The sequence below is a fragment of the Streptomyces sp. NBC_00273 genome, assembly GCF_036178145.1.
Classification (GTDB): Bacteria; Actinomycetota; Actinomycetes; order Streptomycetales; family Streptomycetaceae; genus Streptomyces.
On the sequence record NZ_CP108067.1, the window covers coordinates 4,910,821 to 5,020,423 of the forward strand.

Sequence of the window (109,603 nt, forward strand, 5' to 3'; positions counted from 1 at the left end):
CGACGAGGAGGATCCGCAGCCGCCCCCCGAAGAGCCGCCGTCCCCCGTCCACCAGCTGCTGTGGCCGTGCCCGCCACGGCGGCGCCGGGACGAGCCCCGCCCCGTGGACGAGCGGACCATCTTGGTCAGGAAGTACGCCGCGACGAAGAGCACGATCACAACGAAGACGAACCCCATGTCCGCCACCTCTCTCACACCCCGGTCGTCCCGGGGGAGCGGGATCCCCGCGTCCCGCGTGAAGGGGGAATGCCCCCGGGCCGCGCGACCCAAAGCACACTTGAGGAAGTCCAGAGGTTGCCCCCAGGATGACGACCATGAGCACACCCGTGAGCAGCGACCGCCCCTTCCTGAACCGCCGCCTGGCGGCCTTCGGCACGACGATCTTCGCGGAGATGTCGGCGCTGGCCACGCGCACCGGTTCGATCAACCTCGGCCAGGGCTTCCCCGACACCGACGGCCCGGCGCAGATCGCCGAGGCGGCCTCCCGCGCGGTCCTCACGGGACTCGGCAACCAGTACCCGCCGGGCCCGGGCGTCCCGGAGCTGCGCACCGCGATCGCCGCGCACCAGCAGCGCTTCTACGGGCTCGACCACGACCCCGACACCGAGGTCCTCGTCACGGCGGGCGCCACGGAAGCCATCGCCGCCTCCCTCCTCGCCCTCCTGGAGCCGGGCGACGAGGTCATCGCCCTGGAGCCGTACTACGACTCGTACGCGGCCTGCATCGCCATGGCCGGTGCGGTGCGCGTCCCCGTCACCCTGCGCCCGCACGCCGGAGCCTTCGCCCTCGACCTGGACGAACTGCGCGCCGCCGTCACCCCGCGCACCCGCCTGCTGCTCCTGAACACCCCGCACAACCCGACGGGCACCGTCCTGACGCCGGCCGAGCTCACGGCGATCGCCGAGCTGGCGGTCGAGCGCGACCTGCTGGTCGTCACGGACGAGGTGTACGAGCACCTGGTCTTCGAGGGCGCCCACACCCCCCTGGCGAGCTTCCCGGGCATGCGCGAGCGCACGGTCACCATCTCCTCGGCCGGGAAGACCTTCTCGTTCACGGGCTGGAAGGTCGGCTGGGTGACCGCGCCCGCCGAGCTGATCACGGCGGTGCGTTCGGCGAAGCAGTTCCTGACGTACGTCTCCTCGGGCCCCTTCCAGTACGCGATCGCCGAGGCCCTCGCCCTGCCCGACAGCTACTACGACGCCTTCCGCGCCGACCTGGCCGCCAAGCGCGACGTCCTCGCCGACGGCCTCGCGGCGGCCGGCTTCGAGGTCTTCCGCCCGCAGGGCACGTACTTCATCACCACCGACATCACCCCGCTCGGCGAGAAGGACGGCCTCGCCTTCTGCCGCGCCCTCCCGGAACGCTGCGGCGTGGTCGCCATCCCGAACCAGGTCTTCTACGACGACAAGGACGCGGGCAGGACCCAGGTCCGCTGGGCCTTCTGCAAGCGGACGGCGGTTCTGCAGGAGGCGGTGGACCGCCTCGGTCGGCTGGCTCGCTGAGCGCGAGCCGGATGGATGTGCGGGCATGGGCCCGGTCTTCCAGCCGAGCCTGTGCCGCACGGGAGCTACGAGCTACTCGGTGTCCTTGGGATGCCGAGTGGACGCGTAGACCAGAACGACGGTCGCCGTTTCCGGGCTGACCGAATAGCGCACGCGGCCGCCACTCGTGACTTCGAACTCCCACTGCTCCAGCGCGGATCCCTTCCACTCCTTGGTGGCGAGCCTCCCGCACAGCTGGTGCTGACGGTTCCAGCTGCCACGCGACAGGAGGGGCCTGTCGGTGGGGCCGGATCGGGGGGCCGCGAGGGCGTCCGGATCGGCACGAAGCCCCGGGCTCCCGCCCCGGCGATCCCTTTCGGACGGGCCGTTCCGACTCCGGTCACCCCGCGTCCTTGCGGGGTTGTAGGGCCGGTGTGAAGCTGTGCGTCGTGCAAGTGCCCGAAGCCCTCACCGCCGGGTGAGCGGAACCACCGCGAGCTGGAAAGTCGGGATTCATGGCAACGGGCAGAGCGGCCGTGTCCGCGTCGCCGCTGGAGATGCGCGCGGTCCGGGCCGTGCGGTCGGCCGCGCCGACCACCGTGATCGCGCTCGGGGTGTTCGCCGCCGTGCGCGGGGCCGGGGTGCTGGTGCTCGGCCTCGGCGCCTGGTGGGCCGGGCGGGACCCGCTGAAGGTGCTCGGCAGGTCCTGGGACTCGGACTGGTACCTCCGGATCGCCGCCCACGGCTACGGGCGGACCCTGATGTGGCCCGAGGCCACCACCGGGACCGGGCCCGTCCAGAGCGACTACGCCTTCTTCCCGCTCTACCCCACCCTGATACGGCTGGTCTCCGAGATACTGCCCGGCGGCATGGTCCCCGCCGCCCTCCTCGTCGCGTGGGTCTCCGCCGCCGTGGCCGCCCTCGGGATCTACCGGGTCGGTGAGCAGGTGATCGGCCCGCGCGCCGGGCTGCTGCTCGTGGGGTTGTGGGCGGCGCTCCCGCACGCCGTGGTGCTCACCCTCGCCTACACCGAGGCCCTGCTGGCCGCCTTCGCCGCCTGGGCGCTGTACGCCCTGCTGCGCGACCGCTGGCTGTGGGCCGCCGGCCTCGCCGTACTGGCCGGACTGACCCGGCCCACCGGGCTGGCCGTCGCGGCCGCCGTCTCGGCCACGGCCCTGTACGCGATCGTCGTACGAAGATCCCGGGCACCCGAGGTGTGGCTGGCCGGGCTGGTGGCGCCGGCGGGCTGGGCGGCGTACGTCCTGGCCGTCGGGGTGAAGGTGAGCAACCCCTTCGGCGGCTACTTCGCCGTGCAGCGGGGCTGGGGCTCCCGCTTCGACTTCGGCGTCGGGGCGCTGCGCTCCGCCGAGCGGGTGCTGACCGGCGCATCCGTGCCGCTCGCCACCACCGTGACGGTGGTCCTGCTGGCCGTGGCCGGGCTGCTGGCAGTCCTGCTGGTCCTGGACCGCACCCCGCTGGCGCTGCTCGCCTACACCGCGATCCTGCTGGTCATCGGCTTCGGCGGGGCCGGTTTCTTCGAGTCCAAGCCGCGCTTCCTGCTGCCGGCCTTCCCGCTGCTCCTGCCGTTGGCCGCCGTCATGGCGAAAGCCCGGCCGCGCACCGCGGTCATGGTGACCTCGGTGGTGGCCGGGCTCGGTTACGGCTACGGGCTGTACCTGCTGCTGATCGCCCGCGTACCGCTGTAACGGCTAGCTGTCGGCGTCGCCGTTGCTGTCGTCGTCGCCGTCGGTGGAGTCGATTTCCTGCTCCAGGCCGAGCTGCTCGACGAGCCACTTGTCGAACTCGATGGACGCGCGGACCCAGCTGACCGTGGAGGACACGAAGTGCTCCAGGTTGACGCCGGTGCCGATCAGCATCTGCGCCTCACCGATCAGGCGGACCGAGCCGTCGTCGTGGGTGTGGCTGTAGACCTTCGGCCACAGGGTGCGGCGGTTCCAGTCGTCGATCGACTCGAGAAGCTGCGGCTTCTCGTCGATCTTGTGCGGACGGTCGTAGAAGGTCCGCACCGAGAAGACCTGCTGCTCGTCCTCGCCGCGGAACATGAAGTACGTGCGGAACTCCTCCCACGGCGCCGCGAGGTCACCCTCGTCGTCGACGACGTACTTGAGCTCCATCTGCTCCAGCAGCTGCTTGACCAGATCCTGGTCGGGGACGACGGGGCCCGCCGGTCCTGTGGCCTGCGGATCGGGCTGCTGCCCTCCGAAGTTCGGAATCGAGGCCGGGTCGATGCTCACCGTGTTTTCCCTTCGTGCGGATACCTGCATCCTCCCCCATCGCGCCCACCTTGTGTCCAGCCCCGCACGTACGATCCGCTCCGGGCGGAACGAGTAAGAACCAAGTAAGAACCAGGTAAGGGGGCACATGGCCCTGCGCAGTACGTTCAAGCTGGTCCTGGGACTGTCGCTGGCCGTCGGCGTCGCCGTGTGCGCCGGGGTCCTGTGGCAGGCCGGGGGTGATCCGGGCGACGAGGGCGGCCCCCGGGGGACGGCCGACTGCGCGGAGGTCATGGCGTTCGCCCGGATGGCCCCGCCGGCCGGCTGGCGGGACGGGAGGTGCGACCGGACCGAGGCGGCGGACGGCCGCACGACGGTCCTGGGCACCTTCCGCATGGAGCACGCCGACGTCGAGGCGTGGGTCGCGTCCTTCCCGAAGGCACCGGAGCAGGTCGGCTGCCCCGGTCCGCGGCCGGACAACTACGACCCGGAGAGCGAGGGGTGCTTCGCCCTCGCCCACGACGGGCCGCAGCCCGGCCGGGCGGCCGGGCTGCGACTGCGGATCACCCCGGAGGTCGGGACGACCGCGAAGGTCCGCTTCGACGCGTCCTGAGGCGGTCCGGAGGCGACACCGGGCGGCCGGCCCGCTCAGAGGGCCTTGCCGACCAGCAGGTCCTCGCCCGCAACGTCGACCCGTACGGTGTCGCCGTCCCGGACCTCGCCGGAGAGGATCTCCTTGGCCAGGCGGTCGCCGATCGCCGTCTGGATCAGGCGGCGCAGCGGCCGGGCGCCGTACGCCGGGTCGTTGCCCTTCTCGGCCAGCCAGGCCAGCGCCTCGGGCGTGACGTCCAGGGTGAGGCGGCGGTCGGCCAGGCGCCGGGCCAGGCGGCCGATCTGGAGCTGCGCGATGTGCGCGAGCTCGTCCTGGGTCAGTGCGGAGAAGACCACCAGGTCGTCCAGGCGGTTGAGGAACTCCGGCTTGAAGGAGGCCCGCACCACGTCCAGGACCTGCTGCTTCTTCTGCTCCGGCGGGGTCAGCGGATCCACCAGGAACTGGCTGCCCAGGTTCGAGGTCAGGATCAGGATGGCGTTGCGGAAGTCCACGGTCCGGCCCTGGCCGTCCGTGAGCCGGCCGTCGTCCAGGACCTGGAGCAGGACGTCGAAGACCTCGGGGTGGGCCTTCTCCACCTCGTCCAGGAGCACCACGCTGTACGGGCGGCGGCGCACGGCCTCGGTGAGCTGGCCGCCCTCCTCGTAGCCGACGTAGCCGGGCGGGGCACCGACGAGACGGGCCACGCTGTGCTTCTCGCCGTACTCCGACATGTCGATGCGGACCATGGCCCGCTCGTCGTCGAAGAGGAAGTCCGCGAGCGCCTTGGCCAGCTCCGTCTTGCCCACGCCCGTCGGGCCGAGGAAGAGGAAGGAGCCGGTCGGGCGGTCCGGGTCGGCGATGCCGGCCCGGGTGCGGCGCACGGCGTCGGAGACGGCCCGTACGGCCTCGCCCTGGCCGATCAGCCGGCGGCCCAGCTCGTCCTCCATGCGCAGCAGCTTCTGGGTCTCGCCCTCCAGCAGGCGGCCGGCCGGGATGCCTGTCCAGGCGCCCACCACGTCGGCGATGTCGTCGGGGCCGACCTCGTCCTTGACCATCGAGTCCTTGGAGTGTCCGGTCTTGGAGGCCTCCGCCTCCTCCTCGGTGGCCTCCGCCAGCTCGCGCTCCAGGGTCGGGATCTCCCCGTAGAGCAGCTTGGAGGCGGTGTCGAAGTCGCCGTCGCGCTGGGCGCGCTCGGCCTGCCCGCGCAGGTCGTCCAGGCGCTCCTTGAGCTCACCGACCCGGTTGAGGGACTGCTTCTCCTTCTCCCAGCGGGCGGTCAGCCCGCGCAGCTCCTCCTCCCGGTCCGCGAGGTCCTTGCGGATCTTCTCCAGGCGCTCGATCGAGGCCGGGTCGGACTCGTTCTTCAGGGCCAGCTCCTCCATCCGCAGGCGGTCCACGGAGCGCTGGAGCTCGTCGATCTCCAGCGGGGAGGAGTCGATCTCCATGCGCAGCCGGGACGCAGCCTCGTCGACGAGGTCGATGGCCTTGTCGGGGAGGAACCGGGAGGTGATGTACCGGTCGGAGAGGGTCGCGGCGGCCACCAGCGCGCTGTCGTTGATGACGACCTTGTGGTGGGCCTCGTAGCGGCCCTTGAGCCCGCGCAGGATCGCGATCGTGTCCTCGACGGACGGCTCGGCGACCAGCACCTGCTGGAAGCGCCGCTCCAGCGCCGGGTCCTTCTCGATGCGCTCGCGGTACTCGTCGAGCGTGGTCGCGCCGACCATCCGCAGCTCGCCGCGGGCCAGCATGGGCTTGAGCATGTTGCCCGCGTCCATGGCGGAGTCGCCGCCGGCGCCCGCGCCGACGACCGTGTGCAGCTCGTCGATGAAGGTGATGATCTGGCCGTCGCTCGACTTGATCTCGGCCAGTACGGTCTTCAGCCGCTCCTCGAACTCGCCGCGGTACTTGGCGCCGGCGACCATCGCGCCGAGGTCCAGGGAGACGAGGCGCTTGTTCTTCAGGGACTCGGGGACGTCGCCCTTGACGATGCGCTGGGCCAGGCCCTCGACGACGGCGGTCTTGCCGACGCCGGGCTCGCCGATGAGCACCGGGTTGTTCTTCGTCCGGCGCGAGAGCACCTGGACGACGCGCCGGATCTCCTGGTCACGGCCGATGACCGGGTCGAGCTTGCCCTCACGCGCGGCTGCCGTGAAGTCGGTGCCGAACTTCTCCAGGGCCTTGTACTGGCCCTCGGGATCGGGGGTGGTCACCCGCCGTCCTCCTCGTGCGTTCTCGAAGGCGTCGAGCAGCTTCTTGGCCGTCGCGCCCTGGGTGGAAAGGACCTCGCCGGCCGCGCCGCCCTTGGCGGCGACGGCGATGAGGAGGTGTTCGGTGGAGAGGTAGTCGTCGCCGAGCTTGCCGGCCTCCGCGTCCGCCTCGGCGAGTACGGCGAGCAGGTCGCGGGTGGGCTGCGGGGGCGCGACGGTGGAGCCGGTGACGCTGGGCAGGGCGGCGAGCAGCCGCTCGGCCCCGGCCCGGACGGCGGCCTGGTCGGCGTCGGTGGCGACCAGCAGGTCGATGACGTTCTCGTTGTCCTCGCCCGCGAGCAGGGCCAGCAGCAGGTGCGCGGGGGTCAGATCCGCATGACCGTCCTTGACGGCCCTGCTGGTGGCCGCGTTCAGCGCATCCCGGCTCTTGTTGGTCAGTTCGGCGTCCACTGCGTCTTCTCCTCTCCCCGAGGGGTAGCTCCCACAACAACACTGACAGGGTCAGCGTACGCAAAGTTGAGTCTATTCCACTCAAGGCAGGTGGGGACAGCGTTCCCCCGTACCCTTCGGGCCATGTCCCATGACGTACTCAACCCGACGCCCGAGTACCTCGCCTTCTGGCGGGAGCGGCACGTCTGCACCCTGACCACCCCGCGCCCCGACGGCACGCCCCACGTGGTGCCGGTGGGGGTGACATACGACCCGGAGGCCGGCCTGGCCCGGGTGATCAGCAACCGGCACAGCAAGAAGGTGCGCAACGTCCTGGCGGCGCAGGAGGCGCAGCCGCAGGGCGCGCGGGTCGCGGTCTGCCAGATGGAGGGGCGCCGCTGGGCCACGCTGGAGGGCCGCGCGGTGATCCGCACGGACGAGGCGTCGGTCGCCGACGCGGTGGCGCGCTACGCGGAGCGCTACGGGCGCACGCCGTCGCCCAATCCCGACCGGGTCGTCATGGAGATCACCCTGGACCGGGCCATGGGGCGCGCGTAAGCCGTTGATTCTTCATCTTGTCCGGTTCAGGCACTGGACGCGGACATCACAACGGCGCCATCGTGGTCAGGTCCACGATGGCGCCGTTGTGTGGGGGTAGCGCCTGAGCGATCTGGAACGGCGGGGGAATCGCTTCAGGCACTGCGGGGGGTGGCGGTGGTGATATCGGGTTCGAAGAGCTGGTGGTCGCGCTGATCGAGATTGACGAAGACCATTCCGTAGCGCACCTCGCAGCGGACGGGCTGCGGCGCGCCCCGCGGGCGACGCAGGCACCGGTAGGCACGTACGTCCTCGTCCTCCTCGCGCACGACGACGATCGGTTGGCCGAACAGGGTGACCATCACCGAGTCGCCAGGGCGGGGGATGGCCGTGGCGAGATCGATGAACTGCCAACCCGAACGGTAGGCGGAGGCCATTTCGCGGCGGAAGCCGCGATCGTCGGGGGTCACGCGGACACCGTCACAGGCGCATCGGTCCAACCCGTATCGCCGTTTCCGCCCAGCTGGCCACTGGTCCAGCCGGTGTCCGCGTACTTACCCGCGGGCGCCGTGGTCCAGCCGGTGTCGTCGGTGCTCGTCAGGCTCGTGCCCTGACCGTCCCTAGCGCTCCCCGCGTCACTTTCGACGGCGCTGACTGCCCCAAATACCGCAACGGCGGAGAAAACTATGGCAAGCACCGAGCGAAGCATTCTCTTGTACATGGTCGGCTTCGTCCTCACTTGATGGAATCCTCTCCCCCGCGTGACAGACGATGGCTCATTCAGGCACGTCAATGCCACAGGGACGATGCATCATGTTCTTGCATGTTCAGGACCCTGGGGGGTGGAGATTTGACGCGAAACGAGACAAAAGCGACACATCCCCACCCTGTGACGTCCATGTGCACCGAGGGGACACGGCTCTACGCGACCGCACTGAGCACCGGCCGGATCGCCCGGGGCGAGATCCAGAACGCCCCCTGCCTGCTTGAATTCGCTCTTCTACAGCCCGACCCGGATGACGCGAACCAGCTCCGCCCGGTTCCGCCGTCCGTAGCTCTGGCTCAACGGCTCCATCCGATTGAACGCGAGATCCAGGACCGCCGGCGCAGCGCTGTAGATCTCACCGACACTTTCGAGCCTTTCCTGGCCATCAGCGCACAGAGCCCGGCCAACACCCACGCCATCACGGTGCTGGAGGGTTTCGAACAGATCAACGCCGCGCTGAACCTCGCGACGGCCGAATGTCACACCGAGGTGTTGACGGTCCAGCCCGGCGGCGCACGGCCTTCCCTGGCCCTCACCCAAGCCCTGGAACGCGACCAGCCGTTGATCGACCGCGGGGTCAGCATACGGACCCTGTACCAACACACCGCACGGCACAGCCAGGGCACGCTCGCCTATGTGGAGCGGATCTCGACGGGCAAGGTGGAGATCCGCACGCTGGAGGAGCTGATCGAACGCCTGATCATCTTCGACCGCACGGTGGCCTTCATCCCGGTGAGCGACGACCGCCGGGTCGCCCTGGAACTGCGCCACCCGGGCCTGGTCGACTACCTCATCAAGGTCTTCGAGCAGCTGTGGCACCGCGCCGTGCCCCTCCAGGAGGAGGTGACGTACCGCAGCACCCCCGGCGGGATAACGGGCGTGCAGCGGACCATCGCCCAGCTCCTGATCGAGGGCCACGTCGACGAGGCCATCGCGCGCCGCCTCGGCATGAACGTCCGCACCTGCCGGGCGCACATCGCCAAGCTCGCCACCACCCTCGGCAGCGGCAGCCGCGCGCAGCTCGGCTACCTCATCGCCCGGTCCGGCATCCTGGGCCGCCCCTCGGACCCCGAACAGGACTGCGAGGGCCACCCGGACCACGAGGACCTCGACCCGGACCGGGAAGGGCTCTGAGCCGTCCGGTGGCGTTGCCGTAGCCGGTGGTGCCGCCCTGGAACGAGAAGGCCCCGCCGAATGATTCCGGGCGGGGCCTTCTCGTGTCCGTGTGCGCGGACCGCCGTCAGTCCATCGGGCGCTTCGGCGTCGGGCGCCAGACGACCAGGGCGCTGCCCGGCTGCGGGGGGCTGTACGGGACCAGGTCGCGCCGGTACGAGGCGTGGACCTGGGCCTCGCGCTGCTGGAGGACCGCCGCGGCACCGTCCACCGCGGCCGAGAGCTCGGCCACGCGCTGCTGGAGCGCGGCGACCTGGTTCTCCAGTTCGATGATGCGCTTGATGCCCGCCAGGTTGATGCCCTCGTCCTGCGACAGCGCCTGCACCGTACGGAGCAGTTCGATGTCACGGGCCGAGTAGCGCCGGCCGCGGCCGGCCGTACGGTCCGGGGAGACCAGGCCGAGACGGTCGTACTGGCGGAGGGTCTGCGGATGCAGACCGGAGAGCTGGGCGGCAACCGAGATCACGTAGACCGGGGTCTCGTCGGTGAGTTGGTAAGCACCGCTTCCCAGACGGGAAGACTGTCGTCGGCGGCCGTCCATGTCATGCTCCCTTCGCGGACTCGAACAGCGCGGAGCGCGGGTCCTGCGACTCCGTCGCCTCGCGGTACATCTCCAGGGCCTCGCGGGCCTTGTCGGACAGCTCGGTCGGGACCGCGACCTCCACCGTGACCAGCAGGTCGCCGCGGGTGCCGTCCTTGCGGACCGCGCCCTTGCCGCGGGCCCGCATGGTGCGACCGCCCGGGGTGCCCGGCGGCAGCTTCAGCGTCACCGAGGGGCCGTTCAGGGTCGGGACCTTGATCTCGGCCCCCAGCGCCGCCTCCGCGAACGTCACGGGCACGGTCACGGTCAGGTTGTCGTCCTTGCGGCCGAACACCGGGTGGGAACCGACGTGCACGACCACGTAGAGGTCACCGCCGGGACCGCCGCGCTCGCCCGGCGCACCCTTGCCGCGCAGCCGGATCCGCTGGCCGTCGGAGACGCCCGCCGGGATCCGGACCTGCATGGTGCGGGAGCTGCGGGCGCGCCCGCTGCCCTTGCAGACGTCGCAGGGGGTCTCCGCGATCAGGCCGCGGCCCTTGCAGTCCGCACAGGGGTCGGTCAGCGAGAAGCCACCGCCGCTGCCCCGCGAGACCTGGCCGGTGCCGACACAGGTCGGGCACACCCTGGGGGTGCCGTTCTTGTCGCCGGTGCCCGAACACGCCTTGCAGGGCGCCTGGGAGGACATCCGGAGCGGGACCGTGGCCCCGTCCACCGCCTCCGTGAAGGAGAGGGTGACCTCCGACTCGATGTCCTGGCCGCGGCGCGGCTGGGTGCGGGTGCCCGCCCCGGGGCCGGCGCCGCGGTTGAAGAGGCCGCCGAAGACGTCGCCCAGGCCGCCGCCGAAGCCGCCGGCCTGGCCGGCGCCCTGCTGCTGCCCCCCGAAGAGGTCGCCGAGGTCGAAGTTGAACGAGCCGCCGCCGCCCGGCCCGGGGCGGAAGCCACCGTTGCCGAACAGGGCGCGCGCCTCGTCGTACTCCTTGCGCTTCTTGGCGTCGCCGAGGATGTCGTTCGCCTCGGAGATCTCCTTGAAGCGCTCCTCGGCGGAGGCGTCGCCCTTGTTGGCGTCCGGGTGGTACTCGCGTGCGAGCTTCCGGTACGCCTTCTTGATCTCGGCCTCGGTGGCGTCCTTCGGGACACCGAGGACCTTGTAGTAGTCCTTCTCGACGAAGTCCTTCGTGCTCATCCCCGGTGTCCCTCCTCCCGTGCTCCTACGTGTGGTGCATCAGCCCTTGTCGGGGGCATCCGCGTCCAAGCCGTCCGGCGCTTCGCCCTCCGTGGACTCGGACTTCGGGGCCGCGCCCGGCTGGGGCTCGGCCACCGCGACCCGTGCGGGACGGATCGTACGCTCGCCGATCCGGTACCCCGGCTGCAGGATCGCCACGCAGGTGTCCTCGGTGATGTCCGGCGCGTACGAGTGCATCAGGGCCTCGTGGATCGTCGGGTCGAAGGGCTCGCCCTCCTTGCCGAACTGCTGCAGGCCCATCTTGGCGGCGACGGTCTCCAGCGATTCGGCCACCGACTTGAAGCCGCCGACCAGCTCGCCATGCTCCCGCGCCCGGCCGATGTCGTCCAGGGTCGGGAGCAGCTCCGTCAGGAGGGACGCGACCGCGATCTCCTTGACGGTGATCCGGTCCCGCTCCACCCGGCGGCGGTAGTTCTGGTACTCGGCCTGGAGCCGCTGGAGGTCCGTGGTGCGCTCGGAGAGCGCGGTACGGGCCTGGTCCAGCTGCGCCAGCAGCGCCACGTCCTGGCTTGCGTCCCCGGCCGGGGCCGCCTCGTCCTTGGCGGAGTCGGCGGCCTTCGGCTCAGCGTCGTTCTGACCGGCGTCGGGGACTTCGGGCTTCTCGTCGAAGCCCGGGGTCTCCTCCGACATCAGGCAGCGCCGCCCTTCGGCTTCTCGTCGTCGACGATCTCGGCGTCGACGACGTCGTCGTCGGCCTTGGCCTGGCCCGCGTCACCGGCACCGCCGGCGGCCTGGGCGGCCTGCGCGTCGGCGTAGATGGCCTGACCGAGCTTCTGGCTGACCGCGGCGAGCTTCTCCGTCGCGGTGCGGATCTCGGCCGTGTCCTCGCCCTTGAGCGACTCCTTCAGCTCGGCGACGGCGGACTCGACCTCGGTCTTGACGTCGGCCGGGACCTTGTCCTCGTTGTCCTTGACGAACTTCTCCGTCTGGTAGACGAGCTGCTCGCCCTGGTTGCGGGACTCGGCCGCCTCCTTGCGGCGCAGGTCCTCGTCCGCGTACTGCTCCGCCTCCTGGCGCATGCGGTCGACCTCGTCCTTGCCGAGCGAGGAGCCGCCGGTGACGGTCATCTTCTGCTCCTTGCCCGTGCCAAGGTCCTTGGCCGTGACGTGCATGATGCCGTTCGCGTCGATGTCGAAGGAGACCTCGATCTGCGGGACGCCGCGCGGGGCCGGGGGCAGGCCCGTCAGCTCGAACATGCCGAGCTTCTTGTTGTACGCCGCGATCTCGCGCTCGCCCTGGTAGACCTGGATCTGGACGGACGGCTGGTTGTCCTCGGCCGTCGTGAAGATCTCGGAGCGCTTCGTCGGGATCGTGGTGTTGCGCTCGATCAGCTTGGTCATGATGCCGCCCTTGGTTTCGATACCGAGGGACAGCGGGGTCACGTCGAGGAGCAGGACGTCCTTGACCTCACCCTTGAGCACACCGGCCTGGAGGGTGGCGCCGATGGCGACGACCTCGTCCGGGTTGACGCCCTTGTTGGCGTCCTGACCGCCAGTGAGCTCCTTGACGAGCTCGGCGACGGCCGGCATACGGGTGGAGCCGCCTACCAGGACCACGTGGTCGATCTCGGACAGCTGGATGCCGGCGTCCTTGATGACGTTGTGGAACGGGGTCTTGCAGCGGTCGAGCAGGTCCGCGGTCAGCTGCTGGAACTGGGCGCGCGTGAGCTTCTCGTCCAGGTGCAGCGGGCCCTCGGCGGAAGCCGTGATGTAGGGCAGGTTGATCGTGGTCTCCGTGGAGGAGGACAGCTCGATCTTCGCCTTCTCGGCGGCCTCGCGCAGACGCTGGAGCGCCATCTTGTCCTTGGAGAGGTCCACGCCGTGACCGTTGGCGAACTGCTTCACCAGGTAGTCGACGACGCGCTGGTCCCAGTCGTCGCCACCGAGGTGGTTGTCACCGTTGGTGGCCTTGACCTCGACGACGCCGTCGCCGATCTCCAGGAGCGACACGTCGAAGGTGCCGCCACCGAGGTCGAAGACGAGAATGGTCTGGTCGTCCTTGTCGAGGCCGTAGGCCAGGGCGGCGGCCGTCGGCTCGTTGACGATGCGCAGGACGTTCAGGCCCGCGATCTCGCCGGCCTCCTTCGTCGCCTGACGCTCGGAGTCGTTGAAGTAGGCCGGGACGGTGATGACCGCGTCCGTGACCTTCTCGCCCAGGTACGCCTCGGCGTCGCGCTTCAGCTTCTGCAGGATGAAGGCGCTCATCTGCTGCGGGTTGAAGTCCTTGCCATCCAGGTTGATCTTCCAGTCAGTGCCCATGTGGCGCTTGACGGAGCGGATGGTCCGGTCCACGTTCGTGACCGCCTGGCGCTTGGCCACCTCGCCGACGAGGACCTCGCCGTTCTTGGCGAAGGCGACGACGGACGGCGTGGTCCTGGCGCCCTCGGCGTTGGTGATGACGGTGGGCTCGCCGCCTTCCAGAACGCTGACGACGGAGTTAGTGGTGCCCAGGTCGATGCCGACCGCACGTGCCATTTCAATTCCTCCAGCTGACTTGAGTGGAACAGACTCAACCATGCCGCATCGTCGCGCCGCCGTCAACAGAGCTGAGCCGAGTCGACTCAACCTTTAACCCCTACTTACGCGCAACCCTGGGAGCTCCGACCCGGCCCGCCAGGGCTCCGGGGCCGGCCCCCGGCAGCGGCGTGACCGCCGAACGGGTCACCGCAGCCGCGCGCCACCACAAGACCGCCGGAGGCATGCGGCAGCGTGCTGGCATGCCCCTCACACTCACCGCCCCGCGGGTACGGACCCCCGCCGCCCCACCGGCGAAGCGGGTGTTCGACCTCGTCGGGGCAGTGGCGCTGCTCGCAGCGCTCGGCCTGCCGCTCGCGGCCGTCACCGCCCTGCTGTGCGCGACCCTGGGCGGCCGCCCGTTCGCACGGGAGGCCGCGGTGGGGCTGGGCGGCAGACCGTTCCGCACGTGGCGCCTGCGCACCGACGACGGCGCCGGCCGGATCGGTGCGGCCCTGGACCGCTGTGCCCTCGACGGCCTCCCGCAACTGCTGAACGTGATCCGCGGCGAGATGTCGCTCGTCGGGCCGCGCCCGGAAGCCCGTACGGACCGCCCCGAGCGGCTCCTCGTACGCCCCGGAATGACCGGATTGTGGCAGGTCAGCGCGCGTTCGGACCTCCCCTGGGAGGAGATGGCCCTGCTCGACCGGCATTATGTGGAGAACCACTGGCTCGGGATGGACCTCGCGATCCTGGCGCAGACCCCGCGCGCGGCGTACCGGCAAAGGGTCGCCTGAGCGACACAGATCACCGCACGCTCAGCTACATTGCGGCGTCGGGAATGGGTAACCTCAAGCCTTGACTTCATAAGTTACCGCTTAGTAAGTGCCGCCCGAGGAGCCCTTCCATGCAACTCGCCGCGATCATCGTGTCGCTGGTCCTGACCGTGGTCGGCGTCGCGCTGCTCGCACGAGCCGTGGCGCAGATCTACCGCTTCGTGAAGCTCGGCCAACCCGTGCCGGCAGGCAGCCGCACGGACGACCCGAAGGCCCGAACGCTCACCCTCGTCCGCGAGTTCCTCGGCCACAGCCGCATGAACCGCTGGGGCATCGTCGGCTTCGCGCACTGGTTCGTCGCGATCGGCTTCCTGACGCTGCCGCCGACCCTGGCGCAGGCCTACGGCCAGCTCTTCCAGGCCGACTGGGTACTGCCGATCGTCGGCGGCTTCCTGCCGTTCGAGCTCTACATCGAGTTCATCGGCCTGATGACGGTCCTCGGCATCGTCGTCCTGATGGCGATCCGACTGCTCAGCCTGCCCTCCCGGGCCGGCCGCAAGTCGCGCTTCACCGGCTCGAAGGCCTGGCAGGCGTACTTCGTCGAGTACATCATCCTGACCATCGGCCTCGCGATCCTGTGCCTGCGCGGCCTCGAGGGCGCGATCCACCACGTGGACAGCTACGAGCCGGCGTACTTCGTCTCGTACCCGCTGGTCCTGGCCTTCGACGGGCTCTCGACGAGCGCGCTGCAGAACGCCATCTACTTCACCGCGATGATCAAGATCGGCACCTCGCTGATCTGGATGATCGTGGTCTCGCTCAACACCAACATGGGTGTCGCCTGGCACCGCTTCCTCGGCTTCCCGAACATCTGGTTCAAGCGGAACGCGGACGGCGCCACGGCGCTCGGCGCCCTGCAGCCGATGACCTCGGGCGGCAAGGAGATCGACTTCGAGGACCCGGGCGAGGACGACAACTTCGGCGTCTCCCAGGTCGAGCAGTTCTCCTGGAAGGGCATCCTCGACTTCTCCACGTGTACGGAGTGCGGTCGCTGCCAGTCGCAGTGCCCTGCCTGGAACACGGGCAAGCCGCTGTCCCCCAAGCTGCTCATCATGTCGCTGCGCGACCACGCGCACGCCAAGGCCCCGTACCTGCTGGCCGGTGGCGGCAAGGACATGGAGGGCAACGAGAAGGCCACTGCGGAGCAGCTCGCCGGCGTGCCGGCCGCCGCCCTCGCGGAGGCCGAGCGCCCGCTGATCGGCACCGCCGAGGAGAACGGCGTCATCGACCCGGACGTGCTGTGGTCCTGCACCACCTGCGGTGCGTGCGTGGAGCAGTGCCCGGTCGACATCGAGCACATCGACCACATCGTCGACATGCGCCGCTACCAGGTGATGATCGAGAGCGCGTTCCCGTCGGAGGCGGGCACGATGCTCAAGAACCTGGAGAAGAAGGGCAACCCCTGGGGCCTGGCGAAGAAGCAGCGCGTCGAGTGGACCAAGGAGGTGGACTTCGAGGTCCCGATCATCGGGAAGGACGCGGAGGACCTCTCCGAGTTCGACTACCTCTACTGGGTCGGCTGCGCCGGCGCCCTGGAGGACCGGGCCAAGAAGACCACGAAGGCCTTCGCGGAGCTGCTGAACATCGCGGGCGTCAAGTTCGCGATCATGGGCGGCGACGAGAAGTGCACGGGTGACTCGCCGCGCCGCCTGGGCAACGAGCCGCTGTTCCAGCAGCTGGGCCAGGAGAACGTGGCCATGCTGAACATGGCCTTCGGCGAGGACGACGAGGACCCGTCGACGAAGAAGCCGAAGTCGGCGAAGCGGATCGTCTCGACCTGCCCGCACTGCTTCAACACCATCGCGAACGAGTACCCGCAGCTGGGCGGCGAGTACGAGGTCATCCACCACACGCAGCTGCTCCAGCACCTGATCGACGAGGGCCGCCTCACGCCGGTCACGCCGGTCGACGGCCTGATCACGTACCACGACCCGTGCTACCTGGGCCGGCACAACAAGGTCTACACGCCGCCGCGCGAGATCATGTCGGCCGTGCCGGGGCTGCGTCAGCAGGAGATGCACCGCCACAAGGAGCGGGGCTTCTGCTGTGGCGCCGGTGGCGCGCGGATGTGGATGGAGGAGCGGATCGGCAAGCGCATCAACAACGAGCGCGTCGACGAGGCCCTGTCCCTGAACCCGGACATCGTCTCCACCGCCTGCCCCTTCTGCCTCGTGATGCTCACCGACTCGGTGAACGGCAAGAAGAACGACGGCCAGGCGAAGGAACACGTCCAGGTGGTCGACGTGGCGCAGCTGCTGCTCGACTCGGTGAAGACCCCGGGCCCGACGGAGGAGGAGCTGGCGGCGCTCGCGGCCGAGGCCGAGGCGGAAGCCAAGGCCGAGGCCGAGGCGGAGGCCGCTGCCGCGAAGGCTGCGGCGGAGGCGGAAGCCAATGCGAAGGCTGCGGCCGAGGCGGAAGCCAAGGCGGCGGAGGAGGCCAAGGCGAAGGCGGAAGCGGAGGCGGCGGCCGAGGCGAAGGCCGAGGCCGATGCTGAGGCGGAAGCCGAGGCAGAGCCGGTGGCCGAGGCGGAGGCCGAGGCCGGGGGGAAGCCCGACGCAGAGCCGGAGGCCGGGGCGAAGCCGGACGCCGAGCCCGAGGCCCAGGCGAAGCCCGACGCCGAGCCCGAGGCCCAGGCGAAGCCCGACGCCGAGGCCAAGTAGGGCCCTGTAGGACCCTTGCAGGACGCCCGTAGGGCATCCGCAGCACCGGAACGGCCGGTCCCCCACCCGGGGGACCGGCCGTTCCGTCGTACGGGGAGGGAGCGACTCAGCCCTGGCCCCGCAGCACGGCGCCGCCCGGGGCGACCGCCTTCACGTCCTTCCCGGCGCCCCGCCCCGCCGGGTCGACCGTGTACTTCGCGATCAGCCTGCCGTTGAAGTCGTACACCCAGCCGTTCCCGCCGCCCTTGCCGTCGATGACGACGAACTTCACGCGCTCGGCGTCCTGGACGACCCGGTACGTCCAGCCGTCGTGGTGGACGCTCGGGCGGCGCAGGTCGATCGTCGCGAGGGCGCGTCCCTTCGGCGTGGAGATCTCGACGCGCTTGCCGTGCGGGCCGTCCACCAGCTCGGCGATCCGCCCGTCGGGCACGGTGATCCGCACCGAGCTCTCCTTCCTGATCTGCGGCTCCGGCGCGCCCGCCATCCAGGAGGTGACGGTGCCGTTCGGCCGGAGCACGACGTGCAGGCCGTTGTTCTGCCCGTACGACGCCGCTCCGGCCTTGCTGACCAGCGTGTCCAGCTTCGTGGCGCCGGCGAAGACGTCCGCCTCGTAGTGGCTGTCGCCGATCTTGTAGACCTTGGCGACGGACCCGTCCGCCAGCTTCACGGTGGTGACGTACGCGCGGACGCTCGCGGCGGGTTCGACGGACGGCGCCACCTCCGGCCTCGGTGCGGCCGGCGAGTCCGCGAAGGCGGACCCGACCGGGAGGGCCAGGAGGGTGGCCGCGCCGACGACGACGGCGGCGCTGCGGAGGCTGGTTCGGCGGGTGTTGCGCATGTGCGGGCTCTTCTCGTGTCTCGTGTACTCGTGCTCGTTCGTGTTCGTTCGTGGTCGTTCGCGCTGCGTGGCGGCGACGCGTACGAAACTACGGACCCGATGTGTGCGTATTCCATCGAGAACGTAACGGAAGGCCGCAGAGCACAACACAGCCCCGTAAATCGGACACGCAACAAGATCGGACACGGGGTGGGGCCAGCACCTCCGGGAACCCCTAAGGGATGTCACAGGTCAGCCGCAAAGGGTGGCTGTTCCGGCTGCCCGTCCACCGATGCTCGCCGGACCAGGTACGTTCGATCACGTGGCTGGATTCAGGATCGGACGCGGCCGGGACAACAACCGCTCTCCGCAACAACCCCCGCAGCAGCAGCAGCAGTCGTACGGTCAGCAGCAACCGCCGCCGTACGGCCAGCCGCCCTACCCTCCCGTCGGCGGCCCGCCACCGCAGCAGCAGTGGCCGCAGCCGGGCGCGGGAGGTCACGGCGAGCCGGAGTACTTCGACCCGTACGGGCAGCAGCAGCCGCACGCGCAGCAGCCCCCGTACGGCCACGGAGGCGGGGGCCACGGCGGCGGCGGGGGCTACAACGACAACCCGGGGCACACCCAGGTCTTCGCCGTCGGCGAGGACCCGTACGGCCAGGGCGCGACGTACCAGGCGGGTGCGGCCTCGGCGGTGCCGTCCGGCCCGCGGCTGCCGTGGAAGGAACTGCTCCGCGGCATCGTGACGCGACCCGGGCAGACCTTCCTCCAGATGCGCGACTACGCCGTCTGGGGACCCGCGCTGATCGTGACCTTCCTCTACGGGCTGCTCGCGGTCTTCGGCCTCGACGACGCCCGCGAGGACGTCATCAAGGCGACCGTGCCGAAGGCCATCCCGATCGTCCTGTCCGCCGGCGTGGCCTTCGTCATCTGCGGCCTGATCCTGGGCGCGGTCACGCACACCCTGGCCCGCCAGCTGGGCGGCGACGGCGCGTGGCAGCCGACGGTGGGTCTGTCGATGCTGGTCATGTCCATCACGGACGCGCCGCGCCTGCTGTTCGCCGTGTTCCTCGGCGGCGACAACATGGTCGTACAGGTGCTGGGCTGGGCCACGTGGGTGGCGGCCGGAGCCCTGTTCACCTCACTGATCAGCAAGTCGCACGACCTGCCGTGGCCGAAGGCCCTGGGCGCGTCCGCGATCCAACTGGTCGCCCTGCTGTCGATCATCAAGCTGGGCACGATCTAACCGCGACCTCGCCTCACCCCGCCCCGCCCCGCACACGAAAGGGCCCGCCGCGCACTGTCCGCGCGGCGGGCCCTCTGCATGATGTCCGTCGGCTAGGCGTCGAGGACCTGGCCCTCGCGCTTGACGACGGGCGGCTCGACCGACCAGGGGAAGTTGATCCACTCGTCGGTCTTCTTCCACACGTACTCGCACTTCACGAGGGAGTGGGACTTCTCGTAGACGACGGCGGAGCGCACCTCGGCGACGTGGCCCAGGCAGAAGTCATGGACGAGCTTCAGCGTCTTGCCGGTGTCGGCCACGTCATCGGCGATGAGGACCTTCTTGTCGGTGAAGTCGATCGCCTCGGGCACGGGGGCCAGCATGACCGGCATCTCCAGCGTGGTGCCGACGCCGGTGTAGAACTCGACGTTCACCAGGTGGATGTTCTTGCAGTCCAGCGCGTACGCCAGGCCGCCGGCGACGAACACCCCGCCGCGGGCGATGCTCAGGATGATGTCGGGCTCGTAGCCGTCGTCGGCGATCGTCTGCGCCAGCTCGCGCACGGCGCGCCCGAAACCGTCGTAGGTCAGGTTCTCGCGTACGTCGCTCATGCCTCGTGCCTCACCTGGGTGCGGTGGAAGTTCTGGAAGGAGCGCGAGGCGGTCGGCCCGCGCTGCCCCTGGTACCTGGATCCGTAGCGCTCGCTGCCGTACGGGAACTCGGCGGGCGAGCTGAGCCGGAACATGCACAGCTGCCCGATCTTCATGCCCGGCCAGAGCTTGATCGGCAGGGTGGCGAGGTTCGACAGCTCCAGGGTCACGTGACCCGAGAACCCGGGGTCGATGAACCCGGCGGTCGAATGCGTCACCAGGCCGAGGCGGCCCAGGCTGGACTTCCCCTCCAGTCTGGAGGCGATGTCGTCGGGCAGCGAAATGACCTCGTACGTCGAGGCGAGGACGAACTCACCGGGGTGGAGGATGAACGCCTCGTCGCCCTCCGGCTCGACCATGCGGGTCAGGTCCGGCTGCTCGATCGCCGGATCGATGTGGGCGTAACGGTGGTTCTCGAACACCCGGAAGTACCGGTCGAGACGTACATCGATGCTGGAGGGCTGCACCATCGATTCCTCGAACGGGTCGATGCGAACCCGTCCGCTGTCGATCTCGGCCCGGATGTCTTTGTCAGAGAGAAGCACGTCCCGAGGATACGCAGAGCGCGCGGGCCACCCCCAATCGAGAGCGACACCCGCGCGCCCGCCCCGGCCACTACCGCTTCGCGCCACCCACGGGCACGGCGTGCCGCAGCCGCGCGCACCGTGGGCACCTCAGCAGCCGCCCGGGCCCGATCCGGCCGGCACCGAGGTGCTGCAGCGGGAAGGAGGCGGTACTGAAAACGTGCCCTTCGGCACAACGGACGACGGTGTGCTCCATCGAGTCCCTTTCCCCAACGAGCCGTACTGCGACGAATCGCCACATTAGGGGATGATCGGCACCCACTCCAGCCGCCGCTCCGCACCCACACGGTACGCCCCAACTCCCGCACGCACACGCCCCGGTGTACGCCACACACGACAACGACCCCGCGGCAAATTCACCGGGGGTCGATCATGAGGTAGAGTGAGCAACGCTAGGGATCCAGGCAACTGGCCCACCGTGCGGATGTAGTTTAATGGTAGAACATGAGCTTCCCAAGCTTATAGCGCGGGTTCGATTCCCGTCATCCGCTCTTTAACGAAGGCCCAGGTCACAGACCTGGGCCTTCGTCATTGTCTAGACCTCTCACCCCTCGCCGTGCCCTCCGCGTGCCCCAACTCGCAGGAACTCCCTGGCCGGAGGGCCCTTCGCGCACCACTTGCACCACACGAGCCCCCGCCGATCTCGCGTCGCGAGACACGTCCTCGATGACCTGCGTCACACCGCTGTCTCCGTCGCGTGAATTCGCTTTCCAAAAGGGGCGGTTGGTCGGAGGGGTTGACTCAGACCGTCGACGGGTCTGCCTAGTCCCCTCTCCCCGCCAGCACGCGATCTGCGGGCAGGAAGGAATGCGCCACCTCACCATCCCCCGATGCCGGTCGGCGGGATGGTACGGGCCTACCCATGGAGCACCTGCGAGCTGCCGATCCTTAGGGAGGGCTCTGCGGACCCACCCCGCAGGCTCACGTCCCCTGGACTGCACGTCGCAGCTGGCGGACGCCCTTGCTCGCGAAACGCTGCACTCGGGGGGAATCAATATCTATCCCCGCGGTCAGAGAGTTTAATGGACCCCGCAGGGAGAGTTTTTCCGCACCGCACACGATGGAGATATTTAACGCACACGAACCGCTGCAGCGTGCTACTGTCGGTCTCGGTTGCAGTTTTGGTACCCAAAAACTTCAAGTGCTCCAGTCGCCTCCGCGCCACATTCGAGTGCTTCATATTTCCGGTCATTTTCCGGCGGGGCATCATCGCGGCGACACGGTGTCCGTATGGTGCGGATGCTGGTGTACTGCCCCAAAGGAGATATGACATGGCATCTGGCACCGTGAAGTGGTTCAACGCGGCCAAGGGTTTCGGCTTCATCGAGCAGGACGGTGGCGGCGACGACGTCTTCGCCCACTTCTCGAACATCGCCGCCCAGGGCTTCCGCGAGCTGCTGGAAGGCCAGAAGGTCACCTTCGACATCGCGCAGGGCCAGAAGGGCCCGACGGCCGAGAACATCGTTCCCGCCTGACGCTGACGCGCATTTCGTAGCTGGGGCCCGCATCCCTCGGGGTGCGGGCCCCAGCTGCACGCATTTCCCGCAGTGGTGTCACCTGCGGGATGAAGTATTTCAGGGTTACAGCCTGCTCGGCGCTTCACCCCACTCGATTTCTTGATTTCGCGTCCCCGTGACGCCACCTCATCTCAGCGCATGCGCCCGTACAGAATCTCTGTTGGCCAGAGTCGCTTTCGCATTCCATTCGGCCCGTTCTTGTGATTCCCTGCGCTGAGTTTCGCTGCGGGAATTCCTTGATACGCGCCGCATCAAGGAAAGGGTTCTGAATGAACCGCACACGTACGAACGACCGTTCCTCTCGCACCCGCAGCCGCACCGGCGGCCCCGCTTTCGGCGCTGCCGCCGGTTCGGAGCGGGGCAGCCGCTTCAGCTCGTCGGCCCCGAGCCGTTCCGGAGGTCCGCGCCGCTCGGGCGGCTACGGCCGCCGACCCGCAGCGGTACAGGGCGAGTTCGCTCCGCCGAAGACCATCACTCCCGCGCTGCCCGCCGTCGAGGCCTTCGCCGACCTCGACATGCCGGCGGAGCTGCTTGCTGCCCTAGGCGCGCAGGGCCTGAGCGTGCCGTTCCCGATCCAGGGAGCCACCCTGCCCAACACCCTCGCAGGCCGCGACGTCCTCGGCCGCGGACGGACCGGCTCCGGTAAGACCCTCGCCTTCGGCCTCGCTCTGCTGGCCCGCACCGCCGGGCAGCGCGCCGAGCCCCGCCAGCCCCTCGCCCTGATCCTCGTCCCCACCCGCGAGCTGGCCCAGCAGGTGACCGACGCCCTCACCCCGTACGCCCGCGCCGTGAAGCTGCGCCTGACCACGGTCGTCGGCGGCATGTCGATCGGCAAGCAGGCCGGAGCGCTGCGCGGAGGCGCAGAGGTCGTCGTGGCTACGCCCGGCCGGTTGAAGGACCTCATCGACCGTGGCGAATGCCGGCTTAACCAGGTCGCGATCACCGTCCTGGACGAGGCCGACCAGATGGCCGACATGGGCTTCATGCCGCAGGTCACCGCCCTCCTGGACCAGGTGCGTCCTGAGGGGCAGCGGATGCTTTTCTCCGCCACCCTCGACCGCAACGTCGACCTGCTGGTGCGCCGCTACCTGACCGACCCCGTCGTGCACTCGGTGGACCCGTCCGCGGGCGCCGTCACGACGATGGAGCACCACGTGCTGCACGTCCACGGCGCCGACAAGCACCGCACGACGACGGAGATCGCGGCCCGGGAGGGCCGGGTGATCATGTTCCTGGACACCAAGCACGCCGTCGACCGGCTGACCCAGGACCTGCTGAACAGCGGAGTGCGGGCCGCCGCCCTGCACGGTGGGAAGTCGCAGCCCCAGCGCACGCGCACCCTCGCCCAGTTCAAGACCGGACACGTGACCGTACTGGTCGCGACGAACGTGGCGGCGCGCGGCATCCACGTCGACAACCTCGACCTCGTCGTCAACGTCGACCCGCCCACCGACCACAAGGACTACCTCCACCGCGGCGGCCGCACCGCCCGCGCCGGCGAGTCCGGCAGCGTCGTCACCCTCGTCACTCCCAACCAGCGCCGCGACATGACCCGCCTCATGCAGGCCGCCGGCATCACACCGCAGACCACCCAGGTCCGCTCCGGCGAAGAGGCACTGAACCGGATCACCGGCGCCCAAGCCCCCTCCGGCATCCCCGTCGTCATCACCGCACCCGTCGTCGAACGCGCCAAGCGCAGCGCGGCCTCCCGCGGCAGGCGACGGCCCGCCTCGACGGTCCGGCGCGTGAGCGTGCGGCAGTCCGCCTTCGATGCGGCGGCCTGAGAAGCACGTGATCAGGAAACTGACCCATCTCTGCAGGAGGTACGTTTTGACGCTGGTCCAGATGCAGCCCCGCTCGGCGAACGCCAACCCTGTGCACCGGACGGTGGACGACGCGATGGAGGCGGCCGGTCCACAGGTATGTGACGACATGACGGTCGAGGTGGCCCTGGCCGTCATGGCCGGCGCCCGCGCGGGTCATCTGCTCGTCTGCGACGAGGACGGCCTGTGCACTGGGCTGGTCACGCAGGCCCAGCTCACCGCCATCCGCGACAGCGCGGCGTACACCGACCGGGTCCGTCTCCGCGACCTGCTGGGGGACCGCGGGCCGGTCGCCTCACCCGCAACCACGATGGCCGAAGCCGAACACGCGATGCGCTACCGCCGGCTCGATGCCCTGCCGGTCGTCGATGAGCAGGGCAGTGCTCTGGGCGTCCTCGCCCTTGCCCGCTGAACCGCCTCACCGCGGCACGGCCGTCCCCGACTTCTTCTTCCTGTGAGGCAACATGCGCTGTGTCATCGCCCGTTTCCCGTTCGACCTGACCAAGAGCGGTGTCCTGGAGTCGATGAAGGGCATCAAGCCCGAGCAGGTCGTCGGCGAGTCCGTAATCGTCGGGCGCCGTACCTACCCCGTCAAGCAGGTCGGTCAGGTCATCACGCGCCAGGACCGCCGCGACTTCAGCGCCGGTGAAGTCCTCCGGGCCATGACCCAGCTCGGGTTCACCTGCCGCGGCCTCCCCCGGGCCGCCGCGCCCAGGCGCGTCCTCAGCCCGCTCCAGCAGGCTTCCGCGATGCTCGGCATCCCGGTGACCGTCTGACGGACAGGACCGGCGCGAGCCGACACCCGAACAGCGAGGAGGGCCCGACCGGCACACGCCGGTCGGGCCCTCCCGCGTACCCAGGGGTTCTTACGCGATGTCGGTCAGTGGTCGGAGTAGCTGAAGTCGCCCATGGTCCAGGCGCTGACATCCGCGATCGAGACGCGGTACATCCCACCCGTCTCCGGGATCCCCACCGTGCCCTGAAGGATGCGGGCCACATGGAAGTGCAGATGAGTGGGCGGCCCCTCGTGGGGTGTCGTGGCGGTGAAGATGGCGGCGAACTCGCCCAGGCGGGCGGAATCCGTCAGGACCTCCGACACCCGCTGCCTCCACACGGCTTCGGGTGCCAGCCGACCGGTGATGACAGCGCCACCGGTGACAACGGTCAGGGACATCTGATTGCTCTGCCCGGACTCCACCAGGGTGGCAACGTCAACGAGCAGCTCGTCAGGCTTCGACATGGGAGCCGAGTTTATGCACCGGTCGTCCCGTTCTCTCGACGGGGAGGACTACCGGTCGAGAAGAGCACTCACCGTCTTCCCGCCGGAGGGCCGACGGGTGACACCGGTTGCTCGGGCGCTGCGGTGACCATGGGCCAGCCGAATCCACCGGTACGGCGGCCGTACAGGACAGGGCGTCCGAGCCCCTGACCTGCTGTGCAGGATGCTCTGCACATCTGGTCCCACCGCAGAGGTCTAGCTCTCCTCGACGGGCGCGAAAATCTATGACGGCCGGAGTAGACATTGGGCTGTGACGTGGTTATGGTTTCTCTCGTAGCCCAGAGAGACAGCAGGGCCTGGCAGAGACGAACTGCCGGGCAGCAGTACCCGCAGTTGCAGTGCGCAGGACGGTGCGGTGGTGGAGTTCCGAAGCCAGGGTTGTCGCAGGACGGCGACGGGACTGACGACCGGACCGGGTGGCCCGCAGTCATCAGGGGCCGCCGTGAGCAGTACCAGCAGATAACGCAGTGGCAGTACCCGTAAGTGCAGTTCGCAGTACCCAGCAGTGAAGTAAGTGAGTAGCACCTCGGTGAAGGCGTCGGCTGCGGACGCGCGCACCGGGAAGTTCGGCAGTGGGGTTCTAAGCCAGAGCAGACGCAAGATGGGCAACGGGGCTGGCTGCCGAAGAGTGGCGCTGACACAGGCCACCAGCAGTACGCAGTAGAGCAGTACCGCAGTGAGTGCAGTAACCCGCAGTTCGCAGTCTCTCCCGTTTGGTAAGCAGTTGATCACCGAGGGAAGAACGGAGGAGTTGAGGCGCCATCAGGATCGCCCGGGCGGAAGTCGTGAGTCCGGGTACCGCAGGACATCGATAGTGAGGTGGTCTCCGGTCGAGCAACCGCGATCCCCGCACAGCCTGTCCCCGTTCGGACGGGTCGGCGGAAACAGTAGGCCGGCGCAGGACTAGGGCCGGCAGATGGTGTAGCAGTTCCTTCGGGGCCCCGGTGCTGAACGCAACGGGGCCCCTCCTTTCGTTCCGCCCCCTCTTCCTCTCCAGGCCTGTCTGATCACCCGCTCCGCTCGCCGGCGTCCTCCGCCACTGCTCCCGCTACCCAGCTGCGCACCGCCGCCCGCGTCCGGGAGCTCGTCGACCACGGCACTCTCGTGGAGGCGGCCCGGCTAGTCACGAACCAGGGCGATTACCCTCCGCGTTCCGCATGGAGTGGGAGGCCTCGTCGTGAAGGTTAAACGCGGAGAAGAGCTCGGTTTCATCGCCCAGGACGGCGGCTGCCCGGACTTATTCGCCCACTACTCGCGGCAGCGTGTCCCGCCGGAAGCCAACCGACCATGACGCCGCAGCTATGCCGGATCAGGTGCGCACCTTCGCCGGCGGTAGCGATCTTCTGGAAGCCGGCATCGGAGAGCACTTGCCAGACGCGATCAGGTGCGGAGACGGCTGTTGGGGCCGTCTTGCTCGTCGGCGGTGTCGTCGTTGAACCAGTAGTCACCGGCGGCCAGGTAGCGGAAGGAATGGTTGCTGCCGGTGGGCAGCTCAACGGTGACCGCGCGGTTGCCGTCCTTGCGGAGGGTAAGAGGGTGCACGCCGGGACACCAGTCGTTGAAGTCGCCGACCACGCTCACCTCGGCCGCAGGCGTGTCGGCGGGCAGAACGAAAGTGACCTTGGCGCGGTTCTTGCGCGCGCACGGCGCGTTCCAGCACGAGAGACTCCTGACGGACAGGGGGAGGGACAGTACGGGCCTATGGTCAGGGCAGAGCAGGAGCCGCGCACGCCGACGCCGCCGTACTGCCCACCGGGTCACCCACCCGCTGCACCCAGCAGGACGCGCACCCGGGCACATGTGACAGTGCACGTGGGGTACGACGACGGTTGCCCCACGCAAGCAGGACCCGGCCGGGGCCCCGTAGCCACACCGGCCGGGTCCTGCGCCATGCGAAGCAGACGTTCGGCGAGCACGCCAAACTTCGGACCGGCTGGCGCCGAAGCAGTGTCACCCCCACTCCAGCCCACCTCAGCGAGGGTGGCCCGAGGGTTCGGTCCTGGTCGGCGCCAGGGGGTTGGCCCCGGAAGGCGACCGTCCCCGCCGGTGACCCGGGCGGCGCCCGTACGCGACCGGTGTGCCTATTGAGGCAGGCCGTCCGGCCATCCCTCCGGAGAGCGGTCGCCGGGCGGCGGGTCGTGGTCCGCGGGGAAGAGGGGCAGGGTGCCGGTCATCTCCAGGAGGCGCAGGAGCTGGTGGTTGGGGGCTGCCAGGCGAACGACGGTTCCGGTCTCCTGTGCTGCGCGCCGGGCGGCGAGGAGTGCGTTGAGCGCGGAGGAGTCGCAGAAGGAGACGCGGCTGCAGTCGACCGTCACGGGCTTGGCCGGCGAGGCGTGGGTGAGGGCTTCGGCGAGGGCGAACCGCAGGGCGGGGGCCGTCTCGATGTCTATCTCGCCCGAGGGCCTGATGGCAACGGCGTGCTCCAAGACTTCCACGGCGATGGCGTTGCCGCCGGCCTCCGGGGAAGGGCGTTCGGCCATGGTGGGTCACTCCCAGGTTCGTGGCGTGGCCCCCGAAGCCCGTGGTCCGGTCGGCGGTTCGGGGGAGGGGCGGGTCAGGTGCTGCGTTGGTCGTGGGTTTCCTGGCGGAGCCGGTCGGTGTGCCGGGTCAGGGCGTCGATGCGTTCGGCGAGCTCGGTGTCCTCGGGTCGCAGGTGGGCACGGGTGTCGATCAGAGGGCGGACGAGGCGGGCGGCGTCGTCGTCGGCGAGGGCCAGGTTCAGGTCGCCGACGGCGCCCTCGGCACCCTCGGGGAGACCGGTCAGAGCGGTGACCTGGCCGGCGAGACGGCGCAGGTCGGCCGCGTGGTCGCGGGCCCAGGCGGTCACCGTGCGGTCGGCGGCGCGTGTGTCGCGCATGGCCTGGACGCGCTGCTCGCCGGTACTCCCGACCGCTCCCGGGCGCAGCCGCAGGTAGCGCCGTTCTGCGGCCTGGCGGCTGGCGACCCCGAGCGGGCCCGCGAGGTCGGCCCAGCTCGCGCCTCGCCCGCGGGCGGTCTCGATCAGCCCGCTCTCCCAGTCGGCGAGCTGCTCGCGGACTTCGCGCAGCAGCAACAGCGCGGCCAGGGCCGGGTGTGGACCCGGGTCCGGCGCGCGCCCCGTCGGGGCCGTCGTTGGTGCTGCGGAGGGTCGCTGCGCGTCCCGCAGGGCCTGGTCGATGGTCTCCAGTGCCGCCGCGGCGGCGAGGAAGGGGACCTGGGTGGGCGGTGGGGTGGCCTCGCGTTCGGCCTCGTTCATGGGACTCTCCGTTGGCTTGTCATCCTCCAGATGACTACTTACTTGTCATCGTTTCGATGACATGTTACAACGGAGGCACGTTGAAGCGCATTGGCAGTTTCTGCCTGAACCAACTGGAGGTGTTTCGCGATGTTGATGCGCACCGACCCGTTCCGCGAGATGGACCGGATCGTCCAGCAGCTGTCGGGTACGTCTGGCACGTGGTCGAAGCCGTCGGTGATGCCGATGGACGCCTACCGTCAGGGCGACGTGTACGTGATCGCCTTCGACCTCCCCGGCGTGAGCACCGAGGCGATCGACATCGACGTCGAGCGGAACATGCTGACGGTGAAGGGCGAGCGTCGGCCCACGGGGAAGTCCGACGGAGTGCAGATGGAGCTCTCCGAGCGGCCCCTGGGCGTCTTCTCCCGCCAGATCATGCTGGCCGACACCCTCGACACCGAGCACATCGAAGCCGACTACGACGCGGGCGTCCTGACCCTGCGGATCCCGATCGCCGAGCGCGCCAAGCCGCGGAAGATCAGCATCGGCGGCGAATCCGGCCGCAAGCAGATCTCCGGCTGATCGGCCCCAAAGCGGCGGAGGACGGGGAACCGATCCCCCTCCGGCACCCCGTCCTCCGCGCCCCTCGCCCCTTCACCCCTCCCCGGAGGTGACGTGATGTCGATACGCAGGGAGGCGTTCCTGGCCCACGTCCAGGAACGCGGCGAGTACACGACCCTGCCGGAAGCCGAACGGGCGGCGCGCGTCGTCCTGGCCCTACTGGGCGCGCACCTGGTCGGCACCGTGCGGGCCGAGCTCGCCGCCCGGCTCCCCGAGACGTACGCCCTGATCCTTCTGAATCCCCTGCAGGCCGCCGAACCGCTCTCACCCGAACGCTTCGTCCGCGCGACCGCGGCCTGGATCGAGGGCGCCACCGAGAAGACGGCCCTGTGGGACATCGGCGCGGTCCTCTCCACCGTGGCCGCAGCGGCGGGTGACGTCCTCATGCGCGAGGTCCTGATCCAGCTCCCGCCCGGCTACGACCTCCTCTTCGGCCACCCCCAGCCCATCTGACCGGCGCCGACGGCCGGAACTCGAACCTTCGAAGAGAAAGGCAACCGCAGCACCATGTACGACCAGCCTCGACCGGACCGGCCCACCCCCGCCATGACGTTCGACCAGATGCTGGAACGCGTCCGCTACGAGGGCGCCTACCCCACCCGCGAACGCGCGGAAGAAGCCGTCCGCACCGTGCTTGCCGCGCTCGGCCGGCAGGTCACCGGTGACGAGCGCGTCGACCTCGCCCAGTGCCTGCCCGTCGAAGCCGCCCTCACCCTGACCGCCCAGATCCCCGATACCGAGCAGCTCACCGGCTGGGGCTTCGTCAAGGACCTGGCCGCACGAACCGGCGTGAGCCCGGCCATCGCCCGCTGGGACACCGGCGCCGTACTCGCCACCGTCACCGCGCTCGCCGGACCCGACCTCCTTGCCCGCGTCCTCCAGCGACTCCCCGACGACTACGCACTCCTCTTCGGACAGGCGCAACTGCGCCAGCCTCAGCGCGCCGCCGCCTGACCGGAGCCGGCTGCGCGCGGACATGCAACGGGGCCGGGACCGCTCCTGCGGTCCCGGCCCCGTGCACACGAGGGGTCAGTGCTTGAAGGTGTCCTTGATCTTTTCCTTGGCCTCGCGGGCATCGCCCTTGGCCTGCTCCGCGCGGCCCTCGGCGGTCATCCGCTCATTGCCCGTCAGACGGCCAGCGGTCTCCTTGAGCTTGCCCTTGGCCTGCTCGCCCTTCGCCTCGGCCTTCTGCTCACCAGACACAGCTGATCACTCCCTGTTCGATGGAAAGGTCTTACAGAACCCCGTATGACCGGTGGGATCCCTCCCAAACAGACAGGCCGGCAATGGGGTGACGCTCGGGGCGAAACGTTCGGCCATGGGCCAGCCGGCCTCGATGCCGCAGCGGTCCGCGCGGCGCCTCATGGAAGGGACCGTGCCAGCGAGCCGGAGCGAGGTGGTGACGAGCCGGGATCGTGTCAGGCCGGCTCGGTCAGGACGTGGCCTGCGTCGGGGAGCTCGTGGACGTGAGCGGCCGCACCTTCCAGCGGCAGGAGAGGGCGCAGGGGACAGTTGGCCGGGGTGTGGTCGTGGTCGACTTCCCAGGTAGGCAAGGGTGCGGCGGGGGCGCAGTCGGTGGAGACGGCGTAGAGGTTGCCGAAGCAGCCCCGGCACACCAGTGCAGCGTGGTTCACGGGAGTGCCTCCGGTTGAACCGACTCGGCTGAGCCATCCACGGGGCGGGCCTCCCCCGCCAGGTGGAGCTGGCGCAAGGTGCTTTCCGTCTCGCGCCTGAGGTGTTCGGAAGAGGCCAGACGCTGCCACAGCGGGTCGGGGAGGCCGGGGACGGCGGCGCCGCGGGCCGCCCATCCCTCGGCAAGCTGCGTGTACAGGGGTGTGCCCTGGTCCGTCGCTTCTCCGGGAATCCGGTCACGGGCGTGTGCCGGGCTACGGGAAGGCCTTCGGCGCGCTTGTTCCGGAAGACGGCCAACCGCTCTGCGCTTGCCGCTGCCGGCCTGTGCGCCGCAGCTGGAGTCCGTCCAATGATCGTCCGTCACGTTCGTCAAAACGATTCTTCCATCCTCCAGTACACCGTTTCCGGTGTGCCGCGACGCTCTCGACCGTTGCTCTGGCCCTCGATGAGGCACACACCGTTGACCGCCCCTAGCTGCTCCTTGTGCTGCGCATCGACAGGAGCGACCGTGCGTTCGAGGTCGATTACCTCCTCACCCGCCACACGAAAATCTATGACGGCCGGAGTAGACATTGGGCTGTGGCGTGGTTATGGTTTCTCTCGTAGCCCAGAGAGACAGCAGGGCCTGGCAGAGACGAACTGCCGGGCAGCAGTACCCGCAGTTGCAGTGCGCAGGACGGTGCGGTGGTGGAGTTCCGAAGCCAGGGTTGTTGCAGGACGGCGACGGGACTGACGACCGGACCGGGTGGCCCGCAGTCATCAGGGGCCGCCGTGAGCAGTGCCAGCAGTTAACGCAGTGGCAGTACCTGTAAGTGCAGTTCGCAGTACCCAGCAGTGAAGTAAGTGAGTAGCACCTCGGTGAAGGCGTCGGCTGCGGACGCGCGCACCGGGAAGTTCGGCAGTGGGGTTCTAAGCCAGAGCAGACGCAAGATGGGCAACGGGGCTGGCTGCCGAAGAGTGGCGCTGACACAGGCCACCAGCAGTACGCAGTAGAGCAGTACCAGCAGTACCAGCAGTAAGCAGTTGCTCACCGAGGGAAGAACGGAGGAGCCGAGCACCATCAGGATCGCCCGGGCGGAAGCCTTGAGCCCGGGTACCGCAGGACATCGATAGTGAGGTGGTCTCCGGTCAAGCAACCGCGATCCCCGCACTCCCGGCAGCATCTCGGTCGGGTCGGCGGAAACACAGGGTCGGCGCAGTATCAGGGCCGACAGATGGTGTAGTAGTTCCTTCGGGGCCCTGGTGCCGTACGGCACCAGGGCCCCTCCACGCGTTCCACGAGAGAGGTTCAATGACAGCAGACGACTCGTTCGGCCGTCTCGACAATGACGACTACCCCGCCTACACGATGGGCCGGGCCGCCGAGATGCTCGGCACCACCCAGGGCTTCCTCCGCGCCATCGGCGAAGCCCGCCTGATCACCCCGCTCCGCTCCGAGGGCGGCCACCGCCGCTACTCCCGCTACCAGCTGCGCATTGCCGCCCGCGCCCGGGAACTCGTCGACCAGGGCACCCCCATCGAGGCCGCCTGCCGCATCATCATCCTCGAAGACCAGCTCGAGGAAGCCCAGCGCATCAACGCCGAGTACCGCCGCGCCGCCGAATCATCCGCGCCGCCGTCCTCGGCCTGACCCGAGTGTGCCCGTCGGGATCGGCGGGCCTCGGTCGTCGAAGGAGTGCTATTCGGGTGCGGATGCCTCCGCCAGGTCCGCCCCGGCGTCAGCGCTGCGTGTGACCTGGTGGGTACCGTGCCAGTCCAGGCACATGACCGTCGCGTCGTCCTCGAGACGGCCGCCATGCGCGCGCAGAATCTCGGCGACCAGAGCTCGGGAGGCCTCGCGGGGGTGGAGATCGCCCGTGCGCACAACCAGGGAGGGCAGATCGACCTCCACAGCGCGGCGCTCGAGCATGCCGTCGGTGAGCATCACAAGGCGGTCACCCGGCTGCAGGTCCAGCCGCTGCACCCGATAGTCGGTACGCGGCTGGATACCGAAGGGGAGATCGACCTCGGGAACCATCTGCTCGACCCTTTCCCGCCTGAGGCGCAGGGGCCAGGGATGCCCGGCGTTGACGAACTGAGTGGTCCCGTCGAGCAGGCTGATGCGCAGCAGCTGCCCAGTGACGAAGCCCCGCCTGCCGTTGTCGATGACGGCCCGGTTGGCCTCCAAGGCCTGTACTTCGAGCTCGGCGCCGGCACGCCTGGCCCTGCGAAGGGCGCCCACTGCGAGGGTGGCGAGTAGCGCGGCTTCCACGTCGTGGCCCATGGCATCGGTGACGGAGAGTTGCATGGTGTCGCGGTCGACGACGTAGTCGAAGGTGTCACCGCCGACGTGCGTGGCCGGTTCCAGCGCTCCGGCGACCGTGAACTGGGCTGCCTCACACGCCAGTGAGGTGGGCAGGAGTCGGTGCTGGATCTCGGCGGCCAGGTTCAGGGGCCGTGTACGGCGACCCCATTGGTAGACGTCGGTGAAGGACCGATTGGCGATCACGATGTAGGCCAGGGCGTGAGCGGTCGCGCCGATCTGCCTCATCGCGAAGTCGTCGGGGTGATCCGGCAGGAAGAGTTCGAGCAGGCCGATGGCGTCGCCGCGGTTGGTGACGGGCGCCACGACCCTGACCCGGCTGTTGCCCTCTCGCTGGAGGGCCGGCCGCTGTGTGCGCAACGCGTCCGCGTAGAGGGTGCCGGGCAGAGCGACGCGCTCAGGGGGCTCGTCGGACTCGACGCTGTCGGCTGCCCCGAGCCGCACCACTGACGAACCGGTGAAGTCGACGATCAGGAACGAGACCGAGGCAGCCTGCAGGCGGTCCCGGAGCAGCCGCGCGACAACGTCCAGGGACTCCACAGGGGAGGCGGATTCCGCTGCCGCGAGCACGCCCGCAAGGTCCACCTCCACCAGCTGCTCTCCGCCGGCGCGTCCCTGATGGGCGCCTGGATCTCGCTCCTCGGTTGGGGGCATGACCGCTCCTCTCCTCCTCCGACACCGTGGGACCGGCCCCTCCACGAGAACTTCTCCTGACGCTCTTTCCGAGCGCCCGAGGCCTTACGGTCGGCCCCCACTGCCTCGTCGCGAAGCCATCCATCTGGGGTCGCAGCCTGTGACCACGGCCGGCACAGATCCGGGAAACCCGCGGGGCCGACCGTGCTCAACCCTGCCCGAGGACCCGCACGCCAGGTGGCTGCTGCTGCCCGCGCAGGCCGCGCTGCCTGACTGGTTCACCCGAACAGCAGGCATCGGCCCTACTCGGGGACGCTGCCCGGTCACCGGCATAGCACGCGCGCCCGGAATCCTCTGAGGACCCGGTTACGAGGCAAGCACCGGGGCATGGGGATGGACGATTCAAGCCGGCGGTGTGGCTGTGGCCGCCGCCTTCGAGCCGAGAGTGAGGAGACGGGGTTGTGAGCGGTGTGTGGATGTACGCGCAGGACAGCGGCTACACGTCCCGGCAGTCACTGGTGGGGTTCACGGTTGAGGCGGCTGACGGAACCATCGGGCACGTGGACCGCCAGCAGGACCAGCCCGGCATGCAACACCTGGTCGTCGACACCGGCGTGTGGGTGTTCGGCAAGAGCATTCTGATCCCGGCCGGCGCCGTCGCCGGCATCGACACCGAAACACGGACGGTAAGGGTGACAGGGACCCGGGAAGAGATCAAAGCCGCTCCCCAGTTCACCACCGACAGCGAAACGGCTGACCACCGCTACCTGTCCGCCGTCGGCAACTACTACCTCTCCCTCCGCCGCCCCCTCGCACCCTGACCCGAAGCCAGCCGGCAACTCGCCCGCCCCAGGGCGACAGCAGCCCCGGGCAGAACATTGCCGTGCTCAGTAGACGGTGAAGGAGATGGCGATGTAGTGCGCGGTGAAGGCTGCCACGGTCAGGGCGTGGAAGACCTCGTGGAAGCCGAACCAGCGGGGCGAGGGGTCGGGGCGCTGAAGGGCGTAGACAACCGCGCCCGCACTGTAGAGAAGCCCGCCGGTCACGATCAAGGCGAGTACGGGCGTCCCACCACTGTCCAGGAAGTCGGGCAGGTAACGCACCGGTGCCCAGCCCAGGGCCAGGTAGCAGGGGGTGTACAGCCAGCGGGGAGCTCCGACCCACAGGACACGGAAGGCGATGCCGGCCAGAGCGCCCGTCCACACGATCCACAGCAGGACGGACCGCTGGTCAGGGGCGAGAAGGAGCACGGCAAGCGGGGTACAGGTGCCGGCGATGATCAGGAAGATGTTGGCGTGGTCGAGGCGACGCAGAACGGCCTCACCGAGTGGTCCCCACGTCCCCAGGTGGTAGACGGCGCTCGTCCCGAACAGCATCCAGGCGGTGACGGAGTACACGGTGCAGGCCAGGGTGGCGTGCGGCGTCCCAGCCAGGCAGATGAGGACGATGCCCGCGGCCAGCGATGCGGGGACCATTCCGGCGTGAAGCCAGCCTCGTAGCTTCGGCTTGATCGGCTCCACCAGATCGGCCGCTCGCTCGACCAGGTCGGCAACCGGGTGGGAGTCCTCGGCGGCCTTGTCACGGTGCGATCCGGAGGGAGGACCACTTGCCTCGCAGCCTCCGACCGTCGGTGCGGAAGACACACCGCCGGTTTCGACGTCGTCGCGGGACACTGCTTCCCTTCCTGCCTCGGACTGCTGGGCGTCACTGGCAACCACGTGCTCATGTTAGGAGCCTGCCCGCAGGAGCATGGCCCGAGGCCTGCCTCGGACCACCGGGCCAGCACCGCCGGACACGGTCTGTTCAGCCGCACATGGTTCCGGTCCTGGAGGCCTGCCCCCAACTGGGGCCGTGGAAGTCGTGTAAGTCGGCGGGCCATGGGAACGATCAGGGCTTCCGAACGGGCCTCTCCGCTCTCCTACGTTCAAGGACCGCCGATGCTTCCCGAGTTCCGCTCCCACGCATCCGCCCCCCTCTCCCACCAGCTGGAACAGCGACTGGGACTGGACCCACGCCTCGAAGCGGGCCGAATCGACGTCGAGCGCGTCGCCGACATCGCCGTCGTCGCATCCGCCCACTCCGATGGGTACGCGGCCACCGCGCACCTCCTCGGACTGCTGGCCGCGCTCCCCGCTCCCACCGATGCCGGAGAACGCTTCTGGTCGGACCTGTGGAGGACCTCAGGCTCCCTCTACCTGCTGCCCGCCAACATCAAGACGTTCGTGCTGAGTTCGCTGGCCGGAGAAGGCACCGGTCTGGCCGGTCAGATCCTCTCGGCTGTCGACGAGATGACCCCGCCCCAGCGCGTCGCAGCCGGAGAGGTAATCGGCCAGGCGCTCGCCGAATCCGACCACCTCCCCGACCTCAAGACGCAGGTCATCGGCGAGCTGTGGCTCCGGGATCTCGAACTCACCGCCTGGCGGGTCCTGCACGCGGACCACAAATCAGCTGATCCGGCTGAGCGGAAAGCCTTCCTCGACGCATGGAGGTGTGTCTGAGCGCCAGTCTCCTCTCGACACGGCACGGCCGTAGACGGGCCATCGACGAGCGCCGCCGCTGCTGTTCGGGTCCAACGGCACCCAGAGAGCCGGTGAGGAGAGGAAGGCGAGACGCCTCCCTCCCCTCCCCCACCGATCGTCAAGCGCCCTTCGCCTGCCTCTTCACCGCTCCCTTGACGCGGGCAGCGCGTACCCGGGCGTCGATGCCCCCGGCGACCTCCTGCTGACGCTCGTCGTCGGAGTGCTGGTAGATCATCGCGGCCTTCTCCGAGGACTGGCCGGCGCGGACCATCGTGTCCTTGAGGGTCGCGCCGGACTGGGTGGAGAGGGTGTGGCCGGTGTGGCGCAGGTCGTAGAAGCGGAAGTCCTTCGACAGTCCGACCTTCGCGCGGGCCTTGGCCCACTTGCGGCCGAAGGACGTGCGCCGGAACGGCGCCCCCTTCTCCCCCACGAACAGCAGCCCGTCGGGCTCCTTCTCCGCGAACCAGTCCAGGTGCCGCTTGACCTCCATGGAGAGGAAGGCCGGCAGGTGGATGGTGCGGACGCCCGCCGCCGACTTGGTGTCGCCTTCGACGCGGCGGCCGGTGTTCAGTTCCGGGGCGGCCTCGGTGATCCGTACGGCGAGGGGATCGAGGGTGACCGAGGTCCGGCGCAGGGCCGCCTGCTCCTCCGGGCGCATCGGGCCGTAGGCGCAGAAGTAGACCATCAGCCGCCAGCGCGGGCCCATGGCTTCGGCGAGGGCGTCGACCTGGGCGACGGTCGCGGTCGAGCGCTCCTTGGCCTGCCCATCTCGCGCAGGCCACGAGCGGTGAACAGCGGGCAACACGGGTGCAGGGGCCGCCTCCAAACGGGCCCTTGGGGGGACCATCACTGCAGGTCAGGGGCTCAGTCAAGGCCGCAGGCAGCGTAGGTTCCGAAGCTTATGGCGCGGGTTCGATTCCCGTCGTCCGCTCAGATACGAAGGCCCAGGTCAACGACCTGGGCCTTCGTCGTTGTTAGGCGGTCGATGATGCTGTCCCGGTCCTGTCCCTCCGCGCCGTCGACGGTCGGATACGAGGTCACGACGAGACGGTCGGAGCCCGCCCACAGCATCGCGGTTCCCAGAACGAGCCATTCACCGCTGACCGTCCGGCCGAGGTCGCCGCTGTCGCAGCACAGCATCGACACCTGCCGGGGCATCGGGAAGCGCCCCGGTTCCCCGAAGAGCATGCCCGCCGTGAGCACCCGCGCCGCCGCCTCGGGATCCCCGTCGTCGGTCGCGGGACGCAGGACGATTCCGCCCTTCAGCGGGGAGGCCACCTGTTCCGCCGTGTGGCAGGCGATGACGGCGCTGCCCTCGCCCCGCTCCCGCAACTCCCGCAACTCCCGCAACTCCCGCAGTTTCGCCCCGAGTCCTTCCAGGGAGACGTCCGTGGACGGGGTCAGCACGGTCACGTCGTCGGGCAGGTGCTCCAACAGCATCCGCGCCCCGGTCAGTTCGGCGTCCGGGTCCGGTTCCCCGAGGTCCGCTCCGGGGTCAATGAGGGCGAGGGCGGCTTCGTCGTGCCGGGGTCCGATGAGCAACGCACTGGCCAGGACGCGGTCCTCCCAGTCCCAGAGCTCCTCGCCCGCGTGCTACCGCCCCGGTCGTCCGATCAGTGCACGCGAGCGTAGCGGCCGGAAGCGGTCCCCGGGGCCCGTTCCGCACGACCGCCGCACCGCCGGGGAACGGGATGGCACTGGGTTGACCTTTACGGGCCGGGGACTTGCGTCGCCGAGCGGACGAGGCGGATGAGGCCTGCTCGCATCCGTTGTTCGCCGAGTTCCGGCAGGAGTGCGGCTACGTGTTCGGCGGCCAGCGCGGCAAGTAGGGCGTGGGCGGTGGGCTCGGGGTCGGGGTCGGGTGTGGCGGCCAGCAGGATCGTCGTGTGGCGGTGCCAGAACCGGTAGGCCCCGATCCGGTAACGGGCGCCGACCGCGGCAGTCTCCGAGGTGCGGATGAGCGTCAGGTTCTCCAGCAGATAGTCGAAGTAGGCGTTGACGAATGCGGTGAGTCGCTCGGTGACGGCGGCTCCGGGGCCGAGCGGTGGCGGTCCGTACAGGATCGCCTCCTGCAGCACGCGTTCCCGGGCATCAAGAAGTGCGGCGGCCAGCCCGGACTTGTCGCCGAAGCGGCGGTACAGGGTGCCCTTGCCGACGCCGGCGGCTTCGGCCACTTGATCCATGGAGACCGCCTCCACCCCGTGCTCGGCGAACAGACGAGCGGCCGCCTCCAGCACGGCGGCACGGTTGCGCGCCGAGCGCGCCTGCTCCTTCGGCGGCGGGGTGCGCAGGAGTTCCAACAGCATTGCAGAATCGGACTGCAGTCCGTTATCGTCATGAGCCACAACCGGACTATAGTCCGTTCTCTGAAAGGCAGTGGCATGACCGCACTCATCACACGCGACGAGTTGAAGACGGCGATAGACGCGGGCAGTGTGACCGTGATCGACACGCTGGGCGGCGAGTACTACGCCAAGCAACACCTGCCCGGCGCGCTCACGCTGGTTTCGGCCGACGTGGACGCCCAGGCGTCCGCCCTGCTCCCCGACCGCGACGCTGCGATCGTCACCTACTGCTCCAACCCGGCGTGCCCCAACAGCGGACAGGTCGCCGACCGGCTCACCGCCCTCGGCTACACCGACGTTCGCAAGTACCGCGAAGGCATCCAGGACTGGGTGGAGGCCGGCCTCCCCACCGAATCCGCCTGACTCCACCGGGGGAGGGATTCGGTGGTGCCGGCCTTCACGCCCTGCGTGAGCGGGCGGGCCGCTCGCGGGTCGTCGCTTGTTCGGTCAGTACGGCGACCGCGCGGGTCAGGGTTCCGGGGGTGGCCGTGTAGGGGAGCCGCAGGTAGCGGGTCAGGGTGCGGTCGGCGGAGAAGGTCGGCCCGGGCGAGAGTTTCAGGCCCTGGCGGGCTGCGCGGGCGGCCAAGGCGGTGGCGGTCGTGTCGTGCAGCCGCAGCCACAGGCACAGGCCGCCCGGAGGGCGCGTGAAGCTCCATCCGCCGACACCCTCCAGCAAGGCCACGAGGTGGTCGCGCTGGGCGCGGAGTCGGTCACGCCGGTCGTGTAGCAGGTCCTGCGGGTCGGCCAGGAGTTCGCAGGCGATGAGCTGCTCCAGCGGCGGCGGTGACAGTCTCGCTTGGAGCGGGTTGTGCAGGAGTTCGCGGATGACGGCGGCGTCGGTGCGCAGCCAGCCGACGCGCAGGCCGCCCCAGACGAGCTTGCTCGTTGAGCCGATGGAGATGACGGCTCTGCCCGTCAGGTGCGGGACGGACTCCGGTGGGGTGCGCAGGTCCAGGTCGCGCAGGGTTTCGTCGCCGATGATCGTCATGTCGTTGCGGGCCGCCAGTTCGGCCACGTGGTCGCGCAGGTCGGCGGACATGAGGGCGCCGGTGGGATTGTGGAAGTCCGGTGTCAGGTAGGCCAGTCCCGGCCGTACCGTCTTCACGGCGTGGGTGAGGTGGTCCGGATCCCAGCCGTCGGAGGTGACGGGTGAGGCCACCAACCGGGCGCGGCGGCGTCGCAGGACGGCCAGTGCGCCTTGGTATGTGGGGCTCTCCACCAGGACGGGGCGGGCGCGGTCGTGCAGGTGGTCGGCCAGGAGGGTGAAGGCTGCCCTGGCGCCCGAGGTGACCAGGATCTGATCGGGGCGGGTCGGTAGGCCCTCGCGGGTGTACCGGTCGGCCAGCAGTTCCCGCAGCTGCGGTAGACCCGCGTCGGGCTCGGCCGCGTCCATCAGCAGGGACGCCGATCGTTCCACCGCTCTGCGCGATGCTTCCAAGTAGGCGGCCTGGGGGGCGGCGGGCACCGCGCGGGTGAAGTCAAGGCCGTCCCCGTGGTCCATTGACCAGGGTGCAGTGCGCTCGGTGATTTCCGGTGGGAGCCGGACGTCGCTGCCGCTGCCGTGGTGAGTGCGCAGCCAGCCGGTGTCGCGGAGCGCGGCCAGGGCGGTGACCACGGTGCCGCGGCTGATCTGGAGGGATGTGGCGAGGGCGCGTTCGGAGGGAAGTCGCGTGCCGATGGGGATCCGTCCGTCGATGACGGCGTCCCGGATTGCGGCGCTGAGTGCTTCCGCGAGAGGTCCTGGTTCCTGCCGCCAGCTACCCAGAGCGGAGGCGATTCCGGGATTTCGAGTTCCGGTCATTGGTCCAGTTTGCCGAATGTGGACCAGGACTCGGGTGGCGGCGGTTCGTAGTGTCGGACCCGCTGACCCGCGACCGTGCCCTGAGGAGCCGTCCCTTGCCTTCTTTGCCTTCTTCGTTCTCTGCAGATTCGACCGGGCTGCCAGCCGTCCTCGAGCCCACCCGCGAGGGCGCTGAGGAGGCCCTCGTCGGTCGTGGCGGCCGGCAGGCGGCCCAGGTGTCACCGGCAACGGCATGATCGGCTGGTTGCGGCAGACCACTGGCGGACTGCCGACCACCTTCTGGTACCTGTGGACAGCGTCGCTGATCAACCGGACCGGCGCGGTGGCTCAGATCTACCTCGGGGTGTACCTGCTTTCGGTCCGGCACTTCGATGCCTCCTACGCCGGCCTGGTCATCGGTCTGGGCGGGATCGGCACCGCCGTGGGGGCGCTTCCAGGCGGGATCATCGCCGACCGGTGGGGGCGGCGCCCGGCGATGCTCGGAGCATCCGTGCCGGCGGCGATGACGATGCTGGCCCTGGGCTGGGTCACCAGCCAGGCAGCCGTCCTGGTCCTGGCATGGGTGCTCGGGGTGTTCCTCGGCATCGTCCGGCCGGCGTTCACCGCGTCGATCATCGACGTCGTCGCCGATGCCGACCGGGTCCGGGCCCTGAACCTGAACTACTGGGCGTTCAACCTGGGATCGGGGGCCGCAGCGTTGCTCGCCGGCCTGCTGGCCAGGATCGAGCCGATGCTGTTGTTCGCGATGAACGCCGGCGTACTGCTGTGTTCGACGCTGATGCTGGCGTTGAAGGTCCCGGAGACCAGGCCGGCCGCCCAGGTGGCCAAGGCCGGCCCGGTCGGGCTCGGCGTCGTCTTCCGGGACCGGACCTTCATGGTCTTCGTCGGACTGACCCTGCTCGGCTGGACGATGATCGAGACCAACAAGATGCTCCCGGTCGCCCTCGTTGCCGACGGGCTGGACGTGACGTCGTACGGTCAGGTGATCGTGGTCAACATGGCGCTGATCGTCGTCGGTCAACTCTTCCTGCCCGGGCTCGTGGCCCGGCTCCGTCAGGAGCGCGTGCTGGCCGCCTCGGTCATGTTCATCGGGGTCGGCTTCGGGCTGGTCACCCTCGCCGACACGTTGGGTGCGTACGCGCTGACGGTCGCCATCTGGACCCTCGGCGAGATGCTGATGACCGTGGCGAACTCCGCGCTGACTACCCAGCTGTCGCCGGCCAGCGCCCGGGGCCGGTACCAGGGAGTCTTCGGATGTGGCCTGACCGTCGCGATGTTCCTCGGGCCAGCGCTCGGCGGGTGGGTCGCCGAACGCCTTGGCACGGACACGCTGTGGGTCGGAGTGTTCTGGCTCGGTCTCGTCCTGGCGGCGGCGAACCTGGCGGTCGGTTCCGCCCGGGCTCGTCGAACGACCCTCCTGCGGGCCGCTTCCACGGCGGTCCACGAAGCGGTGCGCCAAGCCGACACCCGCACGACGGGGCACCCCGCCCATCGACATCGCCCCTGACCCGTACGCGGGTTCACGTTCCGGGCGGTTCCCAAGCTCATGGCGCGGGTTCGATTCCCGTCCTCCGCTCCACGACAAATACCCAGTTCGGCGACCTGGGGCTGCCGTGTTGCCCGATCCGGTCAGGAGGCCGCATTGCGCAGGTCGGGGCGGTTCCTGGGCAGCCCGAAGCCCGCCATCTCCTTCTCCTCGTAGGACAGGAAACCCAGGCTTCGGTAGAACGCGTGGTTGCGCTTGCCCTCCGGTGACGACTCGTGGTCCGTGGAGAGGACGAAGAAGCGGCAGTGCGAGTACCGCCGCATGAGGTGCTCGACCAGGGACCGGCCGACGCCCTGCCGGTGATGCGCAGGGTTGACCACCACATCCTGGACGTAGCAGACGTGTTCGTCGTCGGAGATCGTTCGGGCCAGACCGAGGAGCGTTCCGGACCCGTCTCGTGCCGTGATGACCAGGTGGGAGTTGGCCAGGCCCCGGCACAGCCTGTCGACGTCGCGGGTGTAGCCCTCCCATCCGACCGAGTCGTAGAGGCTCAGCATTTCGCCCGGATCGAATGCGTCCTCTTCCCCTACGTACATGTTGAAACCCCCCGTCCGGCAGTGCCGCTCCGTATCCCCGACTCGACACCGCACCCGGCGCCGCGTGCCAGTGCTTCGCGTCCCATCAGATCGATCCCGCTCCCTTCCCGGACGTCCCGGCAGTCGTGAAGATCCGGCCCAGGTGGTAGCGGAGCACCGCGATCGCCGACTCCGCACTCCGCTGGCCCACGAGGATGCTGGTGCCCAGGGTCGCCGCCATCGCGAGCAGGCTCATCGCCTCCGTGCACGCGTCGGCGCCCGGGTCGGCAACGCCTGACGCCTGCGCCTGTTCGAGGAGTCCGGTCAGGGCGTGCTCCGCGGCGTCGGGGTTGTCGATGAAGGGCTGGGCGGCCAGCGCCCCGTCGGTCACCGACAGGATCGCGTACGAGCTGTACAGCAGGTGGAACGTGCGGCTCTCCTGGTCGGTCGGCAGCGAGGCCAGCAGCAGTTCCTCCACCGTGGCGCGCGGGCCCGGGTCCGGGCCGGCAGCGGCCAGCCGGACGCGCACCCTCGCGGTGAAGCGGTCGGTCAGGTGCCGGAGGCCGTAGAAGAGCAGCTTCTCCTTGGTCTCGAAGTAGTACTGCACGAGCCGGAGCGACACGCCTGCCTCCGCGGCCACGTCGCGCATGCCGACGGCGTGCAGCCCGCGCCGCCCCGCCACCTGGATGAGCGCTTCGGCGATCTGGGCGCGCCGCTCCTCGTGATCCACCCGCTTCGGCATGTTCCCGTGTCTCCGCGTGTTGATGACGGGTTCGCGCTCGGCTACCCGAACCCCTTCATGGTACCGATGTACCACATTGATGGTACGGTCGTACCACGAAGAACGGATCTTCACAGGAGGTGCCGCCGTGCCCGAGAACACCGCCCGCGTACGCCGCGATGTGGGCCGCTACGTCAACGACGCCCTGCGCGACCGCTACTTCGCCGCCGCCGACGTGCTCTACGCGATGGGGGCACCCGCCCGCTCCGAGACGGACGTGGAGACGAGCTTCGGCACCACCCACGTCTACCGGTACGGGCCCGCGGACCCCGCGGCCGAGTCCCGGACGCCGATCGTCCTGATCCACGGCGCCGGCTACAGCTCGGCGATGTGGTACCCCAACACCCCCGGGCTCAGCCTCGACCGCCCCGTCTACGCCCTCGACACCCCGGGCGACGCGAACCGCAGCATCCACCGCGAGCCCATGTGGCAGCCCGAGCGCGCCGCGCAGTGGATGGACGAGGCCCTCGACGCGCTCGGCCTCGACCGGGTCCACCTCGTGGGCTCCTCCTACGGTGGCTGGCTCGTCCTCAACCAGGCCCACCGGCGGCCCGGACGGCTCGCCTCGGTCACCGCCCTCGACCCGGGCGGCCTGGAGAAGGTCGGCCTGCGCTTCTTCGCCTGGGTCTTCGTGAGCCTGTTCGCCACCTTCGCCCCGAAGGCGCTGCGCCCCCGGCTCGCCAAGTGGCTGGACCAGCCGGTCATCGCCGTACCCGAGATGCGCAAGTGGATCCAGCTCGGCGCCCGCGCGTACCGGATCCGCCGCCCCGCACCCCTGCCGCTGGCCGAGGACGCGCTGCGGTCCATCCGGACCCCGCTCTACGTCATCATGGGCAAGCACAGCCTGCTCGTGCATCCGAAGCGACAGCTGGAACGCGTACCGCGCCTCGTCCCCGGAGCCCGCGCCGAGATCATCACCGCGACCGGGCACGGCCCGCAGATCGACCACCCGGACGTGGTCAACGCCCGGATGCTGTCCTTCATGGAGGACGCCGACTCCCTCGACCCTGCTGCGGTCGACGCGTAGGGCTACGGCAGGAAGGCAACGGCGCCGACGACGGCTGCTCCGTGCCACAACGTGCCGGGTCCGTGCCGCAGCGGTACCGCGGATCACGCGCTGCGCTGGTCGTGGGTTTCCCGGCGGAGCTGGTCGGCGTGGCGGGTCAGGGCGTCGATGCGGTCGGCGAGGGCCAGGTCCAGGTCGCCGATGGCGACCCCTTCCTCGGGCCTGCGACGCCCGGCGACAGGGGGAGCGATCCCTCTGTCGTGGGGCCAGCAGGCGGGGCGCCATCCGTGTGCTTCGCCGCGCAGTCGACGTGATGCGGACCGTCGGTGTGCGTGGCAGCGTGGTCCGAGAGGAATCCCGTACCCCCACGCATCAAGAGGAGCACCGTCATGGACGGTACGCAGGACAAGCGTCAGGAGCCGGGCAAGGGCCGGGGCCGCGAGGCGCAGGAACACCACCGCCCCGGGGACCCTGCGCAGCCCCGACCCGGCAAGCAGGCCCGTGAACAGAAGCGGCAGCCCGGGCAGAAGGAGAGTCCGCGGCGCCGCGAGGACGACCTGCTGCGCGAAGAGGACCTGCACGACGAGGGGCTCTGACCGGGGCACCGCACGCCCGGAGCATCGGTCGCCGTGGAATCGGAGTCAGCCTTCCGCATCGGCGGCGCTGTCCTCGGGTTCGGGTGTGGTGGCGATGAGGATCTGAGCGGCCTGCGTGATGTTGTCGGCGCGGACGGCGCGGGCCATCGCTTCGCGGGCGGCGTCGGCGGTGGTGTCCGGGGGGACCACCAGCAGGGCGAAGTGGTCGTTGTGGCCGCGCGTGATGAGGACGGTGTCGTCGCCGACCGGATCGGAGTCGAGGTGCACGACCTGGCCGTCGATGACCAGGCGGGCCGGGAGGTCGTTCCAGGCGGACGCGTCCACACCAACCCTGGTGATCGGGCCGAGGTGCCCGGTCAGGACGCTGATCAGCGCAGGCAGCTCGGTTGCGATGTCGCGGGTCCGCGGCCACCAGGCGCCGTCAAGGAGCCCCTCCCGGGACCGCGTGGTCTCCAGGCGCAGCACGGCCGCCCCCGGCTGGATCGCATGGTGGATCGCATCCGGTAGGAGCAGTGGGGGCGTGTGGGGGATGTCGGAGTCAGCCATGTGGGTTCACCCGTCCGCAGGGTGCGGCCCTCTGCGTCGCAGGTCGACACCGGTGCCGGTGTCGGTCGGGCGACGTCCGCGAACCTGTCGTCCTTTCACCGTACTCCCGCCGCCCACTCCACCGCCCACCGGGAAATACCTGGTCAGAACGGCCGTATCGAGCCGAACGGGCGTACAGTCAAAGTACCGGGAGTACTTCGAGCACCTGCTTCACGCGGGTGTCATTTCCGGCGATCGCCTAAAAACCGGGCTGCCGACGGGCAGTCCGGGGGCAGGTCCACACCATGACCACCACCCTCGACCCGACCGCGCCCCGCGACCTCGCCGCAGAGTCCCCGGCTCGCTTGTCCCTCACCCCGAAGACCACGCTCGCCGGCCAGCTGGACGGGGCCTGGTGGCCCTACTCCCGTGACCTCGAGGCCGAGCTCCCCCCGCTCGCCGCCGCCTTGGAGGAACCCTGGGGGCGCGTCACCCGCGTCAGTGTGAACCCCAGCCGCTGGCCGGTCGTTCCGCGCACGGTTGCCCTGGACGGGCGCACGCTGCACGTGGGCTGGTTCACCGAACAGGACCCCGACAAGCTGATCCTGCTCTCCTACACCGTCGGCCGCTGGGACCTCCTCGTCATCCCGCCCGAGACCGCACCCGCAGCTGCGGCCCGGCTGATGGCCGCCGCCGCGATCCCGGGCAGCGTCCTGGCCGCGGGCGTCCTGATGGCCAACGAGACCGTCATCGGGTGCGGCATCCGGGACGCCCGCCGCCGGGAAGCCACCTGGGAGGACGAAGGCGGGGCCTGCATGTCCCCGTTCGGGGTCGCGATGGGACGAAGCGCCCTGCCGCTGTCCGCGAACGGCTGGAGGTGAGCTCCGTGGAGACCGTCGTCCTCATCGCGGTGATCATCCTCATGATCGGCGTCGCAATGCGCTGGATCCAGGTGCTGAACGCCCGGGACGAAGCGCGGATCGAGGCCTACCGCTTCAGCGACCCCCTGCCGAGACCTCCCGGTCTGCCGGACGACACCGGTCGTCGGGGCCACCACACGGATGCCGACCGGTGAGGAACAGCACCTCCACCGACCACCGGCCTCACACCCACTGCGAAGGGAACCACGCCCACGTGAAGTTCATCGAGACCCAGACACTGCCCTCGCTCGGGCACGCCGAGGTACGCATCATCGCGCGCACCCCCGAAGCCGCCCGAACGGTCGCGGAAGCCCTCCGCGGCTGCTTCGCAGGAGCGGAACAGCGCAGCTATCCGGGCCTCGACGGCGACACCCGCCTCCACCTCACCGTGGACACGGCAACACCCGCCGGCCCCGACCGCTCCCGGCCGGCGGCCACCAGGCCTTCCGCCGGCACCGGCGCACACTCCGACGAGATCTGACAAGCCCCGACCGGCCCCGGAGCCCACCCGCCCCACCCCACACACGAAAGGACGCGGTCATGGCTACGCTGCGCGAACGCAAGACCTACCGCGACCAGGTGCTCCGGGTCCTGTACGAAGCCGTCGAAGGCAACCGCCTCCTCGGCACCACCGGAGCACAGCTGCGGCGCGACCTCCACGTACCGGAACAGGACCTGGCCGCCGCCTGCACCTACCTGGCGGGCGAGGGACTGATCACCGTCGACTGGGAACCCGGCAACACTCCCGCAATGGTCACCCTCACCCACGAGGGAATCCGGCACATGGAGGCCGACGAGGAAGGGACGGCCACCGGCCCGGCCTGATCCGGACAACACACCTAGATGCGGGCGAACTTCTCGGTCTGCTGGGCGAACTCCTGGGCCATGGCCGCACTGACCGTGGGTCTGGTCTCGCCGATCGTGCGCAGGTAGTCCTCGGTGGTGGGGCGGGCCCGAGCTCCGGTGTCGAAGGTGCGCTCGAACTGGGCTTGGGAAACGGTGCGCGCCACATGGGCGATGTCGGCAGGTGTGAACCCTTCGCTGGCGGACGCCAGCACCGTGCTGTCTGCCTCGGCGGCCGCTCGGGACAGATAGCTCTCCCACAGCTCGGTCCTCGCGCGGTCGTCGGGCGGGCCGATCGGCAGCACGTAGTCGAAGCGGCCGTGCCGCAGGAACGCGGAGTCGAGGGTGGTCACGTCGTTCGTGGCGCAGACCAGCAGCCGTCCGTCCTGGCCCCGGAACCGGACGATCGCCTTGAGCAGTTCGTTGACGACGCCGACGGCGGTCGCGTCCGCGCCGCTCCGGGTCCCGGCGATCTCCTCGACCTCGTCGATGAAGACCAGGACGTGGTCGAGCCGGGCGATCTCGTCGAAGCGCCGGTTCAGCCCCGTGGCCAGCCCGTACTCGGCGGCCAGCCGGGCGGGGAACAGTTCGAGGAACGGCCATCTCAGGCGGCTGGCGATCGCGTGCGCGAACGTGCTCTTGCCGGTGCCCGGCGGACCGAACAGCATCACTGCCCGCGGCAGCTCCACCCCGTGCTGAGCGGCCATTTCGGGATGGGCCAGTGGCAGGACCAGGCGCCGCTCGATGAGCACCTTCTCCCTCTGCATGCCCGCGACCTTCTGCCACAGTCCCCCGGGCGGTAGCTCCGCTCCCAGCGACGCGAGCATGCTGACCGCCTGCGGCGTCACCCGCCCGCGCTTCTCGAAGAAGACCAGGCCCGGACGGGCGCCGAAGCCGCAGTTGTGCAGGGCGGTGGCACCGGTCTCGCCGTCGGGCAGGACCGCGTGAACCGTGCGGACTCCACTGGCGAACAGCCGGTGCTCCAAGGCCGTGATCAGGTCGCTACCCAGCCCTTGGTGCCGCCAGGCGGGCGCCAGGCTGATGCGCAGGATCCACGCCCGCTCACCGTCCACCCTGCTCACCGCGGCGCCGACCACCTCCTCGTCCGTGGTGGCCACCACCGCCGGGTGGCTGGCCTGGAGGGCCGCCACGGCGTCCGAGAGCGGGAAGAGAGGTGGCTCTTCGGCCGTTCCGCTCTCCGCGTCGACTCGGAGCACCGCTTCGAGATCGTCCTGGGTGTAGTCCCTGACATGCCAACCCGTCATGGTCAGCTCCGCGTGCTCGGCCGTACTCCCATCATCGGCCGATGTGAGCCGGGGCGCGCAGGGAAGCCGTGTGGCGTGCCCGGTCGCCGGGGAGCATCCTGGAGGCCACGCCGCCCGTGGAGCCAGGACGTCGGCCTGCCGCCCGGTTGGAGGCAACAGGATGACCGTCGGAGGGCGCGGGGACCCGGACCGCTCGGAGAGCTTCGGGGAGGAGCTGCTCGGGGTGTTCCTGGATCGTGCGCACGAACTGCCACCCCATCTGGTCGGCCCGCTCCTCGCGGAGACGGTGGCCCGGATGGGAGGCCGCGTACCGCAGATCCTGCTCCAGGACTACGGACAGCAGCAGCTGGTCCCCCTGCCCGCCGATGGTGTGGCCGCCGGTGATCCGCAGCCCATCGACCGGTCCGAAGCCGGCCGGTGCTTCCTGGAGTCCCGCACCGTCGAAGTCTTGGCGCCCGACGGCGTACGGATCCACCTGCCCCTGCTGGACGGCGGCGACCAGGTGGGGGTCCTCTCGGTCACCCTGGACAGGATCGACGACGACGCCCGCCGCCTCCTGCGCAGGATCGCCGGCCTGGTGGCCGACCTGCTGCAGACCAAGAACGGCTACACCGACCTCTTCTTCCGGACCCGCCGCAGCGAACCGATGAGCGTGGCTGCGGAGATCCAGTGGTCCCTGCTGCCCCCGCTGTCGATGGTGATGCCCCGCGTCGCGGTCGCCGGAGTCCTGGAGCCCGCCTACGCCGTGGCGGGGGACAGCTTCGACTACGCCCTGAACGGCGAGGTCCTGCACCTCGCCATGGTCGATGCCATGGGGCACGGCCTGGACGCGGCCACGATGGCCACGGTGGCCATCGGTGCGTACCGTCACGCCCGCCGGATCAGCATCGAACTGTCCGAGATCTACCTCTTCATGGACCGGGCCGTCGCCGAGCAGTTCGACCCGGACCACTTCGTGACGGCCCAGATGATGCGCCTGGACACGGACACGGGGCGCCTCCAGTGGGTCAACGCGGGGCATCCCGCGCCGATGCTGATCCGCGCGCACCGCGTCGTGCGCCGTCTGGACAGCCCCACGACCCTCCCCGTCGGCTTCGGAGGGGCCCAGCCGCAGGTCAGCAGGGTGGAGCTGGAGCCGGGCGACCGCGTCCTCTGCTTCACCGACGGCCTGATCGAAGAGCATGAAAACGGGCAGGAGCAGTTCGGCGAGGATCAGCTGATCGACTGGGTGAACCAGCTGGAGCAGGCCGACCACGGGATCCGCACGGTGGCCCGGGACCTGTCCCACACCCTCAAGCGGGCACGCGGCGAAACCACCTCGGACGACGCGACGCTCGTCCTGTTCGAATGGCGTGGATGACGGAAGGCCGTGCCCCGCACCGAGAGACTCGAGTAGCGTGTTCTCGCAGGTCATAGGCCTCAGAGCGGCAAAGCGCCGAGCGGTTCCCACGCTCATGGAGCGGGTTCGGTTCCCGCCACCCGCTCCATGACGAAGCCCCGGGTCAACGACCATCGGCGGGCGAGGCGCTGACGAGACCGTGCTCGTACACGGTGATGACCAGTTGCACGCGGTCACGCAGGCCCAACTTGCCGATGGCACGGGAGATGTGGGTCTTCACGGTCAGCGGGCTGATCACCAGTGCGGCAGCGATCTCGCCGTTGGACAGCCCTTCCACCGTGCCCGACGTCGAAGGCCGGGGAGTCGCCGAGATCGCTGCCAGAGCCAGCCAGGCCAGGTTCAGGGCGATGACGATGCGTTCGGCCAGGCCCAGAGGGGCCGTGTGGGTGAGGGCCGTCTTGTCCACCAACGCCACCGCGAACAGCACGAACGCCACCGACGACGCCCACGCGAGCACGGTCAGCCCACGGGTCTTCGAGGCCCGCGCGAGTTCGCGCCGCCACACCACGGTCAGCCGGACGATCGCGATGGCCAGGGCGAGGAACCCCGCCCAGGCCGCGACTCCGTGCACGCCGTCGGAGAGCGAGGGGCGGCTCCAGTTGCCCGGCGGGTCAGCCGGAAAGACGGCAGCCACCAGTACGCATCCCGCCCAGAAGTGCAGCAGCCACCCGCCCCGTCCACTGCCGACGGCCCGGACCGCCACGGCCTCCGACCCGACCGCGACCGCCAGCTGTCCGACGGTCACCAGCCAGCCGTGCGGCAGGTTGACGTACCTGCTGACGGTCTCGGCCAACGGGTCGTATCCCCTGTTGACCGCATCGGATATCGCGAAGGCGAGGACGGCGACGGCAAAGCCGGCCAGGGATAATGTCTTGGTCATAGAGCCAGACAGTAGGTCTGGCATCGGCCCGGGAGCATCGTCCTCGACGCGTCATCCGAGCCTGCCTCAGCGGAGTACCCGACTACTCCGATCGAGGTACGTTCAACCCTTCTCCGGCTCCCGCCCCACTCTGCTACATCCGGAACCAGAGGTCGGGGTTCGTGGATCGTCGATGTCGAGCACAAGCTCGAACCCCGAGGTCGAACTGAAGGTAGCGACGTTTCCTGACAGTCGAATCCGATCGAACGGATTGGATTCGATGAAGAACATCGCCCAATGGAGCGCGCGGTCCACAGTCAACCGCGCAATGAACCCCTCCGACCCGTACGAGCCCTCGCCGCACCACAGCAGCCCCTCCTCTCCTAGGTCTACCGCGGCGAGCCCGTCGACCGAAGACACCCACGACGGATCGCCTTCCAGCACTTCATCGAGATCGAACGGGGCGAGCACCGTGAAACCCCTCGGTGTGGTGGGGTCGAGGGCGACATCGTAGGAGTGCCCGTCGGCATGGTGGAGTGCGTCCTTGACGGGCAGCTCGAAGTCTTTCCACAGGCGTTCGATCGCGGTCACTTGCTCTCACATCTCCCGTTGCGCACCCACTCCGGCCCCCTGTTCCGGGATCTCCCATGGAACGCCTCGTCCCGGTGGTTGGTTCGCGCATCTCGATGAAGTACTACGCATGGATCTTCCTCCTGGGTTCCGGTTCCCGTCGTGGAGATCGCCGCTCCGGAGTCCATCGACGACGACCTGCCCGTCGACGCCCTCCCGCGTGCTCCCCCGCGCCCGCCGGGGCGGACCGGCTGCGGATCTGGGCCGGCGGCCGGGTAGCCGCCGGGTGAGAGCCGGCTCTCCGAGCCGGCAAAAATACCCCCGGGGGTACCCGTGTTACGCTCGAAATATACCCCCGGGGGTAATCGTCGAACGAAAGGAGCAACCGCGTGTTCTTCATCGACACCATCGAGACCGAGGGACTCGGCAACCGCAGCTACCTGGCGGGCGGCGCCGCAACCGCGGCGGTCGTCGACCCGCCCCGCGACATCGACCGGGTCATCGCGGCGGCTGCCGCACGCGGGGTGCGGATCTCCCACGTGGTGGAGACCCACCTGCACAACGACTACGTCACCGGCGGCCTGGACCTGGCCCGCCTGACCGGCGCCGCGTACCTGGTGCCGGCCGGTGCCCGCGTCTCCTTCGCCCGGACACCGGTGGCCGACGGCGACACGGTGGGCGTCGACGACGGCATCGCGCTGCGGGCGCTGGCCACCCCCGGCCACACCCCCCACCACACCTCCTACGTGCTGGAAGAGCACGGCCGGGTGGCGGCGGTCTTCACCGGTGGTTCGCTGTTGATCGGCTCGGTGGGCCGCCCCGACCTGGTCGAACCACGCCTGACCGAGGAGCTGGCCCGCGCCCAGCACGCCTCCGCCCACCGTCTGGCCGCCGAGCTCCCCGACGAGACGGCCGTGCTGCCCACCCACGGGTTCGGCAGCTTCTGCTCCTCCTCCCAGTCCGAGGGCGACGCCACCACCATCGGCAAGGAGAAGGGCGTCAACGACGCCCTGGTCAAGGACGTCGACCGGTTCGTCTGCGACCTACTGGCCGGTCTGGAGGACGTACCCGCCTACTACGCCCACATGGGCCCGGCCAACGCCGCGGGCCCGGATCCGGTGGACCTGAGCACTCCGCCCCTGACGGACGCCGCCGACATCGCCGAGCGCCTGGCGGCCGGGGAATGGGTGGTCGACCTGCGCAACCGGATCGCGTTCGCCGAAGGGCACGTCGCGGGCTCGTTCAACTTCGAGGCCGACGGAAAGCTCGCCACTTACCTCGCCTGGATGATCCCCTGGGGCAAGCCCGTCACCCTGCTCGCGGAGTCACCCGCCCAGCTCGCCGCCGCCCAGCGCGAACTGGTCCGCGTCGGCATCGACCGGCCCGCGGCGGCGGCCACCGGCACGCCCGGCGACTGGATACCCGAAGGGCACGGCCCGCGCTCCTTCCCCCGCGCCACCTTCGCCGACCTCGCCGACCTCGCCGACCGGGGCACCCGGGGCACCCGGGGCACCCGGGGTACCGACTCCACGACGGTCGTCCTGGACGTGCGCCGCGATTCGGAGCGCGCCCAGGGGTGGATCGCGGGGTCCGTGCACATCCCCGTCCACGACCTGCACCGGCGCCTGACCGAGGTCCCGCCCGGCACGGTGTGGGTGCACTGCGCCGGCGGGATGCGCGCAGCGATCGCCGCCTCCCTGCTGGACGCCGCCGGACGTGACGTCGTCGCCGTCGACGACTCCTTCGACGCCGCCCGCGAGGCCGGCCTGCCCCTCACCGACGGCCAGCGGGACCTCTGAACCCGCACTCCCGCACCCCCGCAAGCCCGTACTCCTCCTGCCCCATCGACCCGGAAGGAAGACGGATGTTCCTCTTCCGCCGCGGCCCCGCCCGCGTCAGCCCCGCCCGCGTCACCCCCGCCCAGGCCCACCAGCGCACCGCCGACGGCGCCGCCGTGCTCCTCGACGTGCGCGAGCAGGCCGAGTGGAACGCCGGACACGCCCCCGGTGCCGTCCACGCCCCGCTCTCCCGCCTCGTCGCCGGCGCCGCCCTGCCCGCGATCGCCCAGGGCCGGCCGCTGGTGGTGATCTGCCGTTCCGGACACCGTTCCCGGCGGGCCGCCGAGCTGTTGACCGGCCGCGGGGGCGACGCGGTCGACGTGACGGGTGGCATGAACGCCTGGGCCCGTGCCGGGCTGCCGGTCGTCGACGCACGCGGAAGCAGCGGCCGAACAGCGTGAGCACGCTCATCCTGGCCCTCGCCGCCGGGGCCGTCATCGGACTCGCCCTCGGGGCACTGGGCGGCGGCGGCAGTGTCCTGGCCGTCCCGGCCCTGATCTACCTCCTGGGCTTCACCCCGGCTGCCGCCACCACCGCATCCCTGATCATCGTCACCGCCACGTCCGCCACCGCCCTCTACGCCCACGCCACGTCCGGCAACGTCCGCTGGAAGACGGGCGCCCTGTTCGCGGCGGCCGGCATCCCGCCCGCCCTCGCCGCCGCCACCCTGGCCAGCCGCGTTCCCGAACCGGTCCTGACCGCGGCGTTCGCCGCCACGGCCGGCCTCGCCGCCTGGCGCATGTTCGCCGCCCCCGACCCCGCCCCCGGGCGGCAGCCCCGGCCCGTCCGGCCCGCGCGGGCCGCCGGGGCGGGTGCCGGACTCGGCTCGATCACCGGCTTCCTCGGCGTCGGCGGCGGCTTCCTCGCCGTCCCCGCCCTCGTCTCCGTACTGGGCCTGCGCATGCGGGCCGCCGTCGGCACCAGCCTCCTGGTCATCACCGTCAACTCCCTCGCCGCACTCGCCGCCCGCACGGGCACGCACACCCCGCTGCACTGGGCGGTCATCGCCCCCTTCACCGGAGCGGCCGTCCTCGGAGCCTGGGACGGCAAGCGCCTCGCCGCCAAGATCTCCGGACCCGCCCTCCAGCGGACCTTCGCGGCCGTCCTCCTGGCCGTCGCCGCCCTCATGCTCACCGACGCCCTCCACTGACCCCGTGGCCCGCCCCCCTCGACCACACCCCCGTAAATACCCCCGGGGGCATCAAGGAGCGGGTCCCCTTCCGACAAGGACGGAACACAGCACCATGGCCCACCCCCACACCCTCGACGCCCACCAGGCCCACAGCCGCCTGGGTGACCTGATCGTCCTGGACGTCCGCACCCCCGGCGAATACGCCACCGGCCACCTCCCCGGCGCCCTCAACATCCCGCTCGACCAGCTGACCCGCGCCCTGCCCGACCTTCGCGAGGTCGCTGCCCGCAGCGACGTCCTCGTCGTCTGCGCATCCGGCACCCGCGCCGAGAACGCCCGCACGACCCTCGCCGACCACGGCATCACCGCCAGCACCCTCACCGGAGGCACCGGAGCCTGGTCCGACGGCGGACTCGCCCTCCACCACCCCGAAGACAACCGGCACGCCACCTGGAACATGGAACGCCAGGTCCGCTTCACCGCCGGCGCCGTCGTCCTGACCGGCCTCACCCTCGGCCGCCTGCGCCCCGCCTTCCGCCTCGCCTCCGCGGGCATCGCCGGCGGACTGGTCTACTCGGCCCTCACCAACACCTGCGGCATGGCGGCGCTCCTCGCCAAGCTCCCCCACAACCGCCCTCGCCGGGGCGACCTCGAAGCCGCCCTCGCCACCCTCCGCAGCCACTGACACCCACCGACCGGATACCCCCTGGGGTACCATCGGGGGAGAGCACACGAGGCCAGGAGGCACCTGTGAAAGTCGACGACGACGCAGTCAACGCAGTCCTCAACCGCCTGCGCCGCGCCCAGGGCCAGCTCGCGGGCGTCATCGCCATGATCGAAGCCGGCCGCGACTGCAAGGACGTCGTCACCCAACTCGCCGCCGTCTCCAAGGCCCTGGACCGCGCTGGCTTCAAGATCGTGGCCAGCGGCATGCGCCAGTGCATGACCAACGCCGACGAGAACCAGGCCCCCATGACCGAAGAAGAACTCGAAAAGCTCTTCCTCGCCCTCGCCTGACCGGCACACCGAAACGGCCCGGCCCCTCCGAGGGGCCGGGCCGCGGCGCACGCACGCACGCCACGATCACGAGCTGCGCCCGGCCGCACACCACCGGCAGGCACGTTCCCGCGAGAAAAGTGTTATCTCCGCGCGCCTCACGGGTCTCCTTCAATGTCAGGCCAGGTGGGCCGTCACCTTCGAGGAGATGCGATGCGGTATCACGACGATGAGTTCACGTACGGCGCGGACGCGAACGCAGCGGCGGACGTGAACGTGGACGTGGACGGTGCTGGTTCCGGGTCGGGCCGGCGCGGGCGGGCGCGCGCCGCGAACAAGGCGGCCGGTGGCCACCGCAAGAGCCGTCGCCGGACTCCCCTGATGGCAGCGGCCGCCGTGGTCCTGCTGGCCGGGGTCGGGAGCGGCTACGCCCTCATATCCGGCGGGGCCCCGGAACGCACTGCGGCGACGGGCTCCCCCTCCGCGCTCGCCGGCCGTCCGGACGCGGTGGACGGCCCGCCGACCGCCACGGCGGATCCGGCCGCCGGCGCCGGACCCGCGGCGGCCGACGGTACGGCGAGCCCGAGCGCCGCCGCGTCCGCATCCGCATCGGCCCCCGCATCCACAGCCGCATCCGCGCCCGCCGCGCAGGCGAAGGACGCGGAGCAGCGCTCCGCAGCGACGGCCACGGAGCGCACTGCCAAGCCCACCGCGCCCCCGACCCGCAGCACCTCGGGGAACGGTCCGACCGGACCGGACCCCAAGGTGCCCGGCCCCCGCACCTCGACGCAGGACGTCGCCACGGCCCAGTCGCTGTCCCTGCAGCTGCTCAACAACGAACGGGCCGCCGTCGGCCGGCCCCCGCTCGCGCTCAAGCAGGACCTCAGCGACTTCGCCCGCAAGTGGGCCGAGCACATGAGGAACAACGGGTTCGCCCACTCCTCGTCGGCGGACCGCGCCTACCTGAAGACGGGCTCGCGCACCTGGACCGGCGAGAACATCGTCTGGTTCAGCGATGCTTCGATGACCGCCCAGGAAGCCGCCGAGAAGTTCCAGTCGATGTGGCGCCACAGCTCCGGGCACTACAAGGCGCAGGTCAACCCGGACTTCACCGAGGTCGGCGTGGGCCTCTACCGCGACTCCTCGGGCTGGTGGGGCGTGCACAACTTCTCCGACGGCAAGTGACACGCGCGCAGGGCCCGGTCCTGCCGAGGCGGAAGTGATCCCGTGGCCGAACCCCTGAAGCAGCCCCGGGGGGCCGGCCTCGGATAGTCGGCCCTTATCCCTACGAGAAGGACTCGCTCTTGGACTTGGTGCGGGGCAGCCCGGACCCTTGTGCACGGGGGCATGCCTGCGCCCGTCGCGGCGTCGGCGGAACTACCGCCGCCCGCCCGCCGTGAGCACCGACACACAGGAGCCGACGAACATGCGCACACGCCTTCTGCTGGGCCTGGCCCTCCTCTCCACCGGACTCCTCGCCGGCGCGTTCGGTTACGGGGCGGCCAACCTCGTACCCACCTTCAACGCGGTACCGCTCGACATACGGCTGTCGTTCCACACCGAACTGATGAAGATGAACGGCATCACCATGCAGGCGGCGATGGGCGTGTCGATCGTCAGCTCGCTGGCCCTCACCGCCGTGACGCGCGGCCGTACGCGGCTGCTCGCGGGCGGGGCCGGCCTGCTGGCCCTGACGTCCCTCCTGGTCACCCGGTTCGGCAACGTCCCGATCAACAGCCGGATCAAGGACTGGGCGCACGGCTCGGCCCCGGTCGATCACACGGAGATCCTGCAGCGCTGGGAGATCTTCAACGACATCCGCACCGCCGCCGCCGTGGTCGCGTTCGCGCTCCTGATCTTCTCCGCCCTGAGGACCCCGGCCCGCGACTGACCCCACCCGCAGGGGCCCGGCCGCCCCGACCGCGCCCTACGACCCGGACTGCGCCGCGCGGACGACGGCCGTCGCGGCCCGGGACGCGGCCAGTACCGGATCGGTGCTCCGCGCGGCACGGCCGAGCATGAACGCGCCCTCCAGCAGGGCGATCACCGAGCTCGCGGTCTCGTGCGCGGCGGGCTCGGCGATACCGCCGGCGCGGTAGAAGGCGGCGAGGCCGTCCGTCCAGCTGGCGAAGACCTCGGCGGTGGCCAGCCGCAACCCTTCATGGGTGCCGGCCACTTCCAGCGCGATGGTGGCGATGGGGCACGGGTCGGTGAAGTCGAGCTCGCGCAAGGTCTGCGCCGCGGCGGTGAACGCGTCGCGGGTGACGGCGGCCGGGTCCGCGCCCTGCGTCGGGGAGAAGAGGTCGGCGATCAGTTCCAGGTAGGCCGCACCCGACGTACGGATCACCTCCTCGCCCAACTGCGCCTTGCCTCCGGGGAAGAAGTGGTAGGCCGAGCCGTACGGAGCGTCGGCCGCCGCGACGATCTGCTTCATACCGCTGGCCGCGTAGCCCTGGAGCCGGAACAGTTCGGTCGCGGCGGTGACGATGCGCGCTCTGGTGTCGCCCGTGGTTCTCACGCTCGATAGTCTCTCACTAGATCGGTCTATCTAGTCGGAGGTAGCACCTTGCCCGAAATCGAACTGAGCGCAGGCGTCATCGACTTCACCGACACGGGCGGGGACGGAGAGGTCGTGGTGCTCGTCCACGGGCTCGGCTTCGACGAGTCGGTCTGGGACCAGGTGGTGCGGGAACTGCGGCCCGATCTAAGGGTGGTGGTGCCCGTACTGCCGATCGGCAGCCACCGCAGGCCGATGCGGCCGGACGCGGACCTTTCGGCGCACGGGATCGCCGCGCTCCTGGCCGAGTTCCTGGAACGCCTCGACCTGCGCGACGTCACCCTCGTCCAGAACGACGCGGGCACGGCCCAGCTCCTGGTGGGCGTGCGCGACGAACGCATCGGCCGCCTGGTGCTCACCTCGTGCGAGGCCCTGGACAACTACCCGCCGGGCATCCAGGGCCGGACCCTGCACGCGGCCTCCCGCGTCCCGGGCGGCCTGTTCCTGCTGCTGCAGTCCTTCCGCGTCCCCTTCCTCGTACGGATGGGGAGCTCGCTGGGCGGGATGGCGCAGCGGCCGATCCCGTACGCGCTGGTCCGGCGCTGGTACCGGCCCCTGCTCAGCCGGCGCGCGATCCGTCGGGACCTCGCCAAGTTCTGCCGCAGCACCCGGAAGGACACCTACCTCGAGGCCGCGGAGAAGCTCGCGGACTTCGACCGGCCCGCGCTGGTCGCCTGGGGGGCCGAGGACCGCATGATGCCGCCCGCCACGGGCCGTCGGCTCGCCGAACTGCTGCCGCAGGGGCGGTACGTGGAGATCCCCGAGGCGGGCACGCTCGTCCAGCTGGACAATCCCGGGGCCCTCTGCGCGGAGTTGCGCCGTTTCATCCGGGAGACCGCCTGAGGCCGGTCCGTAGCCGCCGCCTGCCGGAGGGTGCCCGGACCGGCCGGCGGGGGCCGGGTGGCCGGGGGCCGGACGGGTCAGCCGACGGCCTTCTTGATGAGCTCGGCGATCAGCGTCTCGTCGGCCGGGGTCAGCTTCGTCAGGGCGTACGAGGTCGGCCACATCGTGCCCTCGTCCAGGCGGGCCGGGTCGCTGAAGCCGAGGGTGGCGTACCGGGTCTTGAACTTCTGCGCGCTCTGGAAGAAGCAGAGGACCTTGCCGGCCTTGGCGTACGCGGGCATCCCGTACCAGAGCTTCGGGGAGAGGTCCGGGGCTGCGGCCCGGATGAGGGCGTGGAGCCGTTCGGCGAGGACGCGGTCCGCGTCCTCCATCTCGGCGATCTTCGCCAGGACCTCCACCTCCGGATCCGGCGTGGCGGCACGCGGACCGCGGCGCCCGGCGGCCCTCAGCTCCTGGGCACGCTGCTTGATCGCGTCCCGTTCCGCATCCGTGAACCCGTCGGCCTGCTCCTCGGCCGCGCCGGTGGCCGCGCCGGTGTTCCTCGTCGACGTCTGCGTGCCCTTCATGTGCGGGTTCCTCTCTCGCGGAGCTCGATCGGGTGGTGCCGGTCGGGGATCAGGCGGTGGTGGCCGGTACCGCGGCCTCCCACGCGAAGCCGTCGGGGTCGGTGAAGGGCCCGCCGGCGCCGCCGATCACGAGCCGGTGGGAGCCGGACCCGTCGATCGGGACACCGACGTCCTTGGCCAGGGCGCGGCGCCCGTACAGCGCCACCTTGAAGGGACTCGACGGGGCGGCGAACTCGACGTACTTGCTGCCGAAGCTCCTGGCGACGGCGAGGCCGCGGTCGACGTAGAACCGCTTGCTCGCGGACATGTCGGCGACCCCCAGCAGGAGCACGACGTCGTCGATCCGCCCGGTGGCCGGGCCGGTGTCCCGCTTCGCGGACGTCGCGAGCTTCCAGATCGTCCCGTCCGGGGCCTGTACGACCGCGCCGTAGCCCCAGAACGACTTCGAAGCGGGCTTCAAAGAGGTGGCGCCGGCCTCCAGGGCGGCGCCGGCGAGGGCGTCCACGTCGGCCGGCCGGGGGACGGTGAGCGAGAGCGCGAACCCGCGGAAGCCGGTCGTCGGTGCTTCCGAGGTCCGCAGGCGGACCTGCACGTCCGGAGCGAAGGCGGTGTAGAAGTGGTGGGCGGCCGTGGTGTCGGCCACCTCAAGGGTGAGGGTTTCGATGGAGGCCATGAACATCACGCTAGGTCTGGGACCGGGGCGGACGCTTCTCGAATCCTGACCGGTTCGGCCGGTTCGGCTGGTACGGCCGGTTCGGCCGGCCGTCGCGCGGATACGCGTCGGGCGCCGTGCCGACCAGCTCCGTGAAGCGGGTGGTGAAGATGCCCGGCGTCGGGCAGCCCACCGCGCGGCGGACCTCGGTGACGCTGAGGTCGCCACCGCGCAGCAGGGCCGTCGCGCGCTCGATGCGGCGCGCCGTCAGGTAGGCGTACGGGGACGCACCGTACGCGAGCCGGAACTGGCGGCCGAGGTGCCCGGCCGCCATGTCCGCGGCGCGGGCGAGCTCCTCGACGTCCAGCGGGCGGGCGTGCTCCCGGTCGATCCGGTCCCGGACGCGGCGCAGCCGCGCCAGGTCCTTCAGGTGCGACGCCTCGATCAGTGCCTGTCTCCACGCAGGACGACACATGGCGGATCCCCCTTCGTCGGTTTCGTCGATTTCGTCGATTCGTCGGTGGAACCGCTCAGCGGAGTTCTTGGATGCGGATCAGGTTGCCCGCGGGGTCACGGAAGGCGCAGTCGCGGACGCCGTACGGCTGCTCGGTCGGCTCCTGGACGACCTCGGCGTCGCCGGCCTGGATCTTCTCGAAGGTGCTGTCGAGGTTCTTGGTGGCGAGGAGGATCCAGCCGTAGGTGCCCTTCGCCATCATCTCGGCGATGGTGCGGCGCTCCGCCTCGGTGACACCGGGGTCGACGGCCGGCGGGGCGAGGAGGATCGACGTGCCGGGCTGGTCGGCGGGTCCGACCGTGATCCAGCGCATCTTGCCCTGGCCGACGTCGCTGCGGACCTCGAAGCCGAGGACGTCGCGGTAGAAGGCCACGGCGGCGTCCGGGTCGTCCTGCGGAAGGGTGCTCATGTGAATGCTGATGTCCATGCCCGTCACGTTAACTGCGCCTGGACCAAGGGGGCTTCTCGAATCCTGACCGATCCGGGCCCCGTCTTCCGACCCCTCCCTTCCGCCCCCTCCTGCGGGCCTCGGTCGCGGCCCGCAGGAGGGGCGGGAACCGGCCCGCGCCGGGACGGCGGCGACCCGGTTCGCCGAGGGGCCGACCGGGGTCCGTGATCACCACGGGTTGCGGCCGGGCGGGGGACCGGGAGGCGGTCCTTCGGACCGCCGTCGGCGCAGCTCAGGGCGGTGCCTTCACCCGGGCGGCCCGAAGCTCGGACGATCTTCCCGGTGTGCGGCGCCCGACGCGTCGGCATAGGTCTGTGTGCGTAGGCGTCGTAGGCGCCCTGTGCCCCCACACGGGCACCCGCCGCTCCAGCACCCCTGGTGAGGAGTCACATGTCACGTATCAAGCGCCGATCCGCGCGACGATCAGCTCCCCGAGCCGCCCGCCGCGCTGCCCGCCGGGCCGCGATCTCCGTGCTCGCTGCCACCGCCGCCCTGGTCACCGCCGTCCCGGCAGTCGCGCACGACGGTTCGGCCCGCCCCGAGGAAAAAGCGGCCCTCGGCGCCGAACACGCCCAGGAACATACGAAGGTCCGCGAGCAGCTCCTCAAGCTGGGCGGGTACTCCCAGCTCGCCCGGATCGACAGCCTGAACTCACTGACCCGGTCCCAGGCGGACGTGAACGCCCGCTTCCACCCCAAGGCGTTCGGGCAGTTCGCCGAGTACTTCCAGTCCCCGGACTTCGCCGCCCACATCGCCATGCTCCCGACCGGCAAGGTGCTGCTCTTCTCCTTCGAACGCATGGAGACCGACCCGACCGAGGAGCCCGCACCGACCAACACCCTCGGCAAGGCCAACGCCGGCCGCGCCTTCCTGTGGGACCCGCGCCGCGGCACCGGAGCGGCCGCCTTCAAGCAGGTCACCCCGCCCGAGCTGGTCGTGCCGGACGGCACGGGCGAGAAGCGCCCGGCACCCTTCTTCTGCGCCGGACACGCCTTCCTGCCCAACGGCATGGTCGGCGTCTTCGGCGGCAACCTCGGCTACGGCGGCGGCGCCGGCGCCAAGCTGTCGCTGGTCTTCGACCCGTGGACCGAGAGCTGGTCCGTGAACAAGGACATGGAGGTCGGCCGCTGGTACCCCTCCGTGGCCGCCGCCCCCGACGGCCGCCTGCTGATCATGTCCGGCCACACCGACCAGGGCTGGGGCACCTCCACCTCCGTGATCGAACGCTTCCCCGCCAAGAGCCACCCGGTCCCCTTCGAGAAGACCCTGATCCCGAAGGACGTCCCGACGGACACCCTGCGCGTGGACGCGCCCTTCGGTACCGACAGCGACTACCCGCACCTGTTCACCCTGCGCGACGGCAAGGTCTACGGCCTGGGCCGGCACGCCACCAAGCAGTGGGCCTTCGACCCGGTCGCGGAGACCCGTACGGACCTGCCCGCGCGCCCCGACGGCGTGCACCGCGGCTACGGCTCCGCCGTGCCGCTCCCCGCCGGACTGCGCGGCCCGGACTCCGTGCTGGTCCTCGGCGGCGACCGCGACGACCCCAACACCTACCGGCTCACGAGCGGCGGCGACTGGGAGAAGCAGCAGCCCCGCGCCTTCGGCCGGACGCAGGACGACACCCTGCTGCTCCCGGACGCGAGCCTGCTGACCGTCAACGGCGCCTACGGCATCCGGGACTACGGGAACGGCGACTACAACCCCAAGTCCGATCTGAAGTACCGGCAGATCGAGACCCGCAACGCGCTGGGCGAATGGAAGCTGGGCCCGGCGCAGCGGCTGCCGCGCGGATACCACTCCAACGCCGTCGTCCTCCCGGACGGCCGGGTCATGGTCACCGGTGACGAACTGCAGCAGCTCGCCAACGACCCGAAGATCGACGACGACATGAACGGCAGCATCGAGATCTTCGAGCCGGCCTACCTCCACCAGGGCAGCCGCCCGGCTCTCGACCGCGCCCCCGACGGACCGCTGCGGTACGACACCGCCTTCACCGTGGGAACCTCCACGCCCGACCAGGTCAAGAAGGCCGTCCTGCTGGCCCCGACCACGGCGACGCACTCGCTCAACACCAGCCAGCGCCACCTGGAACTGGGCATCGTCAAGCGGCAGGGGAACAGCCTGCGCCTGCAGGCACCGCCCTCGGCCAACGACGTCCCGCCCGGCTACTACATGCTCTTCCTGCTGGACGAGAACGGGGTACCGAGCGCGGCCAAGTGGGTCTCCTTCCGGTAGCCCACCGGGCCTGGCGCCCCACGACACAGCCCCGGGCCGTCCGCCCGGGGCTGTGGTGTTGCCGTCCGCGGGCGTCCGGCGGTCGTCCGGCGGTCGTCAGCGGTGGCGCAGCGCGTTCTGGGCGTCGACGTACCTCAGCATGAGGCGGGCGAAGTCGAGGCGGTCGCGCTCGCTCCAGTCGGCCGTCACGTACTCGAAGGCCGCGCGCTGGTGGCGCCGGAAGCGGTCCATCATGTCCCGGCCCTCGGGGCTGAGGTGGAGGATCGTGCGGCGGCCGTCCTGCTGGGAGGCGGCGCGGACGAGATAGCCGGCGGAGATGCTGTCGGACACCATGCGGCTGGCCACCGAGGGGTCGACGGCCAGGTACTCGGCCACGGCGCCGACGGTGATCTCGCGGCCGTCCCCCTGCTCGGCCTCCAGGACGATGTTGAGGACCAGGGTGCGGCTGAGGTCCTTCTGCGAGATCGGGTTCTCGACCTCCAGGAGCGAGGAGCGCCGCAGTTTCCCCATCGCCGGGCCCACTGCGTCCAGCAGTTCCTCGTCGGTCGCCGGCTCGTGCTTCGTCATGCCCCTCATCGTACATATGTGAGCTCACGCAGACATGTGTTGACGTGAAAACGTGTGCATGCGAGCATGCATATGCATCAACGAACGAATGGAGCTCTCATGACCATCCTCATCACCGGCGCGCGCGGCAAGGTCGGCCGGGCCGTCATCGACCGGCTGCACTCCGCCGGTCTCCCCGTCCGGGCCGCCAGCGCCCGCCCCGCCGAACTGACCGTCCCGGCCGGCGTCGAGACCGCCGAGCTCGTCCTGGACCGGCCCGAGACCTTCGCCGCCGCACTCCGCGGCGTCCGCCAGGTCTTCCTCTACCCGCAGCCCGCCGGCATCCACGACCTGATCGAGGCCGCCGAAGCCGCCGGGGTCGAGCACGTCGTCCTGCTGTCCTCGTCCTCGGTGCTCGCCCCGGACGCCGAGGACGATCCGCTCGCGAGCCACAGCCTGAAGGTCGAGCGCGCCCTCGCCGACTCCGGTCTGACCTGTACGTTCCTGCGCCCCGACGCCTTCGCCAGCAACTCGCTGGGCTGGGCCTGGCCCGTCGGCCGGTCGATGCCGGTCCAGCTCGCCTACCCGGACGCGCAGATCGCGCCCATCCACCCCGAGGACATCGCCGACATCGCCGCCCTGGCCCTGACCGGGGACTCCCTCACCGGCCGCGCGCTCACCCTGACCGGCTCCGAGTCGCTCTCCTTCCGCGAGCAGCTCGCCGTCCTCTCGGAGACCCTCGGCCGCACCATCCCCGTCGAGCGCATCACCCGTGCCGAGGCGGAAGAGCAGATGGGCCGGCACATGCCCGCCCCGATGGTGTCCTCGCTGCTCGACCTGTGGGAGGCGGCCGACCACGGCCCCGCCGCCCTCGGCGAGACCACCGAGTCCCTGCTCGGCGTACCCGCCCGCACCTACCGGCAGTGGGCCCGCGAGAACGCGGACGCCTTCACCGCCCGCTGACCCGCCGGCCCGCTCGCCCACCGACCTTCCGAAGGAGCAGGACATGAAGCCCATCGGCTACTGGCTCAACCGCACGGACCAGGCCCTGACCGCGTCGATGGACGCCGCGCTGGCCGACTTCGGCCTCACCCGGCTCGGCTGGCAGGTGCTCAATGCCGTCAAGGACGACCCGAAGGCCACCGATTCCGCTGTCCAGACCGCCCTGGCCGTGGGCGCCGACACCGCCGCGCTGCACTCGGCCGTCGCCTCGCTGCTCACCGGCGGCTGGGTGATCCGCCCGCGGCCGGAGGGCCTCGCCCTGACCGACGACGGCCGCGCCCGCCTCGGCGAGGTGGCCCGTCGCGTGGCCGACTTCCGCGAACTGTCGGCGAAGGGGATCACCCGCGAGGAGTACGTCACCGCCGTCACCGTCCTGGAGCGCATGACCCGCAACCTCACCGAGCCGCGGGACGGGTCTGCGGCTCGACCGTGACCGGCCGCGGGGAACCCACCGGGCCGCGCAGTACGGTGCCGGCGATGCCCAGAGCGACCAGGATCAGGGCGGCGCCGACCGCGAAGGCCAGGTGGTAGCCGCCGGTCAGCGCCTCGGGGACGGGAGCACCCGCCGCGGTGAGGGATTCGGTGCGGGAGGCGGCCAGGGTGGAGAGGACCGCGATGCCCAGCGCCATGCCGATCTGTTGGGTGGTGTTGAAGAGCCCGGAGGCCAGGCCCGCGTCGGCCTCCTTCGCACCGGACATGCCCAGCGAAGTCAGCGCGGGGAGGGCGAGGCCGAATCCGGCGGCCAGGAGCATCACGGGCAGCAGGTCGGTGAGGTAGTCCGCCCGCTCGGCCTGACCGGGTACGCGCGTCAGCAGGACGAGTACGCCGACCAGCAGGACCAGACCGGCCAGCAGGACCGTGCGCTCGCCGAAGCGGGAGTTCAGGCGGGCCGAGACGGTGAGCGAGACCAGTCCGATCACGGCGGCGGCCGGCAGCATCGCGAGACCGGTCCCGGACGCGGAGTACCCGAGCACGTTCTGCATGTAGAGCGCGACGAGGATCTGGAAGGAGAACAGCGCGGCGACCATCAGCATCTGGACCAGGTTGGCGCCGAGGACGCTGCGCGAGCGGAAGACGCGCAGCGGCACGAGCGGGTTGCGGGCCGTGGCCTGGCGGACGAGGAAGCCGGCGAGCAGGGCGAGCGCGAGGGCGCCGGACCCGATGGTGCGGGCCGAAGTCGCCCCGTACGTCTCGATCTTGACGACCGTGTAGATCCCGAGCATCAGACCGGACGTGACGAGCAGCGCGCCGAGGGCGTCCGCGCCCGCCCGCAGGCCCAGACCCCGGTCGTCGGGCAGGGCCGGGAGGGCGACGAGGAGCACCGCGATGCCGATGGGCAGGTTGATGAAGAAGATCCAGTTCCAGGTCAGCGCGTCGGTGAGGACACCGCCGAGGACCTGCCCGATCGAGGCGCCGGCCGCGCCGGTGAAGCTGAACACCCCGATGGCGCGGGCCCGTTCGCGCGGCTCCGTGAAGAGGGTGACGAGGATGCCGAGGCTGACGGCGGAGGCCATCGCGCTGCCGGCGCCCTGGAGGAACCGGGCCGCGATCAGGACCTCGGGCGAGGCGGCGAGCCCGGCCAGCAGCGAGGCGGCGGTGAACACCCCGGTGCCCGCCAGGAACATCCGCTTGCGGCCGATCAGGTCGCCGAGACGGCCGGCGAGCAGGAGCAGCGAACCGAAGGCGATGAGATAGGCGTTGACGACCCAGCTCAGCCCGACCGGGGTGAAGCCGAGGTCGCCCTGGATGGCCGGCATCGCGACCGTGACGATGCTGCCGTCGAGGATCGTCATCAGCATTCCGGTGGCCAACACGCCGAGGGCGAGCCGGCGCGAACGCGAAGGGGGAGCGGAAGGGGAGGGGGCGGTAGCGGTGGCGGACACGGCGGTCTCTCCTGTCGTTGGAGGCAACAGGAAGGACCGTAACAGATAGTTTTGTTGCAGACTATCTTTTACAGATCTATAGATCTATCGCTGGGGCACCGCTCCCGACTACCCCTTCTGGCGCGCCCGCCGGGCCGGCCGCGGACCCTCGACGGGAGTCTCCAGATGCCCCGTGACCAGCCGGTTCAATGCCCGCAGCAGCACCTCGCGCTCGTCCTCGGGCAGGGCGCCGAGCGCGCCCTGGTGGACCTGGTCGACGATCTTCTGACTCTCCTTCGCGACCTCCGCCCCCGCCTCGGTCACCGCGATGACCCGGGCCCGCCGGTCGGTGCTGGAGGGCCGGCGCTCGGCGAGACCGGCCTTCTCCAGCGCGTCGACGGTCACCACCATCGTGGTCTTGTCCATGTCGCCGATCTCGGCGAGCTGCGCCTGGGTGCGCTCCTCCTCCAGGGCGTGGACGAGCACGCAGTGCATCCGCGGGGTGAGTCCGATCTCCCCGAGCCGCGCGCTCATCTGCGTGCGCAGCACGTGACTGGTGTGGTCCAGGAGGAAGGACAGGTCCGGTTCGGTGCGCGTGGGTGCCATGGCCGTCATGTCCGCCAGGGTAACGAGAATCGATCCGTCGCGGATTATCGACAACCGAACCACCGAACGACCGGACCACCGGACCACCCGACCACCGCTGCCGCTGCCGCTCAGGCCAGGATCTTGGCCTTGGCCCGGTCGAATTCCTCCTGGGTGATGTCGCCCTTGTCCTTGAGGGCGGAGAGTTTGTGCAGCTCGTCCGCCGAGCCCGACCCGGCCCCGGCCGTCTGCTGCACGTACGCGCGGAAGGCCGCCTGCTGCTCCTGCGCCTGCGTGCGGTCCCGTTCGTGCATGCTGCGCCCGCGGGCGATCAGGTACACGAAGATGCCCAGGAACGGCAGCACCAGCACGAGGATGAGCCAGCCCGCCTTCCCCCAGCCGCCAAGGGTGTGGTCACGGAAGATGTCCGTGATGACCTTGAAGAGGAGGAAGAACCACATGACCCACACGAAGAACCACAGCATCGTCCAGAAGAAGTTGAGAAGCGGGTAGTCGTCCATGCTCGACTCCGATCATGCCCGTGGTCCTTCATTCATACAGGCGACCCCGGCGGTCCGCATGCGGAGGACCGGCTCCGGTCGCGCGCCGGGCTCCGGGCCGTTCTCCTGAAGGCATGGAACGCAACGCAGCCGACCAGCGCCGACGCGTCCTGCTGGGCCACCTCCTGCGCTCGGTGCTCTCGGTCGCCCTCCTCACGGCGCTCTACTACGTGGCGCCCCTGGAGGGCGGGTTCGGCATCGGCACCGTCCTGACGCTCGTGGTCGGCCTGGCGGTGTTCGGGCTGCTGACGGCCTGGCAGATCACCGCCGTCTCCCATGCGCAGTTCCCGCGGATGCGCGCCCTGGAGGCGATGGCCACCGGCGTACCGCTGTTCCTGTTGCTGTTCTCCGCGACGTACTACCTGCTCGGCGAGCAGGACCCCGCTTCTTTCTCGGAGCCGCTGACCCGCACGGACGCCCTCTACTTCACGATCACCACGTTCGCCACCGTGGGATACGGAGACATCGTCGCGACCGACCAGGGCAGCCGGGTGCTGGTCACCTCGCAGATGGTCGCCGACCTGATCCTCATCGGGGTGATCGCCAAAGCACTCGTCGGCGCGATCAAAATCGGCATGACCAGGCGCAGTTCGCAGACCCCGGATCCGGACGACGGGCCCTGAGCGGCGAAGTGCGCCCCCGAGGTGGACCATCGAGGAAGCGGAAAGGAAGTGAGCCATGCCGCAGTCGCGCCCTCGATCGCAGCCGCCCCCCGGCGGAACGCAGCCGCAGGAGGCCGACGTCCTGAGGCAGACCCTCCGCAGCCCCGGTTACCTCAAGTTGCTGTTCTTCTGCGCCCTCATCAGCATCCCGGTGTCCCTCGCGTCGTTCTGGTTCCTCGCCGCGCTGCACAAGATGGAACACGCGATGTGGACGGACCTCCCCGAGGCCCTGGGCTGGGACGCCCCGCCCTGGTGGTGGCCGCTGCCCCTGCTGCTCGTCGCCGGTGTCGTGGTCGGCCTGGTCGTCCCGCACATGCGCGGCAACGGCGGCCACCTCCCCGCGGGCGGCCTGCACACCGGCGGGGCCTCGGCCGGCGCCCTGCCCGGCGTCATCATCGCGGCGGTCGCGAGTCTGCCGCTCGGCGCGATCCTGGGTCCGGAGGCTCCTCTGATCGCCCTCGGCGGCGGGTTGGCCCTGCTCTTCCGCAACCTCGCACAGGCACCGGTGACCCCGCAGGGCACCGCGCTCGTGGGCGCGGCGGGAGCCGCGGCGGCCATCGCCACGATCTTCGGGAATCCGCTGATCGCCGCGGTGCTGCTGATCGAGGTGGCGGGCGTGGGCGGGCCGCAGCTGTTCGCGGTGATGCTGCCGTCCCTGCTGTCCGCCGGGGTCGGGGACCTGGTCTTCACGGGCCTCGGACGCTGGACCGGGCTGCCGATCGGGAGCCTGAAGCTCGAACTGGGCGTACCCGTGCCCCACCTGGACGTGCCGGACGTGTTCTGGGCGGTGCTCATCGCCGCGGCCCTGGCCCTCGCCCTGCACCCGGTGCTGACCGGCGCGCGCGTGATCGCCGCGTACGTCCTCGAACGACCCCTCCTGCGGACCGTCCAGTGCGCGCTGGGCGCCGCGGCCTGCGCCAGCCTCTACGCGCTCATCACCGGTCTCACCCCCGCCGACGTCACCGGGTCGGGCCAGGCACTGATCGGCAGGCTGGCCGCCGACCCGCACGCCTGGGGCGTGGGTGCGCTGATCGGCATCCTCCTCTTCAAGGGCGTCGGCTACGCCATCTGCCTCGGCAGCCTGCGCGGCGGTCCGGTCTTCCCGGCCCTGTGCCTCGGCGCCGTGGCGGGCGTCCTGCTCGGGCCGCTGCCCGGTCTCGGCATCGTGCCCGCGATGGGAGCGGGCATGGCGGCGACCGCCGCCAGCGCGCTGCGGCTGCCCGTGAGCAGCGTGGTGATGGTGGTCCTGATGCTCGGCGGCACCGCGATGATCCCCGTCGTGATCATCGCGTCCGTGGTCGCCTTCGTGGTCACCGAGCTGTTGCCCGTGGGGCCCCCGATCCCCGAGCTGCCCGCCGTACCCGCGAAGCGTGCCGCACTCGCCGAGCCCGCCGCGACGTAGCCGGCCGCAGACGGGGAGGACTCCGCCCGGGATGTCGGGCGGAGTCCTTCCCCGTGCGGTCGGCCGACCGGCCGTCAGCAGCGCAGGCCCGTGGAGGCGGCCGCGGCGGCCTGGTCCAACTGCTCGATCTGCGGCTGCAACTGGGTGCGCGCGTCCTTGCCGGTCGTGTCGCCGGGCAGGTCCTGGTAGCTCTTCTTGAGGTTCTCGGCGGCGGACTGGACCGCGGCGCGCTCCGCGTCCTTCAGCTGGTTCGCGTTCTCCTTGACGTTGGCCCAGTCCTTCTGGACGGCCTCGTAGGCGTCCTTGACCTGGTCCTTGGTCGCATTGGCGGGGTCGAGGGCCTTCAGCTTGGCGTTGTCGGCCTTGAGGGCATTCAGGTCGGTGCAGAGGTCCGCTGCGGCCTCGGAGGCCTCCTCCGCGGGCGAACTGCTGTCGTCGGAGCACGCGGAGAGGCCGAGAATCGCGCCGACGCAGAGCACACCGATCACCGGGAAACGCTTCATGGGGGCCTTCCTCAATCTGACGAACCGGGTGTACCGGACTTTCCGGTACACCCGGCAAAAATATGCAGATGAAGGATGACTCCGCATCCGCACCGCTCCGCGCGGCCCAGTGCCGGCCGACCGGGCCTAGGGCCGGATGTTCTGGTTCAGGTGGAACAGGTTCTCCGGGTCGTAGGCGCGCTTGACCGCGACCAGTCGGTCGTAGTTGCCCTTGTAGTTGGTCCGGATCCGGTCCTGGTCGTCGTCGGCCATGAAGTTGATGTAGCCGCCCTCCTCCGAGTGCGGGGCGGTCGCCTCGTAGTAGTCGCGCACCCAGGCGGTCGCGGACTCGTTGATGGCGGGGTCGGGCCACATGCCGGCGATCACCGTGGCGAACGAGGCGTCCCGGTAGGCGAAGGCCGTCGCGTCCGGTGCGACGCGGTGGCAGGCGCCGTTGATCGGGTAGATGTGCACCGTCGAGTTCACGGCGGGCAGGCCCGGTGCGTGCCGCAGGTGCGCGTCGATCACGTCGTCGGTCAGCTCGGTCACGAAGTTGGCCTTCCAGTAGTGCTGGAGGCCGGGCGGTACGAGCGCGTCGAAGGCGCTGTTGAGCGCCGGGTAGGGCATCGGGCCCACGTGCTCGGCGACCACCGGCGCGAAGTCCCGGAAGGCCTGGACGGCACGCTCCCCCTCGTCGAGCGGCCCGGACCAGCACGCCACGATCAGCGCGAAGGTGTCACCGTGCCGGTCCTCCGGGATGAACGGGAGCGGCGGGGCTATCTGGAAGGCCGGGAAGCCGCCGAGTTCCTCCGGCGCGTCGGCGATGTGGTCGGCGAAGGAACGCAGCACGGTGGGAGCGTCCTCCAGCTCGAAGAGCATCGGTCCGCCGTAGACGTCCTTGACGGGGCTCAGCCGGAACTCGAACGAGGTCACGGCGCCGAAGTTGCCGCCACCGCCGCGCAGCGCCCAGAAGAGGTCGGCGTTCTCCTCCTCGCTCGCCACCACGAGCCGGCCGTCCGCGGTCACCACATCGGCCGAAACCAGGTTGTCGCAGCTCAGGCCCAGTCCGCGGGCCAGGTAGCCGATGCCGCCGCCCAGAGTGAGGCCGCCGATGCCGGTGGTGGAGATGATCCCGCCGGTCGTGGCCAGCCCGAAGGCGTACGTGGCCGCGTTGAAGTCGCCCCACGTCGCCCCGCCCTCCGCGCGGGCCGTGCGCCCCGCGGCGTCGACGCGGACGCCGCGCATCCCGGACAGATCGGCCACCACGCCGCGGTCGCAGGTGCCGAAACCGGGGACACTGTGCCCGCCGCCGCGCACCGCGAGGTCGAGCCCGTTATCGCGGGCGAAGTCGACCGCGGCCATGACGTCCCCCGCGTTCGCGCAGTGCACGACGGCCGCCGGCCTCCGGTCGATCATGGCGTTGTGGACCTTGCGCGCCTCGTCGTAGGACTCGTCGTCCGGGGTGACGACCGCCCCGCGTACCCGTTCTCGCAACTGGTCGATCGAGAGCTTGCCCATGGCCATCGCTCCTCGTGCATCACGTCGTTCCACGCTGCTTCGTACTACGGCTGCAGGTGGCTGAAGCCCACCTCGAAACGTTCGACCGAGACGATCCGCTGGCCCTCCCGCTGAGCGGTCTGCTCGCGGATCCGGGCGGCCTGCTCCTCGCTGTCCAACATGGTCCGTTCGTCGTCCCACAAGGTCAGCGATTTGGCCACGCCCGTGGCCCGGTCGACGAGGTAGTAGACGCCCCGGAATCCGGGAACGTCCTGGACCTGCCTGACAATCGCCTCCGAATTCGCGCTCACGTCTCCCTCCGCGGGGACCGGTGATCCCTGGTAGGTGCTCAGCCTCGCGAACATCTGCGGCAGTCCTTCCTCGCAGGGCCGCCGGTCGGGGAACAGGCGGCTCCACGACCAGGGTGCTCCGGCGCGCCGGAGCCCGCATGCCGGAGCGGCGCGACAATGGTGGGGACGGACGCGCGTGCCGTTGCGCTGCCGTCGCCGTAGCCGTTGCTGTCGCCAAAGCCGTAGCCGTAGCGATGGCCGAGAGGCGGGACGTCGAGGTGCCGTACATAGCTGTGACCGCCCTGAGTCACGTCGGGCTGGTGCGCGAGCACAACGAGGACAGCCTCGTCATCGGACCGTGGACCCTGTGCGGGACCGTGACCCAGAATCCGCAGACCCTGGTCTTCCCCTTCGGCAGGCCGCTCGTCGTCGCGGTCGCCGACGGCCTCGGCGGCCAGCCGGCCGGCGAGATCGCCAGCGAGTTGGTGGTGCGCCAGCTCTCCTCGCTCGGGCCCACGCTGGACGGACCGGAAGCCGTCGGTGACGCGCTGAGCATCTGCAACCGCGCCGTGTACTCGGCTACCGAGGGGCGGCCGGAGCTGGCCACCATGGGGACCACGGTCGCGGGCGCCCTCGTCCTGGCGGATTCGCTGCTGATGTTCAACGTCGGCGACAGCAAGGTCTTCCACGCGGCGCAGGACGGGCTGCACCAGGTCAGCGTCGACGACAGCCCGCCGCCGACCCCCGGTCACCGCACCACCTCGGCGGTCACCCAGGTCCTCGGCGGTACCCGCGGGTACAACGAGATCACCCCCCACATCGAGGCCTTCTCGGTGGCCGAGGGCGACCGCTACCTGGTGTGCAGCGACGGGCTGACCGACCCGGTGCCGACCGAGGAGATCGAGGGGCTGCTGCGGGTGCACGACGACGGCCGGGCCGCGTTCGAGCTGTGGCGGGCCGCCATCGACGCCGGCGGCCCCGACAACATCACGCTCGCGCTGTTGCGCATCGGGGCGTAGGCGCCGTCGGGGCGGCTCGGGCCGTACCGGGGTGCATCAAGGGGTCGACACGCTCTTGGTGTAGGCCTCGCCCAGGTCCCGCACGTCCACGGAGGCGTGGACCTCCAGGCCGGCGGCCTTCGCCGTGTGGCGCTCCACCAGCTCCAGCACCGCACGGGTCAGGTGCGACTTGGTCTGCGCCGTGCGGCCCCGGGCGATGGCCATCTCGACGTGCACGACCACCGCCCGGCCGTCGGTGCCTTCCCCCACGACGGACTCCTCCAGCCGGTGGAAGCGCGTCTTGCAGTTGCCGATCGCGGTATCGAGGATCTCGACCACCAGCGCGTGCAGTTCGAGCGCGAACGCCCGGCGGTCGAAGGCACCGGTCAGCGAGTCCGAGTAGTCGACGACTGCGTGGGGCACGGGGCACTCCCTGCTCTACGGATGCGGGGCGCCGGGCCCCGGTCCCGCGCCGGTCGGCGGGTACCTGAGCGACGGTAACCGAGCCGGCCCCGCCAGGGGCGGTGTCCCGGACATCGCCCTCCGGGTGGCACCGCGGCACCGCGGCACCACGGCGGGAAGGGGACCACGAAAAACGTTCCGCCATTCATATGATTTTCCGTTTCACATTTCCGCCACTCGGGCGCGGAATGAGGAGTGGGGCACGCCGGAATTTCCACGGCCGCCGACATCCGCTGTGCTAACGTGACGTTCGTTGCAGTTGTGGTTCCCAAAAACTTACAAGTGCTCTCACCGGACCTTCGGTGGGCGCACTTTTTATTTCCGGTGCATGCAGTGGAATCTACTCATTCCGGTCGGGCCAATCATCACGGCGACACCGGGCCCGCACAGTGCGGATCCGGGCACTGCCCCAAAGGAGAATTCATATGGCATCTGGCACCGTGAAGTGGTTCAACGCGGAAAAGGGCTTCGGCTTCATCGAGCAGGAGGGCGGCGGCGCCGACGTCTTCGCCCACTACTCGAACATCGCCTCTTCCGGCTTCCGTGAGCTTCAGGAAGGCCAGAAGGTTACCTTCGACGTCACCCAGGGCCAGAAGGGCCCGCAGGCCGAGAACATCGTTCCCGCCTGACCCCCGACGCCTGACGTTCGAGGTCCACGCCGACGCCCGCGTCGGCGCGCTGACGCGGCCGAGGCCCGCACCCTGGGGTGCGGGCCTCGGCCGTCCCGATGTGCCGGGGCGCCCCGAACAGGCCACTCCACAGAAGCCGGGCCGGTACGCGAGCGCGCTTGCTAGAGTCCGTGCCCATGTCGATCCCTGACGACCTGCTCCTCGATCTCGCCGCCATGGTCGAGTCGGAGCAGACCAATCAGATGTCCCTGACCGTCGTGGTCCACGGCGCCGTCATCACAGGCCGCCTCGCCCCCGAGAGCGTCTGGCGTCAGCGGGTGGCCGAGGTCCTGCGGGACTCCGACCAGCTGGGCCCGTTCGCCGAGGTCTTCAGCTCTCCCGGACGCGGCGACAGACAGCAGGCCGGGACGCCCTCGCACCTTCATTTCCACGTGGCGCGCATCCTCCAGGGCACCCTGGGCATCCCCGAGACCGGCGGAATGTACCGGATCGCGGTCAAGGACGTCAGCGCCTGGACCGTCGGGGACTTCAGCTACTCCGACAAATGACCCACCCTCCGCCCCGGCACCACGCAGGACGGCCGTCCGCAATTCACCTGCGGAGGCCGTCCTCGATGACCCGCGCCGGACAATGGAATGGCAATGCCGCCGAACGGCCCAGCACAATGTCGCCATGCGGATCTCGATGCTGGGGCCCCTGGACGTACGGGGCGAGGACGGAAGCGGCGTCGGAGTCGGGGGTACCCGCCTGCGGGCCCTGCTGATCCTGCTGGCGCTCGAACCGGGGCGGGTGGTCGCCTCCGAGCTCCTGGTCGACGGGATCTGGCAGGACGCTCCACCGGCCGGCGCCACCAACGCCCTTCAGGCACTGGTGTCCCGGCTGCGCCGGGCCCTGCCCGGCGCAGCGGTGGAAGCGCACCCGGCCGGGTACCGCCTGGTCGTCGAGCCCGACGCGGTGGACGTGGTCCGCTTCGAACGGCTGGTCTCGGCGGGCCGTGGGGCACTGGCCCGGGACCCCGCCGCCGCTGCGCGGCTGCTCCGCGAGGCCCTGGAGCTGTGGCGCGGCCCGGCGCTGCTGGACGTCGCGACCGCCGAGGCCTTCCGGGCCCCGGTGACCCGGCTGTCGGAGCTGCGGATGACGGCCCTGGAGGACCGGATCGAGGCGGATCTACGGGTGGGACGCGGCCGGGAGCTGACCGGCGAGCTGGCTTCCCTCGTCGCCGAACACCCCCTGCGGGAAGGGCTCGTCGGGGCGCTGATGCGGGCCCTCGTCGCCGCCGGACGGCCCGCCGAGGCGCTCACCGCCTACGGGAACGCGCGCGCGGCCCTCGCCGAGGAGCTCGGGGCGGATCCTTCCCCGGAACTGTCCGCCCTGCACACCGCCGTACTGCGCGGGCAGGTCGAGGTCCCCGCGGGGCCGCCGCCCGCGCCCGCCGAACGGCCGCCGGGCCCCGACGCGCCGCCACCGCCGCCGTCACCACCGACCAACCTACGGGCCGGCCTGGCCAGTTTCGTGGGCCGGGACGAGGACCTCGGTCAAGTGGAGTCCCTCATGGGCCGGTTCCGGCTCACCACCCTCATAGGACCCGGCGGCGCCGGAAAGACCCGGCTGGCCGTCCAGAGCGCCCGCCCCCTGCTCGCGCGTTTCCCCGACGGCGTCTGGCTGGTGGAACTGGGACCGCTGGGCGCGGAGGCCGACGTAGCGCCCGCCGTCCTGAACGCGCTGGGCCTGCGGGACCAGGCGCCCGCCGCGGGCGACCCGCTGGACCGGCTCGCCGCGGCCCTGCGCACCCGCACCGCGCTGCTGGTCCTCGACAACTGCGAGCACCTGGTCGAAGCGGCCGCCCGGACGGCCGACCGGCTGCTCGGCGCGTGCCCGGGGCTGCGCATCCTCGCGACCAGCCGGGAGCCGCTCGGCCTCACCGGCGAGGCGCTGTGGTCGGTGCGTCCGCTGCCCCTCCCGCCCCGGGACGCCGACGCGGCGCGGGCCATGTCGTACGCGGCGGTGCGGCTGCTGAACGACCGTGCGGCGGCGGCCCGTTCCGGCTTCGCCGTCACCGAGGAGAACGCCCCGGCCGTGACCCGGATCTGCCGGGCCCTCGACGGAATGCCGCTGGCCGTCGAACTGGCGGCGGCCCGGCTGCGCACGATGAGCGCCGAGCAGCTCGCGGCCCGGCTCGACGACCGCTTCCGGCTGCTGACGGGCGGCGCGCGGACGGCTCCGCGCCAGCACCGGACCCTGCGCGCGGTGGTCGACTGGAGCTGGGACCTGCTGACGGAGGCCGAGCGGGTCCTGCTGCGCAGGCTCGCCGCCTTCCCCGGCGGCGCCACGGTGGAGTCGGCCGAGGGGGTCTGCGCGGGCGGCCCGGTCGAGGCGTACGACGTGCTCGACCTGATCACCTCGCTGACCGACAAGTCCCTGCTGGTGACGGCGGGCGACGGGCGCTACCGGATGTTGGAGACGATCCGCGCGTACGGGCTGGAACGGCTCGAAGAAGCCGGTGAGCGGGAGGCGCTCCGCCGCGCGCACGCCGCGTACTTCACCGGGCTGGCCCGGACCGCGGACCCGTACCTGCGGCGTGCGGAGCAGCTGGAGTGGCTCGGACGGCTCGCCGAGGAGCACGACAACCTGGCCGCGGCGCTGCGCGGCGCGATCGCGGCGGGCGACGCGCGGGCGGCCGTACGGCTGGTGGCGGCGGCCGGGTGGTACTGGTGGCTCGGCGGGCACAAGGCGGAAGGCGCCGAACTGGCGGCTCGGGCCCTCGCGTTGCCCGTTCCGGACGGGGCGGACGAGGCCGACGAGGCCGACGAGGCCGACGAGGCAGCTGGGCACGACGAGGCGGACGGGGACGACGCGGCCCGCGCCGTGGCCTGCGCACTGGCGGTGCTCTTCGCGACGGCCGGACTCGGTGACGACCGGCGGACCGGGGAACTGCTCCGCCAGGGGATGCTGCTCGCCGGACGCAGCGGGAGCCGGCATCCGGTGGTCCGCTTCCTGGAGCCGCTGGAGCGGCTGCTGCGCGGTGCGGACGGGGACGGGGACGGGGCGGCCCCGTCGGACGCGTGGGCGGGGCTGCTGGCCGACGAGGACCCCTGGGTCCGGGCGCAGGCCGGGCTGGAGGGCGCCAAGACCCTGCTCGGGGCCGGCGGCCCGCCCGCACGGGCACGGGCCTCGATCGAGGCGGCCCTGGCCGGGTTCCGTGGGCTCGGGGAACGCTGGGGGACCTCCTTCGCGCTGACGCTGCTGGCCGATCTGGTGGCCCGGCTCGGCGACCACCGCGCGGCGATCGGCCACTACGAGGAGGCAGTGGCGGTGATCGGCGAACTGGGCGTCGTCGAGGACCGGCTGTACGCCTGGGTCAGGCAGGCACAGCTGTGCCTGCTCGCCGGGGACCCGGCGGGCAGCGCGGCGGTGATGGACCGGGCCGAGCGGGACGCGGTGGCGGCCGGCTGGCCCGAGGCACTGGCCATGATGGCGCACGGCAAGGCGGACCTGGCGCGCTGGAACGGCGAGCCGGCGTCGGCCCGGGCCGAACTGGCGCGGGCCAGGGAGGCGGTCCGCGAGGTCTCCGTGCACCCGGTGTTCGAGGTGGTGGTGCTCGACTCCCTCGGATACCTGGACGCGGCGGACGGCGAGTTGGCCGCCGCCCGCACCCACCGCGCCGAGGCGCTGGAGCTGGCCGTGGCCTGCGGGCACGCGCCGACGCTCGCCCAGGTGCTGGTGGGCGTCGCGGACCAGGCGGTCCGGCTGGACCGGCCGCGGGAGGCGGCCCGGCTGCTGGCCGCGGCCCTCGCCGTGCGCGGCGGGCCGGACCACGCGCGTCCCGACGCGGCCCGGGTGGAGGGCGCGGCGCGCGCCGCGCTCGGCGACGCGTTCGAGGAGTACGCGCGGTACGAGGACGCCGGCGACGCGCCGCGGCCGGCGGTCGTACGGGACCTCGCGCGGGTCACCCTGAGTGGTTGAACTCCCGCGGGTGCAGGGGGCCCGGTCCGCTGCGGCTCCGGATTCCCCGGCGGGGATTCACACACACGTTCGCCCGTATCAAAAACGATCGTAGCGTTAGTGAACGTACTACGCTTGCACGCATGACGACGGAGAGCGTGGAGGTACGGCGCGGGCTGCCCGAAGGGACCGCCGCGCGCGTCGCCGAACTGTACTGGGAGGCCTTCGGGGGAAAGCTGGGCCGCGCGCTCGGCCCCGCGGAGGCCGGACGGCGGTTCATCGCCGGGCACCTGCACGCGGACCGGGCGGTGACCGCCCTGTCCGGCGCCCCGGGCCGGGGCGGCCGGGTGGTCGGCGTGGCGGGCTACCAGCTGGCCGGACGCGGCCTGGTCGGCGGCGACGCGGCCGCGGTCATGGCCCAGTACGGGCGGGTCCGGGGCCTGTACCGGGTGTTCCTGCTGGCCCTGCTGGAGCGCACCCCGGCCCGCGGCGAGCTGGTCATGGACGGCATCGCCGTGGACCCCGCCGAGCGGAGCCGGGGCATCGGCAGTCTGCTGCTGCGGGAGATCGAGGCGATCGCCGTGGAGCAGCGGTGCCGGCGGATCCGACTGGACGTGGTCGCGGAGAACCCGCGGGCGCGGGAGCTCTACGAGAAGCACGGCTTCCGGGCGGTACGGGTGCAGCGCACGCCCTGGCTGCGGGACGTGCTGGGATTCGGGGGCGTGACGACGATGCACAAGGAGGTGGCGGCACGATGAGCGGGATCCCCACGCGGATGGTGGTGCACGCACTGGTCCGGGAGGACGGGACGGTCGCGGGCGACGAACTGTACGAGGTCGCCGCCCTGCTCGGGATGACCGACCAGCAGGTGCGGCTGTGCGTGAAGCGGCTGGTGACCGAGGGCCGGTTCACGGTGGAGGGGCGCGGCCGACGGGCCGTGCTGCGCCTGGCGGGGGCGGAGCCGGGGGCCGGGCTGCCGCTCGTACCCGAAGTGGAGTTCGTCCGGCACGCCTACCGGCAGGACCGGGGGCTGGAGCCGTGGGACGGTCTCTGGCACGCCTTCGCCTTCGCCGTACCGGAATCCGCGCGGGCCGCCCGGGACTCCCTGCGGGACGCGCTGACCGGGTTGGGGGCGGCGCCGGTCCACGGCGGCCTGTACGTCACGCCGAACGCGATCGGCCCGTACGTACGGGCGCACGCGGCGGAGCTGGGCCTGTCGGAGGCGCTGACCTGCCTGAGCACCCGGGACCTGGCGGTGGGCGGCACCTCGGACCCCCGCGCCCTGGCGGAACGGCTGTGGCCGCTGCCGGAGATCGCGGCGCGGTACGGGGAGCTCCGCGCGCTCGCTGAGCAGCCGGCCCTGCCCGGCCGGGCCGCCGGGCTGGCGCACGCCGTGACGCTGGCCGCCGCCTTCTCCGCCGCGATGCTCCCCGATCCGCTGCTCCCGCCGGAGCTGCTGCCGCAGCCCTGGCCGGGGACGACGGCCCGCGCGGCGGCGTCGGAGGCCTGGGCCGGGCTGGGGGCCGCCGCCCCGGCTTCCGGGCCCCGGCTGTTCCGCCTGTACGGCGAGGCCCTGGCCTGACCCGGAGCGGATGCCGGTGGCCGACCCCCGCCCCGTCCACATCATGGACAACTACGCTCGTTTCATGAACGCAGAAGCCGACGCCCTCGCCGCCGTGAAAGACGCTGACCGGAAGCACGTCTTCCATTCCTGGTCGGCGCAGGAGCTCATCGATCCGCTCGCCGTGGCCGGCGCCGACGGCTCGTACTTCTGGGACTACCAGGGCAACCGCTTCCTCGACTTCTCCAGCGCCCTCGTCTACACGAACATCGGCTACCAGCACCCGAAGGTCACCGCGGCCATCCAGGAGCAGGCGGCCAAGCTGTGCACGGTCGCGCCCGGCTTCGCCGTCGACGTGCGCTCCGAGGCGGCCCGGCTGATCGCCGAGCGCACCCCCGGCGACCTCGACAAGATCTTCTTCACCAATGCCGGTGCCGAGGCCGTGGAGAACGCCGTCCGCATGGCCCGGCTGCACACCGGCCGGCCCAAGGTGCTGTCCGCGTACCGCTCGTACCACGGCGCCACCTCCACCGCGATCAACCTGACGGGCGACGCCCGCCGCTTCGGCAACGACTCCGCGACCGCCGGTGTCGTGCACTTCTGGGGGCCGTTCGCCTACCGCTCGCCCTTCTACGCGGCCACCGAGGCCGAGGAGTGCGAGCGGGCCCTGCGCCACCTCGAGGACACCATCGTCTTCGAGGGGCCGCAGTCCATCGCCGCGATCATCTTGGAGACCGTCGGCGGCGCCCCGGGCGTGCTCGTGCACCCGGACGGCTACCTGGCCGGCGTGCGCGCGCTGTGCGACCGCTTCGGCATCGTCTTCGTCCTGGACGAGATCATGGTCGGCTTCGGGCGCACCGGAAAGTGGTTCGCCTCCGAGCACTGGGACGTGACCCCCGACCTGATCTGCTTCGCCAAGGGCGTGACCAGCGGATACCTCCCGCTCGGCGGGGTCGCCATCTCGGCCGCCATCGCGGAGACCTTCGCCCGCCGGCCCTACCCGGGCGGCCTCACGTACTCCGGGCACGTGCTGGCCTGCGCGGCCGCCGTCGCGACCATCGGCGTCATGGAGGAGGAGGGCGTCGTCGAGCAGTCCGCCCGGACGGGTGCGGAGCTGCTCGGCCCCGGCCTGCGCGCGCTCGCCGAGCGGCACCCCTCGGTCGGGGAGGTCCGCGGGCTCGGCACCTTCTGGGCCCTGGAGCTGGTGCGCAGCAAGGAGACCCGTGAGCCGCTGGTCCCGTACAACGCCTCCGGGGCGGAGAACGCCCCGATGGCCGAGTTCGGGGCCGCCTGCAAGAAGGGCGGGCTCTGGCCGCTGATCGCCGGCAACCGCATCCACGTCGCGCCGCCGTGCAACATCTCACCGCAGGACGTCGCCAAGGGGCTGGAGATCCTCGACGAAGCCCTCACCGTGGCAGATGCGCACACGGCCTGACCTGGGCTTCTGTGGGGTCGCCCAAGGCGTGGGTGCTGGTGTTCGGAGGATTTGTACGGGGATCAACCCCCCGTGCACATGCTGCAATCCGTGCAGGCCTCACGACGCACAACAGGCCAAGCACCTACGAACCGGGATGCACGTCAGGCCCGGGGCGGTCCCTCGGCGAGGGGCCGAACGGCGGGGAGCGGGACGTCCTTGATTCGGGCGGGCGCTGGACGCCGGGCGTACGGGATCCAGACGACCGGACTCCGTGTTCCCGAGTACCCGAAGGAAGACAGCATGAGCAAGCACGTCCTGGCCCAGAACCAGTACGGCAAGGCCGAGAACCGCATCGTGAAGGTCACCCGCAAGGGCGGCGACGGTTCCTGGCACGAGATCCGCGACCTCAACGTCTCGGTCGCGCTCCGCGGCGAATTCCGCGATGTCCACCTCACCGGCGACAACGCCAACTGCCTGCCGACCGACACCACCAAGAACACGGTGTACGCCTTCGGCAAGGAGCACGGCATCGACTCCCCCGAAGCCTTCGGCATCCTGCTCGCCAAGCACTTCGTCTCCTCGCAGCAGCCGATCCGCGAGGCCCAGATCCGCATCGAGGAGTACGTGTGGGACCGCATCCCGGTCCCCACGCGCAAGGAGCAGCACTCCTTCGTCCGCAAGGGCCAGGAGGTCCGCACCGCGCAGATCACCTACAGCGAGACGACGGGCCTGCAGGTCATCTCGGGCCTGAAGGACCTGACGGTGATGAACTCGACCAATTCCGAGTTCCACGGCTACATCAAGGACAAGTACACGACCCTGCAGGAGGCGTACGACCGCATCCTGGCGACCAAGGTCACCGCGCGCTGGGCGCACTCGGCTCTGGCCGCCGACGAGGCCGGCTACGACTGGGACCAGGCGTACAAGAAGGTCCGCAAGAACCTGCTGGAAGCCTTCGCGGAAACGTACTCGTACTCGCTGCAGCAGACCCTGAACCAGATGGCCGAGCGGGTGCTCGACAACTGCGCCAAGGTCAACGAGGTGCGCCTGAACCTCCCCAACAAGCACCACTTCCTCGTCGACCTGGAGCCCTTCGGCCTCAAGAACGACAACGAGGTCTACTTCGCTGCGGACCGGATGTACGGCCTGATCGAGGGCACCATCCACCGCGACGGCGTGCAGCCGGTGATCGCGACGTCCGACTGGATCGTCGCCTGACGCCCAGGTGAGTGCCCGTTCGGCCCGGACCGCGTCGCGGGGTCCGGGCCGATTCGTTTCACCCCGTGCGGCGGACTACGGCTCGCCCTGTGGCTGCCCGGCCGGTGGCTGCTCGTCCTGCGGCTGCCCGACCAGCAGGTTCCAGCGACCCGCCCGCCCGGTGAGGGTGGTCACCGACTCCGGCCGCACGTCGAGCCGCCAGAAGGCCGCCGCGGGCAGCTCCAGGGCGTGCACCACGGCCGCCCGGACGACGGCCTGCTCGACCACCACCCGGTGCGTGCCCTCGGCCAGGCCCGCCAGCTCCGCGCCGACGCGCGCGACCAGCGCGTCCACGGACTCCCCGCCCGGTGGCGCGTACGCGGGATCCGACAGCCAGGCGTGCACGGCCGCCGGATCCCGGCCCGCCACCTCGTCCAGGGTGCGACCGGCCCATTCACCCGTGGCCAGACCGCGCAGCCCCGTGTGGCCCGGGCACGGCCGGGCGTGGCCGAAGCGGCCCTGGCGGGCGGCCGCGTCCAGGGGGAAGGTGATGAGTCGAACTCGTACCAACGGGGTCTTCATAAGGGGAGCGTAAGCGCGGTACGGTCACAAATGGTTCAATTGACTTACGACGGAACGACGGAAGCACCGGTGAGAATCCGGCACGGTCGCGCCACTGTGAAACCTCCCGGAGGGGGAGGAAAGTCAGACCCGCCACCGTCGTAGCGAGCACCACTGACCGGGACGCGTGTTCCCTCTGGAGGTTCTGCCATGGCCCACTCCGCCGTGCCCACGACGAACTCACCCGTCATCGCCCCCATCTCGCTCTCCGCACTGGCCCCCTGGGCCGTGTTCGTCGGCATCCTCATGCTCGTCCTGCTGTACTTCGTCGGCGCCGAGCAGGGCGCCACCTCGGTCTTCGAAGGGGAGACCATCCACGAGTGGCTGCACGACGGCCGCCACCTGCTCGGGTTCCCCTGCCACTGATTCCCCTGCCACCGACCGACGTCTCAGCAAGGGAACAGATCGATGACTTCCACTTCTCCGGGTGGGGTCTCCCCCCGCACCCTGCTCGTCCGCGGCATGCTCGCCGGCCTGCTGGCCGGCGTGGCCGCCTTCCTCGTCGCCTACCTCCTCGGTGAGTCCAAGGTGGACGCGGCGATCGCCATCGAGGAAGCCGCCGCGGCCGGTCACGACCACGGCGAGGACGCGCCGGTCAGCCGGGCCCTCCAGGCCACGGCCGGGCTCGGCACCGGCGTCCTGCTCTACGCGGTGGCGCTCGGCGGCATCGCCGCGCTCGTCTACTGCTTCGCCCTGGGCCGCATCGGCCGCTTCGGCCCGCGGGCCACGGCCGCACTGGTCACCGGGGGTCTGTACGTCACCGTGACACTGGTGCCGTTCTTCAAGTACCCCGCCAATCCCCCCGCCGTGGGCGATCCCGGGACCGCCGCCCGGCGGACCGCCCTCTACCTCCTGATGATCGCCCTGAGCGTGCTGCTAGCAGCCGGGGCGCTGATCCTCGGGCGACGACTGGCACCGAAGCTCGGCAACTGGAACGCATCGGTCGTCGCCGGCGCGGCGTTCGTCTTGGCCATCGGCCTCTCGTACGCCCTGCTGCCCGGCATCAACGAGGTCCCCGTCGGCTTCCCCGCCGCGCTGATCTGGGACTTCCGCCTCGCGTCCCTGGCCATCCAGACGGCACTGTGGACGACTTTCGGCCTCGCTTTCGGTTTTCTAGCCGAACGAGCCCTTGTGCCCGCCCCCGCACCCAAGGAGGCTGTGCAGCCGACGAGTTGAGCACGAGGGGGCCGGTAGTACATGGCGACGGCGATCAGGCAATGGCGGGGCTGGACGGGCGCGGCCCCGTTCTGGCTGAACTCGCTCCTGCTGCTGCTGGCCCCCTGCTGCGCCGTGACGCTCTTCGGCCAGATCGGGATCATCGCCGCGCTGGCCGCACTGGGCGGCCTGGCCCGCCACCTCTGGTACGGCGACTACGGCCACCCGGCCATGCACCTGGCCGGGGCGCTGATGGGAGCGGGCACGGCCGCCTTCGTCATGTGTGGTTAGGGGCATCCGACCTCTCACCCGTTCGGGCGCATGGGCGCCACTGCGAGCATCCGGCGGGCGAACCCTTCGCGAACTGCGAAGACTCCCCGATCGGGCGACGACACGCCCGTGACGCCATGTCAGTCCGCCGTGTTGCACGGGGTACCGACGGGCAGAGGAGATGTCCACTGCTCACATGACCCGGCCGCCCGAGCCGGACTGGAGGGAATCCCATGCCCCGCGCCAAGTGGGCCGTCGCTTCGCTGACGGTGGTTCTGCTGTCCACCGGCATCGTGGTGTTGCAACGGACCGAAGGTGCCCGGCCCGCGGCCGTGACCACCGACGACGCGCTGCCCTCCCGGGCGTTGGGGCTGTCGGGCCACCGCCGTCTGGTGCGGGAGCTGGAACAGTCCGACGAACACACCCCCGGCACGGGGGCCCGGTCGCCGAGGACCGCCCCCGGGCCGCTGCGGACGGTCACCGGACCCCTGCGGACCGCGCGGCCGCTGCGGTTGCGCATCCCGAGCCTGGGCGTGGACCTGCCGCTGACCGGTGGCCGGGCGGAGGTCGCCTGGGACACCGGAGGTCCGGCGCCGGGTGCGGCCGGGACCGCGGTGGTCACGGTGGAAGGGCTTCGCCTCGGCGAGTTGCGGCGGGGCCGGACCATCGAGATCCCCCGAGCGGACAGCCGTACGGCCGTGTTCACCGTCGTACGGATCTCACCGGGCAGGGCCTCCGGCCACGAGGGCGCGCCCGGCCGGGCCCAACTGCGGCTGGTCGGCGGCGAGACCGCCGTCCTGGCCCGGCTGACCGGGCAGCGCCGCACCCACTGAGACCACCGGATCGGGCGACGGTCCGTCAGCCGTGGGGGGTGTCTTCGTCCCCCGGTCGGGGGCTTCTTGGGGTCCACCCGGGAGTCGTTGGGCGTGGCGGGGCAGACCCCTCGCATGAGCGGCGGGAGGCACCACGCGCGTTCGGCACTGGCCAGGGCTCTGACCGTGGCCTGTGTCGTGCTGCTGTGCGTCTTCGGCGCCGGTCCGGCCGGCGCAGAAGCCGCCGAGTTCCGCCCCTCCTCCTCCGCGCCCGCCGTGCCCGCCGCGCCGGGCGCCCCCGCCGAGTCCCCCGAGCCCGGCGAGGGCCAGTCCGATCCGGCTCCGGCCCCTGATCCCGAAGCGCGGGCGGCCGTACGGACGGTCACGCGCGGGCTGTCCGGCGTACGGCGGGCACCGCTCGCGGTGTTTCACGTGGAACACGCGGCTGCCCCGGCGTGCGGGCCCGCCGCGGAGGCGGCCGAACCGGCCCTGTCCCGGCGGACGGTGCGGAGCGTGGTGCTGCGCTGCTGAGCGGACCGAGGTTCGGACGCAGCCCCCCACACCACCCCCTGAGCACCGTGAGGTTCCGCCATGCCCATCGACCCGTACGCCGCACTGAACGCCATGCTCCGCGCCGAGGTCACCCGGTTCTCCCCGCCGGTCCGGCAGACCGAGCCGGCCGCGTCGCCGAAGACCACGGCCACCGCCACGGCCGTCGAGGCCGAGGGCGAACCTCAGCCGACGGCCCCGGCGGATTCGGCCGCGTAGGAAGCGCGCGGACGCGCCAGGAGCGCCGGGGGTACCGGCGCTCCTGTCCGTCCCGGCCGTGCGGCCGGCTCAGTCCTCGCGCTCAGTCCTCGTGCGTGTAGTAGCGGTAGAAGGCCGCCGCACCGACGCCCGCGGCGACGGCGAGGCCCACCACCACGGACTTGAGGATCGACTGGTCGGTGAGGCTGTGCAGGTAGCCCACCGCGATGCCGCCGAAGGCTCCGTAGGCGGCGGCGTGGACCTCGCGCATCATCCGGGGACCGACCCTGGCCAGGCCGAACATGACGCCTGCGAAGATCACGCCGCACAGGATCCCGTAGAAGACGTTGGCCGTGGTCACCGGACCCGCCTGGCGCTCGATGAAAGCGGCCCAGAATCCGTAGACGAGTCCGAGGAGCACGGGCCCCACGAACGCGCTCTTGTGCAGGTGGGTCTTGCTCGCGCCCTGCCGGCGCCGCCCGAGGGCGCTCGGTGCCGCATGTGCCATGACGGGCTCCTCTCTCCCATCATCCAGGGCACACCCGCCGACCCGGGGCGGCAAGTGGATCAGCGGTCAGGACGTGCGCACGGCCACCGCGTCGATCTCGAAGAGCATGTCGGGCAGGGCCAGCGCGGCGACGCCGATCAGGGTCTGGGCGGGCAGTTCGGTCCCCCAGGTGGCGTGCAGCTGTCCCAGCAGGACCTCCAACTTCTGCTGGTCGTGGCCGACGATGTAGGTGCCGATGCGGACCACGTCGGAGGGGCCGAGGCCGACGGCCGCAAGGGCGGTACGGAGGTTGGCGAAGGCCCGCTCGACCTGGTCGGCGAAGTCCCCGGAGACGACGTGGCCCTGCTCGTCGGATCCGTACTGGCCGGCTATGAACACCTGCTCGCCGGGCGCGGAGACGATGTGGCTGTAGCCGTAGCCGGTCGGGGTGTGGAGTCCTGCCGGGTTGATGATGCTGCGCGTCATGCCGAGCTCCCTTGTTCCGTGTCCGTGTCCGTACGTGTGGTGCGGCGCTCCCTGGTGCGGCTACCGCGCGGCGAGCCAGGCACGGAGCCGCTCGGGGGCCCCGGGGGCCTGCCGTTCGGCCTGCTGCCGGATCTCGTCGAGGTTCTGGGCCGCCAGTGCCCTGCGCCAGGCCAGTTCGGCCCGCGCCATGGCGTGCGCGATGGCGCAGTCGGCGGCGTCCCCCTCCGGGGCGGAGTCCGCCGGTTCGCCCCCTCCGGGCCCCTGCTGCCGGATCTCCGCGCACCGGAAGGCCTCCTCGGGCCCTTCGACGGCGGCGACCACGTCCATGAGCGAGATGGCGTCGAGCGGGCGGGCCAGCCGGAAGCCGCCCCGGGGGCCGGGGGTGGAGGTGACGATGCCCGCCCGGGCCAGCGCCTGGAGCTGCTTGTTGAGGTAGGCCGCGGGCAGGTCGTGCCAGGCGGCGAGACGCGCCGCCGACACGGAGCGGTCCGGGCCGCTCCAGGCCAGGTTGACGCAACTGTGCAGCGCCCACTCGACGCCCTCGCTCATCTTCATATTCTGGATATTAAATGTCCAGAATTATCGGCGCAAGGGTGCCGCGCCGCCCGACGGCCCACCACCCGCCCGCAGCAACACCGCTCGCGCCCGGCCCCGCGTCCGCATTCCCTGGTGACGTGCGCACCATCCTGTCGACGGTACTCATCGTGCTCGTGGCCCTCCTGGTGCCCGCGAGCGCCGTCGCGTACTGGGCCGACCGCGAACTGGGCAACGCCGACCGGTACACCGCCGCCATGTCCCCCCTCGCCGAGAACCCGAAGGTGCAGGAGGTCGTCGTCACCCAGGTCACCCGCGCCCTCGCCGGCCAGATCGACGCGGGCCCCTTCCAGATCGGCGTGGACACCCTGCTCGGCGAGGCCCTGCAATCCTTCGCCGGCACCGCCGCCTACCGGACCGCCTGGGACGCGGCCAACCGCGCCGCCCACGTCGCGTTCCTCGACGCGCTCACCACCGGCCACGGCGACGCCCTCACCATCGACCTCGCACCCGTCATCGCCCAGGTCAGGGGCGACCTCGTCGCTGACGAGGTGCCCTTCGCCGACCGCATCCCGGTGACCCACCTGACCGTGAAGGTCATGGAGTACGACAACCTCGCCGCTCTCCGGAAGGGCTTCCACATGCTCCAGGTCGCGGGCGTCTGGCTCCCCGTACTGACCCTGGTCCTGGCCGCGGCGGCCATCGCCGTAGCCGTCCGCCGACGGCGCGCCGTCATGGCCACCGGAGTGGGTCTGGCGGTCGGGGCCGGATTGCTGTGGCTCGCGGTGGACGTGTGCCGCCGGCTCACCCTGGACGACCTGCCCGCCGACATCGACCGGCCCGCCGCCGGGGCGGTGTACGACGCCCTCACCGCGTACCTGCGCACCACCGCCTGGGTGGTGCTGGCGATCGGGCTCGCCGCCGCACTCTCCGCATGGGTGATGGGCCGACTACGCCGCACCCCATAAGCTCGGAAGGTACCAACACGCACAGAACCATGCAGAAGATCACAGAAGAACCGATTCGCGAGCGGCGGGCACGGAAGCGGGAATGAGCACCGAACGCACCGAACACATATCGTCGCGGCGAGCCCGGCACCATCCGCTGGCTCCGCCCTCCTGGCTGCTCAACGGGCTGAAGCCCAGTGCCGCACCGATCCCGTGGGCCGCAGTGGCCCGGGCCTCGGTCGCGATGTCCGTCCCGCTCGCCGTCGGCTTCGCCCTCGACGAGCCCGAATACGGCGCGCTCGCCTCCATGGGCGCCCTCGCCGGAGTCATCGGCGACACCGCCGACGCCTACCGGATGCGCGTCCTGAACATCGCCGTCCCCCAGCTCTTCGGCGCCGTCGGCGTGGCACTGGGCACCCTGGTCTACGGGCACGGCTGGCTGGCCGTCGGAGCGCTCACCCTCGTCGCCCTCGTCTCCGGGATGATCTCCTCCATCGGCACCGTGGCCTCCGTGTCCGGACTGCTGCTCCTGCTCAACGCCGTGATCGGCGCCGGACTGCCACTGCCCGAACCCTGGTGGACGGCGCCGCTGCTGCTGGCCGCGGGCGGGCTGTTCGTCCTCGCACTGAGCCTGCTGGGCTGGCCGCTGCGCCGCCGGCAACCGGAGCGCACCGCCGTCGCCGACACCTACCGTGCCCTGGCCGACGCCCTGGAGGCAGCCGGCGGGCCCGGCGCCCGCTACGAGGGACGCCGGCAGCAGGTCACCCAGGCCATCAACCACGCCTACGACCTCGTGCTCGGCCGCCGGGCCCGGGTGCACGGGCGCAGCCCCTCGCTGGTGCGGCTGCTGGCCCAGCTCAACGTCGTGATCCCACTGGTGGAGGCCGCGCCCGCCGCGCACCTGCGCGGCCGGCCGCTGCCCCCCGAGATCCCTGCGTCCGTACGGGAACTGGCCGACGCCGTCGAGGAGGGCCGCACCGGAACCCCCGTGCTGGAGCTGCCCGCCCCGCAGACCCCGGCCGAACGGGCCGTCGACGCGGCCCTGCGCCACGCCGCGAAGATCGTGTACATCGCCCGGCCGGACCTCGACAACGTGGACGACCGGCTCGGCCGGCCCGCCGCCCTGCGGGTGCGCGCCCGGCGGGCGGTACGCGACATGGTGCTGTCCCGGGCCTCCTGGCGGTACGGGCTGCGGCTCGCGCTGTGCATCGGGATCGCACAGTCCCTCGTATCGGTGATCGAGTTCGAGCGGTCCTACTGGGTCGCACTGACCGTCACCTTCGTCCTCAAGCCCGACTTCGGTTCGGTGTTCTCCCGGGCCGTACTGCGCGCGCTCGGCACCGCGGGCGGCCTGGTCATCGCGGCCGCCGTGCTCTCCGAGGTGCCGCGCGGCTGGTGGGACGTCCCCGTGATGGTGGTGCTCGCCGGGCTGATCCCCGCCTTCTCCGTCAAGGGCTACGCCTTCCAGACCGCCGCGATCACCCCGGTGATCCTGCTCCTCTCGGACCTGCTCAACCACCAGGGCTTCGACCTGATCCGCCCCCGGCTGGTGGACAGCCTCATCGGCTGCGCCATCACCCTCGTCTTCGGATACCTGCTGTGGCCCGAGAGCTGGCACACCCGGATCGGGGACCGGCTCGCCGACACCGTGGACGACGCCGCCCGGTACGTGGAACGGGCCTTCGCACCGGTCGCGGACGAGGCCGCGCTCGCGGCGGCCCGGACCACCCGCCTCCAGGCCCGGCGGCGCATCTACCGGGACCTGTCGGGCGTGCGCAGCGAGTTCCAGCGGGCGCTGACCGAGCCGCCGCCGACCGGAGCGCGGGCCGCCGCCTGGTGGCCGCTGGTGGTCGCCGTCGAGCGGATCGTGGACGCCACCACCGCCGCGCGGGTCCGGGTCAACCACGGCGCGGCCCCGCCCCCCGCCGAGGAGGTGGAGTCGATCGCGCGGCAGCTCCGCGAGCTGGCCGTGCGGGTGCGCAGCAGCAGCGTCCCGGTACGGGTCGAGGCGGGGCCGCCGGGCGAAGCGACGAGCGTGCTGGCCCCGGTCCACCAGGAGATCGCGGCGGCCCTGGCCATCGCCCGGCCGGAGTCCTGACCCGCCGCCGCACCCGGGAAGGGTGTCCCCCGAATGGGTCGGCTCCCGGGCCGGGCGGGGGCGGACGGGGGAGCATCGGAGCATGCACCGCGTCCCTGCCGTGATGGTCCTCGCCGTACTCCTGGCGGGGTGCGCCGATGTGGAGGGGCTGCAGAGCGAGGGCGACCTCGGCACGGTGCACGCCCCGAAGAGCCTGTGGAAGGACATCCGCCCCGACCCGCCCGCCCCGGACCAGAGGCCGGGCACGGCCGCCGTGGTCCCGGGGCTCCCCAAGGTGGCCGACCTGAGCATGCGCGGGGTGGACGCACTGTCCGTCGTACGCGCCGACATCACCTCCGCCGCCGAGCAGGACGACGGGACCGGCCGGCTCGTCGACCCGCGGGCCGTCCAGCGGCTCGCGCTCTGCACACGGGCTGTGGACGGCGGCCCCGACTGCCCGGTGCGCCCCGCGGTCCTGCACGACCTGACGGGCAACGGCCGGGAGGAACTCATCACCGCCCTGGACGTCGACGGCCGGGTCAGCGAGCTGCGCGTCTACACCGTCCAGGACGACGGGAGCATCGCCCGGATCCTGTCGCGGCGCGGGGTGCTGGAGGGCGTGGAGGTGGCCGCCGAGCACCTGGCGGTCCGCGAGCCCACGACCAACCCCGACCACGTCGCCGTCTCCGACTACGTGTGGGACCCGAAGGCCGGGATCATGAACCTGTCCCAGCTCACCCTCGACGACTGCCCGGGGCGCACCCAGGCCCCGACGAGCGGGGACGGGCGATGCGCGCGCTGAGCAGCCTGCGCTGGAAGATCGCACTGACCACCACCATGGTGTGCTGCATGGTCGCCGCCGCACTGGGCATCCTGGTGCACAACGTGGTCGCCCGGCAGATGGTCGGAGAGGTCCGCAAGGCCGCCGCCACCGAGCTGGAGCACGCCCTGGGCCACTACGAGTACGGCACCGCGCACGGCGACGTGAACGCCGCGTTCGACCCGCCCGACCTGCCCCGGCGACTGCGCGAGCTCGTCGCGAGCGGACAGACCGGCAGCATCGTCGGCGAACAGGGGGGAAAGCCCGTCATGTGGGCGGCCGGACCCGCCGACGACAAGGCCCTCGCGGTCTGGTTGCCCTTCGGGAGCACCCGGGAGCGGCTGCGGGACATCGACACCGCGATCCTCGCCTCCGCGATCCTCGCGGCCGGTCTGGTGGCGCTGGCCGGCCTGTTCCTCGCCGACCGGATCAGCCGGCGGCTCGCGACCACGGCCGCCGTGGCCCGCCGGATCAGCGCCGGGGACCTGGACGCCCGGGTGAACTTCCCGGCCGAGGGGGACGATCCGGGGCCGGGCGGCTCCCGCGACGAGGTCCGGGACGTGGCGCACGCGCTGGACTCGATGGCGAGCTCGCTCCAGGGCCGGCTGGAGGCGGAGAAGCGCTTCACGGCGGACGTCGCGCACGAGCTGCGCACCCCGCTCACCGGTTCGCTGGCCGCGGCGGCGCTGCTGCCCGAGGGCCGCCCCAAGGAAATGATCAACAACCGTTTGAAGGCCCTGCACCTGCTGACCGAGGACCTGCTGGAGATCTCCCGGCTGGACTCGGGCGTCGAACGGGCCGACCTCGCCCGGGTGGAGCTCGGCCGGGCGGTGCAGCGGGCGGTCGCCGCGGCCGCCGGGAGCGTCGCCGCACCGGAGGCGGGGCCGGCCGCTTCGGTTCGGGTGGTCCAGGACATGGTGGTGGTCACCGACCGGCGGCGGCTGGACCGGATCCTGGCCAACCTGCTGGCCAACGCCGGCAAACACGGCAGACCGCCGGTCGAGGTGACCGTGGAGGGGCCGGTGGTGGTGGTCCGCGACCACGGGCCGGGCTACCCGCCCGAGCTGATCGAGCAGGGCCCGCAGCGGTTCCGTACGGGGGACCCGGGCCGCGGGCGCGGCCACGGCCTGGGCCTCACGATCGTGATGGGGCAGGCGGCCGTGCTGGAGATCGTGGTGGGCTTCGCCAACGCGCCCGACGGGGGCGCGGTGACGACGCTCCGACTCCCCGTCGGCAGGGTGCCGTAGGGGAGGTGAGCGGCTTGAGTTACTTGAGTTGCTTGTGTGGCATAAGCGAATTGAGTGACTTGAGCGACTTGGGTGCGTTGATCTGCCGGGACGCCCAAGGGGCGTGTTTCACGTGAAACACGCCCCTGGGTCAACTGGACCGATCAGACGCCGATGTTGCGGCCGTCCTTGCGCCAGACGGACACGACCGCCGGGCGGACGATCTTGCCGGGGCCGTCGGGCCACACCGACTGCGGCTTCTCGACGGACGCGCCGTCGATCTCGCCCGGGTGCTGGACGGAGACCAGGACGCGCTTGTCCTGGATGAGCGGGCCGCAGGTCTCGGCGCCGCGCGGAACGGTCAGGAACTGCTTCAGCTCACCGCGGCGCTCACCGGCCGTCGCGACGCCGAACAGGCCGTCGTGGGAGCCGAGCTGGTTGCCGTCCGTGGAGATCCACAGGTTGCCGTGCGGGTCGAAGGCCACGTTGTCCGGGCAAGAGATCGGACTGACCTTGTCCTTGGGGAAGCCCGCGAAGTAGGTCGCCGGGTCGTTCGGGTCACCGGCGACCAGGAAGAGCCGCCAGGCGAACCCGTCGCCCGCCGGGTCGTCGAAGTTCTCGGCGAGCTCCAGGATCTGGCCGTGCTTGTTCAGGTTGCGCGGGTTGGCCTCGGTGGCGCCTTCCTTGCCCGGCTTGCCGCGGTCGGTGTTGTTGGTCAGCGCGATGTAGACGCGACCGGTGCGCGGGGAGGGCTCGACGTCCTCGGGGCGGTCCATCTTCGTGGCGCCCACCTTGTCGGCGGCCTGGCGCGTGAAGACGTACACCTCCTCGGCGGTCATGCCCTCGACGTGCGAGACGTTGCCGGTGGCCAGCTTGATCCACACGCCGGAGCCGTCGAACTCGCCGTCGGAGGGGAGCTTGCCGGTGCCGTCGAACTCGGCGACCGGGGAGTCACCGGTGAGCTTGGCGACGTAGAGGGTGCCCTCGTCGAGCAGCGTGAGGTTGTGCTCCTTCGCAGCGCGCGAATTGCCCTTCTTCATCCGCTTCGACGAGACGAACTTGTAGAAGTAGTCGAAGCGCTCGTCGTCGCCCATGTAGACGACCGGACGGCCGTCCTCGGTCAGGCGGGGCTGCGCGGCCTCGTGCTTGAAGCGGCCGAGCGCGGTGCGCTTGCGCGGGACCGAGTGCGGGTCGTACGGGTCCAGCTCGACGACCCAGCCGAAGCGGTGCGACTCGTTGGGCTCCTGCGCCACGTCGAAGCGCTTGTCGAACCGCTCCCACTTGCGCTCGGTGGCACCGGCGGTCACGCCGTAGCGCTTGAGGCGGGCGGCGGCGGTCGGGTCGGTGACCTGGCCGGCGTTGCCGAAGTACTGGTTGAAGTTCTCCTCCCCGTGGAGGGTCGTGCCCCACGGGGTGGTGCCGCCGGCGCAGTTGTTGAGCGTGCCGAGCACCTTGGTACCGGTGGCGTCGACGGAGGTCTTCAGCAGGCTGCTGCCCGCGGCCGGGCCCGTCAGCTTGAACTCGCTGGTGGCGGTCAGCCGGCGGTTGAGCTGGTGGCGACTGACCGCGGTCAGCTTGCCGCTGCGGTGGTCCTCCTGGACGGCGACCACGGACAGGCCGTGCGCGGCCCAGGCGATCTCGACCTGCTCGCGGGTCGGGTTGGCCGGGTCGTACGCCTTGAACATGAGGTTCTCGTCCGTGTACTCGTGGTTGGCCACGAGCAGCTGCTGGCGCTCGTAGTCGCCGCCGAGCGGGAGGAGGCTCAGGAAGTCGTTGTTGTAGCCGAACTGACCGGCCTGCGCAGCGGCGGTCTGCTTGTCGGCGTTGAAGCCCGGGGCACCCTTGATGATCGGGTCGCCCCAGCGGATCACCACGTTCTGCTCGTGGCCCTCGGGAACGGTTACCTTGTCGTCGGTGTTCGGCGCGACGGCCTTGAAGCGCAAGCCCCGTGCGGCTTCGCCGCCCTTGCCCGCGGCGGCCGCGGCGTCATCGGCGGCGGGGGTGGCGTTGGCGGTCTGCCCCGGGCCGCTGAGCGCCACGGCGGAACCGGCCGCGGTAGCGACCGTCACGACGGCGGCGGAGCGCAGCATCGCGCGGCGGGAGTAGGCACGGGCTATGACATCGCCGACGTACTCGTTGTCGCTGGTGTTCGGCACCTCGTGGAAGCAGGCGTCGCCACAGCGGTAACGACAGGTGAGAGCGGACCGGCCGCTCCCATGCGGGTTGCCGATGAACGGCAGAAGCTTGCGCACGAGTGTCCTCCGAGTAGCTGCGTGGGCGCCGACAACGCGTCGGTACGATCCAGCCGCGACGCTAGGCCCGGGTTGCGCCGAAGCGGCGGCGCGGGGATGAACGCTCGGTGAACCCGGCACGTCGGAGCGGCAGTTCACGGAGCGTGTGCGGGTGGGTGGGAGCCGGGCGCCACGAAAGGCGCCCCTGCCGAAGATCCAGCCGGGCGGCCGATAACCTTACGTGTCCACTCTGGGCAGGGATCATCCGCGCAGCACGGACAAATGACGCACGCACACATGCGAAAGGCCTGGCCCATGGGTATTCGGAGCTTGTTGCGCAAGGTATTCGGACGGTCCGCGGAATCCGTTCCGGAGACTACGGACACCCCTTCGGCCGCTGTCCCGAACCAGGCGGAACGGACCCCTCTGGACGTCGCCGCCGAACTGGTGGCGGCGTCCTTCGACAACCACACGGTTCCGCCGCAGTCCACCCCGCGCGACCGTGAACCGGGCACGGTCCTCACGGCCCCCGCCCAGGCGGCGGACCCCACGGTCCCGGAAGCCCGTCGCCCGTCGCCTCCTGCGGTCCAGCAGGACGCCCCCGCGCCGGCCGCGCCTCCGGCGCCGGAGCAGGCCGAACCGGCTGCCGCCGAAGCCACTGCGCCGGAGGCGGAACCGGCTGCCGCCGAGGCGGAGCCCGAAACCGCGCCCGCTACGGAGCAGCCCGAGCCCGAGGCTCAGGCCGCCGCGCCGGAGGCGGAGGCCGAACCGGCTGCCGCCACCGAGACCCAGGCCGAGCCGGAGGCCGAACCGGCCATCGCCGAAGCCACCGCGCCGGAGGCGCAGGAGCCGGTCGCCGCCGCGGAGCAGCCCGAGGCCGCGCCCGAGGCGCAGGACGCTTCCGCGGTGGAGCTGGCTGCCGCCGCCGCGGACGAGGCAGAGGCACCGCAGGCAGAGGCGGAGCCCGAGACCGCGCCGGAGGCGGACACCGCCCCCGCTGCGGAGCAGCCCGAGCCCGAGACCCCGGCCGCCGCCGAAGCCATCACGCCGAAGGCCGACACCACCGCCGAGGCGGAACAGCCCGAGGCCGAGGCGCCGCAGGCGCAGGACGAGGTCGCCCCCGTCGCCGCCGAGGCGGAGCCCGCAGCCACCGTGCCGGAGGCGGACACCGCCCCCGCTGCGGAGCAGCCCGAGGCCGGGGCACCGGCTGCCGAGGCCGGGGCCGAGGCGCCGCAGGCGGACACCCCCGCCGAGACCGAGCCCGAGACCGCGCCGGAGGCGGAGTCGCAGGAGCCGGTCGCCGCCGCCGCGGAAGAGCCCGAGGCAGACGCGCCGCAGGCAGAGGCAGAGGGCGCGCCGGGCGTCGCTGCGAACGGGGCCGCCGTCGTACGGCGTCGGGCTCCTGAGGTCGCCGGGGCGTACAAGGCCGCCGGACAGGTGCTCCGGAGCAAGGGGAAGACCGGGGCGCGGGCCAAGGTGTACCTCGTGCTGGACCGGTCCGGTTCGATGCGCGGCTTCTACAAGGACGGCAGCGCCCAGCACCTCGCCGACCACGCCCTCGCCCTCGCCGCGCACCTCGACGACGCGGCGACCGTGCACACGGTGTTCTTCTCCACGGAGGTGGACGGCACCGCCGACCTGACCCTCGACGACCACGACGCCACCTGGGTCGAGACCCGTCACGCCGAGCTCGGCCGGATGGGCCGCACCAGCTACCACGTGGCCGTCGAGGCCGTCGTGGAGCGCTACCAGAAGGACGGCGGCGAGGGCCCGGCCCTGGTCGTCTTCCAGACCGACGGCGCCCCCGACAACCGGCAGCCCGCCCGCCAGGCACTGACCGACGCCGCCACCGCGGCTCCCGGCATCCACTGGCAGTTCGTGGCCTTCGGCGACCACGACGCCAAGGCCTTCGACTTCCTGCGCAAGCTGGACGCCGAGAACGCCGGCTTCTTCCACGCCGGCCCCGCCCCCACCGAGCTGACCTCCGCCGCCCTGGTCAAGGGCATCCTGGAGCGGTTCTAGTACGGGCCCGACACGAAGGCGGCGCCCCCCTCCGGCAAGGAGGGGGGCGCCGCCTTCGGCGTGTCGGGGTCGGGGTCAGCCCCGCGGGGAACCGGCGTCCGGGGTGACCGCGTCGGAGACCGGCCGCTCCGCCGCCTTCGTCTCGACCGGCTTGCGCAGCGCGATGTTCAGCTCGCGCAGACGGGACTCCTCCAGCACCGTCGGCGCGCCCATCATCAGGTCCTGCGCGTTGCCGTTCAGCGGGAAGGCGATGGTCTCGCGGATGTTCGGCTCGTCGGCCAGCAGCATCACGATGCGGTCCACGCCCGGGGCGATGCCACCGTGCGGCGGGGCGCCCAGGCGGAACGCGCGGAGCATGCCCGCGAACTCGCGCTCGACGGTCTCGGCCTCGTAACCGGCGATCTCGAAGGCCTTCAGCATGACCTCGGGCTCGTGGTTGCGAATGGCGCCGGAGGACAGCTCGATGCCGTTGCAGACGATGTCGTACTGCCAGGCCAGGATGTCCAGCGGGTCCTTCTCCTCCAGGTCCTTCATCCCGCCCTGCGGCATGGAGAAGGGGTTGTGGGAGAAGTCGATCTTGCCGGTCTCCTCGTCCTTCTCGTACATCGGGAAGTCGACGATCCAGCAGAACCGGAAGACGTTCTCCTCGAAGTGGCCGGCACGCTTGGCCGCCTCGACGCGAACGCCGGACATGATCTTGGAAACCTCGTCGAACTCGCCCGCGCCGAAGAACACGGCGTGGCCGGGGACCAGGCCCAGGCGCTCGGTGAGGACCTTGACGTTCTCCTCGGTGAGGAACTTGGCGATCGGGCCGGTCAGGGCACCGTCCTCGCCCACGCGCACCCAGGCCAGACCCTTGGCGCCCAGCGAGATCGCGTACTCGCCGAGGCCGTCGAAGAACTTGCGCGGCTGCGCGGCGGTGTCCGGGACGGCCAGGGCACGCACGTGCTTGCCGGCGAACGCCTTGAACTCCGAGGCCTCGAACACGTCGGTGATGTCGACGAGCTCCAGCTTGGCGCGCAGGTCGGGCTTGTCGTTGCCGTACTTCAGCATCGACTCGCGGAACGGGATCCGCGGGAACGGCGAGGTGACCTCGCGGCCGCCGCCGAACTCGGTGAAGAGCTCGGTCATCAGGCGCTCGATCGGCTGGAAGACGTCCTCCTGCTCGACGAAGGACATCTCCACGTCGAGCTGGTAGAACTCGCCCGGCGAGCGGTCGGCGCGGGCGTCCTCGTCGCGGAAGCACGGCGCGATCTGGAAGTAGCGGTCGAAGCCGGAGATCATCAGCAGCTGCTTGAACTGCTGCGGGGCCTGCGGCAGGGCGTAGAACTTGCCCGGGTTCAGGCGGGACGGCACGACGAAGTCACGGGCGCCCTCGGGGGAGGTCGCGGTGAGGATCGGCGTCGCCATCTCGTTGAAGCCGAGGGCCACCATCTTCGAGCGGATCGACGCGATGACGGCCGAGCGCAGCATGATGTTGCGGTGCATGCGCTCGCGGCGCAGGTCGAGGAAGCGGTACTCCAGGCGCCGCTCCTCGTTCACCCCGTCGTCGGTGTTGATCGTGAACGGCAGCGGGGCGGCCGCGCCGAGCACCTCGACCGTGGAGACCTCGATCTCGATCTCGCCGGTCGGGAGCTCCGGGTTGACGTTGTCGGCGCCGCGGGAGACGACCTTGCCGTCGATGCGGACGACGGTCTCCTTGGTGACGCTGCTCAGCGCCTCGTTCGCCGCGGTGCCCGGCCGGGCGACCAGCTGCGTGATGCCGTAGTGGTCGCGCAGATCGATGAAGAGGATGCCGCCCAGGTCTCGACGGTTGTGCAGCCAGCCGCTCAGCCGGACGTCGGCGGCGACGTCAGAAGCGCGGAGCTCGCCGCAGGTGTGGGACCTGTACCGATGCATCAGTCATCCAGTTCTACGCGATACCAGGGTGGATTCAACCGTCCCAAGGTTACCGTCCGGGAAGGTGGCGGGTCGGGCACTCCCTCCAGCCTGCGCAAATGCGTCCGGTGGTCCGGGCGAACAGGCACGTACCGGATATGACCTGTAAAGATGGCCGGGTGCGCACCGAGGACGTTCTGGCCGCCATCGCGACCGGCCTGTGGCGATGGGACAACGCCTCCGGGACGGTCACCCTCGACGGTGAGGCCGCCCGGCTGCTCGGGCTGCCCGCCGAACCGGTGGTGCTGCCGGAGGTCGCCGTACGGTCCCGCTTCCACCCGGTGGACTGGAACGAGATCAACGGGATCGTGAACCTGGCCGTCGCCGAGGGCACCCTCGCCGAAGCCCGGCTGCGGATCATGGACGTCGACGGCCGGGTGCTGCGGACCGTGCGCAGCCGCTCCAAACCGGTGGCGAACCGGACGCCCGAAGGGTCCACGGACTACGAGCTGATCGGCACCATCCAGGAGATCGCCGAGCCGCAGCCCGGAACCACGGCCGCCCACACCCCGATCACGGGCGACTGGCGGCGCTCCCGCGAGGCCTTCCTGCTGGACGCGGGGCGCGCGCTGGCGGAGGCGCGGTCCACGGCCGAGGTGCTGCGGGTCGCCGCCTCGCTGTCCATGCCCGGTTTCAGCCCGGACGGGCTGGCGGTCTTCGGCGTGGCCGGGGACCGGCTGTCGATCATCGGGCACCACGGACACGATCCGGGGGACGAGGGTCCGTTCTCCGACATGCCGCTGGAGACGGACTACCCGGCCGCGGAGGTCGTCCGGACCGGCCGGGCGATCTATCTGCCCACCCCCGAGGACTACAAACGGCGCTTCCCGGCCTCCTGGCCGCTCGCCCAGCGCTTCGACCGGGTCTCCTGGGCCTTCCTGCCGCTGATCGTGGCCGGGCGGACCATGGGCGCCTGGATGGCCGCCTTCAAGCACCCGGCGTCCTTCTCCCCCGACGAGCGGTCCGTCCTGACGACCGTGGCCCGGATGCTGGCCCAGGCGCTCCAGCGCGCCGTGGTGGCCGAATCCGAGCGGGAGCTCACCACCGGCCTGCAGCGGTCGATGATGCCGCAGCTCGGCCCGGAGATCCCCGGCATGCGGATCGCGGCCCGCTACGTCCCGACGGGCGGCGGACTCCAGGTCGGCGGCGACTGGTACGACATGATCCCGCTGCCGTCGGGCAGGTTCGCGCTGGTCATCGGCGACGTGCAAGGCCACGACGTCCGGGCGGCCGGGTTGATGGGCCAGCTGCGGATCGCCGTACGGGCGTACGCGTCCGAGGGTCACCGGCCGGACGCGGTGCTCTCGCGCGCCTCCCGCTTCCTGGCCGGCCTGTGCTCCTCGCCGGAGTCCGACCCGTACGGGGACGACGGCGGCCAGGACTCCGACTTCCTGAGTCCGCGCTTCGCGACCTGCCTGTACGCGGAGTGCGATCCGCGGACCGGCATGCTGGAGGTGGCCCGCGCCGGCCACCCCGATCCCGCGATCCGGATGGCCGACGGCACCGTCCTGATGCGCCCGACCGCGGGTGGGCTGCCCCTCGGGATCGTTCCCGACACCGACTACCCCACCACCCGGTTCACCCTGGAGCCCGGCGAGACGATGATGCTCTGCACCGACGGGCTCATCGAGACCGGCGGGCACGACCTCGACACCGGCTGGGCACGGCTGCGGGCGGTCCTGGAGTCCGACGCGCACGAGAACCCGCACGAGAACGCCTACGAGAACGCCTACGACGCGCCGGTACCGGGTGCGGGGACGGCCGCGGGACAGGTCGCGCCCCCGCACCTCGAAAGACTGGCCGACCTACTGGTCCAGGCCGTGCACGGGCCGTCCTCGCACCACACCACCGGCCCGCTCGCCGACCGCCGCGAGGACGACATAGCCGTAGTGCTGCTGTGCCGCGAGAGCGCGGACCGCGGCCAGGGCACCGCGCTGCCGCACCCGGCCCGGCCCGTGCGCCGCACCGTACTGACCGTGGCCCAGGTGGAGCCCGAACGGATCGCCGGCGTGCGGCAGCAGATCCGCGAGCTGCTGCACGACTGGGCCGACCCCGACCAGGTGGACTCGGCGGTGCTGATGGTCTCCGAGATGGTGACGAACGTACTGACGCACACCGACGGCGACGCCCTGCTGGTCGCGGAGGCGATCGGCGAGTTGGGCGCGCGCCGGCTGCGCATCGAGGTCGCGGACGGCAGCGACGAGCTCCCGCACAAGCGGCAGCCGGGGGAGATGTCCTCCAGCGGCCGCGGGGTGCTGCTGATGGAGATGCTGGCCGACGCCTGGGGCGTGGACCCGCGGGGCGAGGGCAAGTCGATCTGGTTCGAGCTGCACGAGCAGTCGAAGATGGACGCCGACCCGGTGTTCTGACCCTGGGGGTGCGCGGCCGGGCGCGGCGGGGTGTGATGGGATGCAGCGGTGTCAGATCCCCTCCTGCCCGCGCCCGTACGGCGGCTCGCCGCTTGGTGCGGCGTCGTCCTGCTCGTCACCGCCGTCCTCGCCGTCGGCGTATGGCTGTGCACCGTCTTCGAGGCCGTCGTGACGCCCGTACTGCTGGCCGTGCTCGGTACGGCCCTGCTCGGGCCGATGCACCGGCGCCTGGTCCGCATGGGGATGAACCGCTCGCTGGCCGCGGCCCTGACCTGCCTCGCCGTGGTCGGCGTCGTCGGCGGGGCCACGTACATCGTCGTCCTCGCGCTCATCGAGACCGGTAGCGAGATCGTCGACGCGCTGCGGCGGGCCGGCGAGATGGTCGCCGAGCACTTCGGGGCGGTGGGCACCTCGCTGGAGGACATCGCCTCGAACTCCAAGGACCTGCTCGCGAAGTTCGGCGGGACGGCCGCCTCGGGCGTGGTCGCGGGGCTCAGCGTGGTGGGCTCGGTGATCGCGATGGTGCTGCTGGCGCTGGTGCTGATCTTCTTCTTCCTGCGCGACTCCGACCGGGCCGTGGGAACCCTGCGCTCCGTCGTGCCGAGCCGCTCGGGCGATCTGATGGAGGCCATGGGGCGGCGCGCCTTCGAGGCCGTCGAGGGGTTCATGCGCGGGACCACCTTCGTGGCCCTGGTGGACGCCGTGCTGATCGGCGCGGGCCTGCTGGTCCTCGACGTGCCGGGTGCGCTGGGGCTGGCCGCCCTGGTCTTCGTGACGGCCTACATCCCCTACCTCGGGGCCATCCTGTCGGGTGCCGTGGCCGTGCTCGTGGCCTTCGCCGACCGCGGCTGGATCATCGGCCTGTGGGCGCTGGGCCTGGTCCTGCTGGTCCAGATGATCGAGGGCTACGTACTGCAACCAGTGGTGCAGAGCCGCACCGTCCAGATGCACCCGGCCGTGGTGATGCTGGCCATCACCGCGGGCGCGGCGGTCGCCGGGATCCTGGGGATGCTGCTGGCGGTGCCGATGACCGCCGCCGTCTTCGGGGTGATCTCGGAACTGCGGGCCCGGTACGCCGCCGATGCGGCGCCCGGGTCCTAGCAGACGGCAGCAGAGCCGGTTCGTGACGCCGCGTCACTCGTGATGGTCCTTCGCTGCGGCTCGCTGAGTCGGCCGGGTCCTGCGGGCGAACACCGTTGTCAGACCCCCTTGTTACTGTCGCGAACCTCGCGAACCCGAAACGATCGAGGGCGGTCTTGATGAACGGCAACGATGTGCGGCAGTTAGGCATCCACACCTACGACCAGTGGACGGCGATGTGGAACGGTGATCTGGACCTCGCCGCGAAGATCATGGCGCCGGATTTCGTGCTGCGCTACGCCCAGGCGGGCACCGAGGCCTTCGACGACGTCCGCACTCCGCAGCAGCTCGCCGACATCATCGCGGCCTGGCATCGGGAGCGCCGTGGACTTCGCTTCGTGGCCGAGGGCGCGGCAGTCGTGGACCTCGCACTCGTCGACGGCGCACCGACCGGCCTGGTCGCCCGCCCCTATCTCGCTTCCTACCTCGCTTCCGGCACGGGCGAAGACGCCCGAACCGTCGCCAGGAGCGGGACCGACACCCTGCGGATCACCAACGGTTTGATCAGCGAGGTGTGGTCCGTTTCCTCCGGCTCCGCCGGCCGGACCTTCTACCGCTAGTGCCGTGACCGCAGGTCCTCGGACGGAGGGGCGCCCGAGTACTGGACGTACTCGGGCGCCCCGACGAGGCGGCAAGGTGCGGTGCCGGGCGGCGCGGGTCAGTCCTGGTCCGCCTCGCCCGTGCCGCGGTGGCCGAGGCCGGTGCGCGCGGTGGTGGGGATGCGGCCCAGCCGGCCCGCCTGGAAGTCGTCGAAGGCCTGCTGCAGCTCGTGCTTGCTGTTCATCACGAACGGCCCGTAGTGCGCCATCGGCTCCCGGATCGGACGTCCGCCGAGGAGCACGACCTCCAGGTCCGGGGCGTTGGAGTCCTGGGAGGCGTCCGCCCGCACCGTGAGCGAGCCGCCCTCGCCGAAGACGGCCGTCTGCCCGGTCTGTACGGGCCGGCGGTCCTCGCCGACGGACCCGCGCCCGGCCATGACGTACGCCAGTGCGTTGAAGTCCTCGCGCCACGGCAGGGTGATCTGCGCGCCCGGCGACACGGTCGCGTGGATCATCGTGATCGGGGTGTGGGTGATGCCCGGGCCCTGGTGGCCGTCCAGCTCGCCGGCGATGACGCGGAGCAGGGAGCCGCCGTCCGGGGTGGTCAGCAGCTGGACCTGACCGCCGCCGATGTCCTGGTAGCGCGGGGGCATCATCTTGTCGGAGGCCGGGAGGTTCACCCACAGCTGGAGGCCGTGGAACAACCCGCCGGACACGACGAGGGACTCCGGCGGGGCCTCGATGTGCAGGAGGCCCGAACCGGCGGTCATCCACTGGGTGTCACCGCCGTTGATGACTCCGCCGCCGCCGTTGCTGTCCTGGTGAACGAAGGTTCCGTCGATCAGGTACGTGACGGTCTCGAAGCCGCGGTGCGGATGCCAGGGAGTTCCCTTGGGCTCACCGGGCGCGTACTCCACCTCACCCATCTGGTCCATCATGATGAACGGGTCGAGGTACTGGTAGTTGATCCCGGCGAACGCGCGGCGCACCGGGAATCCCTCACCCTCGAACCCACCGGGAGCGGAGACGACGGCCAGCACCTTGCGCGGGACGGCGGCCTGCGGCTCGGCCACGCGCGGAAGGGTCAACGGGTTCTCAACAGTCACTGCGGGCATGGTCAGGACCTCCTTCTGCGACGAGTTTAGTTGAAACTCGAACTTTCTGCCACACCCCGCAGAACGGAGAAGGCCCCGGAGGAAATTCCCCCGGGGCCTTCGGATGCGGCTAGACGGCCTAGTACCGGCCTAGTACCTGCTGAGCTTGATCGAGTTCATCGGGGACAGGTTCAGCTGCCAGGTGGTGCCGGGCGGCTGGACGTACGCGTCGCAGTTGCTCCCGTAGGAGTCGTAGCAGAGGCGGTCGACCCAGCCGCCGGTCTGGTTGTTGACGACGAAGTGCGTCCCCTCCTGGCCGTAGAGCCGGTAGACGCCCTCCCAGTACACCTGGGACGGCCTGTCGTTGTTCCAGCCGGCATCCCGCGGGTAGATGCAGACGGCGCCGGACGGGCACCCGTGCCACGTGCCCGCGGCGTGCGCGGGCGACGCCGCCAGGACCCCCGTACCCAGCGCCAGCACGGCGGTGGCCGCCACCGTGGCGAGCGTCGTGCGGATCTTCGTGCGGGCCATCTCTGCCTCCTCAAGGTGGGGCGGGGGGTCCCCCGTGGATCCCCCCGCGACACCGATACTCCCGGCCGACCGCACCGGGCCGCGATCCTTTCGGGCAGGTCCGAAAGGTGGGTCAGCCGCCGCTGTGGAGCAGGTCCACGCCCAGGCCCGTCACCGAGTGCAGGACCGCCTTGCCGTCGCGCTCCGTGGTGATCAGGCCGGCCTCGCGCAGGGTGCGGGTGTGCTCGGAGGCCGAGGGGAGGCTGATGTCGAGGTCCCGGGCCAGCTCGCTGGTCGTGCGCTGCTCGACCAGCGACTGGAGCACCGCCGCCCGGGTCCGGCCCAGGAGGGCGTCCAGCGCCCCCTGCGCCGGGCCCGGGCCGATCAGGGGCAGCGGCGTCAGCGCCGGGTAGAGCAGCACGCACCTGCCGTCCGGCCCCTCCGGGCCCTCGGCGAGCAGCGGCCGGCCCGTCCAGAACGGCGAGGGCATCAGCAGCAGGCCGCGCCCGCCGAGGCGGACCTCGTAGTGCGGCGGCCCGTCCACCTCCAGCACCGTGCCCGCCCAGGCGGCCAGCGGATGCGTACTGGCCAGGCACGCCTTGATCCCGTGGGCGGCCAACAGCCGGCTGCGCCAGGCCACGTCCGCCTGGAAGGACTGCCGGATCCGCGGCCAGTGCGGGGCGACGACCACCTCGTGGGCGGACCGGAGCGCGCCGCCGAGCTGGCCCCACGCCTCGCGGTCCTGGGCCCACAGGGCGCGCAGCCAGGATGCGGATCCGGGGGCCCGGGCGGCGACGCGGTGCAGCTCGCCGGGGGCCAGGAGCGGGCCCGCCTCCCGTACGACGGCCAGCCCCTCCTCGACGGTGCGCGCGTACGGCTCGACGAACTGGGGGTTGTCGCCGTCGGGACGCAGGAGGTCGAGCAGCGGGCGGGCGCGGCCGGGCAGCTCCCGGCCCACACGGCTGCGCCAGCGGCCGAAGACCGCCTGTTCGTCGGTGCGCTGCCAGGCGACGATCGCCATGCCCAGCTCCACGAGCGGCAGCGGCTCGCTCGCGAAGGTGACGTTGAGCAGGTCCTCCGCCGTGAAGTGCACGCGCAGCACGATCCGCCCCCCCCGTCAGGCGTCAGCCGGTACGCCTACGGCTAGCCGTCGGCGCAGCAATGGCGTCTAGCCGTACATCCGGCGCATCGCGAAGTCGACCATCTGCTCGACCGCCTTCGCGTCGAAGACCATCCGGTGGTCGCCCTCCATGTCGAGGACGAAGCCGTACCCGGTCGGCAGCAGGTCGATCACCTCGGCGCCGGTGATCACGAAGTACTTGGACTCCTTGCCGGCGTACCGGCGCAGTTCCTTGAGCGTGGTGAACATGGGGATGACCGGATGCTGCGTGTTGTGCAGCGCCAGGAATCCGGGGGTGTCGCCGCGCGGGCAGTAGACCTTCGAGGTGGCGAAGATCTGCTGGAAGTCCTCGGCGGAGAGGGACCCCGTGGTGAAGGCCCGCACGGCGTCCGCGAGGGAAGGCGGGGACGGCTCGGGGTACAGCGGCTGCTGCTGCGCGTAGCCCTGCGGGGGCTGCTGCGCATACTGCTGCTGGGCACCCGGGTTCTGGTCGTAGCCGTACATGGGCCGAAGCCTACCGAGCGCCTGCGGCCGTACCGGCCGGTACCGGCCAGTCCCTTCCCGGGGCGGGCTCGGGGGACGGCCTCAGCCGGGTAGCTCCCCGGCCTTCAGCGCCCGCACGAACGGCCCCCACGCACCGGCGGTGACGACCACGGCGGGCCCCTGGGGCCTCTTGGAATCCCGGACGGGGACGACTCCACTGAGGCCGTCCGCGACCTCGACGCAGTCGCCGTTGTCACCGTTGGTGTAGGTGCTCGTCCGCCAGACGGCAGCGCCGGGGAACGCCTCTGCAACCTCGACGCAGTCCCCGCCGGTGCCGTTGCTGTAGCTGCTCTTGCGCCAGGTCGCGGCGCTCAGGTCAATTCCGCTGCTTGCCATCTCGATAGCCCTCTGCCGCAGCGTCGAGAAGGTTCAGGGACGCCTCCGGCGGCAAAGCGGCGGCCCTCAGCAGATCGTAAGACCTGCGGTACTCCTTCACGAGGGCCGGAAAGTCGATGAGTTGCCCACTGTGCAGGCTTTCGACGTAGACCACGGGCGGCGCGTCCGGAAAGCTCATCAGCTTGGCCATCCCCATCATGAGGGCGTGCGCGGCGGTCGTTTGCGGGACGACTTGCAGAATGGACCTCGTCCGGCGCACCGCGGCCGCGATGTGCTCCAGCAACTCCGCCATCTGCGTCGCGGGCAGCGCCGGACGGCGGATCACCGACTCGTCCACGACCACCCAGAAGTCGGGCGGGCATTCCCGGTCGAAGGGCACGGCCCGCCCCATCCGGGCACTCACCAACTTCTCGATCGTCTCGTCGGTCGCACGGGGCAACGCGGCGCGGCTGATCGCCCGCGCGTACGCAGGGGTCTGCAACAGCCCCGGCACCAACATCGGGGCCCACTCCTCGATGGTCTCGGCGAACGGCTCCATCTCCGCGACATCCGCAAAGTACTCCGCGTATCCCGACTGCTTCGCGCGGCGCGCATCTTCACAGCGGCGCTCGAAAAACCCGTCCGTCCCCAGCCTCGCGTCCACGTGCCGGGCCAGGTCCAGCGGCATGCGGCGCTCACCGCGTTCGATCTGGCTCAGGAACGGCACACCCCGGAAGCTGCCCTCCACCAACTGGTCGAGCGTGAGCCCTGCGGATTCCCGCTTGTAGCGAAGCTCCGCACCGTAGAACGACGGCACGTTCGCCGACGCGTCCGGGTCCTTGCGAGCCGGCACAACCCACCACCGCCATTTGCCACTTGTCCAGCGCAACCGGAAACCCTTCCCACGGTACGCAGCACGGCACCACCCTGTGATGGCTTCGTCACACTCCGCACAGGAACGGAAAGTCCCCATGAGCGACCACCCCCACGACCGCGAAGCCGTCGAGGCCCTCACCGCGCTGCGCGCCGCACTGGCATCGCACGGGATCACGCTGCCCTCGCTGGACCTGCACCTCCTCTCCTACGCCGGGCGCTACGACTCACCGCCCCTCATCACCCTCGGCAACTGCAACGCCGCCACCGCGCAGCGACTGGCCGCCGCCCTGGCCGAGCGGTGAACGCCCTCACCATCCGGCTGCTCGCCGCCCCCGAGGCCGTAGCCCTCGCCCGTCACGCCGTGCGCGAGCACCTCGGTCCGGACGGCCACCCCGACGCCGCACTCTGCGCCAGCGAGCTACTGACCAACGTGATCACCCACCTCGGCGAGGGCACCCCCGTCACCCTGCGCATCACCGGAAGGGCAACCCGTACGCGGGTCGAGCTCACCGACCCCGATCCGCGCGCGTGGCCCGTACTTCGGCAGGCGGCCGACTCCGACGAGTCGGGGCGCGGGCTCGTCCTGCTCGACGCCGTGGCCCTGCGGTGGGGGGGTCACCCGAGGCGCCCGGACCAAGACGGTCTGGTGCGAGCTTTGACCCTGGTCACAGTCGGCGCGGAAGGGTTGCCGTTATTACCGGCGGGTAGCATCATTACGTTACCGATTGGTATGTACGAGGAACCCTGTCTCCCCGAGCCTTAACGGAGCCGTCGCCATGGGGCACTACAAGTCGAATCTCCGCGACATCGAGTTCAACCTCTTCGAGGTGCTCGGCCGCGACCAGCAGTACGGCACCGGTCCGTTCGAGGAGATGGACACCGAGACCGCCAAGAGCGTCCTGTCCGAGCTCGCCCGCCTCGCCGAGAACGAGCTGGCCGCTTCCTTCGAGGACGCCGACCGCAACCCGCCGGTCTTCGACCCGGCCACCAACACCGCGCCCGTCCCCGCCTCCTTCAAGAAGAGCTACGAAGCCTTCATGGACTCGGAGTACTGGCGCCTGGGCCTGCCCGAGGAGATCGGCGGCACCACCTCGCCCCGCTCCCTCATCTGGGCCTACGCGGAACTGCTGCTCGGCTCGAACCCGGCCATCTGGATGTACTCCTCCGGCCCGGCGTTCGCCGGCATCCTCTTCGAAGAGGGCAACGAGGCGCAGAAGAAGGTCGCCCAGATAGCCGTCGAGAAGCGCTGGGGCTCCACCATGGTCCTCACCGAGCCGGACGCCGGCTCGGACGTGGGCGCCGGCCGCACCAAGGCGATCCAGCAGGAGGACGGCTCCTGGCACATCGAGGGCGTGAAGCGCTTCATCACCTCCGGTGAGCACGACATGGAGGAGAACATCCTCCACTACGTCCTCGCGCGCCCCGAGGGCCACGGCCCGGGCACCAAGGGCCTGTCCCTCTTCCTCGTCCCGAAGTTCCACTTCGACTGGGAGACCGGCGAGCTGGGCGAGCGCAACGGCGTCTACGCCACGAACGTCGAGCACAAGATGGGCCTCAAGGCCTCCAACACGTGCGAGATGACCTTCGGCGACCAGCACCCCGCCAAGGGCTGGCTGATCGGTGACAAGCACGACGGCATCCGCCAGATGTTCATGATCATCGAGTTCGCCCGCATGATGGTCGGCACGAAGGCCATCGCCACCCTCTCCACCGGCTACCTGAACGCGCTGGAGTACGCCAAGGAGCGCGTGCAGGGCCCGGACCTGGCGAACTTCATGGACAAGACCGCGCCCAAGGTCACCATCACGCACCACCCCGACGTGCGCCGCTCGCTCATGACGCAGAAGGCCTACGCCGAGGGCATGCGCGCCCTGGTCCTCTACACGGCCTCCGTGCAGGACGAGATCCAGGTCAAGCAGGCCGCCGGCCAGGACGCCTCCGCCGAGATCGGCCTGAACGACCTGCTCCTGCCGATCGTGAAGGGCTACGGCTCGGAGCGCTCGTACGAGCAGCTCGCGCAGTCCCTGCAGACCTTCGGCGGTTCCGGTTACCTCCAGGAATACCCGATCGAGCAGTACATCCGCGACGCCAAGATCGACACCCTCTACGAGGGCACCACGGCCATCCAGGGCCAGGACTTCTTCTTCCGGAAGATCGTCCGCGACCAGGGCGCCTCCCTGAACGTCCTCTCCGAGACGATCAAGAAGTTCCTGGCCGAGGCCGTCGGCGGCGAGGAGCTGGCCGGGGCCCGCGACGCGCTCGCCAAGGCCGCCGTCGACCTGGAGGCCATCGTCGGCCAGATGATCGTCGACCTCACCGCCACCGGCGAGGACGTCAAGAACATCTACAAGGTCGGCCAGAACACCACCCGCCTGCTGATGGCTTCGGGTGACGTGGTCGTCGGTTACCTGCTGCTCAAGGGCGCCGCCGTGGCCGCCGAGAAGCTGGCGACCGCCGCCCCGAAGGACGTCCCCTTCTACACCGGCAAGATCGCCGCCGCCAAGTTCTTCGCGTCCCAGGTCCTGCCGAACGTCTCGGTCGCCCGCGCGCTGGCCGAGGCCGTCGACAACTCCCTCATGGAGCTCGACGAGGCCGCCTTCTAGGCCGGTCGCGCCACCGTCGCACACACGCCAGCGGCCGGGCCCCCCGCACAGGGGCCCGGCCGCTGGCGCGTACCCGGCCCCAGGCCCCTGTCCTGCGGCTTTCCCCCGATGTCAGTCGTTCATGGGACGCTCGTACACATGAGTCCACAGGATCAGCACGGCAGCAGGGGGTACTCCGTCCCCACCGGGCGTCCGTACGCCCTCAAGGAGCTGCAGGCGAGCCTGGGCAGCCTCGGCGACCACCTGCGCGAGCTGTACGACGGCGCCCACCCCGCCGAGTACGACACCATCGCCGACGCGC

118 protein-coding genes, 1 tRNA gene and 1 pseudogene (1 of these 120 cut by a window edge) are annotated in these 109,603 nt (G+C 70.9%); 67 read left to right on the plus strand and 53 right to left on the minus strand.

The window, feature by feature from the left end; genetic code table 11:
- The first annotated feature begins 305 nt into the window (after positions 1 to 305).
- Together OG386_RS21370 and OG386_RS21375 are read left to right on the plus strand one after the other, a co-directional pair.
- Entirely contained in the window at positions 306 to 1,502 is a 1,197-nt protein-coding gene (locus OG386_RS21370; protein WP_405788164.1) for a pyridoxal phosphate-dependent aminotransferase, read from the plus strand.
- Between the two features lie 494 nt (positions 1,503 to 1,996).
- Entirely contained in the window at positions 1,997 to 3,187 is a 1,191-nt protein-coding gene (locus OG386_RS21375) for a glycosyltransferase family 39 protein (RefSeq protein ID WP_328789486.1), read from the plus strand.
- 3 nt (positions 3,188 to 3,190) lie between these two features.
- Here the strand turns inward: OG386_RS21375 and OG386_RS21380 are convergent, their stop codons facing one another.
- A complete protein-coding gene (locus OG386_RS21380; protein WP_328789487.1) occupies positions 3,191 to 3,736 on the minus strand; it encodes a YbjN domain-containing protein in 546 nt (181 codons plus the stop codon).
- A 127-nt stretch (positions 3,737 to 3,863) separates the two neighbouring features.
- On the opposite strand from OG386_RS21380, the gene OG386_RS21385 reads away from it, so the two are divergent.
- Positions 3,864 to 4,328, plus strand: a complete 465-nt coding sequence (locus tag OG386_RS21385) for a hypothetical protein (RefSeq protein WP_328789488.1) — start codon at positions 3,864 to 3,866, stop codon at positions 4,326 to 4,328.
- Between the two features lie 35 nt (positions 4,329 to 4,363).
- On the opposite strand, the gene clpB is transcribed toward OG386_RS21385, so the two are convergent.
- The gene (gene clpB, locus OG386_RS21390) at positions 4,364 to 6,964 is read right to left on the minus strand and encodes an ATP-dependent chaperone ClpB (protein WP_327384102.1); all 2,601 of its coding nucleotides are present in this window, start codon (positions 6,962 to 6,964) and stop codon (positions 4,364 to 4,366) included.
- Positions 6,965 to 7,087: 123 nt separating this feature from the next.
- Here clpB and OG386_RS21395 point away from each other — a divergent pair, with 123 nt between their 5' ends.
- Positions 7,088 to 7,501: a pyridoxamine 5'-phosphate oxidase family protein gene (locus OG386_RS21395; protein WP_327384104.1), complete on the plus strand. Its 414-nt coding sequence runs from the start codon at positions 7,088 to 7,090 to the stop codon at positions 7,499 to 7,501.
- Between the two features lie 134 nt (positions 7,502 to 7,635).
- Here OG386_RS21395 and OG386_RS21400 read toward each other — a convergent pair whose 3' ends face one another.
- Entirely contained in the window at positions 7,636 to 7,917 is a 282-nt protein-coding gene (locus tag OG386_RS21400; RefSeq protein ID WP_051880285.1) for a (2Fe-2S)-binding protein, read from the minus strand.
- Between the two features lie 386 nt (positions 7,918 to 8,303).
- Between OG386_RS21400 and OG386_RS21405 the strand changes: the two genes are divergently transcribed.
- On the plus strand, positions 8,304 to 9,380 hold the full coding sequence (locus OG386_RS21405; RefSeq protein WP_328789489.1) for a helix-turn-helix transcriptional regulator: 1,077 nt from the start codon (positions 8,304 to 8,306) through the stop codon (positions 9,378 to 9,380).
- A gap of 106 nt (positions 9,381 to 9,486) precedes the next feature.
- Here the strand turns inward: OG386_RS21405 and OG386_RS21410 are convergent, their stop codons facing one another.
- From OG386_RS21410 to dnaK, 4 genes are read right to left on the minus strand one after another with little or no spacing between them, the layout of a single operon-like run.
- Positions 9,487 to 9,960, minus strand: coding sequence for a heat shock protein transcriptional repressor HspR (locus tag OG386_RS21410; RefSeq protein WP_266594562.1), 474 nt, complete (start codon positions 9,958 to 9,960; stop codon positions 9,487 to 9,489).
- 1 nt (position 9,961) lies between these two features.
- Positions 9,962 to 11,143 (minus strand): molecular chaperone DnaJ, encoded by a 1,182-nt coding sequence (gene dnaJ, locus OG386_RS21415; protein ID WP_266594563.1) that lies wholly within the window; start codon positions 11,141 to 11,143, stop codon positions 9,962 to 9,964.
- Between the two features lie 39 nt (positions 11,144 to 11,182).
- On the minus strand, positions 11,183 to 11,833 hold the full coding sequence (gene grpE, locus OG386_RS21420) for a nucleotide exchange factor GrpE (protein WP_266594564.1): 651 nt from the start codon (positions 11,831 to 11,833) through the stop codon (positions 11,183 to 11,185).
- Positions 11,833 to 13,677 carry a molecular chaperone DnaK gene (dnaK, locus tag OG386_RS21425; protein WP_030009743.1) on the minus strand — a complete coding sequence of 615 codons (1,845 nt, stop codon included), beginning with the start codon at positions 13,675 to 13,677 and terminating at the stop codon, positions 11,833 to 11,835. The genes grpE and dnaK overlap by 1 nt, the downstream gene beginning before the upstream one ends.
- Before the next feature lie 242 nt (positions 13,678 to 13,919).
- Between dnaK and OG386_RS21430 the strand changes: the two genes are divergently transcribed.
- Together OG386_RS21430 and OG386_RS21435 are read left to right on the plus strand one after the other, a co-directional pair.
- Positions 13,920 to 14,453 (plus strand): sugar transferase, encoded by a 534-nt coding sequence (locus OG386_RS21430; RefSeq protein WP_328789490.1) that lies wholly within the window; start codon positions 13,920 to 13,922, stop codon positions 14,451 to 14,453.
- Between the two features lie 110 nt (positions 14,454 to 14,563).
- Entirely contained in the window at positions 14,564 to 17,152 is a 2,589-nt protein-coding gene (locus OG386_RS21435; protein ID WP_328789491.1) for a heterodisulfide reductase-related iron-sulfur binding cluster, read from the plus strand.
- 106 nt (positions 17,153 to 17,258) lie between these two features.
- Here the strand turns inward: OG386_RS21435 and OG386_RS21440 are convergent, their stop codons facing one another.
- Positions 17,259 to 17,990, minus strand: a complete 732-nt coding sequence (locus tag OG386_RS21440; RefSeq protein WP_328789492.1) for a hypothetical protein — start codon at positions 17,988 to 17,990, stop codon at positions 17,259 to 17,261.
- Positions 17,991 to 18,291: 301 nt separating this feature from the next.
- Between OG386_RS21440 and OG386_RS21445 the strand changes: the two genes are divergently transcribed.
- On the plus strand, positions 18,292 to 19,215 hold the full coding sequence (locus OG386_RS21445; protein ID WP_328789493.1) for a Yip1 family protein: 924 nt from the start codon (positions 18,292 to 18,294) through the stop codon (positions 19,213 to 19,215).
- A gap of 92 nt (positions 19,216 to 19,307) precedes the next feature.
- Here OG386_RS21445 and OG386_RS21450 read toward each other — a convergent pair whose 3' ends face one another.
- Positions 19,308 to 19,805 (minus strand): phosphoribosyltransferase, encoded by a 498-nt coding sequence (locus tag OG386_RS21450; protein WP_030009869.1) that lies wholly within the window; start codon positions 19,803 to 19,805, stop codon positions 19,308 to 19,310.
- Positions 19,802 to 20,389, minus strand: a complete 588-nt coding sequence (gene dcd / locus OG386_RS21455) for a dCTP deaminase (RefSeq protein ID WP_266594569.1) — start codon at positions 20,387 to 20,389, stop codon at positions 19,802 to 19,804. The genes OG386_RS21450 and dcd overlap by 4 nt, the downstream gene beginning before the upstream one ends.
- Positions 20,390 to 20,848: 459 nt before the next feature.
- On the opposite strand from dcd, the gene OG386_RS21460 reads away from it, so the two are divergent.
- From OG386_RS21460 to OG386_RS21480, 5 genes are all read left to right on the plus strand, one after another.
- Positions 20,849 to 20,919: transfer RNA gene (locus OG386_RS21460), tRNA-Gly, on the plus strand.
- Positions 20,920 to 21,699: 780 nt separating this feature from the next.
- On the plus strand, positions 21,700 to 21,903 hold the full coding sequence (locus tag OG386_RS21465) for a cold-shock protein (RefSeq protein WP_030647895.1): 204 nt from the start codon (positions 21,700 to 21,702) through the stop codon (positions 21,901 to 21,903).
- Positions 21,904 to 22,214: 311 nt separating this feature from the next.
- Positions 22,215 to 23,729, plus strand: coding sequence for a DEAD/DEAH box helicase (locus OG386_RS21470; RefSeq protein WP_328789494.1), 1,515 nt, complete (start codon positions 22,215 to 22,217; stop codon positions 23,727 to 23,729).
- 46 nt (positions 23,730 to 23,775) lie between these two features.
- The gene (locus OG386_RS21475) at positions 23,776 to 24,180 is read left to right on the plus strand and encodes a CBS domain-containing protein (RefSeq protein WP_189743752.1); all 405 of its coding nucleotides are present in this window, start codon (positions 23,776 to 23,778) and stop codon (positions 24,178 to 24,180) included.
- Between the two features lie 52 nt (positions 24,181 to 24,232).
- Complete coding sequence (locus OG386_RS21480; protein WP_328789495.1) at positions 24,233 to 24,544, plus strand: SCO5918 family protein; 312 nt, start codon at positions 24,233 to 24,235, stop codon at positions 24,542 to 24,544.
- 104 nt (positions 24,545 to 24,648) lie between these two features.
- Here OG386_RS21480 and OG386_RS21485 read toward each other — a convergent pair whose 3' ends face one another.
- The 4 genes from OG386_RS21485 to OG386_RS21500 form a co-directional block, all read right to left on the minus strand.
- A complete protein-coding gene (locus OG386_RS21485; RefSeq protein WP_030755669.1) occupies positions 24,649 to 25,008 on the minus strand; it encodes a hypothetical protein in 360 nt (119 codons plus the stop codon).
- Between the two features lie 1,419 nt (positions 25,009 to 26,427).
- Positions 26,428 to 26,589, minus strand: a complete 162-nt coding sequence (locus OG386_RS21490; RefSeq protein ID WP_328789496.1) for a hypothetical protein — start codon at positions 26,587 to 26,589, stop codon at positions 26,428 to 26,430.
- A gap of 539 nt (positions 26,590 to 27,128) precedes the next feature.
- On the minus strand, positions 27,129 to 27,527 hold the full coding sequence (locus tag OG386_RS21495; RefSeq protein WP_202186079.1) for an STAS domain-containing protein: 399 nt from the start codon (positions 27,525 to 27,527) through the stop codon (positions 27,129 to 27,131).
- A gap of 74 nt (positions 27,528 to 27,601) precedes the next feature.
- Entirely contained in the window at positions 27,602 to 28,282 is a 681-nt protein-coding gene (locus OG386_RS21500) for an HSP18 transcriptional regulator (protein ID WP_266594580.1), read from the minus strand.
- Positions 28,283 to 28,411: 129 nt separating this feature from the next.
- On the opposite strand from OG386_RS21500, the gene OG386_RS21505 reads away from it, so the two are divergent.
- The 3 genes from OG386_RS21505 to OG386_RS21515 all read left to right on the plus strand — a co-directional run bounded on the left by OG386_RS21505 (position 28,412) and on the right by OG386_RS21515 (position 29,839).
- Entirely contained in the window at positions 28,412 to 28,846 is a 435-nt protein-coding gene (locus OG386_RS21505; protein ID WP_328789497.1) for an Hsp20/alpha crystallin family protein, read from the plus strand.
- A 96-nt stretch (positions 28,847 to 28,942) separates the two neighbouring features.
- Positions 28,943 to 29,338: a DUF2267 domain-containing protein gene (locus OG386_RS21510; RefSeq protein WP_266594581.1), complete on the plus strand. Its 396-nt coding sequence runs from the start codon at positions 28,943 to 28,945 to the stop codon at positions 29,336 to 29,338.
- A 54-nt stretch (positions 29,339 to 29,392) separates the two neighbouring features.
- On the plus strand, positions 29,393 to 29,839 hold the full coding sequence (locus OG386_RS21515) for a DUF2267 domain-containing protein (protein ID WP_189738553.1): 447 nt from the start codon (positions 29,393 to 29,395) through the stop codon (positions 29,837 to 29,839).
- A 75-nt stretch (positions 29,840 to 29,914) separates the two neighbouring features.
- Here the strand turns inward: OG386_RS21515 and OG386_RS21520 are convergent, their stop codons facing one another.
- Positions 29,915 to 30,088, minus strand: a complete 174-nt coding sequence (locus OG386_RS21520) for a CsbD family protein (RefSeq protein WP_266594583.1) — start codon at positions 30,086 to 30,088, stop codon at positions 29,915 to 29,917.
- Between the two features lie 215 nt (positions 30,089 to 30,303).
- On the minus strand, positions 30,304 to 30,519 hold the full coding sequence (locus OG386_RS21525; RefSeq protein ID WP_328789498.1) for a hypothetical protein: 216 nt from the start codon (positions 30,517 to 30,519) through the stop codon (positions 30,304 to 30,306).
- A 1,289-nt stretch (positions 30,520 to 31,808) separates the two neighbouring features.
- Here OG386_RS21525 and OG386_RS21530 point away from each other — a divergent pair.
- Positions 31,809 to 32,147 (plus strand): MerR family transcriptional regulator, encoded by a 339-nt coding sequence (locus OG386_RS21530; RefSeq protein WP_328789499.1) that lies wholly within the window; start codon positions 31,809 to 31,811, stop codon positions 32,145 to 32,147.
- A 48-nt stretch (positions 32,148 to 32,195) separates the two neighbouring features.
- Here OG386_RS21530 and OG386_RS21535 read toward each other — a convergent pair whose 3' ends face one another.
- Entirely contained in the window at positions 32,196 to 33,404 is a 1,209-nt protein-coding gene (locus OG386_RS21535; protein WP_328793309.1) for a PP2C family protein-serine/threonine phosphatase, read from the minus strand.
- Positions 33,405 to 33,913: 509 nt separating this feature from the next.
- Here OG386_RS21535 and OG386_RS21540 point away from each other — a divergent pair.
- A complete protein-coding gene (locus OG386_RS21540; RefSeq protein ID WP_189738541.1) occupies positions 33,914 to 34,273 on the plus strand; it encodes a PRC-barrel domain-containing protein in 360 nt (119 codons plus the stop codon).
- Between the two features lie 66 nt (positions 34,274 to 34,339).
- Here the strand turns inward: OG386_RS21540 and trhA are convergent, their stop codons facing one another.
- Positions 34,340 to 35,125: a PAQR family membrane homeostasis protein TrhA gene (gene trhA / locus OG386_RS21545; RefSeq protein WP_189738538.1), complete on the minus strand. Its 786-nt coding sequence runs from the start codon at positions 35,123 to 35,125 to the stop codon at positions 34,340 to 34,342.
- Between the two features lie 264 nt (positions 35,126 to 35,389).
- On the opposite strand from trhA, the gene OG386_RS21550 reads away from it, so the two are divergent.
- On the plus strand, positions 35,390 to 35,950 hold the full coding sequence (locus OG386_RS21550; RefSeq protein ID WP_328789501.1) for a hypothetical protein: 561 nt from the start codon (positions 35,390 to 35,392) through the stop codon (positions 35,948 to 35,950).
- Positions 35,951 to 36,089: 139 nt separating this feature from the next.
- Here OG386_RS21550 and OG386_RS21555 read toward each other — a convergent pair.
- From OG386_RS21555 to OG386_RS21565, 3 genes and pseudogenes are all read right to left on the minus strand, one after another.
- Positions 36,090 to 36,734: pseudogene (locus OG386_RS21555) on the minus strand (tyrosine-type recombinase/integrase); the annotation flags it as partial.
- Between the two features lie 167 nt (positions 36,735 to 36,901).
- Entirely contained in the window at positions 36,902 to 37,513 is a 612-nt protein-coding gene (locus tag OG386_RS21560) for a hypothetical protein (protein WP_328789502.1), read from the minus strand.
- A 167-nt stretch (positions 37,514 to 37,680) separates the two neighbouring features.
- Positions 37,681 to 38,316 carry a TetR/AcrR family transcriptional regulator gene (locus OG386_RS21565; protein ID WP_328789503.1) on the minus strand — a complete coding sequence of 212 codons (636 nt, stop codon included), beginning with the start codon at positions 38,314 to 38,316 and terminating at the stop codon, positions 37,681 to 37,683.
- Positions 38,317 to 38,352: 36 nt separating this feature from the next.
- Here OG386_RS21565 and OG386_RS21570 point away from each other — a divergent pair, with 36 nt between their 5' ends.
- Entirely contained in the window at positions 38,353 to 38,679 is a 327-nt protein-coding gene (locus OG386_RS21570; RefSeq protein ID WP_328789504.1) for a rhodanese-like domain-containing protein, read from the plus strand.
- 34 nt (positions 38,680 to 38,713) lie between these two features.
- Here the strand turns inward: OG386_RS21570 and yczR are convergent, their stop codons facing one another.
- Entirely contained in the window at positions 38,714 to 40,117 is a 1,404-nt protein-coding gene (gene yczR / locus OG386_RS21575) for an aminotransferase-like domain-containing protein (protein WP_328789505.1), read from the minus strand.
- A 244-nt stretch (positions 40,118 to 40,361) separates the two neighbouring features.
- Here yczR and OG386_RS21580 point away from each other — a divergent pair, with 244 nt between their 5' ends.
- Positions 40,362 to 41,624 carry an MFS transporter gene (locus OG386_RS21580; protein WP_328789506.1) on the plus strand — a complete coding sequence of 421 codons (1,263 nt, stop codon included), beginning with the start codon at positions 40,362 to 40,364 and terminating at the stop codon, positions 41,622 to 41,624.
- 122 nt (positions 41,625 to 41,746) lie between these two features.
- Here OG386_RS21580 and OG386_RS21585 read toward each other — a convergent pair whose 3' ends face one another.
- Positions 41,747 to 42,199 (minus strand): GNAT family N-acetyltransferase, encoded by a 453-nt coding sequence (locus OG386_RS21585; protein ID WP_328789507.1) that lies wholly within the window; start codon positions 42,197 to 42,199, stop codon positions 41,747 to 41,749.
- A gap of 85 nt (positions 42,200 to 42,284) precedes the next feature.
- Entirely contained in the window at positions 42,285 to 42,920 is a 636-nt protein-coding gene (locus tag OG386_RS21590; RefSeq protein WP_328789508.1) for a TetR/AcrR family transcriptional regulator, read from the minus strand.
- A 127-nt stretch (positions 42,921 to 43,047) separates the two neighbouring features.
- On the opposite strand from OG386_RS21590, the gene OG386_RS21595 reads away from it, so the two are divergent.
- Both OG386_RS21595 and OG386_RS21600 read left to right on the plus strand, forming a co-directional pair.
- Entirely contained in the window at positions 43,048 to 43,986 is a 939-nt protein-coding gene (locus tag OG386_RS21595) for an alpha/beta fold hydrolase (RefSeq protein ID WP_328789509.1), read from the plus strand.
- Positions 43,987 to 44,354: 368 nt separating this feature from the next.
- The gene (locus OG386_RS21600; RefSeq protein WP_328789510.1) at positions 44,355 to 44,561 is read left to right on the plus strand and encodes a hypothetical protein; all 207 of its coding nucleotides are present in this window, start codon (positions 44,355 to 44,357) and stop codon (positions 44,559 to 44,561) included.
- Between the two features lie 45 nt (positions 44,562 to 44,606).
- On the opposite strand, the gene OG386_RS21605 is transcribed toward OG386_RS21600, so the two are convergent.
- Positions 44,607 to 45,107 carry a DUF5994 family protein gene (locus OG386_RS21605; RefSeq protein ID WP_328789511.1) on the minus strand — a complete coding sequence of 167 codons (501 nt, stop codon included), beginning with the start codon at positions 45,105 to 45,107 and terminating at the stop codon, positions 44,607 to 44,609.
- 284 nt (positions 45,108 to 45,391) lie between these two features.
- Here OG386_RS21605 and OG386_RS21610 point away from each other — a divergent pair, with 284 nt between their 5' ends.
- The 4 genes from OG386_RS21610 to OG386_RS21625 are packed head-to-tail and all read left to right on the plus strand — an operon-like array spanning position 45,392 to position 46,831.
- Positions 45,392 to 45,967 carry a DUF5994 family protein gene (locus OG386_RS21610; protein WP_328789512.1) on the plus strand — a complete coding sequence of 192 codons (576 nt, stop codon included), beginning with the start codon at positions 45,392 to 45,394 and terminating at the stop codon, positions 45,965 to 45,967.
- Between the two features lie 5 nt (positions 45,968 to 45,972).
- Positions 45,973 to 46,161, plus strand: a complete 189-nt coding sequence (locus OG386_RS21615) for a hypothetical protein (RefSeq protein WP_328789513.1) — start codon at positions 45,973 to 45,975, stop codon at positions 46,159 to 46,161.
- 59 nt (positions 46,162 to 46,220) lie between these two features.
- On the plus strand, positions 46,221 to 46,487 hold the full coding sequence (locus OG386_RS21620) for a hypothetical protein (protein WP_328793310.1): 267 nt from the start codon (positions 46,221 to 46,223) through the stop codon (positions 46,485 to 46,487).
- Between the two features lie 59 nt (positions 46,488 to 46,546).
- Positions 46,547 to 46,831: a hypothetical protein gene (locus OG386_RS21625; protein WP_328789514.1), complete on the plus strand. Its 285-nt coding sequence runs from the start codon at positions 46,547 to 46,549 to the stop codon at positions 46,829 to 46,831.
- 14 nt (positions 46,832 to 46,845) lie between these two features.
- On the opposite strand, the gene OG386_RS21630 is transcribed toward OG386_RS21625, so the two are convergent.
- Positions 46,846 to 48,114, minus strand: a complete 1,269-nt coding sequence (locus OG386_RS21630) for an ATP-binding protein (protein ID WP_328789515.1) — start codon at positions 48,112 to 48,114, stop codon at positions 46,846 to 46,848.
- A 160-nt stretch (positions 48,115 to 48,274) separates the two neighbouring features.
- Between OG386_RS21630 and OG386_RS21635 the strand changes: the two genes are divergently transcribed.
- Positions 48,275 to 49,474: a PP2C family protein-serine/threonine phosphatase gene (locus OG386_RS21635; protein WP_328789516.1), complete on the plus strand. Its 1,200-nt coding sequence runs from the start codon at positions 48,275 to 48,277 to the stop codon at positions 49,472 to 49,474.
- Positions 49,475 to 49,616: 142 nt separating this feature from the next.
- Here the strand turns inward: OG386_RS21635 and OG386_RS21640 are convergent, their stop codons facing one another.
- Complete coding sequence (locus tag OG386_RS21640) at positions 49,617 to 50,393, minus strand: DUF998 domain-containing protein (protein WP_328789517.1); 777 nt, start codon at positions 50,391 to 50,393, stop codon at positions 49,617 to 49,619.
- 102 nt (positions 50,394 to 50,495) lie between these two features.
- On the minus strand, positions 50,496 to 50,963 hold the full coding sequence (locus OG386_RS21645) for a hypothetical protein (protein WP_328789518.1): 468 nt from the start codon (positions 50,961 to 50,963) through the stop codon (positions 50,496 to 50,498).
- A gap of 368 nt (positions 50,964 to 51,331) precedes the next feature.
- Between OG386_RS21645 and OG386_RS21650 the strand changes: the two genes are divergently transcribed.
- From OG386_RS21650 to OG386_RS21680, 7 genes are all read left to right on the plus strand, one after another.
- Positions 51,332 to 52,741 carry an MBL fold metallo-hydrolase gene (locus OG386_RS21650; RefSeq protein WP_328789519.1) on the plus strand — a complete coding sequence of 470 codons (1,410 nt, stop codon included), beginning with the start codon at positions 51,332 to 51,334 and terminating at the stop codon, positions 52,739 to 52,741.
- 65 nt (positions 52,742 to 52,806) lie between these two features.
- Positions 52,807 to 53,181, plus strand: a complete 375-nt coding sequence (locus OG386_RS21655) for a rhodanese-like domain-containing protein (RefSeq protein WP_328789520.1) — start codon at positions 52,807 to 52,809, stop codon at positions 53,179 to 53,181.
- Positions 53,178 to 53,930, plus strand: coding sequence for a sulfite exporter TauE/SafE family protein (locus OG386_RS21660; RefSeq protein WP_328789521.1), 753 nt, complete (start codon positions 53,178 to 53,180; stop codon positions 53,928 to 53,930). The genes OG386_RS21655 and OG386_RS21660 overlap by 4 nt, the downstream gene beginning before the upstream one ends.
- A gap of 94 nt (positions 53,931 to 54,024) precedes the next feature.
- Positions 54,025 to 54,597 (plus strand): rhodanese-like domain-containing protein, encoded by a 573-nt coding sequence (locus tag OG386_RS21665; protein ID WP_328789522.1) that lies wholly within the window; start codon positions 54,025 to 54,027, stop codon positions 54,595 to 54,597.
- A 65-nt stretch (positions 54,598 to 54,662) separates the two neighbouring features.
- A complete protein-coding gene (locus OG386_RS21670) occupies positions 54,663 to 54,929 on the plus strand; it encodes a metal-sensitive transcriptional regulator (RefSeq protein WP_030010943.1) in 267 nt (88 codons plus the stop codon).
- Between the two features lie 192 nt (positions 54,930 to 55,121).
- Entirely contained in the window at positions 55,122 to 56,093 is a 972-nt protein-coding gene (locus OG386_RS21675) for a CAP domain-containing protein (RefSeq protein WP_328789523.1), read from the plus strand.
- A 241-nt stretch (positions 56,094 to 56,334) separates the two neighbouring features.
- Entirely contained in the window at positions 56,335 to 56,799 is a 465-nt protein-coding gene (locus OG386_RS21680) for a DUF1772 domain-containing protein (protein WP_328789524.1), read from the plus strand.
- Positions 56,800 to 56,835: 36 nt separating this feature from the next.
- Here the strand turns inward: OG386_RS21680 and OG386_RS21685 are convergent, their stop codons facing one another.
- Positions 56,836 to 57,426: a TetR/AcrR family transcriptional regulator gene (locus OG386_RS21685; RefSeq protein WP_328789525.1), complete on the minus strand. Its 591-nt coding sequence runs from the start codon at positions 57,424 to 57,426 to the stop codon at positions 56,836 to 56,838.
- 48 nt (positions 57,427 to 57,474) lie between these two features.
- Between OG386_RS21685 and OG386_RS21690 the strand changes: the two genes are divergently transcribed.
- Complete coding sequence (locus tag OG386_RS21690) at positions 57,475 to 58,308, plus strand: alpha/beta fold hydrolase (RefSeq protein ID WP_328789526.1); 834 nt, start codon at positions 57,475 to 57,477, stop codon at positions 58,306 to 58,308.
- 77 nt (positions 58,309 to 58,385) lie between these two features.
- Here OG386_RS21690 and OG386_RS21695 read toward each other — a convergent pair whose 3' ends face one another.
- From OG386_RS21695 to OG386_RS21710, 4 genes are read right to left on the minus strand one after another with little or no spacing between them, the layout of a single operon-like run.
- Positions 58,386 to 58,874: an iron chaperone gene (locus OG386_RS21695; protein ID WP_328789527.1), complete on the minus strand. Its 489-nt coding sequence runs from the start codon at positions 58,872 to 58,874 to the stop codon at positions 58,386 to 58,388.
- Between the two features lie 49 nt (positions 58,875 to 58,923).
- On the minus strand, positions 58,924 to 59,547 hold the full coding sequence (locus OG386_RS21700; RefSeq protein ID WP_328789528.1) for a glyoxalase: 624 nt from the start codon (positions 59,545 to 59,547) through the stop codon (positions 58,924 to 58,926).
- Between the two features lie 10 nt (positions 59,548 to 59,557).
- Positions 59,558 to 60,001, minus strand: a complete 444-nt coding sequence (locus tag OG386_RS21705; protein ID WP_328789529.1) for a helix-turn-helix transcriptional regulator — start codon at positions 59,999 to 60,001, stop codon at positions 59,558 to 59,560.
- 55 nt (positions 60,002 to 60,056) lie between these two features.
- Positions 60,057 to 60,467 (minus strand): VOC family protein, encoded by a 411-nt coding sequence (locus OG386_RS21710; protein WP_030011646.1) that lies wholly within the window; start codon positions 60,465 to 60,467, stop codon positions 60,057 to 60,059.
- 411 nt (positions 60,468 to 60,878) lie between these two features.
- On the opposite strand from OG386_RS21710, the gene OG386_RS21715 reads away from it, so the two are divergent.
- Positions 60,879 to 62,726: a galactose oxidase early set domain-containing protein gene (locus OG386_RS21715; protein ID WP_328789530.1), complete on the plus strand. Its 1,848-nt coding sequence runs from the start codon at positions 60,879 to 60,881 to the stop codon at positions 62,724 to 62,726.
- A 96-nt stretch (positions 62,727 to 62,822) separates the two neighbouring features.
- On the opposite strand, the gene OG386_RS21720 is transcribed toward OG386_RS21715, so the two are convergent.
- The gene (locus OG386_RS21720; protein WP_328789531.1) at positions 62,823 to 63,293 is read right to left on the minus strand and encodes a MarR family winged helix-turn-helix transcriptional regulator; all 471 of its coding nucleotides are present in this window, start codon (positions 63,291 to 63,293) and stop codon (positions 62,823 to 62,825) included.
- 99 nt (positions 63,294 to 63,392) lie between these two features.
- On the opposite strand from OG386_RS21720, the gene OG386_RS21725 reads away from it, so the two are divergent.
- Both OG386_RS21725 and OG386_RS21730 read left to right on the plus strand, forming a co-directional pair.
- Positions 63,393 to 64,235, plus strand: a complete 843-nt coding sequence (locus OG386_RS21725; RefSeq protein WP_328789532.1) for an NAD(P)H-binding protein — start codon at positions 63,393 to 63,395, stop codon at positions 64,233 to 64,235.
- Between the two features lie 43 nt (positions 64,236 to 64,278).
- Complete coding sequence (locus OG386_RS21730) at positions 64,279 to 64,707, plus strand: MarR family winged helix-turn-helix transcriptional regulator (protein WP_328789533.1); 429 nt, start codon at positions 64,279 to 64,281, stop codon at positions 64,705 to 64,707.
- On the opposite strand, the gene OG386_RS21735 is transcribed toward OG386_RS21730, so the two are convergent.
- The 3 genes from OG386_RS21735 to OG386_RS21745 all read right to left on the minus strand — a co-directional run bounded on the left by OG386_RS21735 (position 64,670) and on the right by OG386_RS21745 (position 67,242).
- On the minus strand, positions 64,670 to 66,157 hold the full coding sequence (locus OG386_RS21735) for an MFS transporter (protein WP_328789534.1): 1,488 nt from the start codon (positions 66,155 to 66,157) through the stop codon (positions 64,670 to 64,672). The two genes, OG386_RS21730 and OG386_RS21735, sit on opposite strands and share 38 nt — an antisense overlap.
- A gap of 108 nt (positions 66,158 to 66,265) precedes the next feature.
- Positions 66,266 to 66,751, minus strand: a complete 486-nt coding sequence (locus OG386_RS21740; RefSeq protein ID WP_328789535.1) for a MarR family winged helix-turn-helix transcriptional regulator — start codon at positions 66,749 to 66,751, stop codon at positions 66,266 to 66,268.
- 101 nt (positions 66,752 to 66,852) lie between these two features.
- The gene (locus tag OG386_RS21745) at positions 66,853 to 67,242 is read right to left on the minus strand and encodes an SHOCT domain-containing protein (protein WP_328789536.1); all 390 of its coding nucleotides are present in this window, start codon (positions 67,240 to 67,242) and stop codon (positions 66,853 to 66,855) included.
- Between the two features lie 113 nt (positions 67,243 to 67,355).
- Between OG386_RS21745 and OG386_RS21750 the strand changes: the two genes are divergently transcribed.
- Both OG386_RS21750 and OG386_RS21755 read left to right on the plus strand, forming a co-directional pair.
- Positions 67,356 to 67,904: a potassium channel family protein gene (locus OG386_RS21750; RefSeq protein ID WP_328789537.1), complete on the plus strand. Its 549-nt coding sequence runs from the start codon at positions 67,356 to 67,358 to the stop codon at positions 67,902 to 67,904.
- A gap of 55 nt (positions 67,905 to 67,959) precedes the next feature.
- Entirely contained in the window at positions 67,960 to 69,345 is a 1,386-nt protein-coding gene (locus OG386_RS21755) for a chloride channel protein (protein WP_328789538.1), read from the plus strand.
- A gap of 74 nt (positions 69,346 to 69,419) precedes the next feature.
- Here the strand turns inward: OG386_RS21755 and OG386_RS21760 are convergent, their stop codons facing one another.
- From OG386_RS21760 to OG386_RS21770, 3 genes are all read right to left on the minus strand, one after another.
- The gene (locus OG386_RS21760) at positions 69,420 to 69,848 is read right to left on the minus strand and encodes a hypothetical protein (protein WP_328789539.1); all 429 of its coding nucleotides are present in this window, start codon (positions 69,846 to 69,848) and stop codon (positions 69,420 to 69,422) included.
- 126 nt (positions 69,849 to 69,974) lie between these two features.
- Complete coding sequence (locus OG386_RS21765; protein ID WP_328789540.1) at positions 69,975 to 71,345, minus strand: FAD-binding oxidoreductase; 1,371 nt, start codon at positions 71,343 to 71,345, stop codon at positions 69,975 to 69,977.
- Positions 71,346 to 71,389: 44 nt separating this feature from the next.
- Entirely contained in the window at positions 71,390 to 71,635 is a 246-nt protein-coding gene (locus OG386_RS21770) for a hypothetical protein (RefSeq protein ID WP_328789541.1), read from the minus strand.
- 257 nt (positions 71,636 to 71,892) lie between these two features.
- Here OG386_RS21770 and OG386_RS21775 point away from each other — a divergent pair, with 257 nt between their 5' ends.
- Positions 71,893 to 72,633, plus strand: coding sequence for a PP2C family protein-serine/threonine phosphatase (locus OG386_RS21775; RefSeq protein ID WP_266602503.1), 741 nt, complete (start codon positions 71,893 to 71,895; stop codon positions 72,631 to 72,633).
- A gap of 36 nt (positions 72,634 to 72,669) precedes the next feature.
- Here OG386_RS21775 and OG386_RS21780 read toward each other — a convergent pair whose 3' ends face one another.
- A complete protein-coding gene (locus OG386_RS21780; protein ID WP_328789542.1) occupies positions 72,670 to 73,035 on the minus strand; it encodes a 5-carboxymethyl-2-hydroxymuconate Delta-isomerase in 366 nt (121 codons plus the stop codon).
- Positions 73,036 to 73,499: 464 nt separating this feature from the next.
- On the opposite strand from OG386_RS21780, the gene OG386_RS21785 reads away from it, so the two are divergent.
- The 7 genes from OG386_RS21785 (at position 73,500) to pucL (ending at position 81,841) form a co-directional block, all read left to right on the plus strand.
- Entirely contained in the window at positions 73,500 to 73,703 is a 204-nt protein-coding gene (locus tag OG386_RS21785) for a cold-shock protein (protein ID WP_030011983.1), read from the plus strand.
- 176 nt (positions 73,704 to 73,879) lie between these two features.
- A complete protein-coding gene (locus OG386_RS21790) occupies positions 73,880 to 74,251 on the plus strand; it encodes a hypothetical protein (RefSeq protein ID WP_266594631.1) in 372 nt (123 codons plus the stop codon).
- Positions 74,252 to 74,375: 124 nt separating this feature from the next.
- Positions 74,376 to 77,666 carry an AfsR/SARP family transcriptional regulator gene (locus OG386_RS21795; RefSeq protein WP_328789543.1) on the plus strand — a complete coding sequence of 1,097 codons (3,291 nt, stop codon included), beginning with the start codon at positions 74,376 to 74,378 and terminating at the stop codon, positions 77,664 to 77,666.
- A 122-nt stretch (positions 77,667 to 77,788) separates the two neighbouring features.
- Positions 77,789 to 78,403, plus strand: coding sequence for a GNAT family N-acetyltransferase (locus OG386_RS21800; RefSeq protein WP_328789544.1), 615 nt, complete (start codon positions 77,789 to 77,791; stop codon positions 78,401 to 78,403).
- The gene (locus tag OG386_RS21805) at positions 78,400 to 79,227 is read left to right on the plus strand and encodes a PaaX family transcriptional regulator C-terminal domain-containing protein (protein WP_328789545.1); all 828 of its coding nucleotides are present in this window, start codon (positions 78,400 to 78,402) and stop codon (positions 79,225 to 79,227) included. Before OG386_RS21800 ends, OG386_RS21805 begins: the two co-directional genes overlap by 4 nt.
- A 64-nt stretch (positions 79,228 to 79,291) precedes the next feature.
- Entirely contained in the window at positions 79,292 to 80,641 is a 1,350-nt protein-coding gene (locus OG386_RS21810; protein ID WP_328789546.1) for an aspartate aminotransferase family protein, read from the plus strand.
- A 282-nt stretch (positions 80,642 to 80,923) separates the two neighbouring features.
- Positions 80,924 to 81,841 carry a factor-independent urate hydroxylase gene (gene pucL, locus OG386_RS21815; protein ID WP_328789547.1) on the plus strand — a complete coding sequence of 306 codons (918 nt, stop codon included), beginning with the start codon at positions 80,924 to 80,926 and terminating at the stop codon, positions 81,839 to 81,841.
- Between the two features lie 75 nt (positions 81,842 to 81,916).
- Here pucL and OG386_RS21820 read toward each other — a convergent pair whose 3' ends face one another.
- Positions 81,917 to 82,402 (minus strand): histidine phosphatase family protein, encoded by a 486-nt coding sequence (locus tag OG386_RS21820; protein ID WP_328789548.1) that lies wholly within the window; start codon positions 82,400 to 82,402, stop codon positions 81,917 to 81,919.
- 189 nt (positions 82,403 to 82,591) lie between these two features.
- On the opposite strand from OG386_RS21820, the gene OG386_RS21825 reads away from it, so the two are divergent.
- The 6 genes from OG386_RS21825 to OG386_RS21850 all read left to right on the plus strand — a co-directional run bounded on the left by OG386_RS21825 (position 82,592) and on the right by OG386_RS21850 (position 85,446).
- The gene (locus OG386_RS21825; RefSeq protein WP_030016542.1) at positions 82,592 to 82,807 is read left to right on the plus strand and encodes a CbtB domain-containing protein; all 216 of its coding nucleotides are present in this window, start codon (positions 82,592 to 82,594) and stop codon (positions 82,805 to 82,807) included.
- Between the two features lie 42 nt (positions 82,808 to 82,849).
- Positions 82,850 to 83,617 (plus strand): CbtA family protein, encoded by a 768-nt coding sequence (locus OG386_RS21830; RefSeq protein ID WP_266594638.1) that lies wholly within the window; start codon positions 82,850 to 82,852, stop codon positions 83,615 to 83,617.
- A 21-nt stretch (positions 83,618 to 83,638) separates the two neighbouring features.
- Positions 83,639 to 83,887 carry a hypothetical protein gene (locus OG386_RS21835; protein WP_150258423.1) on the plus strand — a complete coding sequence of 83 codons (249 nt, stop codon included), beginning with the start codon at positions 83,639 to 83,641 and terminating at the stop codon, positions 83,885 to 83,887.
- Positions 83,888 to 84,099: 212 nt separating this feature from the next.
- The gene (locus OG386_RS21840) at positions 84,100 to 84,699 is read left to right on the plus strand and encodes a class F sortase (RefSeq protein WP_328789549.1); all 600 of its coding nucleotides are present in this window, start codon (positions 84,100 to 84,102) and stop codon (positions 84,697 to 84,699) included.
- Between the two features lie 114 nt (positions 84,700 to 84,813).
- Positions 84,814 to 85,209, plus strand: coding sequence for a hypothetical protein (locus OG386_RS21845; RefSeq protein ID WP_328789550.1), 396 nt, complete (start codon positions 84,814 to 84,816; stop codon positions 85,207 to 85,209).
- Between the two features lie 60 nt (positions 85,210 to 85,269).
- Positions 85,270 to 85,446 carry a hypothetical protein gene (locus tag OG386_RS21850; RefSeq protein ID WP_328789551.1) on the plus strand — a complete coding sequence of 59 codons (177 nt, stop codon included), beginning with the start codon at positions 85,270 to 85,272 and terminating at the stop codon, positions 85,444 to 85,446.
- A gap of 82 nt (positions 85,447 to 85,528) precedes the next feature.
- Here OG386_RS21850 and OG386_RS21855 read toward each other — a convergent pair whose 3' ends face one another.
- The 3 genes from OG386_RS21855 to OG386_RS21865 all read right to left on the minus strand — a co-directional run bounded on the left by OG386_RS21855 (position 85,529) and on the right by OG386_RS21865 (position 86,947).
- Positions 85,529 to 85,933 carry a hypothetical protein gene (locus OG386_RS21855; protein ID WP_327384223.1) on the minus strand — a complete coding sequence of 135 codons (405 nt, stop codon included), beginning with the start codon at positions 85,931 to 85,933 and terminating at the stop codon, positions 85,529 to 85,531.
- 66 nt (positions 85,934 to 85,999) lie between these two features.
- On the minus strand, positions 86,000 to 86,398 hold the full coding sequence (locus tag OG386_RS21860) for a RidA family protein (RefSeq protein WP_328789552.1): 399 nt from the start codon (positions 86,396 to 86,398) through the stop codon (positions 86,000 to 86,002).
- A gap of 60 nt (positions 86,399 to 86,458) precedes the next feature.
- Positions 86,459 to 86,947: an RrF2 family transcriptional regulator gene (locus OG386_RS21865; protein ID WP_328793311.1), complete on the minus strand. Its 489-nt coding sequence runs from the start codon at positions 86,945 to 86,947 to the stop codon at positions 86,459 to 86,461.
- Between the two features lie 125 nt (positions 86,948 to 87,072).
- Here OG386_RS21865 and OG386_RS21870 point away from each other — a divergent pair, with 125 nt between their 5' ends.
- The 4 genes from OG386_RS21870 to OG386_RS21885 all read left to right on the plus strand — a co-directional run bounded on the left by OG386_RS21870 (position 87,073) and on the right by OG386_RS21885 (position 92,023).
- Entirely contained in the window at positions 87,073 to 87,900 is an 828-nt protein-coding gene (locus tag OG386_RS21870) for a hypothetical protein (protein ID WP_328789553.1), read from the plus strand.
- Between the two features lie 82 nt (positions 87,901 to 87,982).
- Entirely contained in the window at positions 87,983 to 89,977 is a 1,995-nt protein-coding gene (locus OG386_RS21875) for an FUSC family protein (protein WP_328789554.1), read from the plus strand.
- Positions 89,978 to 90,059: 82 nt separating this feature from the next.
- A complete protein-coding gene (locus OG386_RS21880; protein ID WP_328789555.1) occupies positions 90,060 to 90,758 on the plus strand; it encodes a hypothetical protein in 699 nt (232 codons plus the stop codon).
- Positions 90,746 to 92,023: a HAMP domain-containing sensor histidine kinase gene (locus OG386_RS21885; RefSeq protein ID WP_328789556.1), complete on the plus strand. Its 1,278-nt coding sequence runs from the start codon at positions 90,746 to 90,748 to the stop codon at positions 92,021 to 92,023. Before OG386_RS21880 ends, OG386_RS21885 begins: the two co-directional genes overlap by 13 nt.
- A gap of 143 nt (positions 92,024 to 92,166) precedes the next feature.
- Here the strand turns inward: OG386_RS21885 and OG386_RS21890 are convergent, their stop codons facing one another.
- Positions 92,167 to 94,254, minus strand: coding sequence for a PhoX family protein (locus tag OG386_RS21890; RefSeq protein WP_328789557.1), 2,088 nt, complete (start codon positions 94,252 to 94,254; stop codon positions 92,167 to 92,169).
- Between the two features lie 294 nt (positions 94,255 to 94,548).
- On the opposite strand from OG386_RS21890, the gene OG386_RS21895 reads away from it, so the two are divergent.
- Positions 94,549 to 96,255 carry a VWA domain-containing protein gene (locus OG386_RS21895; RefSeq protein ID WP_328789558.1) on the plus strand — a complete coding sequence of 569 codons (1,707 nt, stop codon included), beginning with the start codon at positions 94,549 to 94,551 and terminating at the stop codon, positions 96,253 to 96,255.
- Between the two features lie 75 nt (positions 96,256 to 96,330).
- Here OG386_RS21895 and aspS read toward each other — a convergent pair whose 3' ends face one another.
- On the minus strand, positions 96,331 to 98,154 hold the full coding sequence (gene aspS, locus OG386_RS21900; RefSeq protein ID WP_327384231.1) for an aspartate--tRNA ligase: 1,824 nt from the start codon (positions 98,152 to 98,154) through the stop codon (positions 96,331 to 96,333).
- Positions 98,155 to 98,312: 158 nt separating this feature from the next.
- Here aspS and OG386_RS21905 point away from each other — a divergent pair, with 158 nt between their 5' ends.
- The 3 genes from OG386_RS21905 to OG386_RS21915 all read left to right on the plus strand — a co-directional run bounded on the left by OG386_RS21905 (position 98,313) and on the right by OG386_RS21915 (position 102,262).
- Positions 98,313 to 100,562, plus strand: a complete 2,250-nt coding sequence (locus OG386_RS21905; RefSeq protein WP_328789559.1) for a SpoIIE family protein phosphatase — start codon at positions 98,313 to 98,315, stop codon at positions 100,560 to 100,562.
- 48 nt (positions 100,563 to 100,610) lie between these two features.
- Complete coding sequence (locus tag OG386_RS21910) at positions 100,611 to 101,663, plus strand: AI-2E family transporter (protein WP_328789560.1); 1,053 nt, start codon at positions 100,611 to 100,613, stop codon at positions 101,661 to 101,663.
- Positions 101,664 to 101,821: 158 nt separating this feature from the next.
- Positions 101,822 to 102,262, plus strand: a complete 441-nt coding sequence (locus tag OG386_RS21915; RefSeq protein ID WP_328789561.1) for a nuclear transport factor 2 family protein — start codon at positions 101,822 to 101,824, stop codon at positions 102,260 to 102,262.
- 98 nt (positions 102,263 to 102,360) lie between these two features.
- Here the strand turns inward: OG386_RS21915 and OG386_RS21920 are convergent, their stop codons facing one another.
- The 6 genes from OG386_RS21920 to OG386_RS21945 form a co-directional block, all read right to left on the minus strand.
- Positions 102,361 to 103,356: a pirin family protein gene (locus OG386_RS21920; protein ID WP_202186076.1), complete on the minus strand. Its 996-nt coding sequence runs from the start codon at positions 103,354 to 103,356 to the stop codon at positions 102,361 to 102,363.
- 129 nt (positions 103,357 to 103,485) lie between these two features.
- On the minus strand, positions 103,486 to 103,866 hold the full coding sequence (locus OG386_RS21925; protein WP_327384235.1) for a hypothetical protein: 381 nt from the start codon (positions 103,864 to 103,866) through the stop codon (positions 103,486 to 103,488).
- A 112-nt stretch (positions 103,867 to 103,978) separates the two neighbouring features.
- The gene (locus tag OG386_RS21930; RefSeq protein ID WP_328789562.1) at positions 103,979 to 104,947 is read right to left on the minus strand and encodes an ArsR/SmtB family transcription factor; all 969 of its coding nucleotides are present in this window, start codon (positions 104,945 to 104,947) and stop codon (positions 103,979 to 103,981) included.
- A gap of 66 nt (positions 104,948 to 105,013) precedes the next feature.
- Entirely contained in the window at positions 105,014 to 105,469 is a 456-nt protein-coding gene (locus tag OG386_RS21935) for an SseB family protein (RefSeq protein WP_327384238.1), read from the minus strand.
- Between the two features lie 81 nt (positions 105,470 to 105,550).
- Positions 105,551 to 105,844, minus strand: coding sequence for a DUF397 domain-containing protein (locus tag OG386_RS21940; RefSeq protein WP_328789563.1), 294 nt, complete (start codon positions 105,842 to 105,844; stop codon positions 105,551 to 105,553).
- Positions 105,825 to 106,676 carry a helix-turn-helix domain-containing protein gene (locus OG386_RS21945; RefSeq protein WP_328789564.1) on the minus strand — a complete coding sequence of 284 codons (852 nt, stop codon included), beginning with the start codon at positions 106,674 to 106,676 and terminating at the stop codon, positions 105,825 to 105,827. Before OG386_RS21945 ends, OG386_RS21940 begins: the two co-directional genes overlap by 20 nt.
- A 118-nt stretch (positions 106,677 to 106,794) precedes the next feature.
- Here OG386_RS21945 and OG386_RS21950 point away from each other — a divergent pair, with 118 nt between their 5' ends.
- From OG386_RS21950 to OG386_RS21965, 4 genes are all read left to right on the plus strand, one after another.
- Positions 106,795 to 107,001 (plus strand): hypothetical protein, encoded by a 207-nt coding sequence (locus OG386_RS21950; protein ID WP_327384241.1) that lies wholly within the window; start codon positions 106,795 to 106,797, stop codon positions 106,999 to 107,001.
- Positions 106,998 to 107,462, plus strand: coding sequence for an ATP-binding protein (locus OG386_RS21955; protein ID WP_328789565.1), 465 nt, complete (start codon positions 106,998 to 107,000; stop codon positions 107,460 to 107,462). The genes OG386_RS21950 and OG386_RS21955 overlap by 4 nt, the downstream gene beginning before the upstream one ends.
- Before the next feature lie 13 nt (positions 107,463 to 107,475).
- On the plus strand, positions 107,476 to 109,302 hold the full coding sequence (locus tag OG386_RS21960) for an acyl-CoA dehydrogenase (protein WP_328789566.1): 1,827 nt from the start codon (positions 107,476 to 107,478) through the stop codon (positions 109,300 to 109,302).
- A gap of 138 nt (positions 109,303 to 109,440) precedes the next feature.
- Positions 109,441 to 109,603: the start of a hypothetical protein gene (locus OG386_RS21965; protein WP_327384244.1), read on the plus strand. Its footprint extends 566 nt past the window's final position; 163 of the gene's 729 nt are visible here — the first part of the coding sequence; the start codon lies at positions 109,441 to 109,443; the stop codon falls past the right edge of the window.

Excerpts from the sequence above, each read along its gene's own strand:
- OG386_RS21655 (WP_328789520.1), top strand. The coding sequence starts at position 52,807 with ATGTTCCTCTTCCGCCGCGGCCCCGCCCGCGTCAGCCCCGCCCGCGTC.
- OG386_RS21370 (WP_405788164.1), top strand. The coding sequence starts at position 306 with ATGACGACCATGAGCACACCCGTGAGCAGCGACCGCCCCTTCCTGAAC.
- OG386_RS21470 (WP_328789494.1), top strand. The coding sequence starts at position 22,215 with ATGAACCGCACACGTACGAACGACCGTTCCTCTCGCACCCGCAGCCGC.
- OG386_RS21740 (WP_328789535.1), bottom strand. The coding sequence starts at position 66,751 with ATGACGGCCATGGCACCCACGCGCACCGAACCGGACCTGTCCTTCCTC.
- OG386_RS21895 (WP_328789558.1), top strand. The coding sequence starts at position 94,549 with ATGGGTATTCGGAGCTTGTTGCGCAAGGTATTCGGACGGTCCGCGGAA.
- OG386_RS21785 (WP_030011983.1), top strand. The coding sequence starts at position 73,500 with ATGGCATCTGGCACCGTGAAGTGGTTCAACGCGGAAAAGGGCTTCGGC.
- OG386_RS21805 (WP_328789545.1), top strand. The coding sequence starts at position 78,400 with ATGAGCGGGATCCCCACGCGGATGGTGGTGCACGCACTGGTCCGGGAG.
- OG386_RS21700 (WP_328789528.1), bottom strand. The coding sequence starts at position 59,547 with ATGGCCTCCATCGAAACCCTCACCCTTGAGGTGGCCGACACCACGGCC.
- pucL (WP_328789547.1), top strand. The coding sequence starts at position 80,924 with ATGAGCAAGCACGTCCTGGCCCAGAACCAGTACGGCAAGGCCGAGAAC.
- yczR (WP_328789505.1), bottom strand. The coding sequence starts at position 40,117 with ATGACCGGAACTCGAAATCCCGGAATCGCCTCCGCTCTGGGTAGCTGG.
- OG386_RS21665 (WP_328789522.1), top strand. The coding sequence starts at position 54,025 with ATGGCCCACCCCCACACCCTCGACGCCCACCAGGCCCACAGCCGCCTG.
- OG386_RS21695 (WP_328789527.1), bottom strand. The coding sequence starts at position 58,874 with ATGAAGGGCACGCAGACGTCGACGAGGAACACCGGCGCGGCCACCGGC.
- OG386_RS21790 (WP_266594631.1), top strand. The coding sequence starts at position 73,880 with ATGTCGATCCCTGACGACCTGCTCCTCGATCTCGCCGCCATGGTCGAG.
- OG386_RS21865 (WP_328793311.1), bottom strand. The coding sequence starts at position 86,947 with ATGAGCGAGGGCGTCGAGTGGGCGCTGCACAGTTGCGTCAACCTGGCC.
- OG386_RS21940 (WP_328789563.1), bottom strand. The coding sequence starts at position 105,844 with ATGGCAAGCAGCGGAATTGACCTGAGCGCCGCGACCTGGCGCAAGAGC.
- OG386_RS21530 (WP_328789499.1), top strand. The coding sequence starts at position 31,809 with ATGACAGCAGACGACTCGTTCGGCCGTCTCGACAATGACGACTACCCC.
- OG386_RS21950 (WP_327384241.1), top strand. The coding sequence starts at position 106,795 with ATGAGCGACCACCCCCACGACCGCGAAGCCGTCGAGGCCCTCACCGCG.
- OG386_RS21640 (WP_328789517.1), bottom strand. The coding sequence starts at position 50,393 with ATGACCAAGACATTATCCCTGGCCGGCTTTGCCGTCGCCGTCCTCGCC.
- OG386_RS21590 (WP_328789508.1), bottom strand. The coding sequence starts at position 42,920 with ATGCCGAAGCGGGTGGATCACGAGGAGCGGCGCGCCCAGATCGCCGAA.
- OG386_RS21750 (WP_328789537.1), top strand. The coding sequence starts at position 67,356 with ATGGAACGCAACGCAGCCGACCAGCGCCGACGCGTCCTGCTGGGCCAC.
- OG386_RS21915 (WP_328789561.1), top strand. The coding sequence starts at position 101,822 with ATGAACGGCAACGATGTGCGGCAGTTAGGCATCCACACCTACGACCAG.
- OG386_RS21960 (WP_328789566.1), top strand. The coding sequence starts at position 107,476 with ATGGGGCACTACAAGTCGAATCTCCGCGACATCGAGTTCAACCTCTTC.
- OG386_RS21405 (WP_328789489.1), top strand. The coding sequence starts at position 8,304 with ATGTTCAGGACCCTGGGGGGTGGAGATTTGACGCGAAACGAGACAAAA.
- OG386_RS21730 (WP_328789533.1), top strand. The coding sequence starts at position 64,279 with ATGAAGCCCATCGGCTACTGGCTCAACCGCACGGACCAGGCCCTGACC.
- dnaK (WP_030009743.1), bottom strand. The coding sequence starts at position 13,677 with ATGGCACGTGCGGTCGGCATCGACCTGGGCACCACTAACTCCGTCGTC.
- OG386_RS21630 (WP_328789515.1), bottom strand. The coding sequence starts at position 48,114 with ATGACGGGTTGGCATGTCAGGGACTACACCCAGGACGATCTCGAAGCG.
- OG386_RS21810 (WP_328789546.1), top strand. The coding sequence starts at position 79,292 with ATGAACGCAGAAGCCGACGCCCTCGCCGCCGTGAAAGACGCTGACCGG.
- OG386_RS21820 (WP_328789548.1), bottom strand. The coding sequence starts at position 82,402 with ATGAAGACCCCGTTGGTACGAGTTCGACTCATCACCTTCCCCCTGGAC.
- OG386_RS21680 (WP_328789524.1), top strand. The coding sequence starts at position 56,335 with ATGCGCACACGCCTTCTGCTGGGCCTGGCCCTCCTCTCCACCGGACTC.
- OG386_RS21935 (WP_327384238.1), bottom strand. The coding sequence starts at position 105,469 with ATGTACGGCTACGACCAGAACCCGGGTGCCCAGCAGCAGTATGCGCAG.
- OG386_RS21875 (WP_328789554.1), top strand. The coding sequence starts at position 87,983 with ATGAGCACCGAACGCACCGAACACATATCGTCGCGGCGAGCCCGGCAC.
- OG386_RS21430 (WP_328789490.1), top strand. The coding sequence starts at position 13,920 with ATGCCCCTCACACTCACCGCCCCGCGGGTACGGACCCCCGCCGCCCCA.
- OG386_RS21500 (WP_266594580.1), bottom strand. The coding sequence starts at position 28,282 with ATGAACGAGGCCGAACGCGAGGCCACCCCACCGCCCACCCAGGTCCCC.
- OG386_RS21850 (WP_328789551.1), top strand. The coding sequence starts at position 85,270 with ATGCCCATCGACCCGTACGCCGCACTGAACGCCATGCTCCGCGCCGAG.
- OG386_RS21725 (WP_328789532.1), top strand. The coding sequence starts at position 63,393 with ATGACCATCCTCATCACCGGCGCGCGCGGCAAGGTCGGCCGGGCCGTC.
- OG386_RS21830 (WP_266594638.1), top strand. The coding sequence starts at position 82,850 with ATGACTTCCACTTCTCCGGGTGGGGTCTCCCCCCGCACCCTGCTCGTC.
- OG386_RS21885 (WP_328789556.1), top strand. The coding sequence starts at position 90,746 with ATGCGCGCGCTGAGCAGCCTGCGCTGGAAGATCGCACTGACCACCACC.
- OG386_RS21435 (WP_328789491.1), top strand. The coding sequence starts at position 14,564 with ATGCAACTCGCCGCGATCATCGTGTCGCTGGTCCTGACCGTGGTCGGC.
- dnaJ (WP_266594563.1), bottom strand. The coding sequence starts at position 11,143 with ATGAGCACGAAGGACTTCGTCGAGAAGGACTACTACAAGGTCCTCGGT.
- OG386_RS21585 (WP_328789507.1), bottom strand. The coding sequence starts at position 42,199 with ATGTACGTAGGGGAAGAGGACGCATTCGATCCGGGCGAAATGCTGAGC.
- aspS (WP_327384231.1), bottom strand. The coding sequence starts at position 98,154 with ATGCATCGGTACAGGTCCCACACCTGCGGCGAGCTCCGCGCTTCTGAC.
- OG386_RS21450 (WP_030009869.1), bottom strand. The coding sequence starts at position 19,805 with ATGAGCGACGTACGCGAGAACCTGACCTACGACGGTTTCGGGCGCGCC.
- OG386_RS21745 (WP_328789536.1), bottom strand. The coding sequence starts at position 67,242 with ATGGACGACTACCCGCTTCTCAACTTCTTCTGGACGATGCTGTGGTTC.
- OG386_RS21600 (WP_328789510.1), top strand. The coding sequence starts at position 44,355 with ATGGACGGTACGCAGGACAAGCGTCAGGAGCCGGGCAAGGGCCGGGGC.
- OG386_RS21635 (WP_328789516.1), top strand. The coding sequence starts at position 48,275 with ATGACCGTCGGAGGGCGCGGGGACCCGGACCGCTCGGAGAGCTTCGGG.
- OG386_RS21825 (WP_030016542.1), top strand. The coding sequence starts at position 82,592 with ATGGCCCACTCCGCCGTGCCCACGACGAACTCACCCGTCATCGCCCCC.
- OG386_RS21880 (WP_328789555.1), top strand. The coding sequence starts at position 90,060 with ATGCACCGCGTCCCTGCCGTGATGGTCCTCGCCGTACTCCTGGCGGGG.
- OG386_RS21855 (WP_327384223.1), bottom strand. The coding sequence starts at position 85,933 with ATGGCACATGCGGCACCGAGCGCCCTCGGGCGGCGCCGGCAGGGCGCG.
- OG386_RS21510 (WP_266594581.1), top strand. The coding sequence starts at position 28,943 with ATGTCGATACGCAGGGAGGCGTTCCTGGCCCACGTCCAGGAACGCGGC.
- OG386_RS21440 (WP_328789492.1), bottom strand. The coding sequence starts at position 17,990 with ATGCGCAACACCCGCCGAACCAGCCTCCGCAGCGCCGCCGTCGTCGTC.
- OG386_RS21925 (WP_327384235.1), bottom strand. The coding sequence starts at position 103,866 with ATGGCCCGCACGAAGATCCGCACGACGCTCGCCACGGTGGCGGCCACC.
- OG386_RS21375 (WP_328789486.1), top strand. The coding sequence starts at position 1,997 with ATGGCAACGGGCAGAGCGGCCGTGTCCGCGTCGCCGCTGGAGATGCGC.
- OG386_RS21465 (WP_030647895.1), top strand. The coding sequence starts at position 21,700 with ATGGCATCTGGCACCGTGAAGTGGTTCAACGCGGCCAAGGGTTTCGGC.
- OG386_RS21675 (WP_328789523.1), top strand. The coding sequence starts at position 55,122 with ATGCGGTATCACGACGATGAGTTCACGTACGGCGCGGACGCGAACGCA.
- OG386_RS21920 (WP_202186076.1), bottom strand. The coding sequence starts at position 103,356 with ATGCCCGCAGTGACTGTTGAGAACCCGTTGACCCTTCCGCGCGTGGCC.
- OG386_RS21835 (WP_150258423.1), top strand. The coding sequence starts at position 83,639 with ATGGCGACGGCGATCAGGCAATGGCGGGGCTGGACGGGCGCGGCCCCG.
- OG386_RS21480 (WP_328789495.1), top strand. The coding sequence starts at position 24,233 with ATGCGCTGTGTCATCGCCCGTTTCCCGTTCGACCTGACCAAGAGCGGT.
- OG386_RS21605 (WP_328789511.1), bottom strand. The coding sequence starts at position 45,107 with ATGGCTGACTCCGACATCCCCCACACGCCCCCACTGCTCCTACCGGAT.
- OG386_RS21705 (WP_328789529.1), bottom strand. The coding sequence starts at position 60,001 with ATGTGTCGTCCTGCGTGGAGACAGGCACTGATCGAGGCGTCGCACCTG.
- OG386_RS21410 (WP_266594562.1), bottom strand. The coding sequence starts at position 9,960 with ATGGACGGCCGCCGACGACAGTCTTCCCGTCTGGGAAGCGGTGCTTAC.
- OG386_RS21795 (WP_328789543.1), top strand. The coding sequence starts at position 74,376 with ATGCGGATCTCGATGCTGGGGCCCCTGGACGTACGGGGCGAGGACGGA.
- OG386_RS21495 (WP_202186079.1), bottom strand. The coding sequence starts at position 27,527 with ATGGCCGAACGCCCTTCCCCGGAGGCCGGCGGCAACGCCATCGCCGTG.
- OG386_RS21760 (WP_328789539.1), bottom strand. The coding sequence starts at position 69,848 with ATGAAGCGTTTCCCGGTGATCGGTGTGCTCTGCGTCGGCGCGATTCTC.
- OG386_RS21400 (WP_051880285.1), bottom strand. The coding sequence starts at position 7,917 with ATGGCCTCCGCCTACCGTTCGGGTTGGCAGTTCATCGATCTCGCCACG.
- OG386_RS21625 (WP_328789514.1), top strand. The coding sequence starts at position 46,547 with ATGGCTACGCTGCGCGAACGCAAGACCTACCGCGACCAGGTGCTCCGG.
- OG386_RS21800 (WP_328789544.1), top strand. The coding sequence starts at position 77,789 with ATGACGACGGAGAGCGTGGAGGTACGGCGCGGGCTGCCCGAAGGGACC.
- grpE (WP_266594564.1), bottom strand. The coding sequence starts at position 11,833 with ATGTCGGAGGAGACCCCGGGCTTCGACGAGAAGCCCGAAGTCCCCGAC.
- OG386_RS21515 (WP_189738553.1), top strand. The coding sequence starts at position 29,393 with ATGTACGACCAGCCTCGACCGGACCGGCCCACCCCCGCCATGACGTTC.
- OG386_RS21570 (WP_328789504.1), top strand. The coding sequence starts at position 38,353 with ATGACCGCACTCATCACACGCGACGAGTTGAAGACGGCGATAGACGCG.
- OG386_RS21610 (WP_328789512.1), top strand. The coding sequence starts at position 45,392 with ATGACCACCACCCTCGACCCGACCGCGCCCCGCGACCTCGCCGCAGAG.
- OG386_RS21755 (WP_328789538.1), top strand. The coding sequence starts at position 67,960 with ATGCCGCAGTCGCGCCCTCGATCGCAGCCGCCCCCCGGCGGAACGCAG.
- OG386_RS21385 (WP_328789488.1), top strand. The coding sequence starts at position 3,864 with ATGGCCCTGCGCAGTACGTTCAAGCTGGTCCTGGGACTGTCGCTGGCC.
- OG386_RS21765 (WP_328789540.1), bottom strand. The coding sequence starts at position 71,345 with ATGGGCAAGCTCTCGATCGACCAGTTGCGAGAACGGGTACGCGGGGCG.
- OG386_RS21395 (WP_327384104.1), top strand. The coding sequence starts at position 7,088 with ATGTCCCATGACGTACTCAACCCGACGCCCGAGTACCTCGCCTTCTGG.
- OG386_RS21860 (WP_328789552.1), bottom strand. The coding sequence starts at position 86,398 with ATGACGCGCAGCATCATCAACCCGGCAGGACTCCACACCCCGACCGGC.
- OG386_RS21710 (WP_030011646.1), bottom strand. The coding sequence starts at position 60,467 with ATGGACATCAGCATTCACATGAGCACCCTTCCGCAGGACGACCCGGAC.
- OG386_RS21550 (WP_328789501.1), top strand. The coding sequence starts at position 35,390 with ATGCTTCCCGAGTTCCGCTCCCACGCATCCGCCCCCCTCTCCCACCAG.
- OG386_RS21485 (WP_030755669.1), bottom strand. The coding sequence starts at position 25,008 with ATGTCGAAGCCTGACGAGCTGCTCGTTGACGTTGCCACCCTGGTGGAG.
- OG386_RS21845 (WP_328789550.1), top strand. The coding sequence starts at position 84,814 with ATGAGCGGCGGGAGGCACCACGCGCGTTCGGCACTGGCCAGGGCTCTG.
- OG386_RS21505 (WP_328789497.1), top strand. The coding sequence starts at position 28,412 with ATGTTGATGCGCACCGACCCGTTCCGCGAGATGGACCGGATCGTCCAG.
- OG386_RS21720 (WP_328789531.1), bottom strand. The coding sequence starts at position 63,293 with ATGACGAAGCACGAGCCGGCGACCGACGAGGAACTGCTGGACGCAGTG.
- OG386_RS21715 (WP_328789530.1), top strand. The coding sequence starts at position 60,879 with ATGTCACGTATCAAGCGCCGATCCGCGCGACGATCAGCTCCCCGAGCC.
- OG386_RS21840 (WP_328789549.1), top strand. The coding sequence starts at position 84,100 with ATGCCCCGCGCCAAGTGGGCCGTCGCTTCGCTGACGGTGGTTCTGCTG.